The 112541-nt window shown below is 61.6% G+C and carries 113 protein-coding genes and 2 tRNA genes (2 of these 115 running past the window's edge); 85 read left to right on the forward strand and 30 right to left on the reverse strand.

Annotation, left to right across the window (positions count from 1 at the left end):
* Positions 1 to 823, reverse strand: partial view of a sensor histidine kinase gene (locus BPRO_RS03755; protein WP_011481725.1) — the 5' portion only. The gene continues 572 nt to the left of window position 1, outside the view; only the first 823 of its 1395 coding nucleotides appear in the window; it begins with the start codon at positions 821 to 823; its stop codon lies off the left edge, out of view.
* A 209-nt stretch (positions 824 to 1032) separates the two neighbouring features.
* Positions 1033 to 2214: a methionine adenosyltransferase gene (metK, locus tag BPRO_RS03760; protein WP_011481726.1), complete on the reverse strand. Its 1182-nt coding sequence runs from the start codon at positions 2212 to 2214 to the stop codon at positions 1033 to 1035.
* Positions 2215 to 2380: 166 nt separating this feature from the next.
* On the opposite strand from metK, the gene BPRO_RS03765 reads away from it, so the two are divergent.
* Together BPRO_RS03765 and BPRO_RS03770 are read left to right on the forward strand one after the other, a co-directional pair.
* Complete coding sequence (locus tag BPRO_RS03765; protein WP_011481727.1) at positions 2381 to 3262, forward strand: lysophospholipid acyltransferase family protein; 882 nt, start codon at positions 2381 to 2383, stop codon at positions 3260 to 3262.
* Entirely contained in the window at positions 3259 to 4161 is a 903-nt protein-coding gene (locus tag BPRO_RS03770; RefSeq protein WP_011481728.1) for a lysophospholipid acyltransferase family protein, read from the forward strand. Before BPRO_RS03765 ends, BPRO_RS03770 begins: the two co-directional genes overlap by 4 nt.
* Positions 4162 to 4234: 73 nt before the next feature.
* Here the strand turns inward: BPRO_RS03770 and BPRO_RS03775 are convergent, their stop codons facing one another.
* Together BPRO_RS03775 and yihA are read right to left on the reverse strand one after the other, a co-directional pair.
* Positions 4235 to 5212 (reverse strand): alpha/beta fold hydrolase, encoded by a 978-nt coding sequence (locus tag BPRO_RS03775; protein ID WP_011481729.1) that lies wholly within the window; start codon positions 5210 to 5212, stop codon positions 4235 to 4237.
* Positions 5213 to 5319: 107 nt separating this feature from the next.
* The gene (gene yihA, locus BPRO_RS03780; protein WP_011481730.1) at positions 5320 to 6057 is read right to left on the reverse strand and encodes a ribosome biogenesis GTP-binding protein YihA/YsxC; all 738 of its coding nucleotides are present in this window, start codon (positions 6055 to 6057) and stop codon (positions 5320 to 5322) included.
* A gap of 192 nt (positions 6058 to 6249) precedes the next feature.
* On the opposite strand from yihA, the gene BPRO_RS03785 reads away from it, so the two are divergent.
* The 5 genes from BPRO_RS03785 (at position 6250) to BPRO_RS03805 (ending at position 12454) form a co-directional block, all read left to right on the forward strand.
* Entirely contained in the window at positions 6250 to 6921 is a 672-nt protein-coding gene (locus BPRO_RS03785) for a c-type cytochrome (RefSeq protein WP_011481731.1), read from the forward strand.
* Between the two features lie 175 nt (positions 6922 to 7096).
* Complete coding sequence (locus tag BPRO_RS03790; protein ID WP_011481732.1) at positions 7097 to 9316, forward strand: cytochrome c biogenesis protein ResB; 2220 nt, start codon at positions 7097 to 7099, stop codon at positions 9314 to 9316.
* Complete coding sequence (gene ccsB / locus BPRO_RS03795) at positions 9313 to 10710, forward strand: c-type cytochrome biogenesis protein CcsB (RefSeq protein ID WP_011481733.1); 1398 nt, start codon at positions 9313 to 9315, stop codon at positions 10708 to 10710. Before BPRO_RS03790 ends, ccsB begins: the two co-directional genes overlap by 4 nt.
* A gap of 84 nt (positions 10711 to 10794) precedes the next feature.
* Positions 10795 to 11793 carry a protein-methionine-sulfoxide reductase catalytic subunit MsrP gene (gene msrP, locus BPRO_RS03800; protein WP_011481734.1) on the forward strand — a complete coding sequence of 333 codons (999 nt, stop codon included), beginning with the start codon at positions 10795 to 10797 and terminating at the stop codon, positions 11791 to 11793.
* Positions 11794 to 11803: 10 nt separating this feature from the next.
* Positions 11804 to 12454, forward strand: coding sequence for a sulfite oxidase heme-binding subunit YedZ (locus BPRO_RS03805; protein WP_011481735.1), 651 nt, complete (start codon positions 11804 to 11806; stop codon positions 12452 to 12454).
* Between the two features lie 53 nt (positions 12455 to 12507).
* Here BPRO_RS03805 and lysA read toward each other — a convergent pair whose 3' ends face one another.
* A complete protein-coding gene (gene lysA, locus BPRO_RS03810) occupies positions 12508 to 13791 on the reverse strand; it encodes a diaminopimelate decarboxylase (RefSeq protein WP_011481736.1) in 1284 nt (427 codons plus the stop codon).
* 182 nt (positions 13792 to 13973) lie between these two features.
* Positions 13974 to 14213 (reverse strand): LPS translocon maturation chaperone LptM, encoded by a 240-nt coding sequence (locus BPRO_RS30845; protein ID WP_081430474.1) that lies wholly within the window; start codon positions 14211 to 14213, stop codon positions 13974 to 13976.
* A gap of 12 nt (positions 14214 to 14225) precedes the next feature.
* Between BPRO_RS30845 and cyaY the strand changes: the two genes are divergently transcribed.
* Positions 14226 to 14576: an iron donor protein CyaY gene (cyaY, locus tag BPRO_RS03820; RefSeq protein ID WP_011481738.1), complete on the forward strand. Its 351-nt coding sequence runs from the start codon at positions 14226 to 14228 to the stop codon at positions 14574 to 14576.
* Positions 14577 to 14655: 79 nt separating this feature from the next.
* Here the strand turns inward: cyaY and BPRO_RS03825 are convergent, their stop codons facing one another.
* On the reverse strand, positions 14656 to 17070 hold the full coding sequence (locus tag BPRO_RS03825; RefSeq protein WP_011481739.1) for a penicillin-binding protein 1A: 2415 nt from the start codon (positions 17068 to 17070) through the stop codon (positions 14656 to 14658).
* Between the two features lie 268 nt (positions 17071 to 17338).
* On the opposite strand from BPRO_RS03825, the gene BPRO_RS03830 reads away from it, so the two are divergent.
* From BPRO_RS03830 to tatC, 36 genes are all read left to right on the forward strand, one after another.
* Positions 17339 to 18418: a pilus assembly protein PilM gene (locus tag BPRO_RS03830; RefSeq protein WP_011481740.1), complete on the forward strand. Its 1080-nt coding sequence runs from the start codon at positions 17339 to 17341 to the stop codon at positions 18416 to 18418.
* The gene (locus tag BPRO_RS03835) at positions 18415 to 19098 is read left to right on the forward strand and encodes a PilN domain-containing protein (RefSeq protein WP_011481741.1); all 684 of its coding nucleotides are present in this window, start codon (positions 18415 to 18417) and stop codon (positions 19096 to 19098) included. Before BPRO_RS03830 ends, BPRO_RS03835 begins: the two co-directional genes overlap by 4 nt.
* A gap of 25 nt (positions 19099 to 19123) precedes the next feature.
* Positions 19124 to 19798, forward strand: coding sequence for a type 4a pilus biogenesis protein PilO (locus tag BPRO_RS03840; protein WP_011481742.1), 675 nt, complete (start codon positions 19124 to 19126; stop codon positions 19796 to 19798).
* Positions 19795 to 20346 carry a pilus assembly protein PilP gene (locus BPRO_RS03845; protein WP_011481743.1) on the forward strand — a complete coding sequence of 184 codons (552 nt, stop codon included), beginning with the start codon at positions 19795 to 19797 and terminating at the stop codon, positions 20344 to 20346. The genes BPRO_RS03840 and BPRO_RS03845 overlap by 4 nt, the downstream gene beginning before the upstream one ends.
* Complete coding sequence (pilQ, locus tag BPRO_RS03850; protein WP_011481744.1) at positions 20343 to 22496, forward strand: type IV pilus secretin PilQ; 2154 nt, start codon at positions 20343 to 20345, stop codon at positions 22494 to 22496. Before BPRO_RS03845 ends, pilQ begins: the two co-directional genes overlap by 4 nt.
* Before the next feature lie 172 nt (positions 22497 to 22668).
* Positions 22669 to 23193, forward strand: coding sequence for a shikimate kinase (locus BPRO_RS03855; RefSeq protein ID WP_011481745.1), 525 nt, complete (start codon positions 22669 to 22671; stop codon positions 23191 to 23193).
* A gap of 95 nt (positions 23194 to 23288) precedes the next feature.
* Positions 23289 to 24404, forward strand: coding sequence for a 3-dehydroquinate synthase (gene aroB, locus BPRO_RS03860; protein ID WP_041388327.1), 1116 nt, complete (start codon positions 23289 to 23291; stop codon positions 24402 to 24404).
* A gap of 66 nt (positions 24405 to 24470) precedes the next feature.
* Positions 24471 to 25670, forward strand: a complete 1200-nt coding sequence (locus tag BPRO_RS03865; RefSeq protein ID WP_011481747.1) for a deoxyguanosinetriphosphate triphosphohydrolase — start codon at positions 24471 to 24473, stop codon at positions 25668 to 25670.
* Positions 25671 to 26007: 337 nt separating this feature from the next.
* Positions 26008 to 27051: an ABC transporter substrate-binding protein gene (locus BPRO_RS03870; protein ID WP_232291487.1), complete on the forward strand. Its 1044-nt coding sequence runs from the start codon at positions 26008 to 26010 to the stop codon at positions 27049 to 27051.
* Between the two features lie 120 nt (positions 27052 to 27171).
* The gene (locus BPRO_RS03875; protein WP_011481749.1) at positions 27172 to 27870 is read left to right on the forward strand and encodes a transposase; all 699 of its coding nucleotides are present in this window, start codon (positions 27172 to 27174) and stop codon (positions 27868 to 27870) included.
* 232 nt (positions 27871 to 28102) lie between these two features.
* Complete coding sequence (locus BPRO_RS03880; protein ID WP_011481750.1) at positions 28103 to 32845, forward strand: glutamate synthase-related protein; 4743 nt, start codon at positions 28103 to 28105, stop codon at positions 32843 to 32845.
* A gap of 56 nt (positions 32846 to 32901) precedes the next feature.
* Positions 32902 to 34368, forward strand: a complete 1467-nt coding sequence (locus BPRO_RS03885; protein ID WP_011481751.1) for a glutamate synthase subunit beta — start codon at positions 32902 to 32904, stop codon at positions 34366 to 34368.
* 382 nt (positions 34369 to 34750) lie between these two features.
* On the forward strand, positions 34751 to 35599 hold the full coding sequence (locus BPRO_RS03890; RefSeq protein ID WP_011481752.1) for an ABC transporter ATP-binding protein: 849 nt from the start codon (positions 34751 to 34753) through the stop codon (positions 35597 to 35599).
* Positions 35596 to 36390: a lipid asymmetry maintenance ABC transporter permease subunit MlaE gene (mlaE, locus tag BPRO_RS03895; protein ID WP_011481753.1), complete on the forward strand. Its 795-nt coding sequence runs from the start codon at positions 35596 to 35598 to the stop codon at positions 36388 to 36390. The genes BPRO_RS03890 and mlaE overlap by 4 nt, the downstream gene beginning before the upstream one ends.
* Positions 36391 to 36473: 83 nt before the next feature.
* A complete protein-coding gene (mlaD, locus tag BPRO_RS03900; protein WP_011481754.1) occupies positions 36474 to 36980 on the forward strand; it encodes an outer membrane lipid asymmetry maintenance protein MlaD in 507 nt (168 codons plus the stop codon).
* A 32-nt stretch (positions 36981 to 37012) separates the two neighbouring features.
* A complete protein-coding gene (locus BPRO_RS03905; RefSeq protein ID WP_157045718.1) occupies positions 37013 to 37777 on the forward strand; it encodes an MlaA family lipoprotein in 765 nt (254 codons plus the stop codon).
* 177 nt (positions 37778 to 37954) lie between these two features.
* Complete coding sequence (locus tag BPRO_RS03910) at positions 37955 to 38590, forward strand: MlaC/ttg2D family ABC transporter substrate-binding protein (RefSeq protein ID WP_011481756.1); 636 nt, start codon at positions 37955 to 37957, stop codon at positions 38588 to 38590.
* Positions 38591 to 38604: 14 nt separating this feature from the next.
* Positions 38605 to 38874 carry an STAS domain-containing protein gene (locus BPRO_RS03915; protein WP_011481757.1) on the forward strand — a complete coding sequence of 90 codons (270 nt, stop codon included), beginning with the start codon at positions 38605 to 38607 and terminating at the stop codon, positions 38872 to 38874.
* Between the two features lie 205 nt (positions 38875 to 39079).
* Entirely contained in the window at positions 39080 to 40039 is a 960-nt protein-coding gene (locus BPRO_RS03920) for an ABC transporter ATP-binding protein (protein WP_011481758.1), read from the forward strand.
* A gap of 187 nt (positions 40040 to 40226) precedes the next feature.
* Positions 40227 to 40982 (forward strand): ABC transporter permease, encoded by a 756-nt coding sequence (locus tag BPRO_RS03925; RefSeq protein ID WP_011481759.1) that lies wholly within the window; start codon positions 40227 to 40229, stop codon positions 40980 to 40982.
* Positions 40983 to 41160: 178 nt separating this feature from the next.
* A complete protein-coding gene (locus tag BPRO_RS03930) occupies positions 41161 to 41418 on the forward strand; it encodes a BolA family protein (protein WP_011481760.1) in 258 nt (85 codons plus the stop codon).
* A gap of 6 nt (positions 41419 to 41424) precedes the next feature.
* On the forward strand, positions 41425 to 42699 hold the full coding sequence (murA, locus tag BPRO_RS03935) for a UDP-N-acetylglucosamine 1-carboxyvinyltransferase (RefSeq protein ID WP_011481761.1): 1275 nt from the start codon (positions 41425 to 41427) through the stop codon (positions 42697 to 42699).
* 168 nt (positions 42700 to 42867) lie between these two features.
* Positions 42868 to 43506: an ATP phosphoribosyltransferase gene (hisG, locus tag BPRO_RS03940; RefSeq protein ID WP_041389206.1), complete on the forward strand. Its 639-nt coding sequence runs from the start codon at positions 42868 to 42870 to the stop codon at positions 43504 to 43506.
* Positions 43507 to 43521: 15 nt separating this feature from the next.
* Positions 43522 to 44865 carry a histidinol dehydrogenase gene (hisD, locus tag BPRO_RS03945; protein WP_011481763.1) on the forward strand — a complete coding sequence of 448 codons (1344 nt, stop codon included), beginning with the start codon at positions 43522 to 43524 and terminating at the stop codon, positions 44863 to 44865.
* Positions 44862 to 45938, forward strand: a complete 1077-nt coding sequence (hisC, locus tag BPRO_RS03950; RefSeq protein WP_011481764.1) for a histidinol-phosphate transaminase — start codon at positions 44862 to 44864, stop codon at positions 45936 to 45938. The genes hisD and hisC overlap by 4 nt, the downstream gene beginning before the upstream one ends.
* Positions 45935 to 46555, forward strand: coding sequence for an imidazoleglycerol-phosphate dehydratase HisB (hisB, locus tag BPRO_RS03955; protein ID WP_011481765.1), 621 nt, complete (start codon positions 45935 to 45937; stop codon positions 46553 to 46555). The genes hisC and hisB overlap by 4 nt, the downstream gene beginning before the upstream one ends.
* A gap of 98 nt (positions 46556 to 46653) precedes the next feature.
* A complete protein-coding gene (gene hisH / locus BPRO_RS03960) occupies positions 46654 to 47325 on the forward strand; it encodes an imidazole glycerol phosphate synthase subunit HisH (protein WP_011481766.1) in 672 nt (223 codons plus the stop codon).
* An 80-nt stretch (positions 47326 to 47405) separates the two neighbouring features.
* Positions 47406 to 48146, forward strand: coding sequence for a 1-(5-phosphoribosyl)-5-[(5-phosphoribosylamino)methylideneamino]imidazole-4-carboxamide isomerase (gene hisA, locus BPRO_RS03965; RefSeq protein WP_011481767.1), 741 nt, complete (start codon positions 47406 to 47408; stop codon positions 48144 to 48146).
* A 163-nt stretch (positions 48147 to 48309) separates the two neighbouring features.
* On the forward strand, positions 48310 to 49089 hold the full coding sequence (hisF, locus tag BPRO_RS03970; RefSeq protein ID WP_011481768.1) for an imidazole glycerol phosphate synthase subunit HisF: 780 nt from the start codon (positions 48310 to 48312) through the stop codon (positions 49087 to 49089).
* Between the two features lie 154 nt (positions 49090 to 49243).
* Complete coding sequence (gene hisI, locus BPRO_RS03975; protein ID WP_011481769.1) at positions 49244 to 49633, forward strand: phosphoribosyl-AMP cyclohydrolase; 390 nt, start codon at positions 49244 to 49246, stop codon at positions 49631 to 49633.
* 23 nt (positions 49634 to 49656) lie between these two features.
* A complete protein-coding gene (locus BPRO_RS03980; protein WP_011481770.1) occupies positions 49657 to 50040 on the forward strand; it encodes a phosphoribosyl-ATP diphosphatase in 384 nt (127 codons plus the stop codon).
* Between the two features lie 49 nt (positions 50041 to 50089).
* Entirely contained in the window at positions 50090 to 50440 is a 351-nt protein-coding gene (locus tag BPRO_RS03985; protein WP_041389208.1) for a DUF4870 family protein, read from the forward strand.
* Between the two features lie 52 nt (positions 50441 to 50492).
* On the forward strand, positions 50493 to 50852 hold the full coding sequence (locus tag BPRO_RS03990) for a histidine triad nucleotide-binding protein (protein WP_011481772.1): 360 nt from the start codon (positions 50493 to 50495) through the stop codon (positions 50850 to 50852).
* A 209-nt stretch (positions 50853 to 51061) separates the two neighbouring features.
* Entirely contained in the window at positions 51062 to 51313 is a 252-nt protein-coding gene (gene tatA, locus BPRO_RS03995) for a Sec-independent protein translocase subunit TatA (RefSeq protein WP_011481773.1), read from the forward strand.
* A 107-nt stretch (positions 51314 to 51420) separates the two neighbouring features.
* A complete protein-coding gene (gene tatB / locus BPRO_RS04000; protein WP_011481774.1) occupies positions 51421 to 51903 on the forward strand; it encodes a Sec-independent protein translocase protein TatB in 483 nt (160 codons plus the stop codon).
* Positions 51904 to 51966: 63 nt separating this feature from the next.
* On the forward strand, positions 51967 to 52767 hold the full coding sequence (gene tatC / locus BPRO_RS04005; RefSeq protein ID WP_011481775.1) for a twin-arginine translocase subunit TatC: 801 nt from the start codon (positions 51967 to 51969) through the stop codon (positions 52765 to 52767).
* Positions 52768 to 52809: 42 nt separating this feature from the next.
* Here tatC and BPRO_RS04010 read toward each other — a convergent pair whose 3' ends face one another.
* A complete protein-coding gene (locus BPRO_RS04010; protein ID WP_011481776.1) occupies positions 52810 to 53964 on the reverse strand; it encodes a S1C family serine protease in 1155 nt (384 codons plus the stop codon).
* 222 nt (positions 53965 to 54186) lie between these two features.
* Between BPRO_RS04010 and BPRO_RS04015 the strand changes: the two genes are divergently transcribed.
* Both BPRO_RS04015 and pdxA read left to right on the forward strand, forming a co-directional pair.
* On the forward strand, positions 54187 to 54948 hold the full coding sequence (locus BPRO_RS04015) for a Nif3-like dinuclear metal center hexameric protein (protein ID WP_011481777.1): 762 nt from the start codon (positions 54187 to 54189) through the stop codon (positions 54946 to 54948).
* 34 nt (positions 54949 to 54982) lie between these two features.
* Positions 54983 to 56029 (forward strand): 4-hydroxythreonine-4-phosphate dehydrogenase PdxA, encoded by a 1047-nt coding sequence (gene pdxA, locus BPRO_RS04020; protein ID WP_041388331.1) that lies wholly within the window; start codon positions 54983 to 54985, stop codon positions 56027 to 56029.
* 165 nt (positions 56030 to 56194) lie between these two features.
* On the opposite strand, the gene mscL is transcribed toward pdxA, so the two are convergent.
* Positions 56195 to 56623 carry a large conductance mechanosensitive channel protein MscL gene (mscL, locus tag BPRO_RS04025; protein ID WP_041388333.1) on the reverse strand — a complete coding sequence of 143 codons (429 nt, stop codon included), beginning with the start codon at positions 56621 to 56623 and terminating at the stop codon, positions 56195 to 56197.
* 271 nt (positions 56624 to 56894) lie between these two features.
* Here mscL and petA point away from each other — a divergent pair, with 271 nt between their 5' ends.
* The 6 genes from petA (at position 56895) to BPRO_RS04055 (ending at position 61345) form a co-directional block, all read left to right on the forward strand.
* Positions 56895 to 57521: a ubiquinol-cytochrome c reductase iron-sulfur subunit gene (petA, locus tag BPRO_RS04030; RefSeq protein ID WP_011481780.1), complete on the forward strand. Its 627-nt coding sequence runs from the start codon at positions 56895 to 56897 to the stop codon at positions 57519 to 57521.
* Positions 57522 to 57646: 125 nt separating this feature from the next.
* On the forward strand, positions 57647 to 59047 hold the full coding sequence (locus tag BPRO_RS04035; protein WP_011481781.1) for a cytochrome b: 1401 nt from the start codon (positions 57647 to 57649) through the stop codon (positions 59045 to 59047).
* A 17-nt stretch (positions 59048 to 59064) separates the two neighbouring features.
* Complete coding sequence (locus tag BPRO_RS04040) at positions 59065 to 59832, forward strand: cytochrome c1 (RefSeq protein WP_011481782.1); 768 nt, start codon at positions 59065 to 59067, stop codon at positions 59830 to 59832.
* A gap of 106 nt (positions 59833 to 59938) precedes the next feature.
* Positions 59939 to 60550 carry a glutathione S-transferase N-terminal domain-containing protein gene (locus tag BPRO_RS04045; RefSeq protein ID WP_007868077.1) on the forward strand — a complete coding sequence of 204 codons (612 nt, stop codon included), beginning with the start codon at positions 59939 to 59941 and terminating at the stop codon, positions 60548 to 60550.
* Between the two features lie 150 nt (positions 60551 to 60700).
* Positions 60701 to 61258, forward strand: coding sequence for a ClpXP protease specificity-enhancing factor (locus tag BPRO_RS04050; protein WP_011481783.1), 558 nt, complete (start codon positions 60701 to 60703; stop codon positions 61256 to 61258).
* A gap of 11 nt (positions 61259 to 61269) precedes the next feature.
* Positions 61270 to 61345 (forward strand) — tRNA-Thr (locus BPRO_RS04055).
* A 123-nt stretch (positions 61346 to 61468) separates the two neighbouring features.
* Here BPRO_RS04055 and BPRO_RS04060 read toward each other — a convergent pair.
* The gene (locus tag BPRO_RS04060) at positions 61469 to 61786 is read right to left on the reverse strand and encodes a hypothetical protein (protein ID WP_011481784.1); all 318 of its coding nucleotides are present in this window, start codon (positions 61784 to 61786) and stop codon (positions 61469 to 61471) included.
* A gap of 52 nt (positions 61787 to 61838) precedes the next feature.
* Here BPRO_RS04060 and BPRO_RS04065 point away from each other — a divergent pair, with 52 nt between their 5' ends.
* The 5 genes from BPRO_RS04065 (at position 61839) to BPRO_RS04085 (ending at position 68425) form a co-directional block, all read left to right on the forward strand.
* The gene (locus BPRO_RS04065; RefSeq protein WP_011481785.1) at positions 61839 to 62822 is read left to right on the forward strand and encodes a M23 family metallopeptidase; all 984 of its coding nucleotides are present in this window, start codon (positions 61839 to 61841) and stop codon (positions 62820 to 62822) included.
* 136 nt (positions 62823 to 62958) lie between these two features.
* Entirely contained in the window at positions 62959 to 65724 is a 2766-nt protein-coding gene (secA, locus tag BPRO_RS04070; RefSeq protein ID WP_011481786.1) for a preprotein translocase subunit SecA, read from the forward strand.
* A 56-nt stretch (positions 65725 to 65780) separates the two neighbouring features.
* A complete protein-coding gene (gene argJ / locus BPRO_RS04075; protein ID WP_011481787.1) occupies positions 65781 to 67022 on the forward strand; it encodes a bifunctional glutamate N-acetyltransferase/amino-acid acetyltransferase ArgJ in 1242 nt (413 codons plus the stop codon).
* A 21-nt stretch (positions 67023 to 67043) separates the two neighbouring features.
* Complete coding sequence (locus BPRO_RS04080) at positions 67044 to 67919, forward strand: ATP-binding protein (protein WP_011481788.1); 876 nt, start codon at positions 67044 to 67046, stop codon at positions 67917 to 67919.
* A gap of 5 nt (positions 67920 to 67924) precedes the next feature.
* On the forward strand, positions 67925 to 68425 hold the full coding sequence (locus BPRO_RS04085) for an NUDIX domain-containing protein (RefSeq protein ID WP_011481789.1): 501 nt from the start codon (positions 67925 to 67927) through the stop codon (positions 68423 to 68425).
* A gap of 57 nt (positions 68426 to 68482) precedes the next feature.
* Here the strand turns inward: BPRO_RS04085 and BPRO_RS04090 are convergent, their stop codons facing one another.
* Both BPRO_RS04090 and BPRO_RS04095 read right to left on the reverse strand, forming a co-directional pair.
* A complete protein-coding gene (locus BPRO_RS04090; RefSeq protein ID WP_011481790.1) occupies positions 68483 to 69139 on the reverse strand; it encodes a lytic transglycosylase domain-containing protein in 657 nt (218 codons plus the stop codon).
* Positions 69136 to 70878 carry a proline--tRNA ligase gene (locus tag BPRO_RS04095; protein ID WP_011481791.1) on the reverse strand — a complete coding sequence of 581 codons (1743 nt, stop codon included), beginning with the start codon at positions 70876 to 70878 and terminating at the stop codon, positions 69136 to 69138. The genes BPRO_RS04090 and BPRO_RS04095 overlap by 4 nt, the downstream gene beginning before the upstream one ends.
* 114 nt (positions 70879 to 70992) lie before the next feature.
* Here BPRO_RS04095 and BPRO_RS04100 point away from each other — a divergent pair, with 114 nt between their 5' ends.
* Positions 70993 to 71712, forward strand: a complete 720-nt coding sequence (locus BPRO_RS04100) for an RNA pyrophosphohydrolase (RefSeq protein WP_011481792.1) — start codon at positions 70993 to 70995, stop codon at positions 71710 to 71712.
* Entirely contained in the window at positions 71709 to 72230 is a 522-nt protein-coding gene (locus BPRO_RS04105; protein WP_011481793.1) for a CNP1-like family protein, read from the forward strand. The genes BPRO_RS04100 and BPRO_RS04105 overlap by 4 nt, the downstream gene beginning before the upstream one ends.
* 107 nt (positions 72231 to 72337) lie before the next feature.
* On the opposite strand, the gene proB is transcribed toward BPRO_RS04105, so the two are convergent.
* The 4 genes from proB to rplU form a co-directional block, all read right to left on the reverse strand.
* Positions 72338 to 73474, reverse strand: coding sequence for a glutamate 5-kinase (proB, locus tag BPRO_RS04110; protein WP_011481794.1), 1137 nt, complete (start codon positions 73472 to 73474; stop codon positions 72338 to 72340).
* Between the two features lie 112 nt (positions 73475 to 73586).
* Positions 73587 to 74672: an Obg family GTPase CgtA gene (gene cgtA, locus BPRO_RS04115; RefSeq protein WP_011481795.1), complete on the reverse strand. Its 1086-nt coding sequence runs from the start codon at positions 74670 to 74672 to the stop codon at positions 73587 to 73589.
* 118 nt (positions 74673 to 74790) lie between these two features.
* Positions 74791 to 75048 (reverse strand): 50S ribosomal protein L27, encoded by a 258-nt coding sequence (gene rpmA, locus BPRO_RS04120; protein WP_011481796.1) that lies wholly within the window; start codon positions 75046 to 75048, stop codon positions 74791 to 74793.
* Between the two features lie 38 nt (positions 75049 to 75086).
* Positions 75087 to 75398 (reverse strand): 50S ribosomal protein L21, encoded by a 312-nt coding sequence (gene rplU, locus BPRO_RS04125; RefSeq protein ID WP_011481797.1) that lies wholly within the window; start codon positions 75396 to 75398, stop codon positions 75087 to 75089.
* A gap of 177 nt (positions 75399 to 75575) precedes the next feature.
* On the opposite strand from rplU, the gene BPRO_RS04130 reads away from it, so the two are divergent.
* The 9 genes from BPRO_RS04130 (at position 75576) to BPRO_RS04170 (ending at position 82723) form a co-directional block, all read left to right on the forward strand.
* Entirely contained in the window at positions 75576 to 76559 is a 984-nt protein-coding gene (locus tag BPRO_RS04130; protein WP_011481798.1) for a polyprenyl synthetase family protein, read from the forward strand.
* A 13-nt stretch (positions 76560 to 76572) separates the two neighbouring features.
* Positions 76573 to 76649 (forward strand) — tRNA-Pro (locus tag BPRO_RS04135).
* A 136-nt stretch (positions 76650 to 76785) separates the two neighbouring features.
* The gene (pilB, locus tag BPRO_RS04140) at positions 76786 to 78522 is read left to right on the forward strand and encodes a type IV-A pilus assembly ATPase PilB (RefSeq protein ID WP_011481799.1); all 1737 of its coding nucleotides are present in this window, start codon (positions 76786 to 76788) and stop codon (positions 78520 to 78522) included.
* Between the two features lie 81 nt (positions 78523 to 78603).
* Entirely contained in the window at positions 78604 to 79821 is a 1218-nt protein-coding gene (locus BPRO_RS04145; RefSeq protein WP_011481800.1) for a type II secretion system F family protein, read from the forward strand.
* Entirely contained in the window at positions 79821 to 80678 is an 858-nt protein-coding gene (locus BPRO_RS04150; RefSeq protein ID WP_011481801.1) for a prepilin peptidase, read from the forward strand. The genes BPRO_RS04145 and BPRO_RS04150 overlap by 1 nt, the downstream gene beginning before the upstream one ends.
* A gap of 4 nt (positions 80679 to 80682) precedes the next feature.
* Positions 80683 to 81306 (forward strand): dephospho-CoA kinase, encoded by a 624-nt coding sequence (gene coaE / locus BPRO_RS04155; RefSeq protein WP_011481802.1) that lies wholly within the window; start codon positions 80683 to 80685, stop codon positions 81304 to 81306.
* A gap of 43 nt (positions 81307 to 81349) precedes the next feature.
* The gene (gene zapD / locus BPRO_RS04160; RefSeq protein WP_011481803.1) at positions 81350 to 82105 is read left to right on the forward strand and encodes a cell division protein ZapD; all 756 of its coding nucleotides are present in this window, start codon (positions 81350 to 81352) and stop codon (positions 82103 to 82105) included.
* A 41-nt stretch (positions 82106 to 82146) separates the two neighbouring features.
* Positions 82147 to 82353 (forward strand): DNA gyrase inhibitor YacG, encoded by a 207-nt coding sequence (locus tag BPRO_RS04165; protein WP_011481804.1) that lies wholly within the window; start codon positions 82147 to 82149, stop codon positions 82351 to 82353.
* Between the two features lie 94 nt (positions 82354 to 82447).
* A complete protein-coding gene (locus BPRO_RS04170; protein ID WP_011481805.1) occupies positions 82448 to 82723 on the forward strand; it encodes a hypothetical protein in 276 nt (91 codons plus the stop codon).
* A gap of 52 nt (positions 82724 to 82775) precedes the next feature.
* Here BPRO_RS04170 and grxD read toward each other — a convergent pair whose 3' ends face one another.
* The 4 genes from grxD to hemA form a co-directional block, all read right to left on the reverse strand.
* Positions 82776 to 83105 carry a Grx4 family monothiol glutaredoxin gene (gene grxD / locus BPRO_RS04175; protein ID WP_011481806.1) on the reverse strand — a complete coding sequence of 110 codons (330 nt, stop codon included), beginning with the start codon at positions 83103 to 83105 and terminating at the stop codon, positions 82776 to 82778.
* Between the two features lie 189 nt (positions 83106 to 83294).
* Positions 83295 to 84158 carry a peptide chain release factor N(5)-glutamine methyltransferase gene (prmC, locus tag BPRO_RS04180; RefSeq protein ID WP_011481807.1) on the reverse strand — a complete coding sequence of 288 codons (864 nt, stop codon included), beginning with the start codon at positions 84156 to 84158 and terminating at the stop codon, positions 83295 to 83297.
* A 98-nt stretch (positions 84159 to 84256) separates the two neighbouring features.
* Positions 84257 to 85378, reverse strand: coding sequence for a peptide chain release factor 1 (gene prfA / locus BPRO_RS04185; RefSeq protein WP_011481808.1), 1122 nt, complete (start codon positions 85376 to 85378; stop codon positions 84257 to 84259).
* A 105-nt stretch (positions 85379 to 85483) separates the two neighbouring features.
* Entirely contained in the window at positions 85484 to 86764 is a 1281-nt protein-coding gene (gene hemA, locus BPRO_RS04190) for a glutamyl-tRNA reductase (RefSeq protein WP_011481809.1), read from the reverse strand.
* Positions 86765 to 86877: 113 nt separating this feature from the next.
* On the opposite strand from hemA, the gene BPRO_RS04195 reads away from it, so the two are divergent.
* Complete coding sequence (locus BPRO_RS04195; RefSeq protein WP_041389220.1) at positions 86878 to 87168, forward strand: hypothetical protein; 291 nt, start codon at positions 86878 to 86880, stop codon at positions 87166 to 87168.
* Between the two features lie 69 nt (positions 87169 to 87237).
* Here BPRO_RS04195 and ugpQ read toward each other — a convergent pair whose 3' ends face one another.
* The 5 genes from ugpQ to ugpB all read right to left on the reverse strand — a co-directional run bounded on the left by ugpQ (position 87238) and on the right by ugpB (position 92452).
* Entirely contained in the window at positions 87238 to 87981 is a 744-nt protein-coding gene (gene ugpQ, locus BPRO_RS04200) for a glycerophosphodiester phosphodiesterase (protein ID WP_011481811.1), read from the reverse strand.
* 95 nt (positions 87982 to 88076) lie between these two features.
* The gene (locus tag BPRO_RS04205; protein WP_011481812.1) at positions 88077 to 89099 is read right to left on the reverse strand and encodes a sn-glycerol-3-phosphate import ATP-binding protein UgpC; all 1023 of its coding nucleotides are present in this window, start codon (positions 89097 to 89099) and stop codon (positions 88077 to 88079) included.
* Positions 89100 to 89150: 51 nt separating this feature from the next.
* Complete coding sequence (gene ugpE, locus BPRO_RS04210; RefSeq protein WP_011481813.1) at positions 89151 to 90002, reverse strand: sn-glycerol-3-phosphate ABC transporter permease UgpE; 852 nt, start codon at positions 90000 to 90002, stop codon at positions 89151 to 89153.
* 156 nt (positions 90003 to 90158) lie between these two features.
* Positions 90159 to 91040: a sn-glycerol-3-phosphate ABC transporter permease UgpA gene (ugpA, locus tag BPRO_RS04215; protein WP_011481814.1), complete on the reverse strand. Its 882-nt coding sequence runs from the start codon at positions 91038 to 91040 to the stop codon at positions 90159 to 90161.
* A 98-nt stretch (positions 91041 to 91138) separates the two neighbouring features.
* Entirely contained in the window at positions 91139 to 92452 is a 1314-nt protein-coding gene (gene ugpB, locus BPRO_RS04220; RefSeq protein WP_011481815.1) for a sn-glycerol-3-phosphate ABC transporter substrate-binding protein UgpB, read from the reverse strand.
* Between the two features lie 213 nt (positions 92453 to 92665).
* Between ugpB and BPRO_RS04225 the strand changes: the two genes are divergently transcribed.
* The 14 genes from BPRO_RS04225 (at position 92666) to BPRO_RS04290 (ending at position 108555) form a co-directional block, all read left to right on the forward strand.
* Positions 92666 to 96568, forward strand: a complete 3903-nt coding sequence (locus BPRO_RS04225; protein WP_011481816.1) for a DUF3683 domain-containing protein — start codon at positions 92666 to 92668, stop codon at positions 96566 to 96568.
* Positions 96569 to 96665: 97 nt separating this feature from the next.
* Positions 96666 to 97079: a gamma-butyrobetaine hydroxylase-like domain-containing protein gene (locus BPRO_RS04230; RefSeq protein WP_011481817.1), complete on the forward strand. Its 414-nt coding sequence runs from the start codon at positions 96666 to 96668 to the stop codon at positions 97077 to 97079.
* Positions 97080 to 97216: 137 nt separating this feature from the next.
* The gene (ubiE, locus tag BPRO_RS04235; RefSeq protein WP_011481818.1) at positions 97217 to 97948 is read left to right on the forward strand and encodes a bifunctional demethylmenaquinone methyltransferase/2-methoxy-6-polyprenyl-1,4-benzoquinol methylase UbiE; all 732 of its coding nucleotides are present in this window, start codon (positions 97217 to 97219) and stop codon (positions 97946 to 97948) included.
* A 68-nt stretch (positions 97949 to 98016) separates the two neighbouring features.
* On the forward strand, positions 98017 to 99018 hold the full coding sequence (locus tag BPRO_RS04240; RefSeq protein ID WP_011481819.1) for a Tim44 domain-containing protein: 1002 nt from the start codon (positions 98017 to 98019) through the stop codon (positions 99016 to 99018).
* Positions 99019 to 99166: 148 nt separating this feature from the next.
* Positions 99167 to 99772: a hypothetical protein gene (locus tag BPRO_RS04245; protein WP_011481820.1), complete on the forward strand. Its 606-nt coding sequence runs from the start codon at positions 99167 to 99169 to the stop codon at positions 99770 to 99772.
* On the forward strand, positions 99769 to 101322 hold the full coding sequence (gene ubiB, locus BPRO_RS04250; RefSeq protein WP_011481821.1) for a ubiquinone biosynthesis regulatory protein kinase UbiB: 1554 nt from the start codon (positions 99769 to 99771) through the stop codon (positions 101320 to 101322). The genes BPRO_RS04245 and ubiB overlap by 4 nt, the downstream gene beginning before the upstream one ends.
* A 149-nt stretch (positions 101323 to 101471) precedes the next feature.
* The gene (locus tag BPRO_RS04255) at positions 101472 to 101837 is read left to right on the forward strand and encodes an FmdB family zinc ribbon protein (protein ID WP_011481822.1); all 366 of its coding nucleotides are present in this window, start codon (positions 101472 to 101474) and stop codon (positions 101835 to 101837) included.
* Positions 101837 to 102463, forward strand: coding sequence for a DUF502 domain-containing protein (locus BPRO_RS04260; RefSeq protein WP_011481823.1), 627 nt, complete (start codon positions 101837 to 101839; stop codon positions 102461 to 102463). The genes BPRO_RS04255 and BPRO_RS04260 overlap by 1 nt, the downstream gene beginning before the upstream one ends.
* Positions 102464 to 102515: 52 nt before the next feature.
* A complete protein-coding gene (aspS, locus tag BPRO_RS04265) occupies positions 102516 to 104321 on the forward strand; it encodes an aspartate--tRNA ligase (protein WP_011481824.1) in 1806 nt (601 codons plus the stop codon).
* A 161-nt stretch (positions 104322 to 104482) separates the two neighbouring features.
* Positions 104483 to 104929 (forward strand): dihydroneopterin triphosphate diphosphatase, encoded by a 447-nt coding sequence (gene nudB, locus BPRO_RS04270; protein WP_011481825.1) that lies wholly within the window; start codon positions 104483 to 104485, stop codon positions 104927 to 104929.
* 196 nt (positions 104930 to 105125) lie between these two features.
* On the forward strand, positions 105126 to 106370 hold the full coding sequence (gene clsB / locus BPRO_RS04275; protein WP_011481826.1) for a cardiolipin synthase ClsB: 1245 nt from the start codon (positions 105126 to 105128) through the stop codon (positions 106368 to 106370).
* 153 nt (positions 106371 to 106523) lie between these two features.
* Positions 106524 to 107246, forward strand: coding sequence for a GTP cyclohydrolase I (gene folE / locus BPRO_RS04280; RefSeq protein WP_011481827.1), 723 nt, complete (start codon positions 106524 to 106526; stop codon positions 107244 to 107246).
* Positions 107247 to 107250: 4 nt separating this feature from the next.
* A complete protein-coding gene (locus BPRO_RS04285; RefSeq protein WP_011481828.1) occupies positions 107251 to 107673 on the forward strand; it encodes a BLUF domain-containing protein in 423 nt (140 codons plus the stop codon).
* 63 nt (positions 107674 to 107736) lie between these two features.
* Positions 107737 to 108555: a DUF429 domain-containing protein gene (locus BPRO_RS04290; RefSeq protein ID WP_011481829.1), complete on the forward strand. Its 819-nt coding sequence runs from the start codon at positions 107737 to 107739 to the stop codon at positions 108553 to 108555.
* Positions 108556 to 108650: 95 nt separating this feature from the next.
* On the opposite strand, the gene BPRO_RS29420 is transcribed toward BPRO_RS04290, so the two are convergent.
* Complete coding sequence (locus BPRO_RS29420) at positions 108651 to 108794, reverse strand: hypothetical protein (protein ID WP_157045719.1); 144 nt, start codon at positions 108792 to 108794, stop codon at positions 108651 to 108653.
* Positions 108795 to 108906: 112 nt separating this feature from the next.
* Positions 108907 to 109449: a hypothetical protein gene (locus tag BPRO_RS04295; protein WP_041388345.1), complete on the reverse strand. Its 543-nt coding sequence runs from the start codon at positions 109447 to 109449 to the stop codon at positions 108907 to 108909.
* Positions 109450 to 109936: 487 nt separating this feature from the next.
* Between BPRO_RS04295 and BPRO_RS04300 the strand changes: the two genes are divergently transcribed.
* A complete protein-coding gene (locus tag BPRO_RS04300) occupies positions 109937 to 110473 on the forward strand; it encodes a thermonuclease family protein (protein ID WP_011481831.1) in 537 nt (178 codons plus the stop codon).
* 241 nt (positions 110474 to 110714) lie between these two features.
* Positions 110715 to 111206, forward strand: coding sequence for a BON domain-containing protein (locus tag BPRO_RS04305; protein WP_011481832.1), 492 nt, complete (start codon positions 110715 to 110717; stop codon positions 111204 to 111206).
* A 157-nt stretch (positions 111207 to 111363) separates the two neighbouring features.
* Here BPRO_RS04305 and BPRO_RS04310 read toward each other — a convergent pair whose 3' ends face one another.
* From BPRO_RS04310 to BPRO_RS04320, 3 genes are all read right to left on the reverse strand, one after another.
* Positions 111364 to 111678 carry a BON domain-containing protein gene (locus BPRO_RS04310; RefSeq protein WP_011481833.1) on the reverse strand — a complete coding sequence of 105 codons (315 nt, stop codon included), beginning with the start codon at positions 111676 to 111678 and terminating at the stop codon, positions 111364 to 111366.
* A 197-nt stretch (positions 111679 to 111875) separates the two neighbouring features.
* Positions 111876 to 112334, reverse strand: a complete 459-nt coding sequence (locus BPRO_RS04315) for a hypothetical protein (RefSeq protein ID WP_011481834.1) — start codon at positions 112332 to 112334, stop codon at positions 111876 to 111878.
* A 21-nt stretch (positions 112335 to 112355) separates the two neighbouring features.
* Positions 112356 to 112541, reverse strand: partial view of a phage holin family protein gene (locus BPRO_RS04320; protein WP_011481835.1) — the 3' portion only. Its footprint extends 180 nt past the window's final position; 186 of the gene's 366 nt are visible here — the last part of the coding sequence; its start codon lies off the right edge, out of view; it ends in the stop codon at positions 112356 to 112358.

Raw genomic sequence — 112541 nt, forward strand, 5'->3', positions numbered from 1 at the left:
TACGGGCGACATCCAGCTTGGCCGCGGTAAGCAGCGCACCCAGTTCGTCATGAAGCTCCCGCGCCAGATGCGCCCGCTCGTCTTCCCGGACTTGTTGCAGGTGTGTGGCCAGTTCCGCCAGGCGTTCAGTGCGCTCCTGGACCTGGGCGTCCAGCAAGTCGCGTTCGGCCTGCAGCGTGGCCTGCTGATGCTGATCGGCCAGTTTCAGCGCGGCGGTCTGCCGCAAATACAGCCAGAACGCCATCAGTCCCACGGCGGCCACCAGCGTGATGCCCACCCGGGACAGCAACAGGGACTGCCGGATGTCCGCATGCCTCTGCGTGGTCTGCGTCAGGCTCGCATCGATCAATTGCGCGGAGCTGACGCGTATGTCATCCATTTGTTTTTTGCCCACGTCGGTGGTCAGGACAAACTTCCAGGCGTCTTCCTTGTCCTCATTTTTCATGCGGATGGACAGGTCCATTTCGGCCAGCTTGCGCTGCACGGTCCAGCCCAGTACGGCCAGCGCGGCGCTCTGTTCGGGCTTGTTGGCAAACAGATTGACCAGCTGGTCCTGCGTCTGGCTGAGGTCGGCAATCGCCGTCCGGTAAGGCTCCAGGTAGGCGGTGTCCGCCGTCAGCAGGTAGCCCCTTTGGCCCGTTTCGGCATCCAGCACGTCACGCAGCAGCCGCTGAAGATGGGTGCGCGTGACATGCGCCTCGGACAGGTCATCCATCGCGTGGATGGATTTTTGGTAGGACAGCTCACTGATGCCAATAAGGGTGAACACGGCAATCAACGAGCTGGCGATGTTGATGGCCATCCGGTTGGTGATTCGTTGCATGTGGGCTTTCGTGATGATCTCGAGACGGCCACTGTCACCTATCCGGGCCAGGCGATTGCGCACGTCTGGGCGGGTTGTGCCGTCCGGCCGGATGCTCAAAATTGTAGTCCTGCGCCAAAAAATGTACGCATAAAAAAGCCACCCGCAGGTGGCTTTCAGTGCGTGGCCCATCGCGGGAACCGGCGTCCGCCGCTTGGGGAGGGCTGGGCTTATCGCCCTGCCGCGGCCCGCAGCAAAGCGGCCCGATCCGTGCGCTCCCAGGAAAACTCGGGCTCATCCCGGCCGAAGTGGCCGTAAGCCGCGGTCTTTTCGTAGATTGGACGCAGCAGGTCCAGCATCTGGATGATGCCTTTGGGACGCAGGTCAAAGTGTTCGTGGACCAGCGCTGACAATTTTTCGTCGGAGATCACGCCCGTGCCTTCGGTGTACACCGTCACGTTCATCGGCCGGGCCACGCCAATCGCATAAGCCACCTGGATCTGGCACTGCCGGGCCAGGCCGGCGGCCACAATGTTTTTGGCCACGTAGCGGGCGGCATAGGCGGCCGAGCGATCGACCTTGCTCGGATCCTTGCCCGAGAACGCGCCGCCGCCATGCGGGCAGGCGCCGCCGTAGGTGTCGACGATGATCTTGCGGCCGGTCAGGCCGCAGTCGCCCTGCGGGCCGCCAATGACGAAACGGCCGGTCGGGTTGATCAGGTATTTGGTTTCCTTGAGCCACTCCTTGGGCAGGACCGGCTTGATGATCTCTTCAATGATGGCTTCGGTGAACGAGGCCTTCATCTTGTGAGGCGTTTCGCTCTGGTCCGGGCTGTGCTGGGTCGACAGCACCACGGTGTCGATGCTGTGCGGTTTGCCGTTCACATAGCGCATGGTGACCTGGCTTTTGGCGTCTGGGCGCAGGAAAGGCAGGCGGCCGTCCTTGCGCAGCTGGGCCTGGCGCTCCATCAGGCGGTGCGCGTAATAAATCGGGGCCGGCATCAGTTCCGGCGTTTCATCGCAGGCGTAGCCAAACATCAGGCCCTGGTCGCCGGCGCCGATGTTCAGGTGATCGTCGCTGGCATGGTCAACGCCCTGGGCGATGTCGTTGCTCTGCTTGTCGTAGGCCACGAGCACGGCGCAGCCCTTGTAGTCGATGCCGTACTCGGTGTTGTCGTAGCCGATGCGCTTGATGGTGTCGCGTGCGACCTGGATGTAGTCGACATGCGCATTGGTGGTGATTTCACCGGCCAGCACGACGAGGCCGGTGTTGGTCAGCGTCTCGGCCGCCACGCGGCTGCGCGGATCCTGCTTGAAGATGGCATCGAGGATGGCATCGGAAATCTGGTCGGCGACCTTGTCGGGATGGCCTTCGGAGACGGATTCGGAAGTAAAGAGAAAATCGTTCGCCATTGCGTACACTCCATGAAGTTTGTCGGCGCGTTGCCGGCTGGGGTGCCTCGGCGAACGCTTTAGCAGTTTGGTTTAATGTCGCCCTGCAAGTTGTTCAGTAACTCGGCGACCCTTGCATTATAAGACCTTGCGTTTTTGCCTGAAGCCGCTTCCCAACACCCCACACATGCGCTGGTTATTCCGTTTCTTCTCCCTCTGGCCGCTGGCGGCCCTGCACGCCCTGGGTGGGCTGCTGGGCTGGCTGGTCTGGGCCCTGAGTCCGCGCTACCGGGCGCAGTTCAGGGCCCATGTGGCACAGGCCGGCCTGCCTTTTGAGGTTGCCCGGCCGGCGATCGCCGAGGCCGGCCGTTTTGTGGCCGAGTTGCCCAAGCTGTGGTTGCGCCCCCCGGGCGAGTCCTGCCTGGGCAATGTCCGTGTGGAGGGGCAGTCCCACGCAACAGAGGGTTTTGCGCGGGGCAAGGGCGTGATCTTCTTCGGCCCCCACTGCGGAAGCTTCGAGCTTGGCCCGCAGGCCCTGGCCGAACTGTACGGGCCGATCACCGCCATTTACCGCCCGGCGCGCAAGCCCTGGCTGGCCCGTCTGGAGCGGCTCGCGCGCGACCGGCCGAATCTCACCGTGATGCCAGCCTCCCTGAGCGGCATTCGCCAGATGCACAGGACCCTGAAGTCCAACCATGCGGTGGCCATGCTGACGGACCAGGTGCCGCCCGAGGGGCTGGGCGTCTGGGCGCCTTTTTTTGGCCGGCCGGCCTACACCATGACGCTGGCTGCCCGGCTGGCGCTGCAAAGCGGTGCCGCACTGCTGCCCGTGAGTTGTGAGCGTTTGCCGCGCGGGCGGGGTTATTGGCTGAAAATCTGGCCACCGGTGGCGGGACTGGATACGCGCGGCACGACCGATGTGTCCCGCGAAGCCGATATGCTGCGTATCGTGACGCTGATCAACCAGGCGATCGAGGCCATCGTGCTGAGCCAGCCTGGGCAGTATTTGTGGGGTTATGCGCGCTACAAGACCCCCCGCCACGAAACACCCCGCAAGGACGCCCTTTGAAAACACCCCGTCAGTTAGCCAGCGAATTCACCACCCGCGCGGGCATCGTCTTCATGCAGGTGCTGGCGCTGTTGCCCTTGTCGTGGATTCGCGCGCTGGGTGTGGTCTTGGGGTGGCTGCTGTATGCCCTGGTGGGCTCGCGCCGGCGGGTGGTGCAGACCAATTTGTCCCTGTGTTTTCCCGAACGCTCCGAGGCCGAGCGGCGCCAGCTTGCGCAACAGACCTTCATCTATTTTGCGCAGGCCTGGCTGGACCGCAGCTGGCTGTGGCATGCGCCGCAGGCCTGGGTCCAGCGGCGGGTGCAACTGACCGGAGCCGTGCAGGAACTGGCAGGCAATGAACCGACGGTGGCTTTTTGCCCGCATTTTGTGGGCATGGATGCTGCGTGGGCGGGCGTGGCCCTGCAGTTGCAGGTCCCGCGGACATCGACCACGATTTACACGGACCAGTCCAACAAGCTGGTCGATGCGTGGATACTGCGTGGCCGCCAGCGCTTTGGCCATCTGCGCCTGTTTGGCCGGGCCGACGGTGTCAAACCCATTGTGGCGGCACTGCGCGAAGGGCAGCCGCTGTATCTGCTGCCCGACATGGACTTTGGGCCGGACGATTCGGTGTTTGTGCCCTTTTACGGTATTCCCACGGCGACCGTGCCGTCGCTGCCGCGCTTTGCCAGGCTGGGCCGGGCCAAGGTCTTGTCCATATTGCCGCGCATCACCGCGGCGGGCTATGAGATCGAGGTGCAGCCCGCCTGGGAAAATTATCCCAGCGATGATCCGGTGGCTGATACCGCCCGGATGAATGCCTGCCTGCAGGACTATATTGCCACCATGCCGGCGCAATACTACTGGGTGCACAAGCGCTTCAAGACGCGGCCCGAGGGCGCGCCTTCGCTGTATTAAACTAGGCCGCGGCTTGGCGGTTTTAGGTGAAATTTGCCTCTGATCCAGGAAATACCGGAGCTTTAAGCTCTAATCAATAGCAATTCGGCGCAGAAACCTGCAGGAATTGCTGCAGATGAGCGGCTACCCGTTCCGGCTGCTCATGCACGATCCAGTGCGTGGCGCCTCCCATGCGGCGCAGATCCATTTGCGGTACATAGTCACCCAAGCCGTCCAGCAGTGCGGTCGGCAATGCGGTGTCTTCCGTGCCCCAGAGCACCAGGGTGGGAAGGTGGACTTCGAGCATCTCGCGCGGAAGGGTCACGCCCGCAGCGGCGGGGTCATGGTGCGGCGGGCCGGACCGGGGCGGGCGCAGGGGTGAGGCCCGGTAGTAATTGCAGGGGCCGGTCAGGCCCAGGCGCCATACCTCGCGGTACTGGGCGCGCACTGTCTCCGTCAGCCAGGCGTGAGGCCCGTCCACCGCACCCATGTTGCTGAAGAACTCCCACAGCCGGCGGAAGTCGTCTTCAGCCAGCAGCGCCTCGGCATCCGGCCGGATCAGGAAATTCATGTAGGCGCTGGCGGCCTGCTGGGCGGCAGAGTGCTGCAGCTCACGTAAAAAGGTGCCGGGATGCGGCGAATTGATGATGGCCAGCTTTCTCGTCAAATGCGGCCGGCTCGCCGCCAGGTTCCAGGCGACGGCGCCGCCCCAGTCGTGGGCGACCAGGCAGGCAAGCTGGCCCCCGGGCTTGTCACCGCCTGGGCTGTGCTGCAGACCGCTTTCCCCGCACTCCAGTGCAATGAGTGCCGCAATGTCCTGCACCAGGTGTTTCGGGCGGTAGGCGGCCACGTCGGCGGGGGCGCTGGAGTGCTCAAAGCCGCGCAAGTTGGGCGCCACACAGCGAAAGCCGCCGTTCCCGGGTTGGGCAAAGTGGGTCAGCAGGCTATCCCACACAAAAGCGGCTTCCGGGAAGCCATGCAGGAACATCAGCACCGGCCGGCCCTTCTCGCCGGCACTGCGGCATGACAGGGTGATGCCATGCGGCAGCTCCCGCAGATTTGTTTCAATCATCGCGCTATGCTTTCAATAGCTGCTTGCTCCCGTCATATCTCGGGCGCAAGCATTTTTGCTCGAAGCTTTAGCGTTGCGGGCCGGCCGTCAGGGCGGCGGGGGCGGGATTAGCCCTCGTCGCCTGTGGCAGCTTCGGCGGCCGGTTCGGCCTTTGGCTTTTTGGCCGGCTTTTCCGGCGGGTGGGCCCAGTCCCACAAATGCTGGGCCACCTCTTCCACGCCCTTGCGCTTCAGCGAAGAGAAGAGTTTGACGTCTCCGCCGCCCGCCTGCAGTCGCACAATGGACAGCGCCTTGGCGGCTTCGGTCTTGTTCAGTTTGTCCGACTTGGTCAGCAGCACCAGGAACTTCAGCCCTTCCTCGACCCGGGGGCGAAGCACGTCGAGCAGGATTTCGTCGAGCTCTGTCAGTCCCAGCCGTGGGTCGCACAGCAATACCACGGCCTTCAGGTTGTCGCGCGTCTGCAGGTAGTTGCCCATCACCTGTTGCCAGCGGTATTTGGCCTCCTTGGGCACCGCCGCATAGCCGTAGCCCGGCAAGTCGGCCAGCACCGCGTCCGTCACGCCCTGCTTGCCCAGCGAGAACAGGTTGATGCTTTGCGTGCGGCCCGGTGTCTTGGAGGCAAAGGCCAGGCGGTGCTGCTGCGTCAGCGTGTTGATGCAGGTCGATTTGCCGGCGTTGGAACGGCCCACAAAAGCGATCTCAGGCACATCCAGCCGGGGCAGGTGCTTGAGCTCGGGGGCCGTGGTGAGGAATTTGGCCGTGTGCAGCCAGCCCAGGGCGACCTTGGCATCGGACGGGGTTGAGGCGGCGGCAACTGGCGGACGGGCGGGTGAGGATGAAGTCATGATCGGGCAGTCCTTCGAGGACGTTTGCATGCGGGGGCGCGCCTTGGCATGCGGTGAAGGGGCGTCAGCCAGCAGGTCGGTGGCCAGAGGCAAAGGGGGCAGGCAATACCGGGTAAGCGGGGGCGCCTCCAAGCCATTGTAAAATCAGAAAGTTCGAAGTTTTGTGCGCCAACCAATTAAAAACACCCCGATATGAAGCTGTTTGCTACTTCCCTACTGGCCGCCCTGCTGGCCGTGTCTGCCGTGTCGTCATTTGCTGCCGGCGAGGCGCCTGCACAAGGCGCGGCTGCCGACTCTGCTGCGGCGGCACCCGCCAAGGTCGCCAAACCTGACCTGGTCAAGGGCGAAGCCAGCTTCACCGCCGTGTGCGCCAGCTGCCATGGCGCAGATGGCAACTCGGGTACACCTGTCAACCCCAAGCTGGCCCAGCAGCACCCGGAATACCTGGTCAAGCAACTGCAGGAGTTCAAGTCCGGCAAGCGCAAGAACGCCGTGATGCAGGGTTTTGCCTCGGCGCTGTCTGATGAGGACATGAAAAATATCGCCTACTGGGTCAGTTCCAAGAAAGCCAAGACCGGTTTTGCCAAAGACAAGGAACTGGTGGCCCTCGGTGAGCGCATTTACCGCGGCGGCATCGCAGACCGCCAGATTGCCGCCTGTGCTGGCTGCCACAGCCCGACGGGCGCCGGCATTCCGTCGCAGTACCCGCGCCTGTCTGGCCAGCATGCTGAATACACCGCCGCGCAGTTGACGTCCTTCCGCGACGGCGCCCGCAAAAACAGCCTGCAAATGAGCCAGGTTGCCGCCAAGCTGAACGACCGCGAGATCCGCGCCCTGGCCGATTACATTGCCGGCTTGCGTTAAACCGACGGGTTTACCGGGCAGGGAAGCCCTTTTCCACAGAAAAGGACGCCAGATCGTCCGCTGTATTGAACCCAAGCCTCCAAAACCAATCACACCATGGCGGGTCTTTCTGATGAAAGTCCCGCCTTTTTCTTTTTGTTGACCTTCTGACCCGGCACACGGCCCCATTTCACGCATGACAGTTTCCACCCAAGGCATGAAAGTTCATTGGGGCTCCCGCTCCCTGCGGGCGTCCGTGGAGTTGCTGTCGTCCATGCGGTTTTCCATCTCGCTGCTGACCGTCATCTGCATTGCTTCGGTCATTGGCACGGTGCTCAAGCAGCAGGAGCCGCTGGGCAATTACGTGAACCAGTTCGGGCCGTTCTGGGCGCAGGTGTTCAGCCTGGTCAGCCTGAACACGGTCTACAGCGCCTGGTGGTTTTTGCTGATTCTGGCTTTTCTGGTCACCAGCACCAGCCTGTGCATTGCCCGCAACGCGCCAAAAATCCTGGCCGACCTGAATCACCTCAAGGAAAACGTCCGCGAACAAAGCCTGAAGGCCTTTGGCCACCGCGCCGAGGGGGCCTTGTCCGAGGCGCCCGAGGCGGCCGCCCGGCGCATTGGCCAGACGCTGGTGCAAAGCGGCTGGAAGGTGAAACTGCAGCACAGGCCATCGTCTGGCGGCTGGATGGTGGCCGCCAAAAAAGGCGCGGCCAACAAACTGGGGTACATCGCGGCACACAGCGCCATTGTGCTGGTGTGCGTGGGCGGCCTGCTCGATGGCGACATGGTGGTGCGCGCGCAGATGTGGCTGGGCGGCAAGTCCACCTACACCGGCGGCGGGTTGATTGCCGACGTGCCGGCCCAGCACCGCCTGAGTGACCGCAACCCGACCTTTCGGGGCAACCTCCTGGTGGCCGAAGGTACGCAATCGGGCACCGCCATCCTGAACCAGCCGGGCGGGGTGCTGTTGCAGGAGCTGCCGTTTGCGATCGAGTTGAAGAAGTTCATCGTCGAGTACTACTCCACCGGCATGCCCAAGCTGTTTGCCAGCGACATCATCATTCATGACAGGGAAACCGGCGAAAAGATTCCGGCACGGGTGGAAGTCAATCACCCGGCACGCCACAAGGGCATAGAGATCTACCAGTCCAGCTTTGACGACGGCGGCTCCAGTGTCACGCTCAAGGCGATTCCGCTGGCCCCCACGGCCAAGGCGTTTGAGATCCAGGGCACGATTGGCGGCGCCAGCAGCCTGACCAATGGCGCGGACAAGCTGACACTCGAGTACACCGGGCTGCGTGTCATCAACGTGGAAAATTTCGCGTCCGCCAGCACCTTGGGGGCGGGCTCGGGGGTGGATGTGCGCAAGGTTGACCTGCACCAGGCCATTGACACGCGGCTGGGGGCGGCCAACAAGACGGTGACCCGCAAGGATCTGCGCAACATCGGCCCCAGCGTGAGCTACAAGCTGCGCGATGCCGCGGGCCAGGCCCGTGAATTCAACAACTACATGCTGCCCGTCAAGATGGACGACGGCACGGACAGCCCGGCGGTGTACCTGTTGGGTGTGCGCGAAACGCCGGCCGACCCATTTCAGTACCTGCGCATTCCCGTGGACGCGGAAGGCAGCATGGACACCTTTTTGCGCTTGCGCGCCGCGCTGGCCGATCCGGTGCAGCGCGAACTGGCCGTCAAGCGTTATGCCAGCCAAGCGATTGGCGCCGACCGGCCGGAACTGGCGCAGCAGCTGACGGCGTCGGCCTCGCGCGCGCTGGCCCTGTTTGCGGGGGCTGGGCCTGATGGCGCGCCGTCGGGCAATGCCAAAACGCCGGCCGGCCTGCAGGCCATCTCCGACTTCATGGAAGCGAATGTGCCCGAGGCCGAGCGCAACCGCGCGGGCGAGGTGCTGATCCGCATCCTCAATGGCGTGCTGTTTGAGCTGACCCAGATGACGCGAGCGAAAAACGGCCTCAAGCCGCTGGCGCAGGACGACAAGACGCAGGGGTTCATGTCCCAGATGGTGCTCAGCCTGTCGGATGCCCATCACTATCCGGCCCCCATGGCCTTTGTGCTGAAAGACTTCACCCAGGTGCAGGCCAGCGTGTTTCAGGTTGCCCGGGCGCCGGGCAGGAATATTGTCTACCTGGGCTGTGCCTTCCTGATCCTGGGGGTGTTCGCCATGCTGTACGTGCGGGAGCGCCGGGTCTGGGTCTGGCTGGCCCCGGGTGGCGGGAATTCAGGTCATTCGGACAATTCGGGTCATTCCGGCGAGGGCAGCGGTTTGGCGCATTCAGTGCCAGAATCAGGCACCAGCAGCCTCGCCACGATGGCCTTGTCCACCAACCGCAAAACCATGGATGGCGACAAGGAGTTTGAGATGTTGAAAATGAAACTGTTGCAGGCGCCTTTATGAACACCCCCTCTGGTTACACCGCAGCCGTCAACACCACCACGCTGACGGCGGGGCGTCGTTCGGGGCAAGACAGTACGCTCGACCTGAATGAAGGCTATTTCGCCCGGCGTAACGCGCTGGACTGGGTGTTCGCAGTGTTGGTGCTGGCGGGCGGCCTGTACGCCTTTGCCCGTTACAACGCGTTCATGGATGTCTACGAAAAGGGCATCTTGCTGGCCGCCATGCCGGCCGCCATGGCCATGGGCTGGTTCTGGCGTCCCTTGCGGGTGCTGATGGCGGCCGTTACCGGCTTTGCCCTGCTCGGCATCATGTCTTACCAGGGGGACCTGGCGCGGGCGGAGCAGGTATTTTGGCTCAAGTATTTCCTCTCCAGCCAGTCGGCCATCCTGTGGATGAGCGTGCTCTTTTTCATGAGCACGATTTTTTACTGGCTCGGGATGTTTGCCGGGCGTGAGGGTTCGGGCCAGAGCGCGACGCTGGAATCCCTGGGCTCGAAAATCGCCTGGGTGGCCGTGGGCATGGCCTTGATCGGCACGCTGGTGCGCTGGTACGAAAGCTACCTGATCGGCGCCGACATCGGGCACATCCCCGTGAGCAACCTGTATGAGGTGTTCGTGCTGTTTTGCTGGATGACAGCGGCGTTTTACCTCTACTTTGAAGCGCAGTACGACACCCGCGCCCTGGGTGCCTTCGTGATGCTGGTGGTGAGTGCCGCCGTCGGATTCCTCCTGTGGTACACCGTGGTGCGCGAAGCCCATGAAATCCAGCCCCTGGTGCCGGCCCTCAAAAGCTGGTGGATGAAGCTGCATGTACCCGCCAACTTCATCGGCTACGGCATGTTCTCGCTGTCGGCCATGGTGTCGCTGTCTTACCTGATCAAACAGCAGGCCGGCGAAACCCGCTGGTACAAACTCACCCCCTTGTGGCTGCTGGGCGTGGTGCTGTGTTTCGTGCCAATTGTTTTCCGCAAGTCGCCCGCCGAGGTGGGCGGCGGCAATTACTGGGCCGGATATCTGCTGGTGTCGGGACTGATTGCCGGCGGGATTTTGCTGGGCCGCCAGCGCATTGCCGCGCGCCTGCCCAGCTTTGAAATACTGGACGACGTGATGTACAAGGCCATCGCCGTTGGCTTTGCCTTTTTCACGATCGCCACCGTGCTGGGCGCGCTGTGGGCCGCTGAGGCCTGGGGTGGCTACTGGAGCTGGGATCCGAAGGAAACCTGGGCCCTGATTGTCTGGCTGAATTACGCCGCGTGGCTGCACATGCGGCTGATGAAAGGCCTGCGCGGAACGGTCGCCGCCTGGTGGGCGCTGGTCGGTCTGGCGGTTACCACCTTTGCCTTTCTGGGTGTCAACATGTTCCTGTCGGGCCTGCACAGTTACGGAACCTTGTAGCCCCGAGCGGGTCCTGATAAACATCCATGTAAGAGTTGGCTGCGCAAACAGACTAACTGACAAAGTTACTTTCAAGGACCCCAGATGCTCATCAAGACGAATGCCAGCGGGTTTAACCACCCGGTTCCCAGCGAGATCACGCCGCAGGGCATCTACCAGTCCCGCCGCGAACTGATCAAGCTGATGGCTACGGGCGCGGCGGGTGCCGCGTTGGCCGGTTGGGCCGGCCGCGAGGCGTTGGCGCAGGCGGTGCCAAAGCCCGGCAAGCTGGCGCCATTGGCCGGCGGAAAATCGGCCGTCGTGGGTGCAGTAGTCATGGAAAAAGTCACCGACTACAAAGACGTCACCACGTACAACAACTTTTACGAGTTTGGCACGGACAAGGCCGACCCGGCCAAAAACGCCCATACGCTGGTGACCAAGCCCTGGTCGGTGGCTGTTGAAGGATTGGTCAAGGAGCCCAAAACCTACACGCTGGAAGACCTGATCAGGCTCAGCCCTCAGGAAGAGCGCATTTATCGCCTGCGCTGCGTGGAGGGCTGGTCCATGGTGATTCCGTGGGTCGGGTACTCGCTGTCCGAGCTGATCAGGAAAGTCGAACCGCTGGGCAGCGCCAAATACGTGGAATTCATCAGCCAGGCCGACCCTAAAACCATGCCCTTTGTCGGTTCCCGCGTGCTTGACTGGCCTTACGTCGAGGCTCTGCGCATGGATGAAGCCATGCATCCGCTGGCTTTGCTGACCTTCGGCATGTATGGTGAAGTGCTGCCCAACCAGAATGGCGCACCGGTGCGCATGGTGTTGCCCTGGAAATACGGTTTCAAAAGCGGCAAGAGCATCGTCAAGATCCGTTTCACCGACAAGGAGCCACGGACCGCCTGGAACAAGGCGGCCGCCCAAGAGTATGGCTTTTACTCCAATGTGAACCCGAACGTGGACCATCCCCGATGGAGCCAGGCCACTGAACGCCGCATCGGCGAAGACGGCCTGTTTGCCAAGAAGCGCAAGACCCTGATGTTCAATGGCTACGAGGCACAGGTGGGCCAGCTTTACGCCGGCATGGATCTCAAGAAGTTTTTCTGAAGGTTCCCAGATGATCTCGCGCCAAAGGCTGTTGCTGCATTCCGCCGCCAAGCCGCTGCTGTTCGTCCTCTGCCTGCTGCCTTTTGTCTGGCTGTTCTACGGCGCGCTGAACAACCAGCTGGGCGCCAATCCGGCTGAGGCGCTGATTCGGGCCACCGGTGACTGGACGCTGCGCTTCATCTGCATTGTGCTGGCGGTCACGCCCTTGAGGGTCATCAGCAACACGCCGGCACTGGCGCGGTTTCGGCGCATGCTGGGGCTGTTTGCCTATTTTTATGTGGTGACCCACCTGCTGAGCTACAGCTGGTTTGACATGGGTTTCGATGTTCCGGACATCACCAGGGATATCGCCAAGCGGCCCTTTATCCTGGTGGGATTTACCGCGTTTGTGCTGTTGACCCCGCTGGCCGCCACCTCATTCAATGCCGCGATCAAGGCCATGGGGGCCAGGCGCTGGCAATGGCTGCACAAGCTGGTCTACCTGATTGCCGGTTTGGGGCTGCTGCATTTCTTCTGGATGCGCGCGGCCAAGAACAATTTTGCCGAGGTGTTTGTGTATGCCGCCATCATTGCGCTGCTTCTCGGCTGGCGCGTGCAGCAGTCCCTGAAGAAAAAGAGGCCGCTGCCCATGCCCAGCGGGCGCGTCAAGCTATCGTCCTGAATGGCTGGCTGCATCGCCTGATGCGGGCGCCCCTGCCAGTGCCCTCGCTGGCTTTATTCGGCCACCAGCTGCTCATGGCGCATCTGGTCCTGCGCATCTTCGCGGCGGCGTATCAGGTGCGCCTGGCTGCCGTCGACCAGCACCTCGGCAGCGCGGCCGCGCGTGTTGTAGTTGCTGGCCATGCTCATGCAGTAAGCGCCCGCTGACAGCACGGCCAGCACGTCGCCCGCGTTGACCGCCAGAGGCCTGTCACGGCCTATCCAGTCGCCGCTCTCACAGACCGGGCCGACCACGTCATACGTCGTGGCGGGGGCGGGACCGCCGGCCACCGCCGGCACGATGGCGTGAAAAGCTTGGTACATCGCCGGTCGCGGCAAGTCGTTCATCGCCGCATCAATGATGCAGAAGTTTTTCTGCTCGCCGGGTTTCAGGTAGAGCACCTCGGTCAGGCAGATGCCGGCATTGCCCACCAGCGAGCGGCCCGGTTCAATCATCAGTTTCTTGCTGCCGTAGCCGCGCGCGTCGAGTTTGGCCAGCAGTTGCCGCCAGAGCACGTCGGCTTCGGGCGGGGTGTCGCCGTTGTAATTGATGCCCAGGCCGCCGCCGAAGTCGATGTGCTCCAGCTCTATGCCTGCGCTTTCAATGGACGCGACCAGGTCCAGCACCCGGTCCATCGCGTCGAGGTAGGGTGTGGTTTCGGTGATCTGCGAGCCAATGTGGCAGTCGATACCCGCAACCTGCAAGCCGGGCAAGGCCGCCGCGTGCTGGTAAATGCGCAGGGCATCCTCATGGGCGACGCCGAATTTATTGCCCTTGAGGCCCGTGGAAATATAGGGATGGGTCTTGGGGTCGACATTCGGATTGACGCGAATGCTTACCGGCGCACGCAAGTTCATCGCCGCAGCAACGCCTGACAGCACGTCCAGCTCGGCCTCGCTCTCTACGTTGAAGCAGCCAATGCCAGCCGCCAGCGCCTGCCGCATCTCGGCCCGCGTCTTGCCGACCCCGGAGAAGATGATCTTGTTGGCCTGGCCGCCTGCAGCGAGCACACGTTCCAGTTCGCCGCCCGAGACAATGTCGAAACCGCAGCCGGCCCCGGCAAACACTTGCAGCACGCCCAGCGAAGAGTTGGCCTTCATGGCATAGCAGATCTGCACATCGCGCCCCGCAAAGCCGCGCTGGTAAGCGGCCAGGGCCGACAGCATCGCCGCTTTGGAGTAAACAAATAGCGGTGTGCCGTGCAGGCTCGCCAACTCGCTGACCATCAGGTCTTCGGCAAACAGGTCATTGCCACGGTACGCAAAATGGGGGTGGCCGGGGAGTTTGTGGTCTGTCATGGATGAGCTGCTTGTCAATACGGGAGGTCTGGGGCGATTAATCTTAAGGAGGGCCTGGCTTGAAAGCCATGACAGATTCACGGCGCAAAGCCGAACCCGCCTTTGTTTTCAAGCTTCAAGCGGGCGGGTGCCTGTGTTCCTGCCACCCGATGGTGCGTATCTGGCGGCCGGGAAGGCAGAATTCATCGGGCGGCCGAGGCGGGGGGCGCAGGTATGACCCCCGCAGCGGGTGCACCGGGGTCGCCGGAGGGGAGGGCCGCAGCATTGGACACCTTGGGTGGCGCTGGAAGGAAGAGCGGGCCTTTCTGACCGCAGCCGGCCAGTGCCGCAGCGCCAACCACGACGGCAACAAGGCCATGCCTGGAAACAAAAGCCCGAAGGCGGCCTAAAATTTGAAGCCAGGAATGATGTGAAGAAACCATGATGGGATTGTAATGACGGACCTTGAATACCAGGACCTGGCCGAGAGCGCGCTCACGGCAATAGAGACTGCCTGCGACCGGATCAATGATGAAACCGACGCTGACATTGACAACCAGCGTACCGGCGGCATGATCACGCTGACATTTTCAAACCGCAGCCAGATCATCATCAACCTGCAAAAACCGCTGCAGGAAATATGGATGGCCGCCAAGGCGGGTGGTTTCCATTACAAGTTCCGTGGCAATCAATGGCTGGACACCAAGGATTCCAGCGAGTTCTTCACCGGTTTGTCACGTTACGCCAGCGAGCAGGCGGGTCAGCCGCTGGTGTTCAATGCACCTGTTCCGGTGACCGGCAAGTAGGCCTTCGGGTAGCGAGGAAGGTCGAATCCGCGCCGGTGCCGGCAGCGGGAGTCAACTGTGACGCCGCAATTTTTGTCCGTCAGTTCTTGAACAGATCCAGAATCCGTTTCTTTTCGTCAGAGGGTGGCAAGACCTGAATCGGGCCGCCCGGCGTGCCCGGGGCGGGCAGTTGGCCGGCGTTGACCGCTGCCGGATCCTGCGTTCCCACGCTGCTCACCCCCGAGCCCCTGGCGTACTCGTTGTAGTACCACTCGCCATTGACATTCACCACGCCTTCGGGCGCCGGGTATTCGGTGACCGGCACGCCTTTCAGGGCGTATTCCATGAAGTTGATCCAGATCGGCAGGCTCAGGCCGCCGCCGGTTTCCCGATCGCCAAGCTTTTTGGGCGTGTCGTAACCCATCCAGACGGCTGCCGCCAGGGTGGGCTGGAAGCCGACGAACCAGGTATCGATCGAGTCATTGGTGGTACCGGTTTTACCGAAGAGGTCGGGGCGCTTGAGGGTCGCCTGCGCTCTGGCGGCTGTGCCTGAGCGCGCCACTTCCTGCAACAGGCTGTCCATGATGAAGGCGTTGCGGGCATCGATGGCCCTGGCGGACTCATCCAGGACGGGCGGTGTGGTTTCGAGCAGCACCTTGCCGCGCTGGTCGGTGATCTTGGTCACCAGGTAGGGGTTGACGCGGTAGCCGCCATTGGCAAACACCGAATAAGCCGTGGCCATTTGCATGGGCGTGACGGAGCCGGCGCCCAGTGCCATGGTCAGGTACGCCGGATGTTTTTCAGCTTCAAAGCCGAAGTGGGTGATCCAGTCCTGTGCATACTGCGCGCCCACCGACTGCAGAATGCGGATGGAAATCATGTTTTTTGATTTTTTCAGGCCGGTCCGTAAATTCATGGGCCCCTCGAAGGTGCCGTCATAGTTCTTGGGCTCCCATGGCTGGCCGCCGGTCACGCCGGCGTCAAAAAACAGGGGCGCGTCGTTGACCACGGTGGCCGGCGTGAAGCCTTTTTCCAGGGCAGCCGAATAGATGAAGGGCTTGAAGCTGGAGCCCGGTTGCCGCCAGGCCTGGGTCACATGGTTGAACTTGTTCTTCTCAAAATCAAACCCGCCCACCAGCGCGCGAATGGAGCCATCACGCGGGTCCAGCGCCACAAAAGCCCCTTCGACCTCAGGCAGCTGGGTGATCTCCCAGGTGTTTTTTGGCGTTTTGGCCACCCGGATCAGGGCGCCACGGCGAATTTTGATGCTGGGGCCCGCCTTGTCGGCCAGGCCGGATTGCGCCGGCCGAAGCCCTTCGCCGGTGATTTCAACCGTCTCGCTGTTCTGGCGCATCGCGAGAATCCGCTTGGGAGTGGCTTCCAGCACCACCGCCGACATCACGTCGCCGTTGTCGGGGTTGTCGGTCAGTGCGTCGTCAATCGCATCTTCCGTCTCCTGCGGGTTGGCCGGAAGGTCGATGAACTTCTCAGGACCGCGGTAAATTTGCCGGCGCTCGTAGTCCATGATGCCCTTGCGCAAGGCCTTGTAAGCTACTGTCTGGTCGGCGGCGCGCAAGGTGGTGTAGACATTGAGGCCGCGTGTATAGGTTTCGTCGCCATACTGGTTATGGACCAGCTGGCGTACGGTTTCAGCGACATATTCGGCATGCACCCGGCCGTTATCGCGCCCGACCCTGACCTGGAGCTCTTCCTCTTTGGCTGCCTTGGCCTGCTCTGCCGTGATGAAGCCGTTCTCCTGCATGCGCTCAATGATGTAGAGCTGGCGGGCTTTCGCGCGCTTGGGGTTGACGATCGGGTTGTACGCCGAGGGCGCTTTGGGCAGGCCGGCCAGCATGGCGGCTTCGGCGATCGAGATGTTTTTGAGGGGCTTGCCAAAGTAGGCCTCCGAAGCCGCGGCAAAGCCGTAGGCCCGGTTTCCCAGAAAAATCTGGTTCATGTAGATTTCGAGGATCTGATCCTTGGTCAGCAGGTGCTCCAGCTTGAACGTCAGCAGGATTTCATAAATCTTGCGCGTATAGCTCTTTTCGGCAGACAGGTACACATTGCGGGCCACCTGCATGGTGATGGTGGAGGCGCCCTGGCTTTTTGCACGGCCCACATTGGCAAAGCCGGCGCGGATCACACCAAGATAGTCCACGCCGCCATGCGAAAAAAAGCGGGCATCTTCGATCGCCAGCACGGCGTCCTTCATGACCTGGGGGATGTCTTTGATGGGCGTGAGGTTGCGGCGTTCTTCGCCAAACTCGCCAATCACCACGCCATCTGCGGAATACACACGCAGCGGCAACTTGGGCCGGTAGTCCAGCAAATCCGAGATGTCCGGCAGGTTGGGGTAGGCCACCGACAGGGCGACGGCTACAAACAGAAGGATGCCGACCACCCCCGCGACTGCCAGCCCGGCGCCCCACAAAACCAGCTTGATCAGCCAGCGTTGCCAGGAGGGCTGCATCACCGCGTGGGAGTTTGAGTTCGAAGAGGAGGGCTTGGAGGACATGTAGGCAATCGTAAAGTCGCGAAGCTATTATAAAAATCCCTGAAACACGTACCTGTCCGGCGCTGCTCAGAACGCCGTACTTTTACGTTTGCAGACATTGCTTCGCTGCAGTTGCTGTCGGTGCGGTCTGTCAAAACCGTCTGCTTTTGACAACGCTCTGGGTGTCTGAAATGAGAAAAATCCTTACAGCACAAAGAGCTTACTGCTACTATTCAAGTGATTTCTTAAGTATGCAGGGCTACATATTAGCCGTCATTTGGGGACCGCCTTGATCTCTTTGGGATCGTTATTCAACAGTCAGGAGCCCGCTCTGCTGGGCCTCGATATCAGTTCGTCCAGCGTCAAGCTGGTGGAGTTGAGCCGTGACAAGGCGGGCAACCTGGTGCTTGACCGCTGTGCGATAGAGCCGCTGGAGCGCGGCTGGATCACTGATGGCAATGTCGAGAAATTCGACGAAGTTGCCGAGGCGGTGCGCCGGCTGGTCAAAAAGAGCGGAACGCGCACCAAAAACGTGGCCATGGCACTCCCTGCCTCGGCGGTGATTACCAAGAAGATCATCCTGCCGGGCGGCCTGAGCGATTCCGAACTTGAGCTTCAGGTCGAAACCGAAGCCAATCAGTACATACCCTTTTCGCTCGATGAGGTCAGCCTGGATTTCTGCGTGGTGGGGCCCAGCGCCACTTCGAGTGGCGACGTCGAGGTCCTGATTGCCGCTTCGCGCAAGGAAAAAGTGCAGGATCGGCAGGGGCTGGCTGAGGCCGCCGGGCTGAAACCCATTGTGATCGATGTCGAGTCTTACGCCTCGCGGCTGGCGACCGCGCGGCTGATCGAGAGTCTGCCCAACAAGGGGGTGGATACGCTGGTTGCCCTGTTTGAAGTGGGCGCCTTGACCACCAGCATGCAGGTCATCAAGAACGATGAGGTGCTGTACGAGCGCGACCAGGCCTTTGGCGGCGCGCAACTCACTCAGCTGATTGTTCGTCAATACGGTTTTTCGTCCGAAGAGGCGGAGAGTAAAAAGCGCAGCGGCGACCTGCCGGAAGATTACGAATCGGGTGTCCTGAAACCTTTTGTCGAGAGCATGGCCCAGGAAATCGGCCGGGCACTCCAGTTCTTCTTCACCAGCACGCCCCATAACAAAGTCGATTACGTGATGCTGGCGGGCGGCTCATCCGCATTGCCTGGGCTCAATGATGCCGTCACGCAGCAGACTTCCTTTGCCTGCCTGCTGGCCAATCCCTTTGAAGGCATGGAGTTGGGTAGCGATGTCCGGGAAAAGAAAATGCGGCGTGAAGCGTCATCTTATTTGACGTCTTGCGGCTTGGCCTTGCGGAGGTTTGTGCAGTGATTCTGATCAATCTGCTCCCGCACCGGGAGGCTGCGCGCAAACGCAGGCGCGAGGTGTTTTATGCGACCTTGGGCGTTGCCGCGCTGGCGGGTGTGCTGATTTCCGGCGCTGTGTACACCTGGTATCTGGCTCAAATTGAAAGTCAGCAGACAAAAAACAACTTTCTGAAAACGGAAATCACCCGTCTTGAAGGTCAGATCAAGGAGATCGCAACCTTGCAGGCGGAGATCGCCGCGCTGAGGGCTCGCCAGAATGCAGTGGAAGATTTGCAGGGAAACCGCAACCTGCCGGTTTACCTGCTCAGTGAATTGGTCAAGCAATTGCCTGATGGCGTCTATATCAACAGCATGAAGCAGGACAACCAGACCGTCCTGATCATCGGTGTTGCGCAATCCAACGAGCGGGTTTCCGAACTGTTGCGCAATCTGGCCAACAACAGCCCCTGGTTGACCAAGCCGGAACTCGTGGAAATCACCGCCGGCTCGGTCACGCTGAGCCAGCGTGACCAGCGGCGGGTAGCCAACTTCTCCATGCGCGTGGGGCTCAAACGGGCCAGTGATCCGAAAGCTGCAAGTTCTGCGGCCTCAAGTTCAGTAGCTGGGCCTGCGCTTCCTGCGGCGTCTTCTGCCGTAGCCAAGCCAGCTCCCGTCGCCTCGGCGTCGGCAGCGGCCAAGATATGAAGACCAAGGTTGAACGAGACTGATCATGGCAAAAAAACCAAAATCTTCTGTCGATTTCGGCGGTATTCAACGCAGCCTGAAAGCCCAGTTCAGCGGGCTGGATCCGAATGATCCAACCTCGTGGCCGGCTTTGCCGCGCTTCCTGCTATGCCTTGCCGTTACGGTGCTGGTGGTCGTTGCCATCTGGTTTTTAGGCTTGAACGCCTCTGACGAAGAGTTGACGGCGGAAAAAGCAAAAGAAGTTCAGCTCAGGGACGACTACAAGAAGAAGCTTGTGCAGGCCGTCAATCTGGAGGCCCTGAAGAAACAGCGTGAACAGGTCCAGCAATACGTGACGCAGCTTGAAAAGCAGCTGCCCAGCAAAGCTGAGATGGATGCCCTGCTGTCTGATATCAATCAGGCCGGACTGGGGCGCAGCCTGCAGTTTGAGTTGTTTCGCCCGGGTCAGGTGAGCGTCAGGGAGTATTACGCGGAATTGCCGATTGCGGTGCGCGTGTCGGGGCGCTATCACGATCTTGGCGCGTTTGCGGCGGATATTGCCAATCTGTCCCGTATCGTCACCCTGAACAATCTGAGTATCCTGCCGGCCAAGGATGGCAATCTGACAATGGATACCACGGCCAAGACTTTCCGTTACCTCGACGGTGACGAGGTGGCCTTGCAGCGCAAGAGCGCTCCCGCCAAGGGGGCCAAGAAATGAGACTCAATCGCCCTGCATTGATCGTCAGTTTGACGCTGGTTTTTCTCGGAATGGCCGGTTGCAGTTCTTCCGAACAGGAAGAACTGCAGCAGTGGATGGTGGATCAGCGAAACGCAACCAAGCCCAAGGTTGATCCTTTGCCGGAGCCCACCAAGTTCACGCCGCAAGCCTATAACCAGGAAGGTTCAATAGAGCCTTTCAGCAACCAGAAACTGACACAGGCCTTGAAGCGCGAATCCAATCGGGGGACGGCCAACGCGGCCCTGGTAGCCCCTGAGCTAAGCCGGCGCAAAGAACCGCTGGAGTCGTCCCCTCTGGACGCCGTGGTCATGGTCGGCAGCCTGATCAAGGTCGGCTTGCCTGTGGCACTGGTGCGGGTCGACAACCTCATTTACCAAGTCCGTGCGGGTAACTATCTGGGCCAGAACTACGGCCGTATTACCAAGGTGACCGAAACAAGTATTGCCCTGCGGGAAATCGTGCAGGACGCGGCGGGCGAATGGATAGAGCGGCCAGCGACATTACAGTTATTAGAGGGATCAAAATGAACAAGCAGACATTGGCATCAAAGGCAGGGGCGATGCGAGGCGGCCTGCAACGTTTGCTTGGATGCGTGCTGCGTGGCGCTTCCCTGAGTGTGGCGCTGATGGCGGGCGCGCTGCCCTCCATGGCGCAGGCGCAAAATGCCATCCAGTCCCTTTCGGGCTCGGTGCAGGGCGGCGCGGAAGTGATCCGCATTGATCTGGCCGAACCACTTGCGGCCGTACCCACGGGCTTCAGTATCCAGGCGCCTGCGCGCATCGCGCTTGACTTCCCGGGTGTCAGCAATTCCATGGGACGCTCTGCGGTCGACCTCAACCTCGGAAATCTGCGCTCCGCGAACGTGGTGCAGGCGGGGGAGCGGACGCGGGTTGTGCTCAATCTGAAGGCGCCCACGGCCTACAAGGCCGAGATACAGGGCAAATCCTTGCTGATCACCCTGGAGCCGGCGACTTTGGCCGCGCCCTCTGCGGCGGCGACGCCGGTGTTTGCCGAGAGCCGCAATCGCGACGTCCTGCCGCTCAAGGATATCGATTTCCGCCGTGGCGCGGACAGCGCGGGGCGCGTGGTTGTGGACCTTGCCAACAACCAGGTCGGCGTGGATATTCGCCAGCAGGGCCAGACCCTGGTGGTCGAGTTCCTGAAAACGGCTCTGCCCGAGGGCTTGCGCCGTCGTCTGGATGTGGCTGATTTCGGCACACCGATCCAGACTGTCACCACGTTCCAGACCGGTGACAAAGTGCGAATGGTCGTGGAGCCCAGAGGCACATGGGAGCACAGTGCCTACCAAAGCGACAACCAGTTCGTGCTGGAAGTGCGTCCGCAGAAACTCGACCCCAACAAGCTCAGTCAGGGCCCTGGCTACACCGGTGAGAAGCTGTCCCTGAATTTCCAGAATATTGAACTCCGCTCGCTGCTGCAAGTTATTGCGGACTTCACCAACTTCAATATCGTTACCTCCGATACCGTGACAGGTTCCGTGACGCTACGCTTGAAAGACGTTCCCTGGGATCAGGCGCTGGACATTATTTTGCAGGCCAAGGGATTGGGCATGCGTAAAACGGGCAATGTCTTGCTGATCGCCCCCAAGGACGAGCTTGCAGCGAAGGACAAGCAGGACCACGAGTCAAGAAATGCCATCCAGAGCCTGGAAGCGCTCCGTACCCAGGACTTCAAGCTGAACTATGCGAAGGCGACAGACATCGCCGCGGGATTGTTGGGCAGCAGTGGCCCAGGTGCCACCAAGATCCTGTCGGCCCGGGGTAGCGTGATCTCGGAATCGCGTACCAATCAACTGTTTGTGACCGACATACCGGCCAAACTTGAGCAGGTTCAGGCTTTGATTGCCAAACTGGATATTCCCGTACGCCAGGTGCTGATCGAGGCGCGCATCGTTGAGGCATCGGACACTTTCGGTAAATCGTTGGGTGTCAGGCTAGGCGGGCGGCCATTCACCTTGAACGGAAACCGCAACGCCATGTTTGGCGCCACCTACATCGCGCCGGACATTACGGCTACATCAGGAGCAGTTCGTGGGCAGAACTTTGGAACGACTGCGGGCGACTTTGTGCAGTTGCCTGGCGTCGGGCAGAATGGCTACCCGGCATCCACTTTCGCTATCTCCCTGTTTAACTCTTCGGTGACAAGGTTGTTAAATCTCGAGATTTCGGCGGCAGAAGCTGACGGAAAAGGAAAAATCGTGTCCAGTCCCCGCATCGTGACGGCGGACCAGGTCAAGGCGCTGATCGAGCAGGGTACTGAATTGCCCTATCAGCAGGCAACCTCCAGCGGCGCGACCTCGATTGCCTTCCGCAAGGCCAACCTGAAGCTCGAGGTAACCCCTCAGATCACGCCAGAGGGAAACATCATCCTGAATGTGGATGTCAACAAGGACAGTGTGGGCCGGGCCACGGCCAACGGTTTTGCCATCGACACCAAGCACATCCAGACGCAGGTGTTGGTGGAAAACGGCGGCACGGTGGTGATCGGTGGCATTTTTGAGCAGAACGACAGGGAAGATGAGACCAAGGTTCCCCTGCTGGGCGACTTGCCGGCCATTGGCAACCTGTTCAAAACCAAAACCCGTACGGCCAGCAAGTCTGAACTGCTGGTGTTCATCACCCCCAAGATGCTGACGAACGGGGCTGCGCTGCGCTGAGAGTGTCCACCCTGGACGCGCCAATAAAACGTAAAGTCGCTTGAGAAGAAAAGCTGGCATCGCCCGGGCGGATGTCAGCTTTTCTCTTTGTTGCACGCCCCGATTTCGGGGGTGTTTTCATTCTGATGCCCGCGGCGCTGGCATACTGCGTATCCAAGTGAATGCAAACCTGTTGAAAATAGCCTGTGTGGGCCTGCCGGGATCGGGAAAGTCCACGGTGGGCAGGCAGCTTGCCCGCAGGCTGGGTTTGCCATTCGTTGATTCAGACCAGGTCATAGAGCAGCGTATCGGCTGCTCCATTCGCGAGTTTTTTGAGCGTGAGGGCGAGGCTTCATTCCGTGATCTTGAACAGCTGGTCATCGATGAGTTGACCCAAGGAGGGGCCTGTGTGCTCTCCACCGGCGGCGGTAGCGTGCTCCGCCCTGTGAACCGCGAGCATTTGCGGGGGCGGGCGCAGGTCGTATATTTGCATTCGGCGCCGGAAGAGGTTTTTCGGCGCTTGCGGCATGACCAGAACCGGCCGCTGCTTCAGGTCGCTGATCCACTGGCCCGATTGCGCGATCTTTACATCGCACGCGATCCGCTGTATCGGGAAACCGCCCAATTCGTGATTGAAACCGGCCGTCCTTCGGTGTCCACCCTGGTGAACATGATCCTCATGCAGCTGGAACTGGCGGGCGTGGTTCCTGCGCCTTAGCCTGGTGTCACCTGCCAGGCTCGGGCTGCTGCGGTAACGAAGCAATGACCGGGAGAGACCCCCAAGGATCGTGGAGTGCCTCTACACTTGCGCTTATGCAAGCAAACACTTCCCCTGCTGTGGCGCGGGTTCATATCCATCTGGCCGAGCGCAGCTATCCGATAGTCATCGGTGCGGGCCTGCTGGGCAGTGCGTCGACCTACGAGCAATTGCCCAAGGCCACGACGGCGCTTATCGTCTCCAATACCACTGTCGCTCCCCTCTATGCGGCTCCGCTCGCCCACGCCCTCCGAACGCGCTACCAGAAGGTCTTGCAGGTGACCTTGCCCGATGGCGAGGACCATAAAGACTGGCCCACGCTACAGCTGATTTTTGACGCGCTGCTGGGAAATGGTTGTGATCGTAAAACCGTGCTGTTTGCGCTGGGCGGTGGGGTCGTCGGCGACATGACGGGTTTTGCCGCCGCAAGCTACATGCGCGGCGTGCCCTTCGTGCAGGTGCCTACAACCCTGCTGGCCCAGGTGGATTCATCGGTAGGCGGCAAGACAGCCATCAACCACCCACTGGGGAAAAACATGATCGGCGCGTTCTATCAGCCGCTCCAGGTCGTGTGCGACCTGGACGCTCTCGCCACGCTGCCGCCGCGCGAACTGAGCGCGGGCCTGGCCGAGATCATCAAATACGGGCCGATCGCCGACATGGTGTTTCTCGACTGGATTGAAGGCCACCTCGAGGCCTTGATGAGCAAGGACCCGGCCGCACTGGCGCATGCCATTCAGCGCAGCTGCGAGATCAAGGCCTGGGTGGTGGGGCAGGACGAACGCGAATCCGGCTTGCGGGCGATCTTGAATTTCGGCCACACTTTTGGCCACGCGATTGAGTCGGGGCTGGGCTATGGGGTGTGGCTGCACGGCGAGGGCGTGGGCTGCGGCATGGTGATGGCGGCGCATTTGTCACAGCGCCTGGGCTTGGTCGACATGGCTTTTGTCGATCGCCTGACAGGACTTGTCCTGCGTGCCGGCCTGCCCGTCAAGGGGCCTGTGCTGTCCGCCACTGACAATGCCGGCCGTTATCTGGAGCTGATGCGCGTCGATAAAAAATCCGAGGCCGGTGAAATCCGCTTCGTGGTGATTGATGGGCCTGGCAAGGCGGCGGTGCGTGGCGCACCCGATGCGCTGGTGCGCGAAGTCATCGATGCCTGTTGTGCGTGATGGGCGATGGGGCCGGTAAATGTTGCCGATTTCATGAAGGCTGGAAGCTGTCTGGATGAGTGAGTCATGAGTGCTGCGGCCTATGCTTGTGATCCGGCGCTGTCGCGCGGCCGGCGCTACCCCGAGCCTGCGGCGCCGACGCGCTCCGAGTTCCAGCGCGACCGCGACCGGATTGTGCATTCCACGGCGTTTCGCCGCCTGGTCTATAAAACTCAGGTATTTCTGAACCACGAGGGCGATCTCTTCCGCACGCGCCTGACCCATTCGCTGGAGGTCGCGCAGTTGGGGCGCTCGATCGCCCGTACCCTGCGGCTCAACGAAGATCTGGTCGAGGCGATCGCCCTGGCGCACGACCTGGGTCATACGCCGTTCGGCCATGCCGGCCAGGATGCGCTGAACCAATGCCTGAAGGCCCACAACCCACAGAGCGCCGGCTTCGAGCACAACCTGCAGAGCCTGCGGGTTGTGGACACGCTGGAAGAGCGCTATCCCGCCTACAACGGTCTGAACCTGACGTTTGAGACACGCGAAGGGATTTTGAAGCACTGTTCAAGGCGCAACGCCCGCCAGATCGAGGCGCGTGAGCCCGGTGGCGTCGCCCGGCGCTTCATCTCGCCGGCCTCCATGGAGCCCCGATGGCTGCAGCCCAGCCTGGAAGCCCAGCTGGCCAATCTTGCGGATGAAATTGCCTACAACGCCCACGATATCGATGATGGGGTCCGTTCAGGCTTGCTCACCCTGGAGCAACTCGAGGAGGTGGCGCTGTTCAGCCAGTTTCGCCGCGAGACAGGTCTGGCGCATCCGGGCCTGCTGGGTCGCCGCCTCCTGTTTGAAGCCATACGGCGCATGCTCAGTGCGCAGGTCTACGACGTCATTGAGGCGACGCGGACAGCCTTGCAGGCCGCCGCGCCGGCTGACGTGGAGGCGGTGCGCCAGCATCCCCCGCTGGTCTGTTTTACCGATGAAATGGCGGCGCAGTCCGCCTCCCTCAAACGATTCCTGCTGCAAAATTTATACCGGCATCCACAGGTGGTGCACACCACCCAGGCGGCCCAGCAAGTGGTTCGCGATTTGTTCGAGGCGTATATGGCCGACCCGGCGCAGATGCCGCAGGCGCATATCGACCGTGCAGCCGGGATTGACATGCCCCATTCCGCCGGCGCAAAAGCCGAACGTGTGGTGGCTGATTACATCGCCGGCATGACGGATCGCTTCGCCGCCAGGGAACATGAGCGTCTCAAAGGGCGTGCCATTTTTCCGGTGTGACAGCACTTCTTCAGGCCGCTGCCCAGCCGGGCAGGCAGATTCGATAGCCCGTTGTCGGCGAGGACGCCGCGAAGTACACGCATAGCCTTATGTCGTGACGGCATTGAGCGGGCCGGCTTTGGATGCTTTCCCGCATTACGCTGCACCGGTGGCCAAATTTGTGGCGGGCATCCGTTGCAGCGCAGGCATCAAACCTGCTTGGTTGCCTCGTATCTCGAAAGGTGTTGTGATGGTTCCCAATCGGCGTCAATTAATTCTGGGTAGCGTGTGCGCGGGTGCCTTGGTGGCAAGTCCCGCGCTTCGGGCACAAACTGCCAAAACTGCGCGCAGGGTGGTCGTGGGCCAGTCCGTGCCGCTGACGGGCGCGGCAGACCAGATCGGGCTGGCTTACCTCAACGGCGCGAAAATTTGCTTCGATGCCATCAATGCGAAAAACGGTGCGGGCGGCTACAAGATCGACGTCAAGGCGCTGGATGATGGCTACGACCCTGCCAGAGCTGCCAACAATGCCAGGCAGCTGATGGATCAAGGCGTTGACGCGCTGTTCGGTTTTGCCGGCACGGCCAGTTGCGATGCCGCCTTTGCCGTGGCAAAGCCGGCGGGGGCCCTGTTTTTTGCCCCCTTTGCCGCCTCCGATGCGCTGCATGATCCTGCCCTCGGCAATGTGTTCCATGTGCGGCCAGCCCTGGCGGATGAGGCTTACAAGGTGGTGCGCCACTGTGCCACGCTGAACCAGGACCGCATCGCCGTGTTTGCCGAAGACGATGCCATGGGGCGCGCTGGCCTGGCTGCCATCAAGCAGGCGCTGGTCGACCTCAAGCGTCCACCGATCGTGGCCAGTGCGCTGTCGCCGGTCAATAGCGACAAGGTTGATGCGGCAGTGGCCCAGCTGCTCAAGGCAGAGCCCCAAGCCATCATACAGGTCAGCCTCTTCAATTCATCGGCCGCCTTCATCCGCAAAATGCGCCGGGCCGGCTATGGCGGCCAGTTCCTGAATTTTTCGGTGGTCGGCATAGACCCGCTTTTCAGTGCGCTGGGCAAAGAGATTGGCGGCATCGTCATTTCACAGGTGGTGCCTTCGCCGCGCAGCACCGGCACACCCATCATCAAGGAATACCTGGACGTGCTGAACCAGACCGACCAGACGCCCAGTTACGAAAGCGTGGAGGGCTACATCGCTGCCCGCACATTTGCCGAAGGCGTGCGCCGCAGTGTCTCGGGCGGTGGCAGGCCGGACCGTCCTGGCCTGCAAAAAGCCTTTGAATCCATGACGGACTATGACGTGGGTGGTTTTCGTATCAACCTGCGCGCCAAAAAGTATGAGTCCGTGCGTGCGATAGACCTGGTCAGCATCACGCCGGACGGCAAGGTCATTCGGTAACGCCCCGAAGGGGGAAGGGGGCTGCAAGCCCTGGTGATCAACATGGGATCCGGGATCTCCGGAGTCGTATTGAGGGTCAGATTCCAATTATCATGATGCACAACTCCAGACACTTCTCCCATGGCCCGTCTTCCCCGTCTCACGCTTGCCGGCTATCCCCATCACATTCTTCAGCGCGGCAACAACCAGCAGGCCATTTTTTCATCGGTGGCCGATTACCAGACGCTGCTGGCCCTGCTGGAAGAAAACGCCCGCAAATTTGGCGTGGCACTGCACGCCTATGTCTTGATGGGCAATCATTTCCATTTGCTGGCGACTCCGGCAAGCGCCGATGGCTTGCCCCAGATGATGCAGGCTGTGGGCCGGCGTTATGTACGCTATTTCAATGACAGCCAGGGACGCACCGGAACCCTGTGGGAAGGGCGTTACCGCTCGACCCTGATAGAGGCCGAGCGCTATCTGCTGCCCTGCATGGCCTATATCGACCTCAGTCCGGTACGGGCTGGGGTGGCAGGGGACCCCAAAGACTACCCCTGGTCTAGCCATGGCCATTACGCCGGTTTGCGGGCCGACAGGCTCGTGACGCCCCATCCGCTATTCTGGGCTCTGGGCAACACGCCGTTTGGGCGTGAAGTGGCTTACGCCGAATTGGTGCGCGAGGGCATCTCATCGGCGCAGCACGATGCACTGACCCGGTCAGTCCTCGGTGGCTGGGTGCTTGGAGGGGAGGGCTTTGTGGCTGACGTGCAAAAGCGGACCGAGCGCCGGGTTCAGAAAAACCGGGCCGGACGCCCACCCGGCAGGCCTGTACCCCGCTGAGCGCCGCCATGTCCACTTTTGAGGTGCTTTTCGGATGATTTTAATGTGTCCCTAATTACATTTAGATATACTTCTTTGGGATTTAATTGGAATCTGACCCCATTTAAAGTGCTTGGCATTGTTGTTGCAGTGCACTATGCTCTCAATCCCTGCAAAAAATTATGAACCTTGCGGAGGAGACGGTGCATGCCTGTCGCACGCCGCTCTTTTCCCACACCGACGAGGAATTGCCATGACCACGGCTGCTGAAATCAAACACTTTGAAGAACATGGCTTGTACTCCGGAGCCCATGAGCACGACGCTTGCGGGGTTGGATTCGTCGCTCACATCAAGGGGCACAAATCCCACGCCATTGTTCAGCAGGGCCTGAAAATTCTCGAGAACCTCGACCACCGTGGTGCGGTGGGCGCCGACAAATTGATGGGCGACGGCGCCGGCATCCTGATTCAGCTGCCAGATGCGCTGTACCGTGAAGAAATGGCAAAGCAGGGCGTCGCCTTGCCGCCGCCGGGCGAGTACGGCGTGGGCATGGTGTTTTTGCCGAAAGAGCATGCATCGCGCCTGGCTTGCGAGCAGGCGCTGGAACGCGCCGTCAAGGCGGAAGGCCAGGTGTTGCTGGGCTGGCGCGATGTGCCGGTCAACCGCGACATGCCCATGTCGCCGACCGTGCGCGAAAAAGAGCCCATCCTGCGCCAGATTTTCATCGGTCGCGGCAACGACGTGATCGTGCAGGATGCTCTCGAGCGCAAGCTGTATGTGATCCGCAAAACGGCCAGCGCCGCCATCCAGAACCTGCGCCTGACGCACAGCAAAGAATATTACGTGCCCAGCATGTCCAGCCGCACCGTGGTTTATAAAGGCCTGCTGCTGGCCGACCAAGTGGGTACTTACTACCGTGACCTGACCGACACCCGCTGCGTCTCCGCCCTCGGCCTGGTGCACCAGCGTTTTTCGACCAATACCTTCCCGGAGTGGCCGCTGGCTCACCCCTACCGGTATGTGGCGCACAACGGTGAGATCAACACCGTCAAGGGCAACTACAACTGGATGAAGGCGCGCGAGGGTGTGATGTCCTCGCCCGTGCTGGGTGCCGATTTGCAAAAGCTCTACCCCATCAGCTTCGCCGGCCAGTCAGATACCGCCACCTTTGACAACTGCCTGGAGTTGCTGACCATGGCGGGCTACCCGATCAGCCAAGCCGTGATGATGATGATCCCCGAGCCGTGGGAGCAGCACACCACCATGGACGAGCGTCGCAAGGCCTTCTATGAATACCATGCCGCGATGCTGGAACCGTGGGATGGCCCGGCCTCCATCGTGTTCACCGACGGCCGCCAGATTGGTGCCACGCTGGACCGCAATGGCCTGCGTCCTTCACGTTATTGCGTCACTGACGACGATCTGGTCATCATGGCCTCGGAATCCGGTGTGTTGCCGATTCCCGAGCACAAGATCGTGCGCAAGTGGCGCCTGCAGCCCGGCAAGATGTTCCTGATCGACCTCGAGCAGGGCCGCATGGTGGACGATGAGGAAATCAAGGCGACGCTGGCGCACAGCAAGCCCTACAAGCAGTGGATCGAGAACCTGCGCATCAAGCTCGATGACGTGTCTGGCAAGGTGCCCGCCGCGGCTGCCAGCGCCACGCCGGCCGACGCCGGGCTGACGCTGCTCGATCGCCAGCAGGCCTTCGGCTACACGCAGGAAGACATCAAGTTCCTGATGTCTCCGATGGCCACCAACGGCGAAGAAGCCACCGGCTCCATGGGCAACGACAGCCCGCTGGCCGTGCTGTCCAACAAGAACAAGCCGCTGTACAACTACTTCAAGCAGCTGTTCGCGCAGGTGACCAACCCGCCGATCGACCCGATCCGCGAAGCCATCGTGATGTCGCTGGTGTCCTTCATCGGCCCCAAGCCCAACCTGCTGGACATCAACCAGGTCAACCCGCCAATGCGGCTGGAAGTCAGCCAGCCCGTGCTCAACGTGGCCGACATGCAAAAGCTGCGCGACATCGAGGCGCACACCCAGGGCAAGTTCAAGAGCTATACGCTGGACATCACTTACCCGCTGGCTTGGGGCCACGAGGGCGTGGAGGCCAAGCTGGCTTCGCTGTGCGCCGAGGCGGTCGATGCGATCAAGGACGGCAAGAATATCCTGATCGTGAGCGACCGCGCCGTGAGCGCCGCGCAGGTGGCGATTCCGGCTTTGCTGGCGCTGTCCGCGATTCACCAGCACCTGGTGAAAGAGGGCCTGCGCACCACGGCCGGACTGGTGGTGGAAACCGGCTCGGCACGCGAGGTGCATCACTTCGCGGTGCTGGCAGGCTATGGCGCCGAGGCCGTTCACCCCTACCTCGCCATGGAAACCCTGGCCGAGCTGTCAAGGGGCCTGCCCGGCGACCTGAACACCGACAAGGCGGTCTATAACTACACCAAGGCGATTGGCAAGGGCCTGTCGAAGATCATGTCCAAGATGGGCGTGTCAACCTACATGAGCTACTGCGGTGCCCAGCTGTTTGAGGCGATCGGCCTGAACCGCGACACCGTGGCCAAATTCTTCAGCGGCACCGCCAGCCAGGTGGAAGGCATGGGCGTGTTCGAGATCGCCGAAGAAGCCCTGCGCATGCACAAGGCGGCGTTCAGCGATGACCCGGTGCTCGCCAACATGCTGGACGCCGGCGGCGAGTACGCCTGGCGCGTGCGCGGCGAGGACCACATGTGGACGCCAGACGCGATCGCCAAGCTTCAGCATTCGACGCGTTCCAACAACTGGAACACCTACAAGGAATATGCCCAGCTGATCAACGACCAGAACCGTCGCCACATGACCTTGCGCGGACTGTTCGAGTTCAGGATAGACCCGTCGAAAGCCATCCCGATCGACGAGGTCGAGCCGGCCAAGGAAATCGTCAAGCGTTTTGCGACCGGCGCGATGTCGCTCGGCTCGATCAGCACCGAAGCCCACGCCACGCTGGCCGTCGCGATGAACCGCATCGGCGGCAAGAGCAACACCGGCGAAGGCGGTGAGGATCCGAACCGCTATCGCCAGGAGCTCAAGGGCATTCCGATCAAGAAGGGTGAAACGCTCAAGAGTGTGATCGGTCCGAAACAGGTCGAGGTGGATCTTCCGCTGCAGGACGGCGACTCGCTGCGCTCGCGCATCAAGCAGGTCGCCTCGGGACGCTTCGGTGTCACGGCCGAATACCTGGTGTCGGCCGACCAGATCCAGATCAAGATGGCGCAGGGCGCCAAGCCCGGCGAGGGCGGCCAGTTGCCCGGTGGCAAGGTGAGCGACTACATCGGCCACCTGCGTTACTCCGTGCCCGGTGTCGGCCTGATTTCGCCACCGCCGCACCACGACATTTATTCCATCGAAGATCTGGCGCAACTGATTCACGATCTGAAGAACGTCAATCCGCGCGCCAGCATCAGCGTCAAGCTGGTCAGCGAAGTCGGTGTGGGCACGATTGCCGCGGGCGTGGCCAAGGCCAAGTCCGACCACGTGGTGATTGCCGGCCATGACGGCGGCACCGGCGCTTCGCCCTGGTCGTCCATCAAGCACGCCGGCTCTCCCTGGGAAATCGGCTTGGCCGAGACCCAGCAGACGCTGGTGCTCAACCGCCTGCGCGGGCGCATTCGCGTGCAGGCCGACGGCCAGATGAAAACCGGCCGCGACGTGGTCATTGGCGCCCTGCTGGGCGCCGATGAATTCGGCTTTGCCACCGCGCCGCTGGTGGTCGAGGGCTGCATCATGATGCGCAAGTGCCACCTGAACACCTGCCCGGTGGGTGTGGCCACGCAAGACCCGGTGCTGCGCCAGAAATTCAGCGGCAAGCCCGAGCATGTGGTCAATTATTTCTTCTTTGTGGCTGAAGAGGCGCGTCAGCTAATGGCTCAGCTGGGCGTGCGCAAGTTCGATGACCTGATTGGCCGTGCCGACCTGCTCGATACGCAAAAAGGCATTGAGCACTGGAAGGCGCGCGGCCTGGACTTCGGCCGCCTGTTCTACCAGCCCAATGTGCCGGCCGATGTGCCGCGTCTGCATGTGATGGAGCAGGACCACGCGCTGGGCAAGGCACTGGACATCCGCCTGATCGAGAAGTCAAAAGCCGCTCTGGAGAAAGGCGAGAAAGTGCAGTTCATCGAGGTGGCGCGCAACGTCAACCGCACCGTCGGCGCCATGCTGTCGGGCGAGCTGACGCGCCGCCATCCTGAAGGCCTGCCTGATGACACCCTGCGTATCCAGCTTGAGGGTACCGGTGGCCAGTCGTTTGGCGCTTTCCTCGCCAAGGGCATCACCCTGTACCTGATTGGCGATGCCAACGACTACACCGGCAAGGGTCTTTCCGGCGGCCGCATCGTGGTGCGACCGAGCATTGACTTCCGGGGTGAGTCGCATAAAAACACCATCGTCGGCAACACGGTGCTGTATGGCGCCACCACCGGCGAAGCGTTTTTCAGTGGCGTGGCCGGCGAGCGTTTTGCGGTGCGACTGTCGGGTGCCACGGCGGTGGTGGAAGGCACGGGCGACCATGGCTGCGAATACATGACCGGCGGCACGGTGGCGGTACTGGGCAAGACCGGCCGCAACTTCGCCGCCGGCATGAGCGGCGGTGTGGCCTATGTCTACGACGAAGACGGCTTGTTTGCAACGCGCTGCAACACCTCCATGGTGTCCATGGACCGGGTGGTGAGCACCGTCGAGCAGCACGCCCATGAATCGGACTGGCATGCCGGTGAGAGTGACGAGGAATTGCTCAAGCGCCTGCTGCAGGACCACAACCGCTGGACGGGCAGCAAACGCGCAAGGGAATTGCTCGACAACTGGAGCGAGGCGCGTCTGAAGTTTGTGAAAGTGTTCCCGAATGAGTACAAACGGGCGTTGATCGAGCGCAAGGAGCGCAGGCTCGAAGCTGCGACTGAAACCACCCGCTCGCAAGTGGCTACCAACCTGGAAACCGCGGCGGCCAAGTAAGGCCTGATCGCAGCAAACTTGTACTCATCACGATAACGGAACCGACAGGACTGATCATGGGAAAAATCACCGGCTTCATGGAATACCAGCGCATCGAGGAGGGCTACAAGCCTGTGCCCGAGCGCCTGAAAAACTACAAGGAGTTTGTCATCGGGCTGAACGATGCGCAGGCCGGCAAACAGGCGGCACGCTGCATGGACTGCGGCACGCCCTTTTGCAACAGCGGCTGCCCGGTCAACAACATCATTCCCGATTTCAATGACATGGTGTTTCGTGCCGACTGGAAAAACGCGATCGACACGTTGCACAGCACCAACAACTTTCCGGAGTTCACCGGCCGCATCTGCCCCGCGCCCTGCGAGGCTGCCTGCGTGCTGAATGTGAACAACGATCCGGTCGGCATCAAATCGATCGAGCATGCCATCATCGACCGTGCCTGGTCCGAAGGCTGGGTCAAGCCCGAGTTGCCCAAGCACAAAACCGGCAAAAAGGTGGCGGTGGTGGGCTCCGGCCCTGCCGGCATGGCCGCGGCACAGCAGCTGGCGCGCGCCGGCCATGATGTCACGCTGTTTGAGAAAAACGACCGTATCGGCGGCTTGCTGCGCTACGGCATTCCCGACTTCAAGATGGAGAAAATCCATATTGACCGCCGCGTCGAGCAGATGCGGGCCGAGGGTGTCACTTTCCGCGCCGGCGTGATGATCGGCAGCCTGCCCAAGGATTCCAAAGTCACGAACTGGGCCAAGGAAACGATATCGGCCGAGCAGTTGCAAAAGGACTTTGAGGCCATCATCCTGACGGGCGGCGCCGAGCAGTCGCGCGATTTGCCTGTGCCTGGCCGGGATCTGGACGGCGTGCATTTCGCCATGGAGTTCCTGCCGCAGCAGAACAAGATCAACGCGGGTGACAAGGTCAAGGGCCAGATCAGGGCCGACGGCAAGCATGTCATCGTGATTGGAGGCGGCGACACCGGGTCCGACTGCGTCGGCACCAGCAATCGCCACGGTGCGGCCAGCGTGACCCAGTTTGAACTGATGCCGCAGCCCCCCGAAGAGGAAAACCGCCCCATGACCTGGCCGTACTGGCCGATCAAGCTACGCACCAGTTCCAGCCACGAAGAAGGCTGCGAGCGCGAGTTCGCGATCTCCACCAAGGAGTTGATGGGGGAAAAAGGCAAGGTCACCGGCCTGAAAACCGTTCGCGTCGAATGGAAGGATGGCAGGATGGTCGAGGTGCCGGGGTCGGAGCAGACGCTCAAGGCCGACCTGGTGCTCCTGGCCATGGGCTTTGTCTCGCCGGTCGCTTCGGTCCTGGAGGCTTTCGGCGTCGAGAAAGACAACCGCGGCAACGCCAAGGCGGGCACTGACTTCACGGGCGGCTATGCCACCAATGTGCCCAAGGTGTTTGCGGCCGGCGACATCCGGCGCGGCCAAAGCCTGGTCGTGTGGGCGATTCGCGAAGGCCGCCAGGCCGCGCGCGCGGTCGACGAGTTCCTGATGGGTTACAGCGACTTGCCGCGCTAACTCATCAACGCCATCAATGGACCCTCGGGAATACGCTCCGGGGGCGGTTGAGGAAGACCCAGTGGAGCGTCGGCTGAATGGCAAGGCGTTGCATTGAGACCACTGTTTCGTGTGTGGCGGATGAGTCTGGAAGAGTCCGACGTGCCGGCGGGGGATCCCAAGCGTTCTCATTGCTACTAAAATAGTAGCAACAAACCCTTGTGATTTGTGGTTTGGATGGTATTTTCAACAGATGTTCTGCGGCGTGGCGCGGCAACCTATCCCGATCCCGTCTCCGGCAGGCCGCCAAGTGGCCGGCATGCGGCGGCCAATACAGGACAAACCCCGTATCATTAGGGCATTCCCTAGCACTGCCGACGCGCTCGTTGGCCTTTTCTTTTTCATGGCCGACATTTCCGCTTCATCGCTGGTTGAGTTCAAGGATGTGACCTTTTCCTATCCAGGCTCCGCAGGGGATCGGGTCATCCTTGACCGGGTCACCCTGTCGGTGCCGCGGGGCAAGGTCACGGCGCTGATGGGTGCTTCGGGCGGCGGCAAGACCACCGTGTTGCGCCTGATCGGCGGACAGCAAAAAGCCAGTCAGGGCGAGGTCCTGTTCGACGGCAAAAGCATTGACCGGTTGGCGCAGTCCGAACTCTATGAGGCCAGGCGCCGCATGGGCATGCTGTTCCAGTTTGGTGCGCTGTTCACGGATTTGAGCGTGTTTGACAATGTCGCCTTTCCCTTGCGTGAACATACTGCGCTGAATGACGAATTGATTCGGGACATCGTGCTGATGAAGCTCAATGCGGTGGGACTGCGCGGTGCGCGCGATCTGATGCCCAGCGAAGTTTCCGGAGGAATGGCCCGGCGTGTGGCGTTGGCGCGCGCCATCGTGCTCGACCCCGAACTCATCATGTATGACGAGCCCTTTGCCGGACTGGACCCCATTTCTCTGGGCACGGCAGCACAGCTGATTCGCCAGCTCAACGACACGCTGGGGATCACCAGCATTGTGGTGTCCCACGACCTGGAAGAAACCTTTCACATCGCCGACAAGGTCATCATCCTGGCCAATGGCGGCATTGCCGCAGAGGGCACGCCCGACGAGGTCCGCAATTCCACCGACCCGCTGGTCCATCAGTTTGTCAACGCACAGAGCGAAGGTCCCGTGAAATTCCATTACCCCGGCCCGGACGTCGCCACCGATTTCGGACGGCAGGCTACAGCACGCCGGAGGGCTCGCTCATGAGCCCTTACAGCCCCGTCCGCATGCTTTCCAATCTGGGTTTCGGCACGCGCAGCCAGCTGGCCGAGCTTGGCCATGCCGCGCGCCTGATGTCGCGCCTGCTGGCGCTGACGGGTCCGGCGCTGGCCCGTTTTGGCCTGGTGCGTGACCAGATTTTCTTTCTCGGCAATTATTCGCTGGCCATCATCACGGTATCCGGTCTTTTTGTGGGTTTTGTGCTCGGCCTGCAGGGCTACTACACGCTGCAGCGTTATGGCTCCTCGGAGGCCCTGGGCTTGCTGGTGGCGCTTAGCCTGGTGCGAGAACTGGGCCCTGTGGTCACGGCCTTGCTGTTTGCCGGCCGTGCCGGTACCTCGCTGACTGCAGAAATCGGCCTGATGAAAGCTGGTGAACAGCTATCGGCCATGGAAATGATGGCCGTTGATCCGGTGCGTCGCATCCTCGCGCCCCGGTTCTGGGGTGGGGTGATCGCCATGCCGCTGCTGGCTGCGGTATTCAGTGCTGTCGGCATCATCGGGGGCTGGGTGGTCGGCGTGGTGATGATCGGTGTCGATGCGGGTTCTTTCTGGAGCCAGATGCAGGCCGGCGTGGATGTCTGGCGCGACGTTGGCAACGGTGTGATCAAAAGTTTTGTATTTGGTGTGACTGTCACTTTTGTGGCGCTGCACCAGGGGTTTGAAGCGCAACCTACGCCGGAAGGCGTGTCGCGCGCCACCACCCGCACCGTGGTGGTGGCGTCGCTGGCTGTGCTTGGACTGGACTTCTTGTTGACCGCCTGGATGTTCAGCCTTTAAGGCGGGACGCGCACCTTATGAATCCAACCATGCGAAAATTCATCCCCTTTGCCGGCGCAGGTTTGGGTCATTGAAGGAAAAAAATGCAACGTTCAAAAAACGACGTGTGGGTTGGACTGTTTGTCCTGATCGGTGGCGCCGCCATGCTGTTTCTGGCGCTCAAATCGGCCAACCTGCTGACCCTGAGTTTTGACACCTCATACCGCGTTACGGCAAAGTTCGACAATATTGGTGGTCTCAAACCACGCGCGGCCGTGAAAAGTGCGGGCGTTGTTGTCGGCCGGGTTGAAAATATCACTTTTGACGACAAGTCCTACCAGGCCAGTGTTCATCTGGCCATGGAAAGCCGCTATGCCTTTCCCAAGGACAGTTCGCTGAAAATACTGACCAGCGGTTTGCTGGGCGAGCAATACATCGGCGTGGAGGCCGGTGGGGATGAGAAAAACCTGGCGGCGGGGGATGTGATCAAGCAGACCCAGTCAGCCGTGGTGCTTGAAAGTCTGATCAGCCAGTTTTTGTATAGCAAAGCGGCGGACAGCAGTTCTGGATCAGGGGCTGCGCCGTCACCAGGGACGCCAGAAAAAAAATGACGACGCGAACGATATCAACGACACAAAACACGATGAAGCGGTCCCTGTGGTGGGCGGCTGCAGCCTTGGCGCTGGCGCTGCTGCAGGGTTGCGCAACCGGACCGAATGCCAACCCGGCCGATCCACTGGAGCCGTTCAACCGGGCGATGTTCAACTTCAACGACGGTGTCGACCGCGCCCTCGTCAAGCCGGTAGCGACAGCTTACCGGGACGTCACACCCGCGCCCATCCGCACCGCCGTCAACAGTTTTTTTGGCAATATTTCCGATGTCTGGTCGATGGTCAACAATGTGCTGCAGGCCAAGCCTGTAGAGGCCACCGACAGCCTTTTCCGCATCACGGTCAATACATTGTGGGGCCTGGGCGGTATTTTTGATGTGGCCAGCGACTTGGGGATTCCCAAGCACAGCGAGGATTTTGGCCAGACCCTGGGATATTGGGGTGTCGCCTCCGGTCCCTATGTGGTGCTGCCACTGCTGGGGCCCTCCACCGTGCGCGATTCCGTGGGCTCGCTGGTGGATGTGCAGGGAGATCTGGTGAGCCGGACGAATGATGTATCGGTGCGCAACTCCATGATCGTGCTGCGCGCGGTGGATCTGCGGGCCAACCTGCTGGGCACGGGCGCCCTGCTGGACGAGGCTGCGCTTGATAGATACAGTTTTGCTCGTGATGTCTATCTGCAGCGCCGTCGCAGCCTGATTCGCGGTGCGGCAGCCGAGACAGAAGAGCGCTACGACCTGCCAGAGGCCCCGGCGGCGCAGTCATCCAATGCATCTGCTTCGGCGCCTGCCAATTAGAGGGAAAAAGAGAAAGAGCCTTTGTAAACAAAATTTACAAGACTGCTGTACAACTTCACCCTTAGCCCCGAACAAACCCGGAAAATAGCCGTTGAATCACTGTTTGGCAGAAGTGGATATGCATGAATTGCCGTGCAGATCGCTGTCAGGCACGTGTTTCGTTACCGAAGGAAAACCATGAACCGTAGAACCCTTGGCCAACTGTTGACCGCCACCCTCAGCCTGGCTCTGCTCACGTCTGCTTCTTTCGTTCGCGCTGCCGACGAAGCCCCTGATGCGCTGATCAAACGCGTCTCGACAGAGGTACTGGACAGCATCAAGGCTGACAAGTCCGTGCAGGCCGGCGACATGAGCAAGGTGATCTCGCTGGTTGACAGCAAGATCATGCCCAATGTGAACTTCACGCGCATGACGGCCTCCGCCGTCGGGCGCAACTGGCGCCAGGCCACCCCCGAGCAGAAAGCCCGTCTGCAGGACGAATTCAAGATCTTGCTGATCCGCACCTATTCCGGTGCCCTGTCTCAGGTCAGGGATCAGACGCTCAGCGTCAAGCCCTTGCGCGCAGAAGCGGCCGATACCGAGGTGACCGTGCGCACGGAAGTGCTTGGACGCGGCGACCCGATTCAGCTGGACTACCGCATGGAAAAAACCGCTTCCGGCTGGAAAATTTATGACCTCAACGTCCTCGGCGTGTGGCTGGTGGAAACCTATCGCACCCAGTTCGCCCAGGAAATCAGCGCCAAGGGCGTGGATGGGCTGATCGCGTCGCTGGCCCAGCGCAACAAGTCCAACGCAAGCGAGAAGAAGTCCTGAACGTGTCATCCGCCATGGTGACCCTGCCTGCCGTGCTGACGCATGCCGTGGCCGCTGGGTTCACGGACGGCCTGAAGCAGGCCGTCCTGTCCCAGCCGGGGGAAGTGGTGGCCGACGCCAGTGCGCTGCAGGAGTTTGACTCTTCGGCACTGGCGGTATTGCTGGCTTGCCGGCGCGAGGCGCTGGCCGCCGGCAAGGCGTTCGCGGTGCGCGGCGCGCCTGCGCGGCTGGGCCAGCTGGCCCGGCTTTACGGCGTAGCAGACCTGATTCCTGCCGCAGCCTGATTCCATTTCCAAATCAAACGTGCACTTTGTCGGCCCGCCTTGCCGTGCTATAGCACTGTCTGCGGCGAGCCTTCGCGTTCACGCTTGATTTGGAAACGGAATGAGGCCGGGTTTTCCGGTTTTCTGCGGGTGCTTCGTGCACCGCGCGGGGCCTTCCACCGGTCGGGCGTCTGAAAAAAGCATCAGCCCTTAAAATGAGGGGCTCATGCCAGCTATTTCATTCCAGTCCGTCTCCAAAACCTACTCATCCGCGCGAAATCAGACCGGCCCTGTGGTGCGGGCGCTTGACAATGTGAGCTTTGACATCCAGCAAGGTGAGTTTTTTGGTTTGCTGGGTCCCAACGGGGCTGGAAAGACCACACTTATCAGCATTCTGGCTGGCCTCTCGCGGGCCAGCAGCGGTACTGTCAAGGTGCATGACTGCGATGTCGTGACCGATTACGCCAATGCGCGGCGCAAGCTCGGCGTCGTGCCGCAGGAACTGGTGTTTGACCCCTTTTTCACGGTGCGGGAAGCGCTGCGCATCCAGTCGGGCTATTTCGGCATCAAGCATAACGACGCCTGGATTGACGAGCTGCTGGCCAGCCTCGGACTGGCCGACAAGGCCAATGCCAATATGCGTCAGCTGTCGGGCGGCATGAAGCGCCGTGTGCTGGTGGCGCAGGCCCTGGTCCACAAGCCGCCGGTGATCGTGCTCGACGAGCCTACGGCCGGGGTTGACGTGGAGCTGCGCCAGACCCTCTGGCAATTCATCGCCAAACTCAACAGGCAGGGCTCCACCGTGTTGCTGACCACGCACTACCTGGAAGAGGCCGAGGCTCTGTGCAGCCGCATCGCCATGCTCAAGCAGGGGCGGGTGGTGGCGCTGGCGCCGACCTCGGAGCTGCTCGAGGCGGCCTCGTCAAATGTCCTGCGCTTCAAGATTGACAGCGAGTTGCCGCCGCAACTGGCGAGCCAGGCCAGAATCACCGGCCGCATCGTGCAGTTTCCGGCCAACAGCGCCCATGAAATCGAACAATACCTGGCGGCCATTCGCCAGGCCGGGCTGGTGGCCCACGATGTGGAGATACGCAAGGCCGACCTCGAAGATGTGTTTCTCGATGTGATGGCAGAAAAAGTCGTGGAAGAGCCTGTCGAACTGAGCCTGACGGGAGTCGCAACATGAACACCATGAGAGGCGAAGCGTCTCGCAAGCCGCGGCCTGCATGGCCTCGGGAGCTACACGCAGTGAGCGGCCATGGGGGCTCTCCAACCCAGCAGGGGCCGCGGAACCGGCTTTGCCGGGCCGCAGGCGCAGCGGCCCCCTCGGGGGGCAGCGCAGTACACGCAGTGACAAGCGTGGGGGCCTCAATATGACCGGCTGGCAAACCCTTTTTTACAAGGAAGTCCTGCGCTTCTGGAAGGTCGGCTTCCAGACGGTGGGCGCGCCGGTGCTGACCGCGGTGCTCTACATGCTGATTTTTGGCCACGTGCTGCAGGACCAGGTGAAGGTGTACGACCAGGTGAGTTACACCGCCTTTCTGGTGCCTGGCCTGGTGATGATGAGCGTGCTGCAAAACGCCTTCGCCAACAGCTCGTCGTCGCTGATCCAGAGCAAGATCATGGGCAGCCTGGTGTTTGTGCTGCTGACACCGCTGTCGCACTGGCACTGGTTTTTTGCCTATGTGGGCTCGTCGATCGCACGCGGCCTGCTGGTGGGCATGGGCGTGTTTGCCGTCACCGTTTTTTTTGGTCAGCCCGGCTTTGTGGCGCCGTGGTGGATCGTGCTGTTTTCGGTGCTGGGCGCGGCCATGCTGGGTGCCCTGGGTGTGATCGCGGGGCTATGGTCTGAAAAATTTGACCAGATGGCGGCTTTCCAGAATTTCGTCATCATGCCCATGACTTTCCTGAGCGGCGTGTTTTACTCGATCCATTCACTGCCGCCGTTCTGGCAAAAGGTCAGCCACCTGAACCCGTTCTTTTACATGATTGACGGTTTCCGCTACGGATTTTTCGGGGTCAGCGATGTGTCGCCCTGGCTGAGTCTGGGCATCGTGCTGGTTGCGCTGGCCATCGTCAGTGCTGTCGCGGTCAATATGCTGCGCACCGGCTACAAAATCAGGCACTAGAAATATGGCCCCCACGCTTTTCACTTCGTGTAATGCGCTGCCCCCCGAGGGGGCCGCTGCGCCTGCGGTCTGGCAAAGCCAGTCCCGCGGCCCCTGCTGGGATGAAGAGCGCCCACGCTTGCTCACTGCGTGTAGCTCTCGAGGCCTTGCACTGCGAACTCTTTTTTGAAACCTTGTTATGACCAGCGAAGAACTCCAAACCATCATTGCCGCAGGCCTGCCCTGTGAACACATCGAGCTCTCGGGCGACGGCCGGCACTGGTATGCCACTATTGTTTCCAGTGCGTTCGAGGGCCTGCGCCTGATCCAGCGTCACCAGCGCGTGTATGCGACGCTGGGCGGGCGCCTGCAGACCGATGAAGTGCATGCGCTGTCCATGAAAACCTACACGCCCGCGGAGTGGGCGGCCAACAACGCAAACCAAGCAGCAGACTGACAACGCATGGACAAACTACTCATCAAGGGCGGCAGATCGCTCGCCGGCACCGTCGATATCTCGGGCGCCAAGAATGCCGCCCTCCCGGAACTGTGCGCGGCGCTGCTCACGGCCGACACTGTGACGCTGGAGAACGTGCCGCGCCTGCAGGACGTGGCCACCATGCTCAAGCTGATCCGCAACATGGGCGTGGAAGCCGAACGCGGCACCCATGCGCCGGGAACCGTCACCCTCCATGCCGGCGCCTTGAGCTCGCCCGAAGCGCCCTATGAATTGGTGAAGACCATGCGCGCCTCCGTGCTGGCGCTGGGCCCGCTGCTGGCGCGCTTTGGCGAAGCCACGGTGTCGCTGCCCGGTGGCTGCGCCATTGGCTCGCGGCCGGTAGACCAGCACATCAAGGGCCTGCAGGCCATGGGCGCCGAGATCGTGGTCGAGCACGGCTACATGATTGCCAAACTTCCTGCGGGTCAAAAGCGCCTCAAGGGTGTCAGCATCACCACCGACATGGTGACCGTCACCGGCACGGAAAACTTCCTGATGGCCGCCAGCCTGGCCGAAGGCGAAACGATTCTGGAAAACGCCGCGCAGGAGCCCGAGATCGGCGACCTGGCTGACATGCTCATCAAGATGGGCGCGAAGATCGAAGGCCACGGCACGCGCCGCATCCGCATCCAGGGCGTGGAGCGCCTGCATGGCTGTACCCACCAGGTGGTGGCCGACCGCATTGAAACCGGCACCTTTCTGTGCGCGGTGGCCGCGGCGGGCGGCGATGTGGTGCTCCGGCATGGCCGGGCCGACCACCTCGATGCGGTCATCGACAAGCTGCGCGAAGCGGGCGCCACCATCACGGCCGGCGAGGGATTCATCCGCATCCAGGCGCAGGGCCGCATGAAGGCCCAGTCCTTCCGTACCACGGAATATCCGGGTTTTCCCACCGACATGCAGGCCCAGTTCATGGCGCTCAACGCCATTGCACAGGGCAGCAGCACGGTCACCGAAACGATTTTTGAAAACCGCTTCATGCACGTCAACGAGATGGTGCGCCTGGGTGCGAAGATCCAGATCGAAGGCAAGGCGGCCGTCATGGAAGGCGTTGAAAAACTTTCGGGCGCCACCGTCATGGCCACCGATCTGCGGGCTTCCGCCAGCCTGGTGATTGCCGGCCTGGTGGCCGAAGGCGAAACCCTGGTGGACCGGATTTACCACCTGGACCGCGGCTACGACCAGATGGAGGCCAAATTGCGCGGCATCGGTGCAGACATAGAACGGGTAAGGGCATGAGCCCCCACGCTTGTCGCTTCGCGTACTACGCTGCCCCCCGAGGGGGCCGCCCGCCTGCAGTCCGGCGAAGCCGGCCCTGCGGCTTGAACTTGGCAAGGCGGGACGATGCTGTCGCCCATCGGCTTTTTTGCGTCCCTTTTCTTGTCCCTTTTCTTTGAAGGCATCACCGTGATCACGCTCGCACTTTCCAAAGGCCGCATCTTCGACGACATCCTGCCGCTGCTCAGAAGCGCCGGGATCGAAGTGCTCGACGACCCTGAAAAATCACGCAAGCTGATCCTGCGGACCAACCAGCCCGATCTGCGCGTGGTACTGGTGCGTGCCACCGATGTGCCGACCTATGTGCAGTATGGCGGCGCGGACATTGGCGTGGTTGGCAAGGACACTCTGCTGGAGTCCGGCAGCCAGGGCCTGTACCAGCCGCTGGACCTGCAAATCGCCCGGTGCCGCATCAGCGTGGCCGTGCGCGAAGGTTTTGACTATGCGGCTGCCGTGAAGCAGGGCTCGCGGCTGAAAGTGGCGACCAAGTACGTGGCCATTGCCCGCGACTTCTTTGCCTCCAAGGGTGTGCACGTCGACCTGATCAAGCTTTACGGCAGCATGGAGCTGGCGCCGCTCACCGGCCTGGCCGACGCCATCGTCGACCTGGTTTCCACCGGCAGCACGCTCAAGGCCAACCACCTGATCGAGGTCGAGCGCATCATGGACATCAGCTCGCACCTGGTGGTCAACCAGACCGCCCTCAAACTCAAGCAGGCGCCCATCCGCAGGCTGATTGACGCCTTGTCCTTGGCCATCACGCAATAGTCCGCAAAGAATGCTATGAATTTAGTAGCCAACCCCGTACGCCTTTCGACCGCTTCCAGCACATTCGATGCTGAATTCAAGGCGCGCCTGCACTGGTCTGCCGATACCGATGCGGCCATCGAACAGCGGGTGGCTGACATCCTCCTGGACGTGCAGCGGCGCGGCGATACGGCTGTGCTCGAGTACACCGCGCGTTTTGACGGCCTGAGCGTCTCGGCCATGAGTGCGCTGGAGCTCAGCCAGGCCGAGCTGAAGGCCGCGTTTGATGCGATTCCTGCCGCCCAGCGCGCTGCCTTGCAGGCTGCGGCCCGCCGGGTGCGCAGCTACCACGAGGCCCAGAAGAAGGCCAATGGTGAAGGCTGGAGCTACCGTGATGAAGACGGCACCCTGCTCGGCCAGAAGGTCACACCGCTGGACCGCGTCGGCATCTATGTGCCGGGTGGCAAGGCGGCTTACCCCTCATCGGTGCTGATGAACGCCATTCCGGCCCACGTGGCCGGTGTGGGCGAAATCATCATGGTGGTGCCCACACCCAAGGGCGAGAAGAACCCGCTGGTTCTGGCCGCTGCCTATGTGGCCGGCGTGACGCGCGCCTTCACCATTGGCGGCGCGCAGGCCGTGGCTGCGCTGGCCTACGGTACCTCGACCATTCCCGCGGTCGACAAGATCACCGGCCCCGGCAATGCCTACGTGGCCGCGGCCAAGCGCCGCGTCTTCGGCACGGTGGGCATCGACATGATTGCCGGCCCTTCCGAAATCCTGGTGCTGGCCGACGGCAGCACCCCCGTCGACTGGGTGGCCATGGATTTGTTCAGCCAGGCCGAGCACGATGAACTGGCGCAAAGCATTTTGCTGTGTCCGGATGCGGCCTACATCGACCAGGTGCACGAGGCCCTCAACCGCCTGCTGCCTGCCATGCCGCGCGCCGAGATCATTGCCAAATCGCTCAACGGCCGGGGTGTGCTGATCCATACCCGCAGCATGGAAGAGGCCTGCGCCCTCAGCAACCGCATTGCGCCCGAGCACCTGGAAGTCTCCAGCAGCCAGCCGCATGAATGGGAGCCGCTGCTCAAGCACGCCGGCGCCATCTTCCTCGGCGCCTACACCAGCGAGTCGCTGGGCGACTACTGCGCCGGCCCCAACCACGTGCTGCCCACCAGCGGCACGGCACGCTTTTCCAGCCCGCTGGGCGTGTATGACTTCCAGAAACGCTCCAGCCTGATCGAAGTGAGCGAGCAGGGTGCCCAGACACTGGGCAGGATTGCCGCTGAACTGGCCTACGGCGAAGGTCTGCAGGCGCATGCCCGCGCCGCCGAGATGCGCCTGCACACCGTACCCGATATGAAAGTGACCAAATGACCGCGCTGGACCCGAAGTTCAAACAGCTGATTCGCCAGGACGTGCAGTCCATGCATGCCTATGCCATTCAGGACTCCGTTGGCATGGTCAAGCTCGATGCAATGGAGAACCCGTATCGGCTGCCGGCCGCGTTGCAGGCCCATCTCGGGCAGCGGCTGGGCGCGCTGGCGCTGAATCGCTACCCTGACGGCCGCGTCAACGACCTGCGCCAGGCCCTGGCAGACTACGCCCGGATGCCAGAAGGCTTTGACATCATGCTGGGCAACGGCTCGGACGAGCTGATTTCGCTGCTGGCCATGGCCTGCGACGTGCCGGGCGGCTCCATCCTGGCGCCGCTGCCGGGCTTTGTGATGTACGGCATGAGCGCACAGCTGCAGGGCCTCAAGTTCACGGGTGTGCCGCTCACGGCTGACTTTGAGCTCGACGAAGCCGCCATGCTGGCCGCCATCGCCGAGCACCGGCCGTCCATCATTTACCTGGCCTACCCGAACAACCCCACCGCCAACCTGTGGGACGATACCGTCATTGAGAAAATCATCACCGCAGCGCCCGGTCTGGTGGTGATGGACGAGGCCTACCAGCCGTTTTCCAGCAAAAGCTATATCGACCGCATTGCCAGGCACAGCCATGTGCTGCTGATGCGCACCCTCAGCAAGTTTGGGCTGGCCGGCGTGCGCATTGGCTACATGATGGGCCCGAAGGCCCTGATTGCCGAGATCGACAAGGTGCGCCCGCCCTACAACATCAGTGTGCTCAATTACGAGTGCGCGCTGTTTGCGCTGGAGCACCGGGAAGTGTTCGCCGAGCAGGCCGCGGCCGTGGTCGCGCAGCGCACCATGCTGCTGGACGCGCTGGCGGCCATGAAGGGCGTCAAGGCCTGGAAAAGCGACGCCAACATGATCCTGGTGCGGGTCCCGGATGCGGCCAAAACCTTTGAAGGCATGAAGTCGCGCCATGTGCTGGTCAAAAACGTTTCTAAAATGCATCCATTGCTGGCCAATTGTTTGCGCCTGACCGTCGGCACCGCGGACGAGAATACGCAAATGCTGGCGGCGCTTGAAAAATCCCTATGACCACCCCTTCCACTGCTCCGACCCCGGCCCCGCGCAAGGCGGAAGTCTCGCGCAACACCGCCGAGACCCAGATCACCGTCAAGCTCAACCTGGACGGCACGGGCAAAGCCAGCCTGTCGACGGGCATCGGCTTTTTCGACCACATGCTGGACCAGATCGCCCGCCACGGCCTGATCGACCTGGACATCCAGGCCAAGGGCGACCTGCACATTGATGGCCACCACACGGTGGAAGACGTCGGCATCACCTTCGGACAGGCCGTGGCCCAGGCCGTCGGCGACAAAAAAGGCCTGCGCCGCTATGGCCACGCCTATGTGCCGCTGGACGAGGCCCTATCGCGCGTGGTGATCGATTTCTCGGGCCGCCCCGGCCTGGAAATGCATGTGCCCTTCAAGAGCGGCATGATAGGTACCTTTGACAGCCAGCTCGCCTATGAATTCTTCCAGGGTTTTGCCAACCATGCGTTTGTGACGCTGCACATTGACAACCTGCGTGGCGACAACGCCCATCATCAGGCCGAAACCGTGTTCAAGGCGTTTGCGCGGGCGCTGCGCATGGCGCTGGAAATCGACCCGCGGTCGGCAGGCGTGATTCCGTCGACCAAGGGCTCGCTGTAGGTGCCGGTGCGCCATGGATGGACCGTTCCCCGTTTTGGGTTTTCTGCCCCGCTAGAATGGACGTCAATAGCTCCTGAGTCCGTAGCAAATATCGATGAATGTCTAATGTGAAAAGAGTGGCGGTCGTCGACTACGGCTCGGGCAACCTGCGTTCGGTGTCACAAGCTGTTCAGCATGTGTCTCAGGGCAGCGGCTATGAGGTGTTGGTCACCTCGCGCGCGCAGGACGTGCTGGACGCCGAGCGTGTGGTGCTGCCCGGCCAGGGGGCCATGCCTGACTGCATGCGGGCGCTGTCTGAATCCGGCCTGAAGGATGCGGTATTGCATGCCGCCGCGAACAAACCCCTGTTCGGCGTGTGTGTGGGCATGCAGATGCTGCTGGACCGCAGTCACGAGGGGGTCGCCGGCATCGCAACGCCCGGCCTGGGCCTGATTCCCGGCGAGGTCGTCAAGTTCGACCTGGCCGGGCAGATCCAGCCCGATGGCAGCCGCTACAAGGTGCCGCAAATGGGCTGGAACCAGGTGTGGCGGCCTGCCTCGATCCAGCACCCGATCTGGGCTGGCGTGCCGGACGGTGCCTATTTTTACTTCGTGCACAGCTTTTATGCCCGTCCGTCGGATGCGCGCCACATCGCCGGAGAGGCGGACTATGGCGGGCGCTTTACGGCGGCAATTGCACGCGATAATATTTTTGCCACCCAGTTCCACCCCGAGAAAAGCGCCGACCACGGACTGGCCCTGTACCGCAATTTCCTGCACTGGAAGCCCTGAAGGCCGCCGGGCAGCAGGGCGACTCATCATAATTTCCAGCTCTTTGTTAACCCCGCCACCTGTTTTCCTCTTACCGCAACATGCTACTTATTCCCGCGATTGACCTGAAAGATGGTCACTGCGTTCGCCTCAAACAGGGCGACATGGATCAATCCACCATCTTCAGCGAAGACCCGGCGGCCATGGCGCGCAGCTGGGTCGACAAGGGCGCACGCCGCCTGCATCTGGTGGACCTGAACGGCGCCTTTGCCGGCAAGCCGAAAAACGAGGCCGCCATCAAGAAAATCCTGGCCGAAGTCGGCAGCGAGATCGATGTGCAACTGGGCGGCGGTATTCGCGATCTCGACACCATAGAGCGTTATCTGGACGCCGGCCTGCGCTACGTGATCATCGGAACGGCCGCGGTCAAGAACCCCGGCTTCCTGCAGGATGCCTGCACTGCCTTTGGCGGCCACATCATCGTCGGCCTGGATGCCAAGGATGGCAAGGTTGCTACCGATGGCTGGAGCAAGCTCACCGGCCACGAAGTGATCGACCTGGGCAAGAAATTCCAGGACTACGGCGTCGAGTCCATCATCTATACCGACATCGGCCGCGACGGCATGCTCAGCGGCATCAACATTGAAGCAACTGTCAGGCTCGCGCAGGCGCTGACCATTCCGGTGATCGCCTCCGGCGGCCTGTCAAACATGGCCGACATTGAAGCGCTGTGCGACGTTGAAGAAGAAGGCGTTGAAGGCGTGATCTGCGGCCGCTCCATTTACAGCGGCGATCTGGATTTTGCCGCAGCGCAGGCAAGAGCTGATGAGCTGAACGGATGAGCGCAGCTGCAACGAGTGGCAGGTTGTGCAGAGGGGCTGTAGTGGACGCGCATGACGGTTTAGTATTCCAGCCAGGGCCGCGGAACCGGCTTCGCCGGGCCGCAGGCGCAGCGGCCCCCTCGGGGGGCAGGGCGCCACACGAAGTGGGCAACCGTGGGGGCTTATGTTAGCCAAACGAATCATCCCTTGCCTGGACGTCACCGGCGGCCGTGTGGTCAAGGGCGTCAACTTTGTCGAGTTGCGTGATGCCGGCGACCCGGTGGAAATTGCCGCGCGCTACAACGAGCAGGGTGCAGACGAGCTGACTTTTCTGGACATCACGGCCACCAGCGATGGGCGCGACCTGATTTTGCACATCATCGAGGCGGTGGCCTCACAGGTGTTCATTCCGCTCACCGTGGGCGGCGGTGTGCGCACGGTGGAAGACGTGCGGCGCCTGCTCAATGCCGGGGCTGACAAGACCAGCTTCAACTCGGCCGCGCTGGCCAATCCGCAGGTGATTGAAGACGCCTCGGCCAAATACGGCGCGCAGTGCATCGTGGTGGCGATTGACGCCAAGCGACGCAGCGAGGAAGACGCCAGAACGCGCGGCGCCGGCTGGGACGTCTACAGCCACGGCGGGCGCAAGAACACCGGGCTGGACGCCGTGGCCTGGGCCACCGAGATGGCGCGGCGCGGTGCCGGCGAGATCCTGCTGACCAGCATGGACCGCGACGGCACCAAGTCGGGGTTTGACCTGGCCCTGACCCGTGCGGTCAGCGACGCCGTCGATGTGCCGGTGATTGCCTCGGGCGGCGTTGGCAACCTGGACCATCTGGCCGATGGCATCCAGCTGGGTGGCGCTGACGCGGTGCTGGCGGCCAGCATTTTCCACTATGGTGAATACACGGTGCAGCAGGCCAAGCAGCACATGGCCAGGCGCGGCATCCCGGTCAGAATGTGACGCAGCCCCGCAGGCTTCGCGCACTGCGTGTCGCTACACCTTCCCCCTGCCGGGGCGACATCTGCGGTCCGGCCAAGCCGGCCCCGCGATGTCCTGGCCTGGAGGGTTTTGTGTTGCAATCGCCTGAAGTATTCAAATCCCCGACAATAGACCCATGAACTGGTTAGACGAAGTCAGCTGGGATGAAAAAGGCCTGATCCCGGTCATCGCGCAGGAAGCTTCCAGCGGCGATGTGCTCATGTTCGCCTGGATGAACCGCGAGGCACTGCAAAAGACCGCCGAGCTGGGGCAGGCGGTTTACTACAGCCGCTCGCGCGGGCGCCTGTGGCACAAAGGTGAAGAATCGGGCCACCTCCAGACCGTGCACGAAATTCGGCTCGACTGCGACAACGACGTGGTTTTGCTCAAGGTGACGCAACTCGGCCACGAGCCCGGCATTGCCTGCCACACCGGCCGCCACAGCTGCTTTTTTCACCTCTACAAAGACGGCCAGTGGGTCGTGACCGAGCCGGTCTTGAAAGATCCCGGCAGCATCTACAAATAGCCTCAGCCTTACCGGTAACGCGCATGTCCTCCAACGACTCCCTCCAGCGCCTGGCGCAGATCATTGAAAGCCGCAAGCCGGCCAACGGCGGCGACCCTGGCACCAGCTATGTGGCGCGCCTGTTGCACCGGGGCCCGGACGCCTTCCTGAAAAAAATTGGCGAAGAAGCCACCGAGACCGTGATGGCCGCCAAGGATTTGGACCATGGCGGCCCGACCCCGGAGTTGCGGGCCAAGCTGGTCGGCGAGGTGGCTGACCTGTGGTTTCACAGCCTGATCGCGCTGGCCCATTACGGCCTGCAGCCTGCCGACGTCATCGCTGAACTGGAGCGCCGCGAGGGCACCAGCGGCATCGAGGAAAAAGCGCTGCGCAAGGTGCAAAATCGGGATGCGGCTGAAAAGTCCTGAATTTTTCCCGGCATTTCCCGCCGCCTTTCCTGCTGACTGGAGCCCCACTTTGGAAACCGATCTGGCCGAATTTGAAATCAAGAGCAGCGGTGACCGCCTCTTCATGCATGTGCTGTATGGCCTGCACACACTGGCCTGGTTCAGCGGCGGCGTGTTTGCGGTCATCGCGCTCATTGCCAACTACATCCGGCGGGCCGACGAGACGGATGCGCTCTATATCGACCACCACAACTACATGATCCGCACATTCTGGTGGACGCTGCTGTGGCTGGTCCTGCTGTCGCCCTTGTGGCTGCTGTTGTTTTTGCCCGGCGCGATCGCTTATGGCATTGTCTGGCTCTGGTACCTGTACCGCTGCATCAAGGGCTGGATGCGCTTTAACAGCCAGCGGCCGTCCTGATTCCGGCCGCAGTGCCTTTCCAAAAAACCTTTCCTGACCCATCAACGACCGCATGAGCCACTCTGACAACTGCATTTTCTGCAAAATTGCCGCAGGCGCCATTCCCAGCCGCAAGGTGTATGAAGACGACGAACTGTTCGCCTTTCATGACATCCACCCCTGGGCGCCGGTGCATTTCCTCATCATCCCCAAGGCGCATATCCCGTCCATGGCGCAGGTGGGGCCTGAGCATGAAGGGGTGCTGGGACGCATGATGGTGCTGGCGCCGCGGCTGGCACTGGAGCTGGGCTGCAACCCCTATCCTGCGGGCGGTTTCCGCATCCTGACCAACACGGGCGCCGAAGGGGGCCAGGAAGTCCATCACCTGCATTTCCATGTGATCGGCGGGCCCCGGCCCTGGCTCAAGGGGTAGCCAGGGTAAGTGAGAAAATGCAGGCGGGCCGGCCAACTTGGGGCACGCCGTTTGGAACCTCGCCGGCGACGCGGTCTCTAACCCGCAGGTCAATGTGTGTAATAGGTGTCCGGGCAGGTGGGGCCTTTAGAATCACTACAGTTGTCTGCAAATCGGCCTGCAAGCCGGTAAACGCAGCAAACCCCGCAATTACAGATTAGGAGCGAACTATGGGTTCATTTTCCATTTGGCACTGGTTGATCGTGCTGTTGATCGTGGTCATGGTGTTTGGCACCAAGAAACTCAAAAACATGGGCAGCGACCTTGGTAGCGCCGTCAAGGGCTTCAAGGATGGCATGAAAGACGGCGGGCAGTCCGCAGCCGCCACGGACGACAAGCCTGCGGCCCCTGCTGGGCAGGTTACCAACGCCCAGGCGTCTGACAAAACCACGATTGACGTGGAAGCCCGGCAAAAGTCCTGAAGAATGTTGATCCCCTACGCTTGCGCTTCCCATGCCGCGCTGCCCCCGGGGCGGCGCTACCTCTTGGGCGGCCGGGCGGCAAGTCTGGCCTTGTCGTTTGACGCCGCATGATTGATCTTGGCGTCTCCAAAATTGCGTTGATCGGTGCGGTGGCGCTGATTGTGATCGGCCCGGAAAAGCTGCCGCGCGTGGCGCGCACGGTGGGCACGCTGCTGGGCAAGGCGCAGCGCTATGTGGCCGATGTCAAGCAGGAGGTCAACCGGTCCATGGAGCTCGACGAGCTCAAGAAAATGAAAGACACGGTGGAGGGCGCGGCACGCGACGTCGAGACCTCGATCCAGACCAGTGCCAGTGATTTTGAAAAGTCATGGTCTGACGCCACGGGGAGCGATGCATCAACCGCAACTGACGAGTTGCCCGGCATGGTGGTCTTTCCCGAATACAAGCATCCGAAAAAGAACTGGCGGCTTAAAACCGGCGCTACCCCGCAGTGGTACAAGGCTCGCTCCGGCGTGCGGACCAAGGCGCAGTCTGGCGCCGCCCGCGTGGCACGTTTTCGCCCGCAGTCGGGGCGCTCCTCCTCTTTTTGATCGTTCCGGTCTTCCTTTCTTTCCGCGCACTCCGGCGCCCTCCATCCAGCGCAAACTCCCTTCATGAGCGACCCCAACACCGACAAACCCGACGAACTCGCAGGGACCGAACAGCCTTTTGTGCAGCACCTCATGGAGTTGCGCGACCGGATGATCAAGGCGGTGATTGCGATCGGCATCGCCGCCGCCGTCCTGGCGCTGTTTCCAGGACCCAGCGCGCTCTATGACTTGTTGGCTGCGCCGCTGGTGGCCACGCTGCCCAAGGGGGCGACGCTGATTGCCACCAATGTCATCTCGCCGTTTGTGGTGCCGATCAAGATACTGTTCATGGCCGCGTTCATGATTGCGTTGCCGGTGGTGCTCTACCAAGTGTGGGCGTTCGTCGCACCAGGCCTGTACTCGCACGAGAAAAAGCTGATCATGCCGCTGGTCATCTCAAGCACCCTGCTGTTTTTCATTGGCGTGGCGTTTTGCTACTACTTTGTCTTTGGCCAGGTGTTTCGCTTCATCCAGAGTTTTGCACCCAAGTCCATCACCGCCGCACCTGACATTGAGGAATACCTCAATTTCGTGCTGGGCATGTTCCTGGCCTTTGGCCTGGCTTTCGAGGTGCCCATCGCCGTGATCCTGCTGGTGCGCATGGGCGTGCTCACCGTGGCTCAGTTGCGCGAGTATCGCGGCTATTTCTGGGTGATTGCCGCCATTGGCACGGCCCTGGTCACGCCGCCTGATGCGGGCTCGATGATCATGCTGCTGATGGTGGTGGGCGGCTTGTATGAAGTGGGTATTCTGGCCGCGCAGGTGTTTGTCAAGCACACCAAGGCCCCCGATACCGACAGCGAAACGGAAGCGGCCAAGCCCTGAGGTTGCGCGCCGGCCCCCGCCAACCCCGGCGCATTGATCCCCTCAGCGCTGCACCCTGGGCCGCTGGCGCTTGCCGGGTGTGACCGCAATGTCGGTCTGGCGATCCCGGCGCCATACGGTCAGGGGGGCCGGCGTGCCGGGCTTCAGCGCGGCTACGGCGGTCAGCAGTTGGCTCACATTGCTCACGGACTTGCCGTTGACCGCGGTGATCACGTCGCCGGGCTGGATGCCCGCCTGCGCGGCCGGGCCGTTTTGCAGCACGCCGATGATGATCACGCCGCCATCCTTCAGCGCCGCGGGCTTGATATTGAAGGTCTCAGCCAGTTCGGCATTGAGCTCCTGCGGTTCCACGCCAATCCAGCCGCGCGTGACCTGCCCGTCTTTCACGATCCCCTCAAGCACCTGCTTGGCCGTGGACACCGGGATGGCAAAGCCGATGCCCATGGAGCCGCCCGAGCGCGAGTAAATGGCGGTGTTGATGCCCATCAGGTGGCCGTTCACGTCGACCAGCGCCCCGCCTGAATTGCCGGGGTTGATGGCCGCATCGGTCTGGATGAAGTTCTCGAAGGTGTTGATGCCGAGCTGGTTGCGCCCGAGTGCGCTCACGATGCCACCCGTCACGGTCTGGCCCACGCCGAAAGGGTTGCCTATGGCCAGCACCGGGTCGCCTATTTGCAGTGCGTCGGAGTTGCCCAGGACAATGACGGGCAGCTTGTCCAGGTTGATCTTGAGAATGGCCAGGTCGGTGTCGGGGTCGGTGCCTATCACCTGGGCCTTGGCCTTGCGCGTATCGTTGAGGATGACCTCGATCTCGTCAGCGCCTTCGACCACATGGTTGTTGGTCAGGATATAGCCGGTGGCGCTGATGATGACCCCGCTGCCCAGGCCGCCCTGGGGTTCGCTGCGGCCCTGGTCGCCGAAGAAAAACTTGAACCACGGATCGTCGGCATGCGGGTTATTGACGGCGGCCTTGCTGGTGTTGATGCTGACCACCGCCGCCGAGGCGATTTTCGCGGCCGAACTGAAGGTGCCGGCCGGTCTTGGACCGAGTTGCACGCTGCTGGCCGGTGCTTCGATCACGGAAACCCCGCCGATCGACGAGGTCCCCAGCCACTGCGGCTGGAGCGTTGCCACGACAAAATAGGCGGCCACCAGAACAGTGACGGTCTGGGAAAACAGGAGCCAGGTGCGCTTCATGGGTACAAAGGGGGTTGGGGGTAGTGAGCGGAGTGTGTCAAGGCCAAATTATTTGCAGACCGGGGCAAGTGGGCGCTGCATCAACCATATTGTCCCTCAAGCCGGAATTTCCAGGGCTTATTCGGCGGCCGTTTTTGGCGTCACCGGGCGGGGGGGCCTACGCGTGGTCTGGCATGACCCGGACGAAATGCCTGTCCGTCCACTAGCTGAGACAATCAGGCCATGAGCACCACCCGACAGGATTTGCTGCAGGCCTTCGATACGCTGCTGCAGCCCGCGCGTTTCAAGGACTACGGCCCCAACGGCCTGCAGGTCGAGGGGCGGGCGCAGATTGGCAAAATCGTCTCGGGCGTCACGGCCAGCCGCGCGCTGATCGAGGCCGCCATTGCGGAGCAGGCCGATGCCCTGTTTGTGCACCATGGCCTGTTCTGGCGGGGCCAGGATGGCCGGGTCACGGGCTGGATGAAGCAGCGCCTGGCCTTGCTGCTGGCCCACGACATCAACCTGTTCGCCTACCACCTGCCGCTGGATGCGCACCCCGAGCTGGGCAACAATGCGCAGCTCGGTGCCCGGCTCGGCTTGCAGGCGACGGCCCGGTTCGGCGAGCAGGACCTGGGCTTTATGGGTGGGCGGGCCGATGGCGGCAGCTTTGCCAGCGCGTATGCCCTGGCCGAGCACGTCAAAAAGGTGGTGAATCGGCCCGTCGTTATTGAAGGTCGGCCGCACGATGCCATAAAAAACATAGCATGGTGCAGCGGCGGTGCACAGGGCTACTTTGAAGCCGCGATTGCGGCGGGCGCCGACGCCTTCATCACGGGCGAGATTTCCGAGCCGCAGGCCCACTACGCGCGGGAGATGGGTGTGGCCTTCATCGCCTGTGGCCACCATGCCTCCGAGCGCTACGGTGCGCCGGCTGTGGCTGCTCAGGTGGCAGCGCAACTGGGCCTGGCCCACCAGTTCATTGATATCGATAACCCGGCCTGATTATTTGCCCGAGTCCTCCCCCTCAACAACCCTCATGCATAACAAGCCCCTGCTCATCACGATGGGCGATGCCGCCGGCATCGGCCCGGAAATCATCGCCAGGGCGTTTGGCGAATCGCCCATCGAGATGGCTGGTTGCGTGGTGGTCGGCGATGTGGCCACACTGCGCCGTGCCGCGGCACTGGTGGCTTCACCCCTGGCCTTGCCGGTGGCTGAGTTCGCGGAACTGGCCGACGCGGCCTCCGTGCCGCCGCATTGCATTGGTGTGCTGCAAAAATGTGAGCTGGATACGCCCGTACCTTTTGGACAGGTGAGTGCTCTGGCTGGAAAAGCTGCGGCCGATTGCATTGTCTGGGCGGCCCGCGCGGTGCTGGCGGGTGAGGCGGCCGGCATGGTGACGGCGCCCATTCACAAGGAGGCGCTGGCCGCGGCCGGCGGCTGGGCAGCGAATTTCCCGGGCCACACCGAACTGCTGCAGGCCGAGGCCGCGGCCTTCCTGGGCAAGCCGGTGCGCGAGGTGCCGGTGCGCATGATGCTGGCCAACAACGAGCTGAAAACCGTGCTGGTGAGCATTCACCTGTCGCTCAGGCGCGCCATCGAGGCTGTGACCTATGACAACGTGCTGCAAACCCTGCGTATTGCGCACCGGGCGATAGGCGCCAGCCTGGGGCGGGCTCCCCGCATCGCCGTGGCGGGGCTGAATCCGCATGCCGGCGAAGGAGGCCTGTTCGGCGACGAGGAGCAGGCCATCATTGCGCCAGCCATCGCGGCCGCCCGTGCGGAGGGTCTGGAGGTGAGCGGTCCCTTCGCCCCGGATACCGTCTTCATGCGGGCCCGCCACACGCCGGCCAAGCCCGGCGAGTTTGATGTGGTGGTCGCCATGTACCACGACCAGGGATTGATTCCGGTGAAGTACCTCGGGGTGGAGCAGGGCGTGAATGTGACGCTGGGGCTGCCACTGGTGCGCACCAGCCCGGATCACGGCACGGCTTTTGACATCGCCGGGCGCGGCGTGGCCGATGCGTCCAGCCTGCTGGCAGCCATCCGCATGGCAAAAAAACTGGCCCCTTCAAGGGGGTAAAAATCCTGCAGGCCAACAGGTATGGGCGAAATAAGCTATTAAATCAATAGCAATCGCCATGTCTTCGCAAGCGGGGGGCGCCGGTCTGGCTTTGCCAGCCGGCAGGCGCCGTCCCCTGTAGGGGAGAGGCCCGCTACACGAAGTGAGCGAGCCACAGGGGGGTGCTTATTTCTTCAGGCTGTCGCGAATTTCGCGCAGCAGCATGACGTCTTCGGGTGGTGTTGCGGGCGCCGCAGGCTGGGTCTCCTGGCGGCGTTTGAGCCGGTTGATCTGCTTGATCATCAGGAAAATGATGAAGGCCAGGATGGCAAAGTTGACGGCGACGGTGATGAAGTTGCCATAGGCAAGCACCGGTACGCCGGCCTTTTTCAGGGCGTCCAGCGTCATGGCGGTGCCCGGCGGCACGCTGCCCATCACCACAAACAGGTTGGAAAAATCCAGCTTGCCTACCACGGCACCCACGACCGGCATGATCAGGTCACCCACCACGGATTCGACAATCTTGCTGAACGCCGCGCCTATGATCACGCCCACTGCCAGATCGATCACATTGCCCTTGACCGCAAATTCCCTGAATTCCTGCATCATTCCCATGTGCAACTCCTGTTGTTGGTGAATCATTGCTGACCGCCCCTCGTGAGTGTCGAAAAGTCATTATGAAGGCTGGATCGGATGCTCGACGCGGTATCTTGCGATTGGCCTGAAAGAGCGCTCGCCCTGCCTGGCAACCTGCGCCGAAACACGCCCGGCACTGGCGGCAGCCAGCCGAGTCAGGCGGCCCGCCTTGAAAAACGCGTTCGCGCTCCGCTACAATTACGGGTTGACCCCACTATGCCTTTTTCAAGCCAGTTCTTGAAGGACTCTCATGACCCAAGCAAGCGTGAACGCAGTGCCGCACGGCGCTCCTGTAGATAAAGATAAAAGAAACTGGCTCGTGGCCACGGCCGTTGCAGGCACCGCTGGCGCTGCCGCTGTCGCCGTTCCCTTTGTGAGCAGTTTTCAACCGTCCGAGCGTGCCAAGGCCGCCGGTGCGGCTGTCGAAGTTGATATTTCCGGCATCAAGCCCGGCGAGAAAATCACGGTCGAGTGGCGCGGCAAACCGGTGTGGATTGTCAAGCGCACGCCCGAGCAGCTCGCCTCCCTGCCCAAAGTCGATGCACTGCTGGCCGACCCCAAGTCCGAGCGCAAGCCGGATGAGTTGACCCCCAAATACGCTCGCAACGAAACCCGTTCCATCAAGCCCGAAACGCTGGTAGTGGTGGGCATCTGCTCGCACCTGGGCTGCTCGCCGTCCGACAAGTTCCTGCCGGGCGCCCAGCCCTCGCTGCCTGACGACTGGGCGGGCGGCTTCCTCTGCCCCTGCCATGGCTCCACCTTCGACATCGCCGGCCGCGTCTACAAAAACAAGCCCGCTCCCGATAACCTGGAAGTGCCTCCGCACATGTACCTGTCAGATACCCGGCTGCTGATTGGTGAAGACAAAAAGGCCTGAAGGCTGATCAATCCTTCCAAAGACCCTGCCGAAAGCGCTTGAAAATTGCTGGCCATTCTGCCAAATGGAATGCCCGGGCCTGATTCAGGCGATCGACAAAGAACCCCACCGAACCAGGATCAGTGATGGCTGAATTCAAAGAAATTTCCCCCGATGCCCCCCTCGCTGCCAAGGCGATGGCCTGGGTTGACAACCGTTTTCCCGCCAGCAAGCTCTACAAAGAGCACATGAGCGAGTATTACGCGCCGAAGAACTTCAACTTCTGGTACATCTTTGGCTCGCTGGCCATGCTGGTGCTGGTGATCCAGATCGTCACCGGTATTTTCCTGACCATGCACTACAAGCCGGATGCGGCACTGGCGTTTGGCTCGGTCGAATACATCATGCGGGACGTGCCTTGGGGCTGGTTGATCCGCTACATGCACTCCACCGGTGCCTCGGCGTTCTTTGTCGTGGTCTACCTGCACATGTTCCGCGGCCTGATCTACGGCAGCTACCGCAAGCCGCGCGAGCTGATCTGGATTTTCGGCTGCGCAATTTTCCTCTGCTTGATGGCCGAAGCGTTCATGGGCTACCTGTTGCCGTGGGGCCAGATGAGTTACTGGGGCGCCCAGGTGATCGTCAACCTGTTTGCCGCCATTCCCTTCATTGGTCCCGATCTGGCGCTGCTGATTCGCGGCGACTATGTGGTGGGCGATGCCACGCTGAACCGTTTCTTTGCCTTCCACGTGATTGCCGTGCCGCTGGTCCTGCTGGGCCTGGTCGCCGCGCACATCATCGCGCTGCATGAAGTGGGCTCCAACAACCCCGACGGCGTGGAGATCAAGGCCACCAAGGGAGCGGATGGTCATCCGCTGGACGGCATTCCCTTCCATCCCTACTACACCGTGCACGACATTTTTGGTGTTTGCCTGTTCCTGATGGTGTTCACCGCCATCGTTTTCCTGGCACCGGAATTCGGCGGCTATTTCCTCGAATACAACAAGTTCATCCCGGCTGATCCGCTCAAGACGCCCGCGCACATCGCACCTGTCTGGTATTTCACTCCGTACTACTCCATGCTGCGTGCGATTACCAGCGAGATGATGTATGCGCTCATCGCCTGCGTGGTCGGCGCTGCGGCCCTGAGCGTGGTCAAGTTCAAGATGCCTGTGTTGCTCAAGGCGGTCATCGTGGGCGCGGCCCTGGTGGTGTCGGTGCTGATGCTGTCGATCGATGCCAAGTTCTGGGGCGTGATGGTCATGGGTGGCGCTGTTGTCATCCTGTTCTTCCTGCCGTGGCTGGACCACAGCGAAGTCAAGTCCATCCGCTACCGCCCAAGCTGGAACAAGATCCTCTATGGCGTGTTCGTGGTCAACTTCCTGGTGCTCGGTTACCTGGGCGTGCAGCCACCGTCACCGGTCGGCGAGCGCGTGTCGCAGATCGGCACCCTGTTCTACTTCGGCTTCTTCCTGCTGATGCCCTGGTGGAGCCGGCTGGGTACCTTCAAGCCCGTGCCCAACCGCGTGACTTTTGCTGCCCACTGAGCTGGAAAGTTGTAACAATGAAAAAACTGATTTCTAACGCGATTTTTGCCCTGATCACGGCGGTGGGCCTGATGGCCGGCGCACAGGCTTCGGAAGGTGGCATGGCCTGGGACAAGGCGCCCGGCAAGGTCAACGACATGGCCACCCTGCAGAGCGGCGCCAGGCTGTTTGTCAATTACTGCCTGAGTTGCCATTCGGCCGCCTACATGCGTTACAACCGCCTCACGGACATCGGTCTGAGCGAGCAGCAGATCAAGGACAACCTGCTGTTCACCACTGAAAAAGTCGGTGAAACCATGAAGGCCGCGATCGACCCGAAACAGGCCAAGGACTGGTTCGGCGGCAACCCGCCAGACTTGAGCGTGATTGCGCGCTCGCGCTCCGGGGCAAATGGCACCGGTGCCGACTATCTCTACACCTACCTGCGCACCTACTACCGCGACGAGACCAAGGCTACGGGCTGGAACAACCTGGCTTTCCCCAGTGTGAGCATGCCGCATGTGCTGTGGGAGCTGCAGGGCGAGCGCAAGCCGGTCTACCTGGAGAAGGAAGAGCACGGCCACAAGGTATCCATCTTCAAGGGCTGGCAGCAGGTCACGCCCGGCACCATGACGCCGTTGCAATATGACCAGGCCATGGGCGACCTGGTGGGCTTCCTGCAATGGATGAGCGAACCGGTCCAGAACACGCGCGTTCGTGTGGGCGTGTGGGTGCTGATTTTCCTTCTTGGCATGACCTTTATCGCCTGGTGCCTGAATGCGGCGTTCTGGAAAGATATCAAGTAATTTCTCGCCGGGCCATGCGCTTTGCTGCGTGCCGGCATCTTCGGAGTGGAAGGTTCTAAGTTTTGATTCTTAGCCTCCACTCTTTTGTTTTCAGGAGTTCCGAATCATGATGGTCCTTTATTCAGGCACGACCTGCCCCTTCTCGCACCGCTGCCGTTTTGTGTTGTTTGAAAAAGGCATGGACTTCGAAATCCGCGACGTCGACCTCTACAACAAACCGGAAGACATCAATGTGATGAACCCTTACGGCCAGGTTCCGATTCTGGTCGAGCGGGACCTGATCCTGTACGAGTCGAACATCATCAACGAGTACATCGACGAGCGCTTCCCGCATCCGCAGCTGATGCCCGGCGACCCGGTCGACCGCGCGCGTGTTCGCCTGTTCCTGCTGAACTTTGAGAAAGAGCTGTTTGTGCATGTCAGCACGCTGGAATCGCGCGCCTCCAAGGGCAACGAGAAGGCGCTGGAAAAAGCCCGTTCGCACATCCGCGACCGCCTGACGCAGCTGGCTCCGATCTTCCTGAAGAACAAGTTCATGCTCGGCGACAACTTCTCCATGCTGGACGTGGCGATTGCGCCGCTGCTCTGGCGCCTGGACTACTACGATATCGACCTGTCAAAAAATGCAGCGCCGCTGCTCAAGTATGCCGAACGCATTTTTTCGCGCCCGGCCTATATTGAAGCGCTGACGCCCTCCGAGAAGGTCATGAGAAAATAATGGCCCCCACGCTTGCCACTTCGTGTGCTGCGCTGCCCCCTGGGGGGGCGCTGCGCCTGCGGCCCGGCAAAGCCGGTTCCGCGGCCCTTGCTAGTGAGGACGGCGCCGTTTTGAATACCGCGCGGGTCCAGATCTAAGTTGGCTGATCTGATGAACGCACCGGATTCTTCGTCGACCCGCCCGTACCTGATACGGGCCCTGTACGAATGGTGTACCGACAACGGCCTCACGCCCTATGTGGCGGTGGCGGTGGACGAAACCGTGCAGGTACCGCGCGAGTACGTCAAGAACAATGAGATCGTGCTCAACATCAGCTTTGATGCGACCAGCTCGCTCAAACTGGGCAATGACTTTATCGAATTCAAGGCGCGTTTTGCCGGCAGCGCCCGCGAGATCATCGTTCCTATCACCCATGTGATTGCCATCTATGCCCGTGAAAATGGGCAGGGCATGGCGTTTCCCATGGTGGCATCTCCACCGGCATCGTCGGCAGGTCCTGCGGGTGGTGTGGAGGCTGCTGCAGCTGTGACTGACATGTCTGCTCCGGCCGATGCATCAGGGTTGGCAGGCGCGGGTGAGGGGGTGGACAGCAAGATCATGCAACTGGTCCCCGACAGTGTGCCCGAGGCTGGCGATCCCGGCCCTGATTCCCCCGAGCCCCCGAAGTCACCGCCGCGCACGCGTCCGTCACTCAAGCGCGTCAAGTAAAATAGTTTTGTGCCGCTTTAGCTCAGTTGGTAGAGCAACCGCCTTGTAAGCGGTAGGTCGTCAGTTCGATTCCGACAAGCGGCACCATTTCTCAGCGCATCTTTGCCATCCCATACTTCATGGGTGTTTGGCGCTACGGATTGAGTAGCGACTGGCAAACCAATCATCGGGCCAGCGGCGCGGAGCCTCCGCTGTGGACGTACGCAGCTACTACTTTTTGGCTATTAGTATCTTCAGCCGAATTGAGGTAACCTTCCAACCTTTGCCCAGCAGGCGAGCCTGGATGAGCGGGAGTAGCTGACGGATTTTCGCGGCGGCTGCGTTGCCGCTCACCAGCAGGCACCAACTTTCTCCCTCAATCGGTCCGGCCTTGACGGCAGGACGCAGGGCCTCCGGAATCAGCGATTCGATCTCCTTGAGTCTGTCGTTGGACTCACGGACGAGTTCGGTCAACCGCGCCAGGGACGGAGAATTCCCGGCGGCCTGGTGGATGGTGAGGGTCGGGGGAAGGCGCCGGATGGAGTTCACGTAGGGCGGGCTCTGGCCCGGTCAGTGCAAGCATTGAAAGAGGTAGACACAAGTGCATTTGATTATCACGGATGCGTGGCTGGCCAACAGCCGGGCCATCTATTTAAGTGGCACAAAGCTGATTCTGGCGGGCTTGGTTGCCGCATTGGCCCTCATGCTGGTTGCCGCCGGTCTGTACCACTGGGTGTTTCTCAAGGGGGCCCGTGAAGGCTGGCCCGTGATTGGATCGCTGGTGAAGCTGGTGGTCAAGGACGAGTTCGATCAGCGCGATCGCTTTTTGCGCGAGAACCTCGACGTGATGGCCAGGCGGCTGGGTGAAATGCAGGCCAAGGTGATGCAGCTCGAGGCACTGGGTGAGCGGGTCTCGGGGCTGGCCGGCGTGAACCCTGGCGAGATCAGGACCGTTCCTGGCAGCGGCGGCGCGCTGGTGTCCGGGCATTCGCTCACGATGGAAGAGCTCCAGGCCACGCTGGCCGACCTCGACAAGCTGACCGACCAGAGGGTGGACCTGATGACCGTGATGGAGTCGCGCCTCTTTGACCAGAAGATCAAGAAAATGATGGTGCCGACGCAGGAGCCGGTGGCCGGCGGTCAACTCGGCTCGTCCTTTGGCTGGCGCATTGATCCCTTCAATGGACGGTCTGCGCTGCATACCGGCCTGGACTTTCCGTCAGATCCGGGTACGGCGATTCTGGCGGCTGCTGGTGGTGTGGTCGTGACGCAGGAATATCACCCGGCCTACGGCAACATGGTGGAAGTGGACCATGGCAATGAGCTGGTCACGCGCTATGCGCATGCATCGCGGGTGCTGGTCAAAAAGGGCGATCTGGTCAAGCGCGGGCAGAAGATCGCGGAAGTGGGCGCCACGGGGCGCTCCACCGGGCCGCACCTGCATTTCGAGGTTTTGGTCCAGGGTGTTTTTCAGGATCCGCAGAAATTCCTGACTGCCGGGCAGAAATTACCCAGGCTTGCAGTGGCCGCAGCAGCCGTGCGGCCGCAGCCTGCGACGGTCCTGCGACAAGCCCCCGCGAACTAGCTGCTCCGGCAGCGCTAAAATCAGCGGTTTGTGCACAGTTGAACTAACTGGTAGCGCCCACACCTAAGTTCCGTATTCACTAAGGGATTTTGGCCGCCTTGCCCGCTCACGGGAGTGTCAAGGCGGCCTCGCATTTATGGCTTCCAACATCCTGACCCAAATTTTCGGCAGCCGCAACGACAGGCTGCTCAAAACCTATCGCAAAATCGTCGACCGCATCAATGCACTGGAAACCCAGTACGAGCAGTTGGGCGACGACGAATTGCGTGCCAAAACCCAGGAGTTCAAAAATCGCGTGGCCGCCGGCGAGGCGCTGGATGCCATTCTTCCGGAAGCCTTCGCCGTGGTGCGCGAAGGCAGCAAGCGCGTCATGAAGATGCGCCACTTCGATGTGCAGATGCTGGGCGGCATCTCACTGCACAACGGCAAGATTTCGGAAATGCGCACGGGTGAAGGCAAGACCCTCACTGCGACACTGCCGGTCTACCTCAATGCATTGACCGGCAAAGGCGTGCATGTGGTGACGGTCAACGATTACCTGGCCAGCCGGGACGCCCGCTGGATGGGCAAGCTCTACAACTTTCTCGGGCTGACGGTCGGCATCAATCTGCCCAACATGTCGCGCGAGGAAAAGCAGGCCGCCTACAACGCCGACATCACCTACGGTACCAACAACGAGTACGGCTTTGACTACCTGCGCGACAACATGGTGTATGAGGTCGGAGACCGCGTGCAGCGCGGCCTGAACTACGCCATCGTCGACGAGGTGGACTCTATCCTGATTGACGAGGCGCGCACGCCGCTCATCATCAGCGGCCAGGCCGAAGATCACACCGAGATGTACCTCGCGATGAACAAGGTCGTACCCTTGCTTACGCGCCAGGAGGGCGAAGCCGACCCGCGCACCGGCGAGGGCGTGACCAAGCCCGGCGACTTCACCATCGACGAGAAAACACGCCAGGTGTTTTTGACCGAGCAGGGCCACGAGAGCGCCGAGCGCATCCTGTTCAACCTGGGTTTGATTGCGGAGAGCGCCACGCTCTACGATCCGGCCAACATTTCGTTGATGCACCATTTGTACGCCGCCCTGCGCGCCAATTTGCTGTACCACCGTGACCAGCACTATGTGGTGCAGGACGGTGAGGTTGTGATCGTTGACGAGTTCACCGGCCGCCTGATGTCGGGCCGCCGCTGGAGCGATGGCCTGCACCAGGCCGTTGAAGCCAAGGAAGGTGTGCAGATCCAGGCAGAAAACCAGACACTGGCGTCCATCACCTTCCAGAACTATTTCCGCCTCTACGGCAAGCTGGCCGGCATGACCGGTACCGCCGACACCGAGGCCTACGAGTTCCAGGAAATCTACGGACTGGAGACGACGGTCATTCCTCCCAACCGGGTCAGCCGGCGCGATGACCAGCTTGATCGGGTGTACAAAACCACCCGCGAGAAATACGAAGCCGCCATCAAGGATATTCGCGAATGCTATGAGCGCGGCCAGCCGGTGCTGGTGGGGACGACTTCCATCGAGAACTCCGAAATCATTGACCAGCTGCTGGAAAAGGAAAAGCTGCCGCACCAAGTGCTCAACGCCAAGCAGCACGCCCGTGAAGCCGACATCGTGGCGCAGGCAGGGCGCCTGAAGGTGATCACCATTGCCACCAACATGGCCGGTCGCGGTACCGACATCGTGCTGGGCGGCAATCTTGAAAAACTGATTGAAGCGGTTGAAGCCGACGAGTCGATGGACACCGCCGCGAAGGAGGCTGAAATTGCCCGACTGCGCGCCCGGTGGTCAGAAGAGCATGAGCAGGTCAAGGCGCTGGGCGGCTTGCGCATCATCGCGACCGAACGCCACGAGTCGCGCCGCATCGACAACCAGCTGCGTGGCCGCTCGGGCCGGCAGGGCGACCCGGGCTCCTCGCGGTTTTACCTGAGCCTGGATGACCCGCTGATGCGTATTTTCGCGGGCGATCGCGTGAAGGCCATCATGGAGCGGCTCAAGATGCCCGATGGCGAGGCCATCGAAGCCGGTATCGTGACGCGCAGCATCGAGTCAGCGCAACGCAAGGTCGAGGCGCGCAACTTCGACATCCGCAAGCAACTGCTTGAATATGACGATGTGGCCAATGACCAGCGCAAGGTGATCTACCAGCAGCGCAACGACATCATGGACGCGGGCAGCCTGCAAGCGCAGATCGAGTCCCTGCGCGAAGGTTGCTTCACGGATTTGACGCGGCAGTACGTGCCGGCTGAAAGTGTTGAAGAGCAGTGGGACATTGCTGGCCTTGAAAAGGTGCTGCTGGAGGAGTGGCAGATCAGCCTGCCGCTGGCCGGCGAGCTGGAGAGCGCAACCGCCATCACCGACGAAGATATTCTGGAGAAGGTCATTGCTGCGGCCAATGTCGCGTTTGCCGACAAGGTCGAGAAAATCGGCCAGGAAAACTTCACGCAGTTCGAGCGCCTTGTGCTGCTGCAAAGCATAGACACCCATTGGCGTGAACACCTGAGCGCGCTGGACTACCTGCGCCAGGGCATTCACTTGCGCGGCTATGCGCAAAAGCAGCCCAAGCAGGAATACAAGCGCGAAGCGTTTGAGCTGTTTGGCCAGCTGCTTGACAGCGTCAAGAACGAAGTCACCAAGGTGCTGATGACGGTCAAAATCCAGTCGGGCGAGCAGCTCGAGCAGGCCGCCGAGGAAATGGAAAACCGGGCAGAAAGCATCTCCAACGTCACCTATACGGCGCCCACCGAAACCGGTGAAGCGGAAACCCGGGTGGACGAAGACACGCTGCGGCGTGTGTCACTGGCCTCCGGCATCGCCGTGCCGCGTGTGGGGCGCAATGATCCCTGCCCCTGCGGTTCTGGCAAAAAATACAAGCTGTGCCACGGCCGGCTGAACTGAAGCCGTCTGTGTTGAGTCCCTCTGTGTCGAACGACTAGTCTTCTGGAGTCAAGAACATGCCCGTCAATCTACTGGCGACCCCTGCGGCGGACCTGTACCCTGTGCCCGGCGTGCGCTGGGGCATCACCGAAGCAGGCATACGCAAGGCCAACCGCAAGGATCTGGCTGTGCTGCTGCTGGATGAGGGGTCCTCGGTAGGCGCCGTCTTCACGCAAAACAGGTTTTGTGCGGCGCCCGTGCAGATCTGCCGCGAGCACCTTGCCAAGAACGCGGGGCAAAGCCTGGGCATCCGCGCCATGCTGATCAACACCGGCAATGCCAACGCCGGTACCGGCGAGGACGGCCTGAACCGTGCGCTGGCCAGCTGCATTGCACTGGCCCGCGAACTCAATCTGGCGCCCGAACAGATCCTGCCGTTTTCAACCGGCGTGATCATGGAACCGCTGCCGCACGACCGCATTGCCGCTGGCCTGCCCGCCGCGCTGGCGGACGCCAGGTCCGACAACTGGGCGAATGCGGCCGAGGCCATCATGACCACCGATACGGTGGCCAAGGCATTCTCCACCAGGCTCGTGATCGGCGGCGCAGAAGTCACCATCACTGGCATCAGCAAGGGCGCCGGCATGATCCGGCCCAACATGGCGACCATGCTGGGCTTCATGGCCACCAATGCCTGCGTGTCGCAAACCTTGATGGCCCAACTGGCACGCGAACTCGCCGAGGGTTCGTTCAACCGCGTCACGGTGGATGGCGACACGTCGACCAACGACTCCTTTGTGGTCGTGGCCACCAATCAGGCCAGCCACCCGCCCATCACGTCGCTGGACAGCGCAGACGGCCAGGCTCTGCGTGCCGCCATGCTGGACATCGCCAGAAAACTGGCGCAGGCCATTGTCCGCGACGGCGAGGGGGCGACCAAATTCATCACGGTGCAGATCGAGGGCGGAAAAACCGGCGAGGAATGCCGCAAGGTGGCCTACGCCATCGCCCACTCGCCGCTGGTCAAGACGGCATTTTTTGCCAGCGACCCCAACCTCGGCCGCATTCTGGCGGCCGTGGGCTATGCCGGCATTGACGACCTCGACCAGACCCGGATCGACCTGTACCTGGACGATGTGCTGGTGGCCAAAAATGGCGGTCGGCACGTGGACTACGTCGAGGCAGACGGCCAGCGGGTGATGAAGCAAAGCGAGATCACGGTGCGCGTGGGACTGGGCCGTGGCGAGGCCCAGGATACCGTCTGGACCTGCGACCTCTCCTACGACTACGTCAAGATCAACGCTGATTACCGCAGCTAAAGCAACCGGGGCTATAGAAGCATGAACGAGCAGTTTGAACGCCTGATGGCGCGGGTAGAGTCCCTGGTCACGCGCATTGAATCGGTTTTGCCGCAACCGCTGCAGGCGCCCGACTGGCAGGCGTCAGTCGCCTACCGCTACCGCAAGCGCAGCTCGGGCCACGGCTCGCTCGAGCCTGTCAGGCACCTGGGCGCGATGCGCCTGGCCGACCTGAAGGAAATCGAGGACCAGAAGGAAAAAATCCGCCGCAACACCGAGCAGTTCGTCAACGGCAAGCCTGCCAACAATGTGCTGTTGACGGGCGCACGAGGCACCGGCAAGTCGTCGCTGATCAAGGCCTGCCTGAACGAATATTCGGCCCGCGGATTGCGGCTGATTGAAGTCGACAAGGCCGACCTGATGGACTTGCCGGACATTGTGGACGTGGTGTCCGAATTGCCCGAGAAGTTCATCGTGTTTTGTGACGACCTCAGCTTTGAGGAGGGCGAGCCCGGTTACAAGGCGCTCAAGTCCATCCTCGACGGATCGGTCGCAGCGGCCACGCCGAATGTGCTGATTTATGCGACCAGCAACCGGCGCCATCTGCTGCCCGAGTACATGACGGAAAACCTCACCTACACGCACAGCGAGGATGGCGAGGTTCACCCCGGCGAGGTGGTGGAAGAAAAGATTTCGCTCTCCGAGCGCTTCGGCCTGTGGGTCAGTTTTTACCCGTTTACCCAGGACGAATACCTCACGATCGTGGCCCAGTGGTTGTCGTCGTTCGGCGTGGATGCGCAGGCCATCGAGGCAGCCCGGCCGGCATCGCTGGTATGGGCGCTGGAGCGCGGCTCGCGCAGCGGCCGTGTGGCTTACCAGTTTGCGCGTGACTACGCTGGCCAGCATCCCGGCGCTTGAGCAGCATGACCGCGCAGATTCTCGTGGCCGATGCCGGCCGGCCCCGTGAGGGCGGTGCGGATCGCCAGGTGATCGATGTGGCCGTAGGGGTTCTGGTGCAGCCCGGCGGCGACTTTCTGCTGACCTCGCGCCCGCCCGGCAAGGTCTACGAAGGCTATTGGGAGTTTCCCGGCGGCAAGCTGGAGCAGGGCGAGAGTGTCGAGCAGGCGCTGCGCCGCGAACTGCAGGAAGAGATCGGTATCACCATCGGCGCCGTGCATCCGTGGAAGGTTGAAATGGTGGACTACCCCCATGCGCTGGTCAGGCTCAACTTCTGCAAGGTGTTTGAGTGGACGGGTGAACTGCACATGCACGAGGGGCAGTCGTTCGCCTGGCAGTCATTGCCGGTCACCGTGCAGCCGGTGTTGCCCGGCACGGTTCCGGTGCTAGCTTGGTTTGCCGAAGAGCGGGGCTTTTCGGGCGCGACGCGCTGGTCGCCGGCCCAACCCGGTTTGCTCTCTAATTGATAGCTGTAAACCGGGAGCTCATTCGGGTTCTGGCTTGTTTTATGCGCGAAAGCGGTTTCAGCCGCTGAATTCCCACTGTTTGCTCGCACCCATCACCGCGTTCGGGTAGGGCGCCTTGCCGCGCGAGCCGTTGTAGCGGCCCAGGCCCAAGAACAGATCGCCGCGTTCCCGGTCCAGGTAATGGCGAAGGATGACGCAGCCGAAGCGCAAATTGGTCTGCATGTGAAAGAGCTTGGACGGATCGCCGTCTCCAATCACGCGTGTCCAGAAGGGCATGACCTGCATGTAACCGCGCGCGCCCACGTTACTCACGGCGAACTTGCGGAAATTGCTTTCGACCTGGATCAGGCCGAGGACCAGCGTGACGTCCAGCCCGGCGCGTTTGCTCTCATACCAGGCGGTTTGCAGGAACTCCTTGCGGATTTGCCACTCGGGGTTTTTCTTTCTCAGGCGATCGCTCATGGCGCCCAGCCAGCGCAGATACGCCAGCCGGCTTTCGGTGTCCTTGAACTCCGGCACCGGGGGGGCCTGGTTGGCGACGGCCGAGCTCAGTGCCGATCGGACCGAGTCCATCAATGGCTCTTCAATCTGGGCGCCGGCGCTCGCCTGCTCTGAAAATAAGAACGGAATGCACGCGGCAGACAGGGACTGCAGGCACCTTCTTCTTGAAAATTGCCTGAGGGCCGTTGCAGACGCGATGCCGGGCGCTGTCACAGGGCCAGTTTCCCCTTGAGAAAGTCCAGCGCAGTGGCTGCATCGACCTTGCTGGAGGCGGCGTCACGCCGGTGCTGGTATTCAAGCTGGCCTTCTTTCAGGCCACGGTCGCCAATGGTGACGCGGTGCGGCACGCCGATCAGCTCCCAGTCGGCAAACATCGCGCCGGGGCGCTCGCCGCGGTCATCGAGGATCACGTCCACGCCGGCGGCGAGGAGTTCGCCATAGAGCTTGTCGGCGGCGGCCTTTACGTCGGCGAAGCGGTCCGGGCTGATGGGGCAAATTACCACCGTGAACGGGGCAATGGCGTCGGGCCAGATGATGCCGCGCTCGTCGTGGTTTTGCTCGATGGCGGCAGCGGGCAGGCGTGTGATGCCGATGCCGTAGCAGCCCATTTCCAGGAACTGCGGCTTGCCGTTTTCGTCCAGGAAGGTGGCATTCATGGCCTGGCTGTATTTGGTGCCGAGGTAGAACACATGGCCCACCTCAATGCCGCGCTCAATGGCCAGCACGCCCTTGCCGTCGGGCGAGGGGTTGCCCGCGACCACGTTGCGCAGGTCGGCCACCAGCTCGGGTTCAGCAAGATCGCGTCCCCAGTTCACGCCGGTGATGTGGAAATCAATCTCGTTGGCGCCGCACACCCAGTCGCTCAGTGCAGCCACCTCACGGTCAACCACCAACTTCACCGGTTTTTGAAGGTTCAGGGGCCCCAGGTAGCCGGGCTTGCAGCCAAAGTGCTCCTCGATTTCTGGCAGGGTGGCAAAGCGGAACCCTGCGAGGCCGGGTACCTTGCCGACCTTGACTTCATTCATGTCATGGTCGCCGCGCAACAATAGCAGCCAGATCTGTGTCTTGATGATCTTGCCGGCTTCGTCGGTCTGGTCGGTGGCCAGCACCAGGGATTTGACGGTCGTTTCCAGCGGAATGCCCAGCAACTGGGCTACGTCGGCGCAGGTCGCCTTGTCCGGTGTGGCCGTCTTGACCATGGCCTGCGATGCAGCCTTGCGGTCGCACTGCGGCGGCAGCGCTTCGGCTTTTTCCATATTGGCCGCATAGTCGCTGCCGGGGCAGTAGACGATGGCGTCTTCGCCGGTGGCGGCGATCACCTGGAATTCTTCGCTCAGGTCGCCGCCAATCGCGCCGCTGTCGGCGGCCACGGCGCGGTAGGTGAGGCCAAAGCGGTCAAAAATCCGCCGGTAGGCCTGCGCCATGATCTGGTAGCTGGCCTTGGCGCTGGCCTGGTCGCGGTCAAAGCTGTAGGCGTCTTTCATGGTGAATTCGCGCCCGCGCATCAGGCCAAAACGCGGCCGGCGCTCGTCGCGGAATTTGGTCTGGATCTGGTACAGGTTCTTCGGCAGCTGTTTGTAGCTCTTGATGTCCTGGCGCATCACATCGGTGATGACTTCCTCGCTGGTCGGCTGTACCACGAAATCCCGGCCATGGCGGTCCTTGATGCGCAGCAGTTCGGGTCCCATTTTTTCAAACCGGCCGGTCTCCTGCCAGAATTCGGCCGGCTGGATCACCGGCATGGTCATTTCCACGGCGCCGGCGCGGTTCATTTCCTCACGAACGATGGCCTCGACCTTGCGGATGACACGCAAACCCATGGGCATGTAGCTGTATATGCCGGCACCGAGCTTTTTGATCATACCGGCGCGCATCATGAGCTGGTGGCTGACGATCTCCGCATCCGCAGGGGCTTCCTTGAGGGTGGAAATGAAGAACTGGGAGGCTTTCATGGGCTATTTTTCTGGAATTCTGCGTTGGAAGGGGGCTGGAGCCCGGCCGTGCGCTTGGCGCTGGCGCCTTCGCTGTGCATAATGGACTCAGTTTAAAAAATTTGAGGTTTGATTATGCTTGACCGGGATGGCTTTAGGCCTAACGTCGGCATCATCTTGCTCAACCAGAGAAGTCAGGTATTTTGGGGCAAACGTATCCGTACCCACTCGTGGCAGTTTCCGCAGGGTGGCATTGATCGGGGCGAAAATCCCGAACAGGCCATGTACCGCGAATTGCATGAGGAAGTGGGGCTGTTGCCACAGCATGTTCATGTGCTGGCCCGTACCCGAGATTGGTTGCGCTATGAGGTGCCTGACCGGTTTATCCGCCGCGATGCGCGCGGACATTACAAAGGCCAGAAGCAGATATGGTTCCTGCTGCAGCTGGTCGGTTACGACTGGAACCTGAACCTGCGCGCGACAGATCATCCCGAGTTTGACGCCTGGCGCTGGAACGACTACTGGGTGCCGCTCGACGTCGTGGTGGAGTTCAAGCGCGGCGTATACGAGATGGCGCTGACCGAACTGGCGCGCTTTGTGCCTCGGGTCGATCCACGCTCCGCTCCACGGCCTGATTCCCGGCCCGACCATCGCAACCGCTACCTGCGCGGCGGCGTGCATCTGCGTGATCAAATGGCGGGCCAAGCCGGCGAAGCCAATCCCCATCCGGCCAACAGCATGACATACAGCTACACGGCCAGATTGGGCGCCTCGTTTGAATTGCCCCCTGGCGCCACCTTTGAACCCGATCCGCAGACCAGCCTGGGCGCGGATCCTTCGCCCCCCAAAACATGACTTTCAAACCGGCCGCTGCGGCCCGCCTTTCTTGTGTAGCGCTTGCGCTGGCTTTCAGTTGCGCGGTCTCGGCCCAGAGCGCCACGGATGACCCGGACTGGAAGGAGTCGGAGGCTCCGCCACCTCCGGCATTCGATGCGGGCAAGCTGGTTACTTTCGATGTGTCACCCAATTCCTCGCTGGTCTTCGGCGTTGATCCCGCGACTATCCGCATTTCCAACAGCGACGGCCTTGTGCGCTATGTGATGGTGGCGACCAGCGCGAGTGGTGCGCGCAACGTGATGTACGAAGGCATACGCTGCGCTACCGGGGAATACAAGACCTACGCGCGATACTCGCCCGATGGCCGCTGGACCCCGGTGGCCAATGCGGAGTGGCGCTCCATGTTCGGAAACATGCCGTCCAAGCATGTTTTGCGGTTCGCCAAGGCCGGCGCATGCGACAACGCCGCACCGGCGCCTTCAGTCACCGTCCTGATAAGCCGGCTGAAAAGTCCGAATTTCAGGATCTCGGAATAGCACACCGTACCCTGTCGTGCGGGGGCATCGCCCGGTCGTATGGGGTCGGGAGGACTGGTTGCTCCGGTGCACCTTTCGATGCCGGCGGTGCTCTGCCTTTCGGATAGCTACCGCGTGAGCACGAGGTTGGTCCGGTGGACCATTTCAGGCTCGCCGGTGTAGCCCAGAAGTCTTTCGAATTCCGAAGACGCCTTGCGGCAAATCAGCCGTGCCTCCGAACTCGAATAGTTGGCCAGGCCCCGCGCAATTTCGGCGCCTTCGGCGTCCCGGATGGCAATCACGTCGCCCCGTGAAAAGTCGCCGTCCACCCTGGTCATGCCGATGGGCAGCAGGCTCTTGCCTTCATCGCGCACCTTGCTGACGGCCCCCGCGTCGACGGCAACCGAGCCGCGCATTTGCAGGTGATCGGCCATCCATTGCTTGCGGGCCTGTATCTTCTGGGTTTGCGCGACCAGCAGCGTGCCGATGGCCTCGCCCTGCGTCAGCCGGATCAGTGCCTGCGGCTCGCGGCCCCAGGCAATGACCGTCGATGCGCCGGAGCCCGCCGCGCGTTTGGCCGCCAGGATTTTCGTGATCATGCCGCCCTTGCCAATGCTCGAGCCGGCGCCGCCGGCCATGGCTTCCAGTGCGGCATCGCCGGCCTTCGCTTCGTGCACAAAGCGGGCGGCCGGGTCCTTGCGCGGGTCGGCGGTGTAAAGGCCCTTCTGGTCGGTCAGGATGACCAGCGCGTCAGCTTCGACAAGGTTGGCGACCAGCGCGCCCAGGGTGTCGTTGTCGCCAAACTTGATCTCGTCGTTGACGACGGTGTCGTTCTCGTTGATGACCGGCACCACGCCCAACTGCAGCAAGGCCAGCAGGGTGGAGCGCGCGTTGAGGTAACGCTCCCGGTCGGCCAGGTCGGCATGCGTGAGCAGGACCTGCGCGCTGCCGATGCCGTTCTCCCGCAGCTTGCTCTCATACACCTGGGCCAGCCCCATCTGGCCGACGGCGGCGGCGGCCTGCAACTCGTGGATGGCTTTGGGGCGGGCCGTCCAGCCCAGGCGCTTCATGCCTTCGGCGATGGCGCCGCTGCTCACCATGATGACTTCACGCCCATCCTTGACCAGCGCGGCCAGCTGTTCGCACCACAGGCCGATGGCGTCCGCGTCCAGTCCGCGGCCTTCATTGGTGACCAGGCTGGAGCCCACCTTGACCACAATGCGTCTGGCGTTGCGCAGGACGGGAGAGCCTGTCTTTTCTTGCATTTTAGATATTTTTCAGGCTCTAGTCCAATGAATACGAGGGTAAGAAGCTATCATATATGTAGCAATCGCCACTTCCGCACTTGCTGCGGATTTGGCAAAAAAAAACGAAGGGTCAGGGCGTCTCAGGCGATTCCGGAGGCAGCGGGACAAAGCGCGGGTCGACTTCTTCCACGGGTTGCTCGCTTTTCTGGACCTGCTTGACGTGCTGGTAGATCGTCTTGATCAGGTGTTCGCAGCCTTCGCGCGTGAGTGCCGAAATCTCGAACACAGGGCCCTTGAACTTGAAGCGTTTGACGAAATCCTTGACGATGGCTGCGCGCTTGTCTGCGTCCACCATGTCGAGCTTGTTCAGCACCAGCCAGCGCGGCTTTTCGTAGAGCGCTTCGTCGTATTTCTTGAGCTCGCGCACGATGGCTTTGGCCTGCGCCACCGGGTCCACGCCTTCGTCAAAAGGCGCCAGGTCCACGATGTGCAGCAGCAGCCGGGTGCGCTGCAGGTGCCGAAGGAAGAGATGTCCCAGGCCAGCACCTTCGGAGGCACCTTCAATCAGGCCGGGCAGGTCGGCCACCACAAAGCTTTGCTCGGGTCCCACCCGCACCACGCCCAGGTTGGGGTGAAGCGTGGTGAAAGGGTAGTCGGCGATGCGGGGGCGGGCGTTGGAGACTGCCGAAATAAAGGTGGATTTTCCGGCATTGGGCATGCCGAGCAGGCCCACGTCGGCCAGTACCTTGAGCTCCAGTTTGAGGTTTTTTCGCTCGCCGGGCCAGCCAGGCGTTTTGCTGCGGGGCGCGCGGTTGGTCGAGCTTTTGAAGCGCAGGTTGCCGAAACCGCCGTCTCCGCCCTTGGCGATCAGGACCTGCTCGCCCGGCACCAGCAGCTCAAAAAGGACCTCGCCGGTCTCGGCGTCGGTCAGGATGGTGCCCACCGGCATCTTCAGGATGATGTCATCGCCTTTGGCGCCGAACATGTCCGAGCCCATGCCGTGCTGGCCGTTGCGGGCCTCGTGGCGCCGCGAAAAGCGGAAATCCACCAGCGTGTTGAGGTTGACATCCGCCACCGCGTACACATGGCCGCCGCGCCCGCCGTCGCCGCCGTTCGGGCCGCCGAACTCTTTGTACTTTTCGTGGCTGAACGAGACGCAGCCACTCCCGCCATCGCCGGCGGCAATGTCAATAAAGGCTTCGTCAACAAATTTCATGATGGAATGCTGCGGTTAAAACAGGTACGTTAGAGGCCGGAGATCAAGTTTACAAACAAAAAAGCCCCGACAAGTCGGGGCTTCGTTTCAGTCGAAGTGACTTATCGAAGTGATCAGCTCAGGCTGGGGTCACATTCACGGTGTGCTTGTTCAGTGCACCCTTGACGGAGAAGGATACCGCGCCGTCAACAAGCGCAAACAGGGTGTGGTCCTTGCCGATGCCGACATTGACGCCTGGGTGGAACTTGGTGCCGCGCTGGCGCACGATGATGCTGCCAGCGTTGATCACTTCACCGCCAAATTTCTTGACGCCCAGCATCTTGGGCTGCGAATCGCGCCCGTTTCGCGTAGAGCCGCCGCCTTTTTTCTGTGCCATTTTTCAATACTCCTTGGTGAGTCCTGGTACTTCTGTGCTTAACCGACGATGGCGCCGATTTGCAGTTCGGTGAAGTTTTGCCGGTGACCCTGGCGTTTCTGGTAGTGCTTGCGACGGCGCATTTTGAAAATGCGCACTTTGTCGTGCCTGCCATGAGACAGCACCGTGACTGTGACAGTCGCGCCGGACACCAAGGGCGTACCAACCTTGATTGCGCTGCCTTCTCCGACAGCCAATACCTGGTCAATAACGATCTCTTGGCCTACGTCCGCAGCAATCTGTTCTACTTTAATTTTTTCTCCAGCAGCAACTTTGTATTGTTTGCCACCGGTTTTTATGACCGCGTACATGTGAGACCTCGTAAATTGAGTTCTGCGGACGGATTTCCACAGAGCCCGAGATTCTAGCACGGCCTGCCAAAAATGGCCAGGCCGGCGGTTTTGCGGCTATTTCGCCGGGGGGGCAACCGGCCGCCGGGGATGGGGTGCTTTCTATAATCTGCCCAAACTTTACGTCTGGACCGCCTTTTGTCTGCCAATTCCTCAAGCACCGCCGCCGCCCTTGCCCTGATTGCCGACGACATGCGTGGAATGGACGCGGTGATCGAGCGCCGGCTGAAATCGGACGTGCCACTGGTCAGCCAAGTGTCGCAATATATCGTGGCGGCCGGCGGCAAGCGCCTGCGGCCCGCCCTGCTGCTTCTGATGTGTGGTGCTCTGGGTTATCGCGGCGATCAGCGCTACAACCTGGCGGCGGTGGTGGAGTTCATCCACACCGCCACCTTGCTGCATGATGACGTGGTGGATGAGTCCACGCTGCGCCGCGGCCGAGCCACGGCCAACGAGGCCTTCGGCAACCCTGCGAGCGTGCTGGTCGGGGATTTTCTATATTCCCGCGCCTTCCAGATGATGGTGGAGGCCGGGGACATGCGCGTCATGCAGACACTCGCGGAGGCCACCAATGTGATTGCCGAGGGCGAAGTGCTGCAGCTGATGAACATGCATGACGCCACGCTGTCAGAGGACGGTTACCTGCGGGTGATCCGTTCCAAGACGGCCAAGCTGTTCGAGGCCAGCGCCCGTCTGGCGGCATTGCTGGCGCAGTCCCCCCCGCCCGTGGAGCAAAGCTGCGCCGATTATGGACAGGCGCTGGGCACCGCTTTCCAGGTGATTGACGATGTGCTGGACTATGACGGCGATGTATCGGAAATGGGGAAAAACCTGGGGGACGACCTGCGCGAAGGCAAGACGACGCTGCCGCTCATCATTGCGATGCAGCGATGCACCGAACTTGAGCGTGCCGTGATCCGGCGGGCCATTGAAACAGGCGGAACGGACCAGATGCCGCAGATCATTGCCATCGTGCAACAAACGGGAGCCCTGCAGGCAACACGGGACGCGGCCGCCGCGGAGGCCCAGCGCGCGCTGGATGCCTTGCAAGTATTGCCCCAAAACCCTTACAGTAATGCCTTGGGGCATCTGGCATCTCAACTGCTGCAGAGACGCTCCTGACGGTTTGTGAAGGCGGGGTGTAGCTTAGCCTGGTAGAGCGCTACGTTCGGGACGTAGAGGCCGGAGGTTCGAATCCTCTCACCCCGACCAGATTCTTTTTTCGGTTTTTACCGAGTGTGCGTTTCTCCGCACAGTTGCAACGCTTTGGGGTGGGGCGGGGGTGTTTTCGATTTACACCTTGTTATCTATCGACGATGATACCCATTTGGGCTAATTTCAAAGATTCATGGCCGCTGTCGATACTGCTATCAACGAACCGCCCGCCTTGGCATTGCCCGGATTGGGCCGGGCATTGGTGGTGGCAGGCAAGCTGGGCCAGAAGGCCGCTGAAGACATTTTTCGCAAGGCCCAAAGCGGGCGCACCAGCTTCATTGCCGAGCTGACCGGTTCAGGCGCCGTGTCTGCGTTTGACCTGGCGCACACGATGTCCATCGCGTTCGCCGCGCCTTTGCTCGATCTGGAGGCCATCGACGTCCAGCGTTTGCCCAAAGGCCTGCTCGACACCAAGATTTGCACGACTTACCGCATTGTCGTGCTGAGCAAGCGCAATAACCGCCTGATCGTCGCAACGGCAGATCCCTCTGACCAGGAAGCGGCGGAAAAGATCAAGTTTTCCACCCAGATGGGTGTGGACTGGGTGATTGCCGAGTATGACAAGCTGTCCAAACTGGTGGAGGCGTCGAGTACCACGGCTGCCGAGGCCATGGAGAGCATCATCGGCGATGATTTCGAGTTCGATGAATCTTCGGTGGATTCAGGCGCTGCTGAAGACAGCGATGCCAGCGTCTCTGAAGTCGAAGATGCACCGGTCGTCAAATTTCTCCAGAAGATGCTGCTCGATGCCTTCAGCATGCGGGCCTCTGATTTGCACTTTGAGCCGTTCGAGCACACCTACCGTGTCCGTTTCCGGATCGACGGCGAATTGCGCGAAATTGCTTCGCCGCCCGTGGCCATCAAGGAAAAACTCGCGGCACGTATCAAGGTGATCTCCAAGCTGGATATCTCGGAAAAGCGGGTGCCGCAGGATGGCAAGATGAAGCTCAAGATCGGCCCTGACCGCGTGATCGATTTTCGGGTCAGCACCTTGCCCACCATGTACGGTGAAAAGGTCGTGATCCGTATTCTGGACCCGAGCAGTGCCAAACTGGGTATTGACGCGCTGGGTTACGAGCCGGTTGAGAAGGAGCGCTTGCTGGCGGCCATCCAGCGGCCCTATGGCATGGTGCTGGTGACCGGCCCGACCGGCTCCGGCAAGACAGTGTCGCTGTACACCTGCCTGAATATCCTGAACAAGCCGGGCGTCAACATTGCCACGGCTGAAGACCCTGCCGAGATCACCTTGCCAGGCGTCAACCAGGTCAGCATGAACGACAAGGCGGGCATGACTTTCTCTGTCGCGCTCAAGGCCTTTTTGCGTCAGGATCCGGACATCATCATGGTGGGTGAGATCCGCGACATCGAAACCGCCGACATCGCGATCAAGGCGGCCCAGACCGGCCACATGGTCATGTCAACGCTGCATACCAACGACGCGCCAACCACCTTGACCCGCATGCGCAATATGGGCATTGCGCCCTTCAATATTGCATCGAGCGTGATCCTGATCACGGCGCAGCGGCTGGCGCGGCGCCTGTGTGTTAACTGCAAGGCGCCCGCAGATATTCCGCGCGAAACCTTGCTGGAGGCAGGATTCAAGGAAGAAGAAGTCGATGGTTCCTGGACGCCATATCGCCCGGTGGGCTGTTCCATGTGTACAAATGGTTACAAGGGTCGCGTTGGCATCTACCAGGTCATGCCTATTTCCGAAGAGATCCAGCGGATAGTGTTGCGCGACGGCAGCGCCCTTGAGATTGCGGCGCAGGCAGAAGCTGAGGGTGTCAGGAGTTTGCGCCAGTCCGGCCTGTCTAAAGTTAAACTCGGCACGACCTCCCTGGAAGAGGTTTTGGGTTGCACCAATGTCTAATGGGCGTGCAAAGTTGAACACACTGGTGAGTGACTGTGGCGACGGGGTGGCCTGAGGCCATCCATACAACGAGAAAACATCATGGCAACTGCAGTATCCAAAGGCGTCAAGGAATTTGTTTTCGAGTGGGAGGGCAAGGACCGGGGGGGTAAACCGGTCCGTGGCGAGATCCGTGCCTCTGGCGAGAACCAGGTCAAGTCTTCCTTGCGCCGGCAGGGTGTGTTGCCCACCAAAATCAAGAAGCGCAGCATGCGCTCGGGCAAGGCCATCAAGCCCAAGGATATTGCCATTTTCACCCGCCAGCTCGCCACGATGATGAAGGCGGGTGTGCCCCTGTTGCAGTCATTTGACATCGTCGGTCGCGGCAACCCCAACGGCAGCGTGACCAAACTGCTCAATGATGTACGCACCGATGTGGAAACCGGGACTTCGCTGAGCGCTGCGTTTCGCAAATATCCGCTGTATTTCAATGCGCTGTATTGCAACCTTGTCGAGGCCGGTGAAGCCGCCGGTATTCTTGAGTCCCTGCTGGATCGCCTGGCGGTCTACATGGAAAAGACCGAGGCCATCAAGTCAAAAATCAAGTCCGCCCTGATGTACCCGATCTCGGTGGTTGTGGTGGCCTTTGTGGTGGTGGCGGTGATCATGATTTTTGTGATCCCGGCCTTCAAGGAGGTGTTTACCTCGTTTGGTGCCGATTTGCCGGCACCCACGCTGTTTGTGATAGCCGTCAGCGAGTTCTTCGTGGCTTACTGGTGGCTGATTTTTGGAGGCATTGGTGGCTCCCTGTATTTTTTCATGCAGGCGTGGAAGCGCAACGAAAAGATGCAGAAGTTCATGGACCGGCTCCTGCTCAAGGTGCCCGTGTTTGGGCCCCTCATTGAAAAGTCATGTATTGCCCGCTGGACCCGTACGCTCTCCACCATGTTTGCGGCCGGCGTGCCGCTCGTGGAGGCGCTGGATTCCGTGGGAGGCGCATCCGGCAATTCGCTCTATGCTGATGCCACGGAAAAAATCCAGCAGGAAGTTTCCACCGGCACCAGCCTGACGGCGGCGATGGGCAATGCCAACCTGTTTCCCACCATGGTGCTGCAGATGTGCGCCATCGGTGAGGAGTCCGGCTCGGTCGACCACATGCTGGGCAAGGCCGCCGATTTCTATGAGGCGGAAGTCGATGAAATGGTGGCCGGCCTGTCCAGCCTGATGGAGCCTATCATCATCGTGTTTCTGGGCACGTTGATTGGCGGTATCGTGGTTTCCATGTACCTGCCCATTTTCAAGCTGGGTCAAGTCGTTTAATGCCGACGGGATTGGGTTTGGGGCCGGAGTTTGAGGCGCTGCTGGCCGGATTTTTTGGCCTGCTGATCGGCAGCTTCCTGAACGTCGTCATCTACCGCCTGCCCAAAATGATGGAGCGGCAGTGGGCGCAGGAGTGCGCCGACCTGGCCGGAAAATCCGTGGAGCCCGGAGAAAAATTCAATTTGGTGGCACCGCGGTCGCGCTGCTCCAATTGCGGCCATGTCATTCGCTGGTACGAGAACATCCCGGTGGCGAGCTACCTGTTCCTCCGCGGGAAATGCTCCATGTGCAGCGCCCCCTACGGCGTGCGCTATCCCATCGTGGAGGCGATCACCGGCGCCCTATTTTTCTTTTGCGCATGGCGTTGGGGCTGGTCGCTCGCTGCGCTGGTCTGGTGCGGATTTTCGGCAGCGCTGCTGGTGCTGGCACTGATTGATTGGGACACGACCTTGCTGCCGGACGACATCACCTTGCCCTTGCTGTGGGCTGGATTGATCGTGGCGGCGCTGCAGTGGAATCCGGCCGTGAATCTGTACAGTGCCCTGTGGGGTGCGATTGCCGGTTATCTCTCGCTCTGGCTGGTGTACTGGGCCTTCAAACTGGTGACCGGAAAAGAAGGCATGGGTTACGGCGACTTCAAACTGTTTGCCGCACTGGGTGCCTGGTTTGGCTGGCAGGCGCTGATTCCGATGATCCTGATGGCATCCATCATTGGCGCCATCATTGGCATTGCGCTGAAGTTTTCCAGCGGACTGCGCGAGGGCGGTTACGTGCCGTTTGGCCCTTTCCTGGCGGGTGCGGGATTTACCGCCATGGTGTTCGGGCCTCAATCGATTCTGCAGTTTGTGGGTTTGTGATGCCATGCCCTTCGCAGCCCAGCGTATCGGACTGACTGGCGGCATAGGCAGCGGCAAGAGTACGGTGGCCCGCCTGCTGGTGGGACGGGGCGCAACGCTGGTCGATGCAGACGCCATCGCCCGTCAGGTGACGGCGCCTGGAGGCGCTGCCATCAACGAAATCGCCCGCCAGTTTGGAAGCGCCGCCCTCACGGCCAGCGGGGCCATGGACCGTGACCGGATGCGTCTGCTTGCCTTCAACGACCCGGCAGTCAGGCGGCAGCTGGAGGCCATCATCCACCCCTTGGTGAGCCAGGAAAGCTCGCGGCAGTACAGCCAAGCCGCGCAGGCGGGCAGTTCATGCATCGTTTTTGATATTCCCTTGCTGGTCGAGTCGGGGCGCTGGCGGCAGCAGCTGGACCGGGTTCTGGTGGTGGACTGCAGCGAAGCCACCCAGATCGCCCGGGTCATGGCCCGCGAACTCGGGCGCAGCGGCTGGACGCGTGAAGTTGTTGAAAAAATAATCGATGGGCAGGCCAGCCGCGCGCAGCGGCTGGGGGCAGCCGATATCTGCATCTATAACGATGGCCTGTCTCTTGAAGCCCTTGGCTTGCAGGTGGCACAGCTTGCAAGCCGCTTCGGGCTATGATGCGCAGACAAGCATTCCCCATGAAGTTGACGAAAATAGCGCTGTGATTCTTTACGAGTATCCTTTTAACGAACGCATACGCACCTATTTGCGCCTGGAGCATCTGTTCCGCCGCCTGGGTGAACTGGTGGAACGGGAAAGTCCGACGGATCATCACTATGCCATCACGACCATATTCGAAATCATGGATGTGGGTGCCCGGGCGGATCTGAAAACCGACGTGCTCAAGGATCTCGAGAAGCAGAAGCATGTTCTCAACGGTTACCGCGGCAACCCGGCCATTTCTGAAGCGGTGCTTGATGAAGTCACGGGGCAGCTTGAGGGCTGCTTTGCAGCCCTGAACAATCTCCCGGGCAAGGCAGGGCATTCGTTGACCGAGAACGACTGGCTCATGAGCATACGCAGCCGTGTCGGTATTCCGGGCGGAACCTGCGAGTTTGACCTTCCGGCCTACTATGCATGGCAGCATCTGGGCTCCGCCACACGCCAGCACGACTTGCAGCGCTGGGTGGCACCGCTCGTGCCGCTGGCTGAATCCATACGCGTGCTGCTGACGCTATTGCGTGACTCCGGCGCGCCGCAGAAGGTGGTGGCACCGGGTGGGCAGTACCAGCAGACCCTGCCGCAAGGGCGCACCTTCCAGTTGCTGCGTCTGCGCATCGACCCCGCCAAGGGGCTGATTCCCGAAATCAGTGGCAACCGCCTGATCGTTTCGGTTCGACTGATGCGCCACGAGAGCGATGACAGGCTGCATGCGAGCACCGACGATTCGACGTTTGAATTGACCCTTTGCTCCTGAGCGCCTGATTTCCAGCAGAACCGTTTGAGGCCATGTCAGCCATGAATGAAGACTCAAGGCCCGTCAAGCGGGTGGCATGCCCCGGTTGCGGCGGCGAAAGCATCTATGCGCCGAGCAATCCTTTCCGGCCCTTTTGCAGCGAGCGCTGCAAAAACCTCGATTTGGGCGCCTGGGCCAGCGAGGAGTTCCGCATGCCGGCTGACACCCCGCCCGATGATGAAAACTACGGCGACCCCAAGCTGCAATGAGTGTTTAAGCAGCTGACAGAGTTCAGCCGGAGTTCAGCCGCATCCGGAAAATCAAAAGATCAAAAGATCAACAAGCAGGAAAAGGGGAGAGGAAATGAAGAAGTCCGTTTTCGGGGCTGTACATGCCCTGCTGGTGGTTGCCGCGCTGGTGCAGGGCACCGCTCATGTGCAGGCTACCGAGGCCGCACAAACCGCGACGCAGTCTGAAAAGGCCAAGCCCGGCAAAAAGCCGGCCAAACCTCAAGCCCGCGCCAGCAAGGTCAAGTTCATGCCCGGATCCGAAGAGACGGTCAGCCAGCGCGTGGCTCGCCTGAAGCGCGAATGCAAAGGGGCGGTGAACGCGGGTGCCTGCGAAGGCTATACGCGTTAACCGCGTGCCTGGCTCGCTGCGGTCGGGCCAGGGGGCAATAACGAATCAGCTCTCAGGCGGTGGGCGTTCCCAGCACCTGCTGGAGTTCGCCGTTCTGGTACATCTCCATCATGATGTCCGAACCGCCAATGAACTCGCCCTTCACATACAGCTGGGGAATGGTGGGCCAATTGCTGTATTCCTTGATGCCGTGGCGGATTTCCTCGTCTTCCAGCACGTTCACCGTCACAGGCTTGTTCACCCCGCAGGCTTTCAGCACCTGGATGGCGCGGCCTGAAAAGCCGCACATCGGGAACTGGGCCGTGCCTTTCATAAACAGGACGACGTCGCTGGATTTGACGATCTGGTCAATGCGTTGCTGGGTGGTGTCGGTAGTGCTCATGGTGAAATCCTTTTGGAATGGGCGCTCAGAGCCCGTGCGGGGTCGAAAAACAGAGGTTTTCGGCCGGGTCGTTCTTCAATAGATGGAATCTGGCAATCAGAATTCAACTATTTGATTATCCCGCTGTTTGAGGCCCGGTGCTCGGGTGCTACTGGTCCGTCCGGACCTGCCGAACTCCACGCGGGATACTTAACCCGGCCATTGACCGCCCGAGCAGCGTGCGATGCCGGCCAGGTCCAGCCGGCTCTGGACCTGTGCGAAGCCCCGCTCGCGCAGGAGACCGCGTACCGCAGCCGCCTGGTCATAGCCGTGCTCCAGCAGCAGCCAGCCGCCGGGCGCCAGGTGTTCGGGCGCCTTCGCCACAATCTGCCGGATGTCCCCCAGCCCGTCTGGTCCCGCGGCCAGCGACCCCAAAGGCTCATGCGCCAGCGCCACCAGGTGAGGGTCAGCGCTGGCGATGTAGGGCGGATTGCTGGCGATCAGGTGAAAGTGTCCACCAACTTCATCCAGCCAGTTGCTCTGGCTGAATTCGAGTTCCAGCTGGAGGCGCCGGGCATTTTCACGGGCCACGGCCAGTGCGCCGGCACTCGCGTCCACCGCAACAACCCGGGCTGGTCGGCCGGCCGCCTGCAGACTGTGCGCGATGGCCAGTGCAATGGCGCCGCTGCCGGTGCCCAGGTCCAGAATCTGCGGCCGTTCCGTCATCGCGGGCGCCTGCAGTACTTCCAGTGACCAATGCACCAGCGTTTCGGTGTCGGGGCGGGGCACCAGCACCCGGGCATCCACCTGCAGTTCCAGCCCAAAGAACTCCTTGCTGCCGACGATATAGGCCAGGGGTTCACCCCTTGCCCGGCGCAGGCTGAATGCCCGCATACGCTGGGCGACTTCATCCGTCAGCTGATCGGTGTCGTGCGCCAGCAGCCAGGCCCGGTCGATGGCGGGCTTGCCCAGCGCATGCAGCAGCAGCAACTGGGCGTCCAGCCGATCCAGCCCCAATGCCTGGGCGGCACTCAGGGCTTGGGCGCAGGTGGGCTGGTTTATCGGTTGGCTCATTGGGGTGTCCTGCATTTGCTATAAAAACAATAGCTACTTGCGCGGGTAAAAATTGGGCCCGAGGCCGATTTGGCATGTGAGAAGCGGAAGCCGGCCATCTAGAAACCGTTGCTGGCGGTTTCCAGCTCTGCCAGCTGTTCGGCGCCGCGCGCCACCTGCAGCGCGGTGATCACATCGCCCAAATCGCCTTCCATGATGGCCAGCAGCTTGTACAGCGTCAGGTTGATGCGGTGGTCGGTCAGGCGCCCCTGCGGGAAGTTGTAGGTGCGTATGCGGTCGCTGCGGTCGCCGCTGCCGACCAGGCCCTTGCGCATGGCCGCATCCTTCGCCGCGCGCTCCGAGCGGTCTTTTTCCACGATGCGGGCTGACAGCACCTGCAGCGCCTTGGCCTTGTTGCGGTGCTGGCTGCGGTCATCCTGGCATTCGGCCACGATGCCGGTCGGGATGTGCGTGATGCGCACGGCCGAGTCGGTCTTGTTGATGTGCTGGCCGCCGGCGCCGCTGGCGCGGTAGGTGTCTATGCGCAGGTCGGCCGGGTTGATCTGGATGGCCACCGCCTCATCGGGCTCGGGCAGCACGGCCACGGTGCAGGCACTGGTGTGGATGCGGCCCTGGGTTTCGGTGGCGGGCACGCGTTGCACGCGGTGGCCGCCCGATTCAAACCGCAGCTTGCCGTACACGCCCACACCCGTGGCATCGGTCGGACCGTCCATGCGCAACACCACTTCCTTGTAGCCACCGAGCTCGCTGGGCGATTCGCTGATGATCTCGACCTGCCAGCGGTTGCGCTCGGCAAAGCGCGTGTACATGCGAAAGAGATCGCCGGCAAACAGTGCCGACTCGTCGCCGCCCGTGCCGGCGCGGATTTCGATAAAGGCCGCCCGCGCGTCGTCCGGGTCCTTGGGAATCAGCATCAGCTGCAGGGCCTCATCGAGTTGGGCAATATCCAGCTTGGCGGCGGCGATTTCCTCTTCGGCCATGGCTGCCATCTCGGGGTCGTCTTTGGCTTCGGCCAGCATGCCCTCGGCGCTGGCCAGGTCGGCCTCGCGGCTGGTGAGCCGGGTGTATTGCTCGGCCACCACGCTGGCTTCGGCATGCTCGCGGGTCAGCGCCCGAAAGCGGTCCAGGTCACTCACGACGTCGGTGGCTGACAGCAGCGAATCCAGTTCATGCAGCCGCAGAAGCTGGCGGTCCAGGGTTTGGCGAAGAAATGGTTTCATCGAATCGAGGGGGCCGGGGCGGCGATAAATGGGGGGGGCACACCGGCGAAGCCGCCGGCAGGATGGCAACCGTTCTGGCGGCTGCGGCAGCGCGCAAGGCCGGCGCTAACGCTCTTTGTGTTCTTTGGGCGGTTGGCCGCGCAAAAACAGCCGGGACACCGTGTGCGCCGTGGCCTCGCGGCTGGCGGCGTCTCCCGCGTGCAGTTCCGCCAGCGCGCCATGCAGCATTTTCTGCGTGAGGCCGCGCGTCAGCGCATCCAGCACGGCATCCATCGGCTCGCCTTTGGCGATCAGTTTTTTGGCCCGCGCAATTTCCGCGGCGCGCCACTCGTCGGTTTGCGCATTGAGCTGCTGGATCAGGGGCACCGTGCGGCGCTGGCCCAGCCAGTGCATGAAGTTCTGCACGCCGGCATCGATGATCACCTCGGCCTGCGCCACTGCGGCCTGGCGGTTGTCCTTGCCGGTCTGGACGACGTGCGCCAGGTCGTCCACGGTGTACAGGTAGATGTCAGGCAGGTCCTTGACCTCGGGCTCGATGTCGCGCGGCACGGCCAGGTCAACCATGAACATGGGGCGGTGTTTGCGTAGCTTGACCGCACGTTCCACCGCACCCAGGCCAATGATGGGCAGGGTGCTGGCCGTGCAGCTGATCACCGCGTCAAACTCATGCAGGCGGCTGGGCAGATCGGCCAGGCGCATGACTTCGGCGCCGAAGCGGCTGGCGAGCTTTTCGCCACGCTCCAGCGTGCGGTTGGCAATTGCCATGGACTTGGGGGTTTTTGCGGCAAAGTGGGTGGCCGCCAGGTCAATCATTTCACCGGCGCCGACAAACAACACCCTGATGTCGCCCAGGTTTTCAAACAGCTGCCCGGCCAGCCGCACGCTGGCGGCCGCCATGCTGATGCTGTGCGCGCCAATCTCCGTGCTGGTGCGTACTTCCTTGGCGACGGCGAAGGAGCGCTGGAACAGCTGGTGCAGTGTGCTGCCCATGGCGCCCGCGTCCTCCGCGGCACGCACCGCGTCTTTCAGCTGGCCCAGAATCTGCGGCTCGCCGAGCACCATGGAGTCGAGCCCACTGGCGACGCGGAAAGCGTGGCGGGCTGCCTGGTCGTCCTGCAGTGTGTAGGCGTGCGAACGCAGCAGGGCAGGCGAGACGCCACCGTTGTGCGCCAGCCACTCCAGCGTGTGTTCCAGATCGTTGTGGTCGCCTGCGCAATAAATCTCGGTCCGGTTGCAGGTCGAGAGCAGGGTGGCCTCGGGCTGGCGGGCCAGCGACTCGCGCAAGCCGCGCAGCGTGGGCTCGATTTGGTCCAGGGCATAGGCGAATCGCCCGCGCAAATCGAGCGGTGCGGTGGTATGGTTTAGCCCCAGGGCCCAGACTGACATTCCCCGATTATAAAATTGAAGTGCGGGACAGGCATTTGGCCTGGATCAAACACCCTCAACCGTCTTTCTCGGGCCGCTTGCAGGGTGTGCCCCGTGACCCCACAACCGCTGCCATGACCGCTTACCTGCTGACCAACCACCTGCTCAATTTCATGGCGCCTGCTGCGCTTGTTGCCATGCTGCTGGTGCTGTTGTCCCGCCTCTTGTCCCGATTCTTCACCTCAAAAAAGCCGCTGGTCCCCACATTCTGGCGGCAGGTAGCTATTGTTTTCATAGCAAATACGGCCGTTTTGACGGCCGGGCTGCTGGTTTTCGGCCATGACGGAAAGATGCTGACCTATGCCGGGCTCGTGGTGGTCGCGGCGCTGTGCCAGTGGGTGTTGTTGCGGGGGTGGAAGGCGTGAGGGGCCTGGTGCCCCGTCTGCATCCCGTTGAGTGCTTGGGGCCGGACGAGGCGGCTTGAACGTCGTTGATCAAACCGGCCGGAAGGCATCCACCCGGTCAGTGATGATGCCGTCGATGCCCAGGCCGATCAGCCGCCTGGCGCTGCGTTCGTCATTGACGGTGTAGCTGAGCGTCCTGAAGCCGGCTTTTTTGGCCTGTGCCACCGTACTTGCATTCCAGAGCCTGTGATTGCAGACAATGGCCACGCATTGCAGCTTTGCCGCCGTTTCCAGCCAGTTTTCAGTCAGTGTGTCGAGCAGCAGGCCGCGCGGCAACTGGGGCTGCGCAGCCCGGGCCGCTTCCAGCGCAGCGGGCTGGAACGACGTGAGCAGGGGCGGGACGGTCTCGCCTTGCCACAGCCTGGCCGCTTGATTGGCCACCTCGGTGCCGGTAGGGCTGTCCAGCCCCGGAGTGGGCTTGATCTCGATGTTCAGGAAGTAGCCCTTGTCCAGGCAATAGCGCGCGATGCTTTCCAGCATCGGCAAGGGCTCGCCCGTGAACTGCGGCGAATGCCAGCGTCCCGCGTCGAGTGTTGCCAGCACGTCCCAGGGCTGCTCGCCGGCCACCCCTTTTCCCGTACTGGTGCGCTCCAGCGTGGCGTCGTGCAGCAAAAATGGCACACCGTCGGCGCTGAGTTTCACATCGCACTCGAACATGCGGTAGCCGTGGGCGGCGCCCGCCTTGAAGGCCGCCAGCGTGTTCTCGGGCGCCAGCTTGCCGGCGCCGCGGTGGGCGATCCAGCGCGGGTAGGGCCAAAAGGTTGAAGCTCCCACACTGGCCACGTCGTGTGCTGCGCTGCCCCTTTGCCGGGGTGGGCCGGCGCTGCGGCCGGCCGCTTCGACGCGTGCCGGATCATCCGGCCGGTTGCTCATGGCAAACGTTTCCCGGTCTCGGCGTCAAACCAGTGGAGGCGGTCACGGCGGGGGGCGACGTGGATGGTGGCGCCGATGTCGGGGGCGGATGACAGGCTTTCATCGGTGCGCACGATCAGGAACTCGTCGCCCATGCGGCAGTACACCAGACGCTCGGCGCCCAGCATCTCCAGCGTGTCGACCTGCACCGCCCAGCCGGTGGTGCCGATTTGCAGGTGCTCGGGGCGTATGCCCAGAAGCGCGCCCGGCTTGCCGCCGAAGTCGGTGTTGGGGGCGTGCCTGAGCAGGTTCATCGGCGGTGAGCCCATGAAGCTCGCCACAAAGGTGGTGGCGGGGCGGTTATAGACCTCTTCGGGAGTGCCGAACTGCTCCATGCGGCCCGCGTTCATCACGATCATGCGCTGCGCCAGGGTCATCGCCTCGACCTGGTCGTGCGTGACAAAAAGGGACGTGATGCCCAGTTCGCGGTGCAGCTTCTGGATCTCCAGCCGGGTCTGCACGCGCAGCTTCGCGTCCAGGTTGGAGAGCGGCTCGTCGAACAGAAACACCTGGGGCTGGCGCACGATGGCTCGGCCCATGGCCACCCGCTGGCGCTGGCCGCCGGACAGCTGCCTGGGCTTGCGATCCAGCAGGTGGCCCAGTTCCAGGATGTCTGCGGCCTTGTCGACGCGGGTCTTGATGTCATTTTTCGGAACTTTCGCAATCTTCAGGCCGTACGCCATGTTGTCGAACACGCTCATGTGCGGGTACAGCGCGTAGTTCTGAAACACCATGGCGATGTCGCGCTCGGCGGGCTCCAGGTCGTTGACCACCTTGCCCCCAATGGCAATTTGCCCCTCACTGATTTCCTCCAGGCCGGCAACCATGCGCAGCAGCGTCGATTTGCCGCAGCCGGACGGGCCGACGATGACGATGAATTCTCGGTCTGCGATTTCGGCATTCACGCCGTGCAGGATCTGCACGCTGCTTTTGCCGGCGCCGTAGCGCTTGATGACGTTGTTCAGTGAGATGGATGCCATGGGTGTTGTGCCTGCTCGTTGTCTGTTCTTGTCATTTTTTGTTACTTCCGCTTATTTCTCGGTATCCACCAGCCCCTTGACGAACCACTTCTGCATCAGCACCACCACGAAGGCGGGCGGCAGCATGGCCAGAATGGCTGTGGCCATGACCACGTTCCATTCATTGGCGGCGTCACCGCCGGCGATCATGCGCTTGATGCCGATCACGACGGGGTACATCTCTTCACTGGTGGTGGCCAACAGAGGCCAGAGGTACTGGTTCCAGCCGTAGATGAACTGGATCACGAACAGCGCGGCCATCGATGTCTTGGACAGCGGCAGCAGGATGTCCTTGAAAAAGCGCATCGGGCCCGCGCCGTCCATGCGCGCGGCCTCCACCAATTCATCGGGCACCGTCAGGAAAAACTGGCGGAACAGGAAAGTCGCCGTGGCGGACGCAATCAGCGGAATGGTGAGGCCCGCATAGGTGTTGAGCATGCCCAGATCGGACACTACCTTGTAGGTGGGGCCTATTCTCACTTCCACAGGCAGCATCAGGGTCACAAAAATCGCCCAGAAAAAGAAATTCTTGAAGGGAAAGCGGAAGTAGACGATGGCAAAGGCCGACAGCAGCGAGATCGCGATCTTGCCGAAGGTGATGACCAGCGCCGTCACCAGGCTGACCCACATCATGCGGGCAACAGGCGCGGTGGAACCCGTTCCGGTATTACGGCCGAAAAGCGCGGCGCGATAGGTGTCCCAGAAATGGCTGCCCGGCAGCAAGGGCATCGGGGCCTGCACGATTTCCTGCGCGGTATGGGTGGACGCCACAAAAGCCAGGTAGAGCGGAAAAGCGACAATCAAGACGCCCACAATGACCACCGCATGGGCCAGAAAATTCAGCCAGGGATTGCGTTCAACCATGGTCGTTGCCTTGAAACCCGTGTAAGCGAAGGGGCAGAGAGCGACACGCAGTGCGCGAACGTGGGGGCAAGGCTTTTCCGCCGGGCCGCCCCAAGGAAAAGAGCACTCCCTTGGGGGGCAGAGAGCGACACGCAGTGCGCGAACGTGGGGGCACCATCAATATTGCACTTTCTTTTCGACATACCGGAACTGCACCACCGTCAGCGCAATCACGATGAACATCAAGACCACCGACTGCGCCGCTGAGCCGCCGAGGTCCATGGCCTTGAAGCCATCGTAATAGACCTTGTAAACCAGGATGGACGTGTCCTGGCCGGGGCCGCCATGGGTGGTGGCGTCGACGATGGCAAACGTGTCGAAGAAGGCATACACCATGTTGATCACCAGCAGGAAGAAGGTGGTGGGTGACAGCAGGGGGAACTGGATCGTCCAGAAGCGCCGCCAGGGGCGGGCACCGTCAATCGCTGCGGCCTCGATCAGTGACTTGGGAATCGACTGCAGACCGGCCAGGAAGAACAGGAAGTTGTAGGAAATCTGCTTCCACACCGCGGCCATCACGATCAGCGTCATCGCGTGGCCGGAATCGAGCAGGTGGTTCCAGTTGATGCCCACCCGGTCCAGTGCATAGGCGACCACGCCCAGCGCCGGAGAAAACATGAACACCCACAGCACACCGGCCACGGCAGGGGCCACTGCATAGGGGACGACCAGCAAGGTTTTGTAAAACAGCGCGCCCTTGATGATGCGGTCTGCAAAGATCGCCAGCGTCAGCGACAAGGAGATACCAAGCACGGCCACCAGCACGGAAAATACCGCGGTGGTTTTGAAGGAGGCCAGGTAACCCGGATCGTTGAACAGGTTTTCAAAGTTGGCCAGGCCGACCCATTCGGTGGAGCTCCCAAAGGCATCCTGTACCTGGAACGATTGCAGCAGCGCCTGCGCTGCGGGCCAGAAGAAAAACACGCTGATCACGATGACCTGGGGAGCCAGCAGCAGCCACGGCAGCCAGCTTGAGCGGAACAAGACGCGTTTTTCCATGGGCCCATTCAAGGTAAACAATCCGCCCGCCAGCAACCGGGCATGCGGGGGATTGCGGGTTTAGCCGTGGCGTGGCCCCGCGGCCGGCGCCGGAGATTTCAGGGCTTGTTGGCTTTCTCGAAGCGTTCGAGCTGCTCGTTGCCGCGTTTCACAATGGCATCCAGCGCTTCCTTGGCTGATTTCTTGCCGCTCCAGACCTGCTCGAGCTCTTCATCCTCGATCGCGCGAACCTGTACGTAGTTGCCCAGGCGGATACCGCGGCTCTTGTCGGTGACCTTGCGAATCATCTGTGTCACGGCGACATCGGTGCCCGGTTTTTCCTTGTAGAAGCCGGATTTTTCTGTGAGCTGGTAGGCCGCCGTGGTGACCGGCAGATAGCCGGTACGCTTGTGGCTGGCGGACTGCACTTCAGGGCTGGAGATGTAACCGAAGAAGGCTGCTACCCCTTTGTATTCAGCGGGTTTCTTGCCTGACATGACCCACAGGCTGGCACCCCCGATCACCGTGTTTTGCGGCGCACCGGGCACGTCAGGGTAGTAGGGCAGCGGGGCCAAGCCATAGCCGAATTTGGTGTTTTTGGCCACATTGCCATAGAAGCCCGATGAGGTGTTGATCATTGCGCACTCGCCCGAGATGAAACTCGCTTCGGGCACATTGCCACGGCCCTTGTAGACGAACAGGCCCTGCTTGGACATGCTGGCCAGGTTCTCGATATGCCGCTGGTGCAGTGGCGAGTTGATCTTCATCCGCGCGTCCATGCCGGCCAGGCCATTGGACTTGCTGGCGAACTCGACGTTGTGCCAGGCGGAAAAGCTTTCCAGCTGGGTCCAGCCCTGCCAGGCCGTTGTGAAGGGGCACTTGTGGCCGGAGGCCTTGAGCTTGGCCGCGGCCAGCGCGACTTCGGGCCAGGTGGAGGGCGCCTTGTCCGGGTCCAGGCCCGCCGCCTTGAAGGCGTCCTTGTTGTAGTAAAAAATGGTGGTGGAGCTGTTGAACGGGAAGCTCAGCATCTGGCCGTTCGGTGCCGTGTAGTAGCCGGCCACTGCCGATATGTAGGCAGCCGGGTCGAATTTCTGTCCGGCGTCCTTCATGACCTTGGCTACGGGCACGATCGCGCCCTTGCTGGCCATCATGGTGGCGGTACCTACCTCGAACACCTGCAGGATGTGCGGCGCGTTACCGGCGCGGAAGGCGGCGATGGCGGCAGTCATCGACTCGTCGTAGCTGCCCTTGTAAGTGGGCACTATGCGGTATTCCTTCTGGCTCGCGTTGAAATCCCTGGCCAGGTCGTTGACCCATTCGTTGTTGACGGCAACCATGGAGTGCCACCACTGGATCTCTGTTTGCGCCTGGCTCGCCAGGGGAGCAAGCAGGGCGCAGGCGGCGAAAGTCAACGCAGATAGACGGGATTTCATGAAAACTCCTGAGGTGAAGGCCCATTTTTGGGTCGCTTATTCAAGTTGGGCAGTCTGGGACCTGTTTGTGACAGGCCGATTTAAGCGATTTGGTGCCTTCTTAACAAGCGGGGTTTCCATGAGGCCATTGGGCTGGGCCCCCGGCCAAATGCTGTGCTGCGGTAACATAGGGCAACAGCGCTGGACGTGGGTCCGAAGCCGCTGATTTTCACGATGAACGCCCCTACTACCCTTCAAGAATTGAACGTTTTTGCGGATGACGCAAAGCCCGGCGAAGCACGCATTCGCGAAATTCCCTATAACTACACGTCCTTTTCCGATCGTGAAGTGGTTATTCGTCTGCTGGGCGCGCCGGCCTGGGACTTGCTGAACCGCCTGCGTGACGAACGGCGTACCGGGCGGTCCGCCCGCATGCTCTACGAAGTGCTGGGGGACATCTGGGTGGTCCAGCGCAACCCGTATTTGCAGGATGACCTGCTGGACAACCCCAAACGCCGCAAGCTGCTGGTGGATGCCTTGCATCATCGCCTCTCCGAAGTCGGAAAGCGCCGCACACCCGATGCCGACCCGCAGCGCGACGCCATCGTTGGCGAACTGCTGGACGCGGCCCGCAGTGCGGTCAGCCGCTTTTCGGCCTCGTTTGAGGAAGTGGCCGGCCTGCGCCGCCAGACCGAACGCAAACTGCGCAAGCTGACGCTCAAGGACAACATCAAGTTTGACGGGCTGTCGCGCGTCTCGCATGTCACAGACGCCACCGACTGGCGTGTCGAATACCCCTTTGTCGTGCTGACCCCGGATTCCGAGCAGGAAATGGCCGGGCTGGTCAAGGGCTGCATCGACCTGGGCCTGACGATCGTGCCGCGCGGCGGCGGGACCGGCTACACCGGTGGCGCGATTCCGCTGACCTGGAAGTCGGCCGTCATCAACACCGAAAAACTCGAAGCGATGACCGAGGTCGAAATGGTCTCGCTGCCCGGCATCGCGCAGCCGGTGGCCACGGTCTGGACCGAAGCCGGTGTGGTCACGCAGCGCGTGGCCGATGCCGCCGAGCGGGGCGGATTTGTGTTTGCTGTTGACCCGACGTCTGCCGAGGCCTCCTGCATCGGCGGCAATATCGCGATGAATGCCGGGGGCAAAAAGGCTGTGCTGTGGGGTACGGCGCTGGATAATCTGGCCTCCTGGCGCATGGTGACGCCACAGGCCCAGTGGCTGGAAGTGACCCGGCTGGGCCACAACCTGGGCAAGATCCACGACGCCGAGATGGCGAGTTTCGAGCTCAAGTATTTTGAAGCCGACGGCAAGACGCCGGTGCGCACGGAACGCCTTGACATCCAGGGCAAGACTTTCCGCAAGGAGGGCCTGGGCAAGGACGTCACCGACAAGTTCCTGAGCGGACTGCCGGGCATCCAGAAAGAAGGCTGCGACGGGCTCATCACCAGCGCCCGCTGGATCGTGCACCGCATGCCCGCGCACACGCGCACCGTTTGCCTGGAGTTCTTCGGCAATGCCAAGGACGCCGTGCCCAGCATTGTCGAGATCAAGGACTTCATGTTTTCCGAGCAAAAGCGCGGCGGCGCCATCCTGGCCGGGCTGGAGCACCTGGACGACCGTTACCTCAAGGCGGTCGGCTACGCGACCAAGTCGAAAAAACACGGCGGCCTGCCGAAGATGGTGTTGTTTGGCGACATTGCCGGCGACGATGCCGATGTGGTGGCGCGGGCAACCTCGGAAGTGGTGCGCATTGCCAATTCGCGCCACGGTGAAGGCTTTATCGCCATCAGCCCGGATGCACGCAAGAAATTCTGGCTGGACCGCAAGCGCACTGCCGCCATTTCCCGGCACACCAATGCCTTCAAGATCAATGAGGACGTGGTGATCCCGCTGCCGCGCATGGCGGAGTACACCGACGGCATCGAGCGCATCAATATCGAGCTGAGCCTGCGCAACAAGATCAAGCTGTGCGACGAGCTGGAGACCTTTTTCCTCAAGGGCAACCTGCCCCTGGGTAAATCGGACGATGCCAACGACATCCCGTCGGCCGAGCTGCTGGAAGACCGGGTCGGCCAGGCGCTTGCCATGATTGCCGAAGTCCGTGCCCTCTGGGCCGGCTGGCTGGAGGGTGTGGAGGCGTTGTTCCCGCAACTGCAGGATCATTCGCTGCGCGCCAGCTGGAAGACGCAGATCCGGGCTAGGCTCCAGGCCATCTTCAGCGGCGCGCCGTTCTTGCCCATCCTGGAAGAGTGCAATGCCATTCACAAACGGGTGCTCAAGGGCCGTGTGTGGGCGGCGCTGCACATGCACGCGGGCGACGGCAACGTGCATACCAATCTGCCGGTCAACAGCGACGACTACGAGATGCTGCAGACCGCGCATGAAGCCGTGGCGCGCATCATGGTGCTGGCGCGCTCGCTTGATGGCGTGATTTCGGGCGAGCACGGCATCGGCATCACCAAGCTGGATTTCCTGACCGACGAGGAACTGCGTCCCTTCACCGAGTACAAGCAGAAGGTCGACCCCGAAGGCCGCTTCAACAAAGGCAAGCTGCTGCGGAATCAGGAGCTGAATACGCAGGACGGGAAAAGGCTTCCGGCCGATTTGACGAATGCCTATACGCCCAGCTTCGGCCTGATGGGCCATGAGTCGCTGATCATGCAGCAGTCTGACATCGGCGCGATTGCCGACAGCATCAAGGACTGCCTGCGCTGCGGTAAATGCAAACCGGTGTGCGCCACGCATGTGCCGCGCGCCAACCTGCTGTACAGCCCGCGCAACAAGATCCTGGCGACCTCGCTGCTGGTGGAGGCCTTCCTGTATGAGGAGCAGACCCGGCGCGGCATCAGCATCAAACACTGGGAAGAGTTTGAGGATGTGGCCGACCACTGCACGGTATGCCACAAGTGCCTGACCCCCTGCCCGGTGGATATCGACTTTGGCGATGTGTCGATGAACATGCGCAACCTGCTGCGCAAGATGGGCCAGAAGTCCTTCCGGCCCGGCAATGCGGCCGCCATGTTCTTCCTCAACGCCACCAATCCGCAAACCATCAAGTTCATGCGCGGCGCCATGGTCGACGTGGGCTTCAAGGCCCAGCGCCTGGCCAATGACCTGCTGCGCAAGCTGGCGCGCAAGCAGACCGACCGGCCGCCGGCCACGGTCGGCAAGGCGCCGGTCAAGGAGCAGGTGATCCACTTCATCAACAAGAAAATGCCTGGCGGCCTTCCCAAGAAGACGGCCCGCGCCCTGCTGGACATCGAAGACAAGGATTACGTGCCGATTATCCGCAATCCGAAAAACACCACGGCGGAAACCGAGGCGGTGTTTTATTTCCCGGGTTGCGGCTCCGAGCGCCTGTTCAGCCAGGTCGGCCTGGCCACGCAGGCCATGCTGTGGCACGCCGGCGTGCAAACCGTGCTGCCGCCAGGCTATCTGTGCTGCGGCTATCCCCAGCGCGGCTCCGGCCAGTACGACAAGGCCGAGAAAATCATCACCGACAACCGGGTGCTGTTCCACCGCGTGGCCAACACCCTGAACTACCTGGACATCAAGACCGTGGTGGTCAGTTGCGGCACCTGCTATGACCAGTTGCAGGGCTACGAGTTCGAGAAAATTTTCCCGGGCTGCCGCATCATCGACATCCATGAGTACCTGCTGGAAAAAGGCATCACGCTGCGGACGGACCAGCCCGGCAAGGGTTATCTGTACCATGACCCCTGCCACAGCCCGATGAAACTGCAGGAGCCGATGAAGACCGTCAAGGCGCTGCTCGGCGACAACGTCCTCAAGAACGAGCGCTGCTGCGGCGAATCGGGCACGCTGGGCGTCACGCGACCTGACATTTCAACGCAGATCCGCTTCCGCAAGGAAGAAGAGCTGCGCAAGGGCGAGGCCAATTTGCGGGCCACTGGAGCGGTGGGCGAGGGCGAGAACGTCAAGATACTGACCAGTTGCCCCAGTTGCCTGCAGGGCCTGTCCCGCTATGGCGACGACCTGCAAAACGGCCTGCTTGAGGCCGATTACATCGTCGTCGAAATGGCCAACCAGATTCTGGGCAAGGAATGGCTGCCGGCTTATGTCGAGGCTGCCAACCACGGCGGGATCGAGCGCGTGCTGGTGTAGAAGGGCAGAGCGCGGGAGGACGGTCTCTCGCTCCCGCGACGGGCGTTCCTTCCGCACGAGATTTCGATTTGGTTTATTCAGAAAGTGATGCATCACCATGGCAGGTCTCCAGGCCGGTTCACCGACTCCCACGGCGCTGACGGTTCACAGCCAGTCCCGCGTGCTGGAAATCGCCTTTTCGGACGGCGCCGGGTTCAGGATTCCGTTTGAACTGATGCGTGTATATTCGCCGTCCGCAGAAGTCCAAGGGCACGGACCGGGCCAGGAGGTGCTGCAAACCGGCAAGCGCGAGATCAATATCGTCGAGCTGGAGCCCATAGGCAACTACGCGGTCAAGCCGGTGTTTTCCGATGGCCATGAAAGCGGCATTTTTTCCTGGGACTACCTGTACCATCTGGGCGCCGACCAGGACCGGCTCTGGGACGACTACACCCGACGGCTGCAGGCTGCAGGCCGGGACAGGGACACCCCGATGGTCGAAGCCCCAGGCCACGCCTGTGGCAATCACTGAGGAAAGTCACTGACGGCGAGTCCTGCAAGCGTTGCTGTCCTGGACTGTTGTTTTTCCGGCATAAAACCCCACAATGCCCTGAAGCAGTGCAGGGTTGTCGCCACTAACCAAGGGCATTGCCCTCTAGCATTCACTCTATGACGAAAACCCATTTCGGCTTTGAATCCGTCGAGGAGCAGGACAAGGCGCGACGCGTGCGCGGCGTGTTTGACTCTGTGGCGCCCAAATACGACGTGATGAATGACTTGATGTCGATGGGTCTGCATCGTGCCTGGAAGGCCTACACCGTGCTGGTGGCCAACGTTAAGGAGGGCCAGCAGGTGCTCGACATCGCCGGCGGAACGGGCGACCTGGCCCTGGCTTTCGCGCCCAAAGTGGGCAGCAGCGGGCGGGTGGTGCACACTGACATCAACGAGGCGATGCTCAGGGAAGGGCGTAACCGGCTGCTGGACGCTGGTGTGAACCTGCCCACGTTGGTCTGTGATGCAGAACACCTGCCGTTTGCCGATGCGAGTTTTGACGTGGTCACCGTCGCTTTTGGCTTGCGCAACATGACGCATAAAGAAGATGCCTTGCGCGAAATGAACCGTGTGCTCAAGCCCGGTGGCAAACTGCTGGTGCTGGAGTTTTCCAAGGTGGCCAAACCGCTGGAAAAGATTTATGACTGGTATTCGTTCAAGGTGTTGCCCAGGCTCGGCAAGCTGGTGGCCAACGACGACTCAAGCTACCAGTACCTCGCCGAGTCGATTCGCATGCATCCGGGCCAGGAAGAACTCAAAGCCCTGATGCTTAAAGGTGGTTTCGGTCATGTGGACTATCACAACCTGACGGGCGGGGTAGTGGCATTGCATGTTGCAATCAAATGCTGAAGAAGTGTTGAAGAAGTTAAACCGGCTTAAATAAACAAACAGGCGCAAGGCTTGCTCAAGGAGACGTTATGAAGATTTGGTCAATCATTCTTTCCGCCGTGATGGCGCTCACCATGGCTCTGCCGGGGACGGACGCAGAGGCTGCGCGTCTGGGCGGCGGCAAGTCATTTGGCAAGCAATCGTCCAACGTCACGCAGCGTGAGTCCACATCGGGTGGCGCCACTTCTGCAACCAACTCTGCGGCCAAACCGGCTGCACCGGCCGCGGCGCCTGCCCCGGTTGCGCCGAAGAAACCTTGGGGCGCCATGCTGGGCGGCCTGGCTGCCGGCCTCGGCCTGGCCTGGCTGGCTTCGTCGCTGGGCCTGGGTGAAGCCTTCGGCCAGGTCATCATGTTCGCGTTGCTGGCCCTGGTGATCATGGTGGCGGTCGGGTTCATCATGCGCAAGCTCAAGGGCGGCGGGGCCGGTGCCGCGGCTCCACGCACGCAGGAGCCATTTGCCTTCCAGGGTGCGGGCAACGCTGCCACCCCCAGGAACTACAGCCCCGAGAATGTCGGCAACGATGCCTCGGCACGCCCGTGGGAGCGAAGCGGCATGGCCTTCGACGCGAACCGCGATGCGGGAGCCACGCCTGCCACCGGCTCGATGATTGGCTCGGCCTTGCTCGGCACCCAGACCTGGGGCGTTCCCGCCGGGTTTGATGCCGAGGGCTTCCTTAAGGCCAGCAAGGCGAATTTCGTGACGCTGCAGGACGCCTGGGACCGCTCTGACATCCAGAGCTTGCGCGCCATGATGACCGACGACATGCTCGAGCAGATCAAGGCACAGCTGGCCGATCGCGAATCGCACACTGGTGGTGTGGTCAACCGGACCGAGGTCGTGATGCTCAATGCGCAGCTGCTGGGCATAGAGGAGCTGAGCGATACGTATATGGCTAGCGTGGAGTTCTCGGGCATGATCCGCGAAGACGCTTCCGCCGGTGCCAGCCCCTTCCGCGAAGTCTGGAACATGACCAAGCCGCGTAACGGCGGCAGCGGCTGGCTCGTAGCCGGCGTTCAAGCTCTCCAGTAAACCCGCGCGCAGGTCTCCACTTCCACTTCCAGCAGGGGCCGCGGGACTGGCTTTGCCAGACCGCAGGCGCAGCGGCCCCCTCGGGGGGCAGAGAGCTACACGCAGTGAGCGACCGTGGGGGCCACATTGCTGTCAAAATCGGGGACGTATGAATAACACGTCCCCTTTTTCTTTTCTTGAGTCTGTCGCGAGTCGTTTTCAGCCACCCGCCTGGGTGGTCGATGAAGGGCAGCAGCGGCTGGTGCTGTTCTTGAACCATGTCCTGCTGCAGGAGAAACAGGCGCAGGACCGGCTGTTGCGGCAAAAGGGCCGTGTTGTCCATCTCCGGTGGGGCGTTTTTGCGCTGGACCTGGTCGTCACCCCGGCGGGTCTGGTTGACCGCGCGTCACCCGCGGCAAAGCCTGACTTGCTGCTTTCGGTGGCCACCGAGTCGCCCCTGGTCATCATGCAGTCGGTGATGGCCGGCAAATCTCCTCCGGTGAAAATTGAGGGCGATGTTCAACTGGCAGCCGAGTTTGGCTGGCTGGCCGAGAACCTGCGCTGGGATGCCGAAGAGGGTCTTTCCCGCCTGATAGGCGATGCGCCGGCGCATGCCCTTGCCGATGCCGGCAGGCGGCTGCTGGACGGCCTGAAGCAGTTTCTGGCGCAGGCACCGCTGTCCCCGTCCTCATCTTCCCCTTCATCCCCTACCTCATCTCCCACTTCATCCGCAGCGTCCGGTTCCTCCCCGGATGCCGCGAAGGCTTCTGCATGACCCGGGTGTTCAGGGGCGGGTTCATCGTTTGGACCGTGCTTCGCTTCGGCCTCGACGAACTGGTGTTGTCCAGCTTCGAAAAGCCGTGGATCCGCCGGTTGACCCGCATCGTCTCGCTGGGGCGCAACCTGAGCGCTCCCCGTGGCGCCCGTCTTCGCGAGGCACTGGAAGCGCTGGGGCCCATCTTCGTCAAGTTCGGGCAGGTGATGTCCACACGGCGCGACCTGCTGCCGCCCGACATCGCCGATGAGCTGGCGCGCCTGCAGGACCGGGTGCCACCCTTTGAATCGTCGGTGGCCGTTGCCATCATCGAAAAGGCGTTTGGCCGGCCCCTGGACCGTATATTCGCGACGTTTGAGCACACCCCCGTGGCCAGCGCGTCGATTGCCCAGGTTCACTTTGCGACGCTGCACGACGGCCGTGAAGTGGCAGTCAAGGTATTGCGCCCCAACATGCTGCCCGCGATCGAGAAAGACCTCGCGCTCATGCACATGATGGCCGGCTGGGTGGAAGGCGCATCCGCCGATGGCAAGCGCCTCAAGCCGCGCGAAGTGGTAGCCGAGTTTGACAAATACCTGCACGACGAGCTCGACTTGCTGCGTGAGGCCGCCAATGCGGCGCAACTGCGCCGGAACATGCAGGACCTCAATCTCGTCATGATCCCGGAAATGTTCTGGGACTACTGCATGCCCGATGTCATGGTGATGGAGCGCATGAAGGGGGTGCCCATCGGCCAGAGCCAGCGCCTGCGCGACGCCAGCGTGGACATGAAGAAGCTGGCTCGCGACGGCGTCACCATTTTCTTCACGCAGGTGTTCCGCGATGGCTTTTTTCATGCCGACATGCACCCGGGCAATATTCAGGTCAGCCTGGCCCCGGACACCTTCGGGCGCTATATTTCGCTGGATTTCGGCATCGTGGGCACGCTCACAGAGGTGGACAAGGAGTATCTGGCGCACAACTTCAGCGCTTTCTTCCAGCGCGACTACAAGCGCGTTGCCGAACTGCATCTGGAGTCCGGCTGGGTGCCCGCCACCACCCGTGTGGACGAGCTGGAAGCCGCCATTCGCGCCTGCTGCGAGCCGTATTTCGACCGGCCGCTCAAGGAAATCTCGCTGGGCCTGGTGCTGATGCGCCTGTTCCAGACCTCGCGCCGTTTCCACGTGGAAATTCAGCCGCAACTGGTCCTGCTGCAAAAAACCCTGCTCAATATCGAAGGGCTGGGGCGCGAACTGGATCCCGAACTTGACCTCTGGAGCACGGCCAAGCCTTTTCTTGAAAAATGGATGCTGGAGCAGGTGGGCCCCGAAAAATTGCTGGCCCAGCTCAAGGCCGAGGCCCCGGCCTATGCCAAGCTGCTGCCCGTGCTGCCGCGCCTGCTGGCCCAGTACCTCAAAGGGCCGTCAGGGCCGAGCCGCCGCGACCTGGAAGCCCTGCTGGCCGAACAAAAGCGCACCAACAAACTGCTGCAAAGCCTGATCTACGGTGGTTTGGGCTTTGTGCTGGGCCTGATTGCCATGCAACTGCTGCTGCGGGTCCGTATTTTTTGACGCCGGCCCGAGCCGGCTGCCGCACAGGTCCGAACGCTGTGGGTCTCCCCGCCCGTTTGCCTTGAAGTTGGCGGCAACGCCTATAATTGAAGGTTTTGCACTGGTAAGCCTTCTTCAGGCGCAATTTCCCGGACAGAACCTCTAGCACTATGCCAATCTACGCCTATAAATGCGAGTCCTGCGGGCATGCCAAGGACGTCTTGCGAAAAATATCGGACGCGCCCTTGACCGATTGCCCGCACTGCGGGAGCCCCACTTTCACGAAACAAGTCACCGCAGCCGGCTTTCAGCTCAAGGGCTCGGGCTGGTACGTGACCGATTTCCGCGGCACGGACAAGGCGGCGCAGCCTGCCAAATCGGGTGACGGCGGGTCGACGGCGGCGGTAAGCACAGGCAGCAAATCCGCCGATACAGGCGCGGCCGCTGCAACGGCCACTGCCCCCGCAGCAGCTACGCCTGCTGCAGCGCCGGCCAGCCAGGGCGCGACCAGCGATTCGTCGTCCAAAGCCGCGTGATGAGTTCCATTCGCCGATGGCTTCTGGCCGGACTCCTGGTGCTGGTGCCTCTGGCCATCACCTTGTGGGTACTCGACTGGATCGTGGGAACGCTGGACCAGACCCTGCTGATTCTTCCGGGCGCCTGGCACCCCGACAGGCTGCTCGGGTTTCACATTCCCGGTTTCGGGGTGTTGCTGACGCTGCTTATCGTGCTGCTGATGGGTGCCATTGCCAGCAATTTCTTCGGCAAAAAGCTGGTCTCCTGGGGTAATTCGTTGCTGCACCGTATTCCGATTGTGCGGTCCATCTATTCGAGCGTGAAGCAGGTGTCTGACACCCTGTTTTCCGAGAGCGGCGATGCCTTTCGCCAGGCCCTGCTGGTGCAATGGCCGCGTGAAGGCGTCTGGACGATCGGGTTCCTGACCGGTTTTCCCGGTGGTGATGTGGCCAACCATTTGCCCGATGATTACCTGAGCGTCTACGTCCCCACGACCCCCAACCCGACGGGCGGCTACTTCGTCATGCTGAAAAAAGCAGAGTGCATCGAGTTGAAAATGAGCGTCGATGAGGCGCTGACGTACGTGATTTCGATGGGCGTTGTTGTTCCCGCAAAGCCCCTCCCGCCGCCGACTCAACCCCTGTAAACGGCGAAAACTGCCCAAGAGCCCAAGAGGCATTGAAAGTTCGAGTATTTTTATGGCTATCGTTTCCCAAATGCGTTCCAATTATTGCGGTCTGGTGACCGAAAGCCTCATGGGCCAGACCGTCAGCCTGTGCGGCTGGGTCAACCGCCGGCGCGACCATGGCGGCGTGATTTTTATTGACCTGCGTGACCGCGAGGGTTACGTGCAGGTGGTCTGCGACCCGGACCGCGCCGATATGTTCAAGACCGCTGAAGGCGTGCGCAACGAGTTCTGCGTCCAGGTCAAGGGCGTGGTGCGCGCCCGCCCTGAGGGCACGGTCAATGACCACCTGAAAAGCGGCAAGATCGAGGTGCTGTGCCATGAGCTGACCGTGCTCAACCCCAGTGTCACGCCGCCCTTCCAGCTCGATGACGACAACCTGTCGGAGACGACGCGCCTGACGCACCGCGTGCTGGACCTGCGCCGCCCCTACATGCAGAAGAACCTGATGCTGCGTTACCGCGTGGCCATGGAGACGCGCAAGTTCCTCGACACCCATGGTTTCATCGACATTGAAACCCCGATGCTGACCAAGAGCACGCCCGAAGGCGCGCGCGATTACCTGGTGCCCAGCCGCGTCAACGAAGGGCAGTTTTTTGCATTGCCGCAAAGCCCACAGCTGTTCAAGCAGTTGCTGATGGTGGCCGGCTTTGACCGCTACTACCAGATCACCAAGTGCTTTCGTGACGAAGACCTGCGCGCCGACCGCCAGCCCGAATTCACGCAGATCGATATCGAGACGTCCTTCATGGCGGAGCAGGACATCCGCGACATGTTCCAGGGCATGATCAGCAACATCTTCAAGACCGTGCTGGATACCGACCTGGGCGAGTTCCCGGTGATGGCCTACAACGATGCCATGCACCGGTACGGCTCCGACAAGCCCGACCTGCGGGTGAACCTCGAATTCACCGAGCTGACCGATGTCATGGCCGATGTCGATTTCAAGGTGTTCAGCACGCCGGCCACCACCAAGGGCGGCCGCGTGGTTGCGCTGCGCGTGCCGGGTGGCTCCGAGATGAGCCGCGGCGAGATCGACGGCTACACCGAGTTTGTCAAGATCTACGGCGCCAAGGGCCTGGCCTGGATCAAGGTCAATGATGCGGGCAAGGGCCGTGAAGGGCTGCAGAGCCCCATCGTCAAGAACCTCCATGACGCAGCCATCGCCGAAATCCTCAAGCGCACCGGTGCCCGGAACGGTGACCTGATTTTCTTTGGCGCCGACAAGGAAAAAGTCGTCAACGACAGCATCGGCGCCCTGCGCCTGAAGGTCGGCCACAGCGAATTCGGTAAAAAGACCGGCCTGTTCACCGCCGGCTGGAAGCCGCTGTGGGTCGTGGACTTTCCAATGTTTGAATTTGATGAAGAAGGCCAGCGCTGGAGCGCGGTGCACCACCCCTTCACGGCACCCAAGGACGGGCACGAAGACTGGATGGACACCGATCCCGGACGCTGCATCTCCAAGGCCTACGACATGGTGCTCAACGGCTGGGAGCTCGGTGGGGGCTCGGTCCGTATCCACCGTGCCGATGTGCAGAACAAGGTGTTCAATGCGCTGAAGATCGGGCCGGAAGAAGCGCAGCAGAAATTCGGCTTCCTGCTGGATGCCCTGCAATACGGCGCTCCGCCGCACGGTGGCCTGGCCTTTGGCCTGGATCGCATCGTCACCATGATGACCGGGGCCGAGTCGATCCGTGACGTGATTGCCTTCCCGAAAACCCAGCGGGCGCAGTGCCTGTTGACCCATGCGCCGAGCCCGGTCGATGAAAAGCAGCTGCGCGAGCTGCATATCCGCCTGCGCAATCCGCTGCCGGTTTGAATGTGGCCCCCACGGTCGCTCGCTTCGCGTAGCTTCCTGCCCCCCGAGGGGGCCGCTGCGCCTGCGGCCCGGCTGAGCCGGTTCCGCGGCCCCTGCTTGAAGGGGGTGCCGTCACCACGCTTGCTCGTTGCGCCTCGGGGGCCGTCGGTGTTTGAGGAGCCATGAAGCGCTTCAAGATTCCCGAGTCGGTGCTGGTCGTCATCCATACGCCGCAGCTCGATGTGCTGTTGCTGGAGCGAGCCGACCATCCGGGCTTCTGGCAGAGCGTCACCGGCTCCAAAGACACGGTGGACGAACCGCTTTTGCAGACGGCGCTGCGCGAGGTGAGGGAAGAAACCGGCATCGTCGCCGCACCCGCGCAATTTCGCGACTGGGCGCTCTCCAACAGTTACGAGATTTACCCGGCCTGGCGCCACCGTTACGCGCCAGGGGTGACGCACAATACCGAGCATGTGTTCGGCTTGTGCGTGCCCGAGACCTGCGCTGTGACCCTCCATCCGCGCGAGCACACAGCCTGGCAGTGGTTGCCGTACCGGGCCGCCGCCGATCTCTGTTTTTCACCCTCAAACGCCGAAGCGCTCCTGTTCCTGCCACGCTTCATGGCTTGACGCGGACCCGGCCGCGCGGTTGGTCTTGTCGTTCTACTTCACGCCGGGGCCGGTGCGCTGCCCGCATCTGGGTCGCAGCCGATTGGCAAATGCAGGGCAGTCGGTTTAAATGGGCTGACAAGTCCGTCCTCATGACACCTGACACCTGACACCTGAAACCCACCAGCCCTGCCCCTCACACGAAATTCCCCGGCCCATGTCCCCACCCCACAAGTCCGAAGCCGTGCAATTGCTCGAGGGCGCCCAGGCCTTGTTTCCGGCCCTCATCGAGGCCTTTGATGCCGCGGTCAACTGGATACAGCTGGAAACCTATATTTTTGATGTTCACGGAGTCGCAGCGGAGGTGGCCGAGGCGCTGGCGCGGGCAGCGGGGCGCGGCGTGACGGTGCAGGTGCTGGTCGATGGCATCGGCACCGGTCCTTTGCCGGCCGAGTGGCAAAAAAAGTTCAGCGAAACGGGCGTGCAGTGGTGCGTCTACTCACCGCTGGGTACCGGTTTCGGCGGGTTGGGCGGCTTGGGCATGCTGCTGCCAGACCGCTGGCGCAGGCTGCACCGCAAGCTGTGCGTGGTAGACCAGCGCGTGGTTTTTTGTGGCGGCATCAATGTGCTGGATGACTTCTACGATCCGAACCATGGGGAGCTCCAGTCCCCGCGCCTGGATTTCGCCGTGGCTGTGACCGGGCCGCTGGCCGCCGATGCTGCCGACGCCGCCGCCCTGCTGTGGTGGCGCGTTCAGGCCGGCTACAGCGCACGGCAAAGGCATTTGAGCGCGGCGTGGGAAAAGTTCAAGGCGGCCGGTTACGGCGGCCGCACCGGCAACGGGATGCTCACCGGCCGGCCACATTTCAGGCTTGTCGGTGCGCCGGGCGCGCGGGCCGCGCTGATCTTGCGCGACAACCTGCGCAACCGCAGCAGCATCGAGCGTGCTTACCGCAAGGCGATTGGCCAGGCGCGCCAGGAAATCATCATTGCCAACGCTTATTTCCTGCCCGGCGGCAAACTGCGCCGCGCCCTCATCAATGCGGCCAGACGCGGTGTGAGCGTGACCCTGCTGCTGCAGGGACGCTACGAATACTTCATGCAATACCATGCGGCGCGGCCGGTGTACGGCGCCCTGTTGGCGGCAGGGGTGGAAATCCATGAATACGAGGCCAGTTTTCTGCATGCCAAGGTGGCCGTCGTGGACGGACGTTGGGCCACGGTGGGCTCGTCCAACCTGGATCCGCTCAGTTTGCTGCTGGCCCGGGAGGCCAATGTGGTGGTGGAGAACAAGGCGTTTGCCGAAGCGTTGAGAGACCGCCTGTGCGTGGCCATGACCAGCTACGGCCGGCGCATCGACCCCGCCGTCTACAGCCAGCGGCCGCTGGGCCAGCGTCTGCGGGGCTGGATGGCCTATGCCCTGATGCGACTGGCCTTGCTGATAACCGGACAGCGTTACTGAGCCCATCGCCCCGGCACTGGCGGGGGAGCCGTGGCAGCCCCTATTTTGCTATCAAATATATAGCTTCATGCGCTTGTGTCCTGTGGGCTGGGAGCTTAAAACCTTGTAAATTTCGGGACAAGACTGTTTCAGGACGGGCTGGTAATATCAGGCATGCTTATGAAATCCACCACGCACCCCCAGGGGTCCACCGACGAGGGAACGCCCGTATCCGTGAAGATCCGCGAGCGCCTGCATCAGGCACGCAAGCGTTTTCATGCGAACGACAACATTGCCGCGTTCATTGAACCGGGCGAGCTCGAAAAGCTGCTTGACGAAGTTGAAGTCAAGATGCAGACCGTGCTCGACAGCCTGGTGATCGATACCGCCGGCGATCACAACACCAACAACACCGCGCGCCGCGTCGCCAAGATGTATCTGAACGAGGTGTTCAAGGGCCGTTATGTGCAGCCGCCCACCATCACCGAATTCCCCAATGCCGAACACCTCAACGAATTGATGATCGTCGGGCCGATCACCGTGCGCAGCGCCTGCTCGCACCACTTCTGCCCGGTCATCGGCAAGATCTGGATCGGGGTGATGCCCAATGAACACACCAATGTGATCGGCCTGTCCAAATACGCGCGGCTGGCCGAGTGGGTGATGGGGCGCCCGCAGATCCAGGAAGAGGCCGTGGTGCAGCTGGCCGATCTCATCATGGAGAAAACACAGCCGGATGGCCTGGCCATCGTGATGGAAGCCAGCCACTACTGCATGGCCTGGCGCGGTGTCAAGGACATGGACAGCAAGATGATCAATTCGGTGATGCGCGGCGTATTCCTGAAGGACCCCAACCTGCGCCGTGAATTCCTTGCCCTGATTCCACAGAAAGGATGATCCCATGTTAGTCCGTTTGCTTTATGCCAGTCGCGCGCTGGACACCCGTCCCGATGCGATTGAGGCCATTCTGACCCAGTCGCGCCAGTACAACCCGACCTGCGGCATCACCGGCATTCTTTGTTACGGTGGGGGGATTTTTCTGCAGGCCATCGAGGGCGGCCGCATGGCCGTCAGCGAGCTGTATGGCCACATCCAGCGGGACCCGCGCCACAAGGACGTGGCGCTGCTCGACTATGAAGAAATTTCCGAACGCCGCTTCGGCGGCTGGACCATGGGGCAGGTCAACCTGCTCAAGCTCAACCACTCCATCCTGCTGAAATATTCCGAAAAGCCGGAACTCGACCCTTACTCGGTATCGGGCAAGGTATCGATGGCCTTGCTGGAGGAATTGATGGCGACCGCCGCCATCATTGGCCGGGCCTGATTGCTGGCACGGTTTTCATTGTGACCGGCGTGATGGTGCTGCTGGCAGTGGGTGCATGAGCATATGACGTCCGGCCTGCTGATCGGTTGCGACTTTTCCAGCAGTCCCACACGGCGCAAGCCGATCGTGATGGCTGCGGGCACTGCATCGCAGGGGCGGGTGCTGCTGGCCCGTCTCGAACGCGTGGCCTCACTGGATGAATTTGATGAATGGCTGCGCCGTGAAGGTGCCTGGATCGCTGCCTTCGATTTCCCGTTCGGCCTGCCGCGTGAATTGGTGGTGCATCTCGGCTGGCCCGAGCAGTGGCCAGCCCTGATTCGCCATTACGCCAGCCTGAGCCGGCCGGAGATACGCGACACCTTCGCCGCCTTTTGCGATGCGCGCCCCGTCGGAGGGAAGTTTGCCCACCGCGCGGCAGACAGGCCGGCCGGCTCCAGTCCATCCATGAAGTGGGTGAATCCGCCTGTGGCCTATATGCTGCATGCCGGTGTGCCCCGGCTGCTGGAAGCTGGCGTGCACCTTCCGTGCCTGCACGAGGGGGATGTCAACCGTGTCGCGCTGGAAGGCTATCCCGGACTGCTGGCCCGGGAGGTGCTCGGCAACCGGTCCTACAAAAGTGATGACCGCGCCAAGCAGACAGCCGATCGCCTGATTGCGCGCAAGGACCTGATCACCGCACTGGAGCACGGACAGACCCGGCTGGGGGTGCGCCTGAAGGTCAGCCATGCCCAGCGGGACGCCCTCGTGGACGATGCCAGCGGCGACAGCCTGGATGCCGTGTTGTGCCTCATGCAGGCGGCGTGGGCAGCGCAGCAGGGTGCCCCCCACTATGGCTTGCCACCCGACACGGACACGCTGGAAGGCTGGGTGGTCACTGCCTAGAATACGATGCGATGCGCCAGATTTGCTGGTTATTCGTAAGGGGTATCCGCTTAGCTCCAGCAATCGGATTTAACTGGATGTCCATCCAGTTAATGCTACTCGCTCGATGACGGCGAAGACAAGCCCTTGATGACGCTCTGGTAGGTCACCGGCTCGTAAAACTCCCTGATGTCGAGTTCGGCGCCGAAGTCGCGGATGTAGCGGCGGTAGTCCGCCCAGACCTGAGCCGAATAACACATGGGTGATCCTGACTCTCGATTTCCTCTTCGGCCCCCACGCATCGCCCGCGGTTCCGGGACAAGGAAATCGGGCGGCCCATCGAGGTGACTGCCAGCGCGATGGCTCAGGGGCCTACGAATGAATGTGTTCCCCACCGCTTTCTTGCCAACGTTGCTGGATTTGCAAGGCATCTGCATCGGAGTGCGCTTTCACACCAAGCAGAATGCCGCCTACACGGAGTCCGACTTCGTACTGCTCGACGCGCGAGTCCGGAATGCCCCAATTCTTGAGTATTCCCATGAGGCCGATCGCTACACCAGTCGCTGCGGAAGCTATCAGTGCTATGGCGAACGGCCCGGCAACTATCCCGAAGCCAGGAATCAGTAACACGCCCACAGCTGCAACTACCGGCGCAAGCGTGCCCACCGTCCCACCCACCGGACCACCCCACGTGTTGTTCGCTGGGTTGTTGATATCTGCTGCAGCGGCCTTCTCTTCCAGATCAGTCGTATCTGGATGATCTGTGGTCGGGTTGTGGGCGAGAAAGTATCGTTGGCGAACTTCGTCGGACATGACCACATTGACATCGCTCTTGTCGTAGCCCAGGTCGACAACGGACTGGAAAGCGAGCTCCGCGCTGTCCTTGTCCTTGAACAAGCCAGTGACCATGGTCATCGCATTCTCCTTGTCGCAGTCAGAGTAGGGAGCAACCTTGCTTTTGGAGGATAGTAAGTTCAAACGCCCCTTTTCGGTGTCGGTCGCACGCAGCCAACCCTGTGGCCTCGGTGCGGAGCCGCTCGAACAGCGACGTCGGTGGCGAACCAGTCGAGAAATTCGTTCCAGCTTTGCGGGTAGTCCTTCCCAGCTTGTGGCGCTAATATCTGGTTATCCATCCAGCTATTCTGAACCTGCTGGAGCTAAGCGGATACCCTGTTTATTCGTACAGTTCTTCGGGTACATTTGGTGTTCAATCCGGTCAAGCTGCGCCGGGTCCTGCGCTCGGTCTTTAGGGGGGCTCTTTAGGGGCGTCAGTAGAGGCTCGGCTTCGGTGCCGGCGGAAAGGCACAAGACGCACAGGACGGTCGCGGTGCCTGTAAAAAATCATTAATTTCGGCCGAAAATCCGTCAGGCAAGGAATCGTGCGTTATCAATTTAACAGTCTATGAGCCTGGCAATCCGTGACGAGGTGAAAGCGCTCGCGGCCCTCGCCCTGGCGGTCTGGCTGGCCTGTTGCGGTCCCGCGCGTGCGTCGGCTCCGGCCCAGGCCATGTGGGTGGGCGTGGTGACCTATGTCGTGGATGGCGACACCGTCTGGGTGCGGCCAGCGGATGGCGGCAAGCCCGTCAGCGTTCGAGTGGACGGCATTGACGCCCCCGAAATTTGCCAGCCGGGAGGTGGCATTTCCCGCGATGCGCTCAAGCGGCGGGCCCTGGGCCAGCGCATCGCGGTTTTCGGCAGGCGCCACGACGATTACGGTCGGCTGCTGGCCCGGCTGGAATTGAATGGCGATGACCTGGGCCAATGGATGGTCTCGCAAGGCCAGGCGTGGTCGTATCAGTATGGCCGGCGTGCGGGCCCCTACGCCCTGCAGCAAAGCCGCGCGAAAGCCGCAGGACTTGGTCTTTTCTCGCCGTCTGATGCCATGCCCCCGGTCTATCCCCGGGCCTTTCGCAAGCAGCATGGACCTTGCCACGCTTGAGCCTGTGAACAGTTTCCTGAATTGCGGTGTTTTCTGAAGATGCCAGTCCGGCGCCGGATGAGGGATTTGGATTTGTCCTACGGCATCTTCGGCCGGCGCCGACCTGACAGGGGCGGGGTCCATGGCTAAGGTCGAGAGACACGGCTCAGGATCGTCGCCTGCTGTGTGGTCCGGCCCCACTTGCTCGTTGAGCGTGCCTGGTGCCTATTTCACGACGACAGGATCACGAACAGGAGTACTCATGAAAGAAACACCTTCCGATCATTGCAAGCCCCGGGTGAGGCTGACAGGCAGTTTGCTGGTCCTTCTTTTCGCCTTGAGTGCTTGCGGCAAGCAAGATGATGGCAAAACGGCCGGCCAGCAGCTGGACACCGCCATTGCGAAAACCGAACAGGCCGCCGAGAAAGCGAAAGCCAAGACCGAAAGTGCCATGGCCAATGCCGGTGTGGCGATGAAAGATGCGACCCGGGAGGTTGAAGCCTCCGGCAAGCAGATAGCGGACAAGGCCGGGGAAAAGATCAACGACGTGACCATCACCGCCGCAGTGTCGTCCGGGCTTGCCAGGGATCCCGAGCTGAGCGCCCTGAAAATCAATGTGGATACCAAAAATGGCGCTGTCACCTTGACGGGCTCTGCCCCTACCGAAGCTGCGCGCGAGAGAGCCGGCACCCTTGCCAAAACTGTCAAAGGTGTGAATTCGGTCGAGAACCGGCTCACCGTGAAGGCGGGTTAACAGAGAAACGCTGCCGCATGACCTCCACCGGCCAGGTGCAGGTGGAAGCAGGCGGAAAAAGCAGACGATGAAAACTCCACCGTCTGCCTTCGGTTGACCCTTTACAGTGCTCACCGCCTCCAGAAACCTGAAGGCGGCGGGTACCGGTCAGGGACGGTCAGGGACGAACGACGATGTCGTTGCGAACGGCCTTGACGTTCTTCACGCCACGGGCAAGATCTTCAGCCTGGGCTTTTTCCGTGCTTGATTTGGCAAAGCCGGACAGCTGAACCGTGCCATTGAGCGTTTCAACGCTGATGGACATGGCTGAGACGGTCTTGTCCCCCACGAACTTGGCCTTCACCGCGGTCGTGATGGCCGCATCGTCAATGTAGGAGCCGGCCGTCTCCTGGCCCCGCCCAACGGCGCAGCCGCTGCCAATGACGGTGATGCCGGCCAAGGCCGCGAATGCAATTGCGCGAGCGTATTTCATATTATTTTCCTCTTCAGTTGTTGAATGAACCGGTGCTGAGTTAAAAAGCCTGCCGATCAGCCGCACCACGCCAATCGACCAGCGGTAATCATGGGGGTCTTCTGCGACCGTCTCTGGATTCGTCGGTCTGCACGGCGTCCCGGTGGCCATGAGCCCGAAAGCCCCAGGCCATCCCCGGCGGTGGTGAAAAGTCGAGCTTATTCATAATGGCTTTCCCGGGGTTCTGCGTCTTGCCCGGAGCCGGACAGCATGGAAAGCAGGACACTTGAAAGCTGGGGCGCCTTGAGGGTTGCCAGCAACACGCCACCCAGTGAAACCAGGCGCCAGGGACGCAGCACCACGGCGGCAGCGCCGATGCCTGCGGCGATGCCCAGGAGTTTGAAGGGTTGCTCTTGCGCAAATTTGCCAATCATCGGCCGGGCCAGATCAAAAGCGGCACTCCCGGGATGATGGCGCCACCAGGCCTGCATCGCCCCCTTGGCCACTGCCCACGTCCCTCCCGCACTTGCGCGAGTCTCATCGGTTTCATCGAACGGATGCTCGTTTCGCCTGTCTGAAGAATGTGAAGATTGGCCGTCACGCGTCATGTGCCGGACGATCGCCTGGCGGCTGGCCGCGAGGCGTTCTTGCGGTGTGGGGGCTGTGACGGTGGGCATGGCGGAAGGATCTCAGACGTCTCAGGCGACCATGCGCAACGCGCGCGCGTCAGTGTCGATCTGCGCCTTCAATTCAGGAAAGCGTTCGCTCTGGAGTGGTTTTTTGGCGCGGACGATGGCAATGAGCAGCAATACCAGCACAAAGCCAGGCACGACAACCAGCACCCAGTGGAAGTTGTTCTGCATCAGCCCCAGCATCAATGCCAC

This window comes from Polaromonas sp. JS666, from assembly GCF_000013865.1.
Lineage (GTDB): Bacteria > Pseudomonadota > Gammaproteobacteria > Burkholderiales > Burkholderiaceae_C > Polaromonas.

Coding starts and splice junctions, on each gene's coding strand:
- BPRO_RS03990 (WP_011481772.1), top strand. CDS start 50,493: ATGAGCCACTCTGACAACTGCATTTTCTGCAAAATTGCCGCAGGCGCC.
- ubiE (WP_011481818.1), top strand. CDS start 97,217: ATGACGAAAACCCATTTCGGCTTTGAATCCGTCGAGGAGCAGGACAAG.
- BPRO_RS04315 (WP_011481834.1), bottom strand. CDS start 112,334: ATGCCCACCGTCACAGCCCCCACACCGCAAGAACGCCTCGCGGCCAGC.
- tatC (WP_011481775.1), top strand. CDS start 51,967: ATGAGCGACCCCAACACCGACAAACCCGACGAACTCGCAGGGACCGAA.
- BPRO_RS04050 (WP_011481783.1), top strand. CDS start 60,701: ATGAACGCACCGGATTCTTCGTCGACCCGCCCGTACCTGATACGGGCC.
- BPRO_RS03875 (WP_011481749.1), top strand. CDS start 27,172: ATGGCCCGTCTTCCCCGTCTCACGCTTGCCGGCTATCCCCATCACATT.
- BPRO_RS03865 (WP_011481747.1), top strand. CDS start 24,471: ATGAGTGCTGCGGCCTATGCTTGTGATCCGGCGCTGTCGCGCGGCCGG.
- clsB (WP_011481826.1), top strand. CDS start 105,126: ATGTCCCCACCCCACAAGTCCGAAGCCGTGCAATTGCTCGAGGGCGCC.
- BPRO_RS04165 (WP_011481804.1), top strand. CDS start 82,147: ATGAATGAAGACTCAAGGCCCGTCAAGCGGGTGGCATGCCCCGGTTGC.
- BPRO_RS03805 (WP_011481735.1), top strand. CDS start 11,804: ATGATCTCGCGCCAAAGGCTGTTGCTGCATTCCGCCGCCAAGCCGCTG.
- BPRO_RS03785 (WP_011481731.1), top strand. CDS start 6,250: ATGAAGCTGTTTGCTACTTCCCTACTGGCCGCCCTGCTGGCCGTGTCT.
- tatB (WP_011481774.1), top strand. CDS start 51,421: ATGATTGATCTTGGCGTCTCCAAAATTGCGTTGATCGGTGCGGTGGCG.
- mscL (WP_041388333.1), bottom strand. CDS start 56,623: ATGGGAATGATGCAGGAATTCAGGGAATTTGCGGTCAAGGGCAATGTG.
- BPRO_RS04260 (WP_011481823.1), top strand. CDS start 101,837: ATGAGTTCCATTCGCCGATGGCTTCTGGCCGGACTCCTGGTGCTGGTG.
- BPRO_RS04245 (WP_011481820.1), top strand. CDS start 99,167: ATGAATAACACGTCCCCTTTTTCTTTTCTTGAGTCTGTCGCGAGTCGT.
- aroB (WP_041388327.1), top strand. CDS start 23,289: ATGCAAGCAAACACTTCCCCTGCTGTGGCGCGGGTTCATATCCATCTG.
- BPRO_RS04310 (WP_011481833.1), bottom strand. CDS start 111,678: ATGAAATACGCTCGCGCAATTGCATTCGCGGCCTTGGCCGGCATCACC.
- metK (WP_011481726.1), bottom strand. CDS start 2,214: ATGGCGAACGATTTTCTCTTTACTTCCGAATCCGTCTCCGAAGGCCAT.
- BPRO_RS04045 (WP_007868077.1), top strand. CDS start 59,939: ATGATGGTCCTTTATTCAGGCACGACCTGCCCCTTCTCGCACCGCTGC.
- grxD (WP_011481806.1), bottom strand. CDS start 83,105: ATGAGCACTACCGACACCACCCAGCAACGCATTGACCAGATCGTCAAA.
- BPRO_RS03910 (WP_011481756.1), top strand. CDS start 37,955: ATGAACCGTAGAACCCTTGGCCAACTGTTGACCGCCACCCTCAGCCTG.
- BPRO_RS04095 (WP_011481791.1), bottom strand. CDS start 70,878: ATGAAAGCCTCCCAGTTCTTCATTTCCACCCTCAAGGAAGCCCCTGCG.
- BPRO_RS04015 (WP_011481777.1), top strand. CDS start 54,187: ATGAGCACCACCCGACAGGATTTGCTGCAGGCCTTCGATACGCTGCTG.
- BPRO_RS29420 (WP_157045719.1), bottom strand. CDS start 108,794: ATGTGTTATTCGGCTCAGGTCTGGGCGGACTACCGCCGCTACATCCGC.
- ugpB (WP_011481815.1), bottom strand. CDS start 92,452: ATGAAATCCCGTCTATCTGCGTTGACTTTCGCCGCCTGCGCCCTGCTT.
- BPRO_RS03825 (WP_011481739.1), bottom strand. CDS start 17,070: ATGTCCTCCAAGCCCTCCTCTTCGAACTCAAACTCCCACGCGGTGATG.
- pilQ (WP_011481744.1), top strand. CDS start 20,343: ATGAACAAGCAGACATTGGCATCAAAGGCAGGGGCGATGCGAGGCGGC.
- BPRO_RS03925 (WP_011481759.1), top strand. CDS start 40,227: ATGACCGGCTGGCAAACCCTTTTTTACAAGGAAGTCCTGCGCTTCTGG.
- BPRO_RS04255 (WP_011481822.1), top strand. CDS start 101,472: ATGCCAATCTACGCCTATAAATGCGAGTCCTGCGGGCATGCCAAGGAC.
- hemA (WP_011481809.1), bottom strand. CDS start 86,764: ATGTCAGTCTGGGCCCTGGGGCTAAACCATACCACCGCACCGCTCGAT.
- BPRO_RS04145 (WP_011481800.1), top strand. CDS start 78,604: ATGGCAACTGCAGTATCCAAAGGCGTCAAGGAATTTGTTTTCGAGTGG.
- BPRO_RS04105 (WP_011481793.1), top strand. CDS start 71,709: ATGACTTTCAAACCGGCCGCTGCGGCCCGCCTTTCTTGTGTAGCGCTT.
- aspS (WP_011481824.1), top strand. CDS start 102,516: ATGGCTATCGTTTCCCAAATGCGTTCCAATTATTGCGGTCTGGTGACC.
- BPRO_RS04100 (WP_011481792.1), top strand. CDS start 70,993: ATGCTTGACCGGGATGGCTTTAGGCCTAACGTCGGCATCATCTTGCTC.
- BPRO_RS03930 (WP_011481760.1), top strand. CDS start 41,161: ATGACCAGCGAAGAACTCCAAACCATCATTGCCGCAGGCCTGCCCTGT.
- BPRO_RS03880 (WP_011481750.1), top strand. CDS start 28,103: ATGACCACGGCTGCTGAAATCAAACACTTTGAAGAACATGGCTTGTAC.
- BPRO_RS04230 (WP_011481817.1), top strand. CDS start 96,666: ATGGCAGGTCTCCAGGCCGGTTCACCGACTCCCACGGCGCTGACGGTT.
- cyaY (WP_011481738.1), top strand. CDS start 14,226: ATGACGGACCTTGAATACCAGGACCTGGCCGAGAGCGCGCTCACGGCA.
- tatA (WP_011481773.1), top strand. CDS start 51,062: ATGGGTTCATTTTCCATTTGGCACTGGTTGATCGTGCTGTTGATCGTG.
- BPRO_RS04150 (WP_011481801.1), top strand. CDS start 79,821: ATGCCGACGGGATTGGGTTTGGGGCCGGAGTTTGAGGCGCTGCTGGCC.
- cgtA (WP_011481795.1), bottom strand. CDS start 74,672: ATGAAATTTGTTGACGAAGCCTTTATTGACATTGCCGCCGGCGATGGC.
- hisH (WP_011481766.1), top strand. CDS start 46,654: ATGTCTAATGTGAAAAGAGTGGCGGTCGTCGACTACGGCTCGGGCAAC.
- mlaD (WP_011481754.1), top strand. CDS start 36,474: ATGCAACGTTCAAAAAACGACGTGTGGGTTGGACTGTTTGTCCTGATC.
- pilB (WP_011481799.1), top strand. CDS start 76,786: ATGGCCGCTGTCGATACTGCTATCAACGAACCGCCCGCCTTGGCATTG.
- mlaE (WP_011481753.1), top strand. CDS start 35,596: ATGAGCCCTTACAGCCCCGTCCGCATGCTTTCCAATCTGGGTTTCGGC.
- BPRO_RS03840 (WP_011481742.1), top strand. CDS start 19,124: ATGGCAAAAAAACCAAAATCTTCTGTCGATTTCGGCGGTATTCAACGC.
- rplU (WP_011481797.1), bottom strand. CDS start 75,398: ATGTACGCGGTCATAAAAACCGGTGGCAAACAATACAAAGTTGCTGCT.
- BPRO_RS03890 (WP_011481752.1), top strand. CDS start 34,751: ATGGCCGACATTTCCGCTTCATCGCTGGTTGAGTTCAAGGATGTGACC.
- coaE (WP_011481802.1), top strand. CDS start 80,683: ATGCCCTTCGCAGCCCAGCGTATCGGACTGACTGGCGGCATAGGCAGC.
- hisC (WP_011481764.1), top strand. CDS start 44,862: ATGACCGCGCTGGACCCGAAGTTCAAACAGCTGATTCGCCAGGACGTG.
- BPRO_RS03790 (WP_011481732.1), top strand. CDS start 7,097: ATGACAGTTTCCACCCAAGGCATGAAAGTTCATTGGGGCTCCCGCTCC.
- murA (WP_011481761.1), top strand. CDS start 41,425: ATGGACAAACTACTCATCAAGGGCGGCAGATCGCTCGCCGGCACCGTC.
- BPRO_RS04285 (WP_011481828.1), top strand. CDS start 107,251: ATGTTAGTCCGTTTGCTTTATGCCAGTCGCGCGCTGGACACCCGTCCC.
- ugpA (WP_011481814.1), bottom strand. CDS start 91,040: ATGGAAAAACGCGTCTTGTTCCGCTCAAGCTGGCTGCCGTGGCTGCTG.
- ubiB (WP_011481821.1), top strand. CDS start 99,769: ATGACCCGGGTGTTCAGGGGCGGGTTCATCGTTTGGACCGTGCTTCGC.
- argJ (WP_011481787.1), top strand. CDS start 65,781: ATGCCCGTCAATCTACTGGCGACCCCTGCGGCGGACCTGTACCCTGTG.
- folE (WP_011481827.1), top strand. CDS start 106,524: ATGCTTATGAAATCCACCACGCACCCCCAGGGGTCCACCGACGAGGGA.
- prmC (WP_011481807.1), bottom strand. CDS start 84,158: ATGAGCCAACCGATAAACCAGCCCACCTGCGCCCAAGCCCTGAGTGCC.
- BPRO_RS03885 (WP_011481751.1), top strand. CDS start 32,902: ATGGGAAAAATCACCGGCTTCATGGAATACCAGCGCATCGAGGAGGGC.
- hisI (WP_011481769.1), top strand. CDS start 49,244: ATGAACTGGTTAGACGAAGTCAGCTGGGATGAAAAAGGCCTGATCCCG.
- lysA (WP_011481736.1), bottom strand. CDS start 13,791: ATGACAGACCACAAACTCCCCGGCCACCCCCATTTTGCGTACCGTGGC.
- BPRO_RS04085 (WP_011481789.1), top strand. CDS start 67,925: ATGACCGCGCAGATTCTCGTGGCCGATGCCGGCCGGCCCCGTGAGGGC.
- rpmA (WP_011481796.1), bottom strand. CDS start 75,048: ATGGCACAGAAAAAAGGCGGCGGCTCTACGCGAAACGGGCGCGATTCG.
- BPRO_RS04290 (WP_011481829.1), top strand. CDS start 107,737: ATGACGTCCGGCCTGCTGATCGGTTGCGACTTTTCCAGCAGTCCCACA.
- msrP (WP_011481734.1), top strand. CDS start 10,795: ATGCTCATCAAGACGAATGCCAGCGGGTTTAACCACCCGGTTCCCAGC.
- BPRO_RS04080 (WP_011481788.1), top strand. CDS start 67,044: ATGAACGAGCAGTTTGAACGCCTGATGGCGCGGGTAGAGTCCCTGGTC.
- secA (WP_011481786.1), top strand. CDS start 62,959: ATGGCTTCCAACATCCTGACCCAAATTTTCGGCAGCCGCAACGACAGG.
- BPRO_RS04010 (WP_011481776.1), bottom strand. CDS start 53,964: ATGAAGCGCACCTGGCTCCTGTTTTCCCAGACCGTCACTGTTCTGGTG.
- prfA (WP_011481808.1), bottom strand. CDS start 85,378: ATGAAACCATTTCTTCGCCAAACCCTGGACCGCCAGCTTCTGCGGCTG.
- BPRO_RS03980 (WP_011481770.1), top strand. CDS start 49,657: ATGTCCTCCAACGACTCCCTCCAGCGCCTGGCGCAGATCATTGAAAGC.
- hisD (WP_011481763.1), top strand. CDS start 43,522: ATGAATTTAGTAGCCAACCCCGTACGCCTTTCGACCGCTTCCAGCACA.
- BPRO_RS04170 (WP_011481805.1), top strand. CDS start 82,448: ATGAAGAAGTCCGTTTTCGGGGCTGTACATGCCCTGCTGGTGGTTGCC.
- BPRO_RS03765 (WP_011481727.1), top strand. CDS start 2,381: ATGCGCTGGTTATTCCGTTTCTTCTCCCTCTGGCCGCTGGCGGCCCTG.
- BPRO_RS04300 (WP_011481831.1), top strand. CDS start 109,937: ATGAGCCTGGCAATCCGTGACGAGGTGAAAGCGCTCGCGGCCCTCGCC.
- ugpE (WP_011481813.1), bottom strand. CDS start 90,002: ATGGTTGAACGCAATCCCTGGCTGAATTTTCTGGCCCATGCGGTGGTC.
- BPRO_RS30845 (WP_081430474.1), bottom strand. CDS start 14,213: ATGGTTTCTTCACATCATTCCTGGCTTCAAATTTTAGGCCGCCTTCGG.
- pdxA (WP_041388331.1), top strand. CDS start 54,983: ATGCATAACAAGCCCCTGCTCATCACGATGGGCGATGCCGCCGGCATC.
- BPRO_RS03920 (WP_011481758.1), top strand. CDS start 39,080: ATGCCAGCTATTTCATTCCAGTCCGTCTCCAAAACCTACTCATCCGCG.
- yihA (WP_011481730.1), bottom strand. CDS start 6,057: ATGACTTCATCCTCACCCGCCCGTCCGCCAGTTGCCGCCGCCTCAACC.
- BPRO_RS04225 (WP_011481816.1), top strand. CDS start 92,666: ATGAACGCCCCTACTACCCTTCAAGAATTGAACGTTTTTGCGGATGAC.
- BPRO_RS04040 (WP_011481782.1), top strand. CDS start 59,065: ATGAAAAAACTGATTTCTAACGCGATTTTTGCCCTGATCACGGCGGTG.
- BPRO_RS04195 (WP_041389220.1), top strand. CDS start 86,878: ATGACCGCTTACCTGCTGACCAACCACCTGCTCAATTTCATGGCGCCT.
- BPRO_RS04305 (WP_011481832.1), top strand. CDS start 110,715: ATGAAAGAAACACCTTCCGATCATTGCAAGCCCCGGGTGAGGCTGACA.
- BPRO_RS03915 (WP_011481757.1), top strand. CDS start 38,605: ATGGTGACCCTGCCTGCCGTGCTGACGCATGCCGTGGCCGCTGGGTTC.
- hisA (WP_011481767.1), top strand. CDS start 47,406: ATGCTACTTATTCCCGCGATTGACCTGAAAGATGGTCACTGCGTTCGC.
- BPRO_RS04240 (WP_011481819.1), top strand. CDS start 98,017: ATGAAGATTTGGTCAATCATTCTTTCCGCCGTGATGGCGCTCACCATG.
- ccsB (WP_011481733.1), top strand. CDS start 9,313: ATGAACACCCCCTCTGGTTACACCGCAGCCGTCAACACCACCACGCTG.
- BPRO_RS04035 (WP_011481781.1), top strand. CDS start 57,647: ATGGCTGAATTCAAAGAAATTTCCCCCGATGCCCCCCTCGCTGCCAAG.
- BPRO_RS03905 (WP_157045718.1), top strand. CDS start 37,013: ATGAAGCGGTCCCTGTGGTGGGCGGCTGCAGCCTTGGCGCTGGCGCTG.
- proB (WP_011481794.1), bottom strand. CDS start 73,474: ATGCAAGAAAAGACAGGCTCTCCCGTCCTGCGCAACGCCAGACGCATT.
- BPRO_RS04205 (WP_011481812.1), bottom strand. CDS start 89,099: ATGGCATCCATCTCACTGAACAACGTCATCAAGCGCTACGGCGCCGGC.
- petA (WP_011481780.1), top strand. CDS start 56,895: ATGACCCAAGCAAGCGTGAACGCAGTGCCGCACGGCGCTCCTGTAGAT.
- BPRO_RS03845 (WP_011481743.1), top strand. CDS start 19,795: ATGAGACTCAATCGCCCTGCATTGATCGTCAGTTTGACGCTGGTTTTT.
- BPRO_RS03775 (WP_011481729.1), bottom strand. CDS start 5,212: ATGATTGAAACAAATCTGCGGGAGCTGCCGCATGGCATCACCCTGTCA.
- hisF (WP_011481768.1), top strand. CDS start 48,310: ATGTTAGCCAAACGAATCATCCCTTGCCTGGACGTCACCGGCGGCCGT.
- BPRO_RS04295 (WP_041388345.1), bottom strand. CDS start 109,449: ATGACCATGGTCACTGGCTTGTTCAAGGACAAGGACAGCGCGGAGCTC.
- nudB (WP_011481825.1), top strand. CDS start 104,483: ATGAAGCGCTTCAAGATTCCCGAGTCGGTGCTGGTCGTCATCCATACG.
- hisB (WP_011481765.1), top strand. CDS start 45,935: ATGACCACCCCTTCCACTGCTCCGACCCCGGCCCCGCGCAAGGCGGAA.